The sequence below is a fragment of the Micromonospora haikouensis genome, from assembly GCF_900091595.1.
Lineage (GTDB): Bacteria > Actinomycetota > Actinomycetes > Mycobacteriales > Micromonosporaceae > Micromonospora > Micromonospora haikouensis.
In genome coordinates this window covers 56,547-137,326 of record NZ_FMCW01000002.1, presented here as the reverse complement: position 1 = coordinate 137,326, position 80,780 = coordinate 56,547, and the positions used below count along the sequence as shown (strand labels likewise).

The 80,780-nt window shown below is 74.8% G+C and carries 81 protein-coding genes, 1 tRNA gene, 6 pseudogenes and 1 riboswitch (1 of these 89 only partly in view); of the genes and pseudogenes, 34 read left to right on the top strand and 54 right to left on the bottom strand.

Going from position 1 to position 80,780, the window contains the following annotated elements; genetic code table 11:
• A pseudogene (locus tag GA0070558_RS33240) lies at nucleotides 1–292 on the top strand (hypothetical protein); the annotation flags it as partial.
• 16 nt (nucleotides 293–308) lie between these two features.
• Here the strand turns inward: GA0070558_RS33240 and GA0070558_RS02335 are convergent.
• Nucleotides 309–509 carry a hypothetical protein gene (locus GA0070558_RS02335; protein ID WP_091275045.1) on the bottom strand — a complete coding sequence of 67 codons (201 nt, stop codon included), beginning with the start codon at nucleotides 507–509 and terminating at the stop codon, nucleotides 309–311.
• A gap of 194 nt (nucleotides 510–703) precedes the next feature.
• On the opposite strand from GA0070558_RS02335, the gene GA0070558_RS02330 reads away from it, so the two are divergent.
• Complete coding sequence (locus tag GA0070558_RS02330; protein ID WP_077940303.1) at nucleotides 704–1,354, top strand: hypothetical protein; 651 nt, start codon at nucleotides 704–706, stop codon at nucleotides 1,352–1,354.
• 24 nt (nucleotides 1,355–1,378) lie between these two features.
• Here the strand turns inward: GA0070558_RS02330 and GA0070558_RS02325 are convergent, their stop codons facing one another.
• The 12 genes from GA0070558_RS02325 to GA0070558_RS02270 form a co-directional block, all read right to left on the bottom strand.
• Complete coding sequence (locus GA0070558_RS02325) at nucleotides 1,379–1,564, bottom strand: hypothetical protein (RefSeq protein WP_091275582.1); 186 nt, start codon at nucleotides 1,562–1,564, stop codon at nucleotides 1,379–1,381.
• Nucleotides 1,565–1,639: 75 nt separating this feature from the next.
• Nucleotides 1,640–1,837, bottom strand: a complete 198-nt coding sequence (locus tag GA0070558_RS02320; protein ID WP_077940301.1) for a hypothetical protein — start codon at nucleotides 1,835–1,837, stop codon at nucleotides 1,640–1,642.
• A gap of 58 nt (nucleotides 1,838–1,895) precedes the next feature.
• Nucleotides 1,896–2,468 (bottom strand): hypothetical protein, encoded by a 573-nt coding sequence (locus tag GA0070558_RS02315; RefSeq protein ID WP_091275042.1) that lies wholly within the window; start codon nucleotides 2,466–2,468, stop codon nucleotides 1,896–1,898.
• A gap of 189 nt (nucleotides 2,469–2,657) precedes the next feature.
• Complete coding sequence (selB, locus tag GA0070558_RS02310) at nucleotides 2,658–4,421, bottom strand: selenocysteine-specific translation elongation factor (protein ID WP_091275038.1); 1,764 nt, start codon at nucleotides 4,419–4,421, stop codon at nucleotides 2,658–2,660.
• A gap of 57 nt (nucleotides 4,422–4,478) precedes the next feature.
• A complete protein-coding gene (gene selA, locus GA0070558_RS02305; protein ID WP_091275036.1) occupies nucleotides 4,479–5,777 on the bottom strand; it encodes an L-seryl-tRNA(Sec) selenium transferase in 1,299 nt (432 codons plus the stop codon).
• 22 nt (nucleotides 5,778–5,799) lie between these two features.
• Nucleotides 5,800–5,895: transfer RNA gene (locus tag GA0070558_RS33235), tRNA-Sec, on the bottom strand.
• Nucleotides 5,896–5,941: 46 nt separating this feature from the next.
• Nucleotides 5,942–6,955: an NrfD/PsrC family molybdoenzyme membrane anchor subunit gene (nrfD, locus tag GA0070558_RS02300; protein ID WP_256091715.1), complete on the bottom strand. Its 1,014-nt coding sequence runs from the start codon at nucleotides 6,953–6,955 to the stop codon at nucleotides 5,942–5,944.
• Nucleotides 6,952–7,881: a 4Fe-4S dicluster domain-containing protein gene (locus GA0070558_RS02295; RefSeq protein ID WP_091275032.1), complete on the bottom strand. Its 930-nt coding sequence runs from the start codon at nucleotides 7,879–7,881 to the stop codon at nucleotides 6,952–6,954. The genes nrfD and GA0070558_RS02295 overlap by 4 nt, the downstream gene beginning before the upstream one ends.
• Nucleotides 7,874–11,206: a formate dehydrogenase gene (gene fdh / locus GA0070558_RS02290; protein WP_256091714.1), complete on the bottom strand. Its 3,333-nt coding sequence runs from the start codon at nucleotides 11,204–11,206 to the stop codon at nucleotides 7,874–7,876. Before fdh ends, GA0070558_RS02295 begins: the two co-directional genes overlap by 8 nt.
• A gap of 117 nt (nucleotides 11,207–11,323) precedes the next feature.
• Nucleotides 11,324–11,632 carry a MazG-like family protein gene (locus GA0070558_RS02280; RefSeq protein ID WP_091275027.1) on the bottom strand — a complete coding sequence of 103 codons (309 nt, stop codon included), beginning with the start codon at nucleotides 11,630–11,632 and terminating at the stop codon, nucleotides 11,324–11,326.
• A gap of 95 nt (nucleotides 11,633–11,727) precedes the next feature.
• Complete coding sequence (locus GA0070558_RS02275; RefSeq protein ID WP_091275025.1) at nucleotides 11,728–12,432, bottom strand: hypothetical protein; 705 nt, start codon at nucleotides 12,430–12,432, stop codon at nucleotides 11,728–11,730.
• A 196-nt stretch (nucleotides 12,433–12,628) separates the two neighbouring features.
• Nucleotides 12,629–13,768: a DUF3626 domain-containing protein gene (locus GA0070558_RS02270; protein ID WP_369523364.1), complete on the bottom strand. Its 1,140-nt coding sequence runs from the start codon at nucleotides 13,766–13,768 to the stop codon at nucleotides 12,629–12,631.
• A 141-nt stretch (nucleotides 13,769–13,909) separates the two neighbouring features.
• On the opposite strand from GA0070558_RS02270, the pseudogene GA0070558_RS02265 reads away from it, so the two are divergent.
• Both GA0070558_RS02265 and GA0070558_RS02260 read left to right on the top strand, forming a co-directional pair.
• Nucleotides 13,910–15,326: pseudogene (locus GA0070558_RS02265) on the top strand (FGGY-family carbohydrate kinase).
• 85 nt (nucleotides 15,327–15,411) lie between these two features.
• Nucleotides 15,412–15,753 (top strand): STAS domain-containing protein, encoded by a 342-nt coding sequence (locus GA0070558_RS02260; protein ID WP_091275023.1) that lies wholly within the window; start codon nucleotides 15,412–15,414, stop codon nucleotides 15,751–15,753.
• A 43-nt stretch (nucleotides 15,754–15,796) separates the two neighbouring features.
• Here the strand turns inward: GA0070558_RS02260 and GA0070558_RS02255 are convergent, their stop codons facing one another.
• From GA0070558_RS02255 to GA0070558_RS02245, 3 genes are all read right to left on the bottom strand, one after another.
• Complete coding sequence (locus GA0070558_RS02255; protein ID WP_077940288.1) at nucleotides 15,797–16,426, bottom strand: MBL fold metallo-hydrolase; 630 nt, start codon at nucleotides 16,424–16,426, stop codon at nucleotides 15,797–15,799.
• Nucleotides 16,423–17,511, bottom strand: coding sequence for an S-(hydroxymethyl)mycothiol dehydrogenase (locus GA0070558_RS02250; RefSeq protein ID WP_091275019.1), 1,089 nt, complete (start codon nucleotides 17,509–17,511; stop codon nucleotides 16,423–16,425). Before GA0070558_RS02250 ends, GA0070558_RS02255 begins: the two co-directional genes overlap by 4 nt.
• A gap of 107 nt (nucleotides 17,512–17,618) precedes the next feature.
• Nucleotides 17,619–19,088, bottom strand: a complete 1,470-nt coding sequence (locus GA0070558_RS02245; protein ID WP_256091713.1) for an MFS transporter — start codon at nucleotides 19,086–19,088, stop codon at nucleotides 17,619–17,621.
• 145 nt (nucleotides 19,089–19,233) lie between these two features.
• Between GA0070558_RS02245 and GA0070558_RS02240 the strand changes: the two genes are divergently transcribed.
• The gene (locus tag GA0070558_RS02240) at nucleotides 19,234–20,685 is read left to right on the top strand and encodes a cryptochrome/photolyase family protein (RefSeq protein ID WP_091275016.1); all 1,452 of its coding nucleotides are present in this window, start codon (nucleotides 19,234–19,236) and stop codon (nucleotides 20,683–20,685) included.
• Nucleotides 20,686–20,732: 47 nt separating this feature from the next.
• Here GA0070558_RS02240 and GA0070558_RS02235 read toward each other — a convergent pair whose 3' ends face one another.
• Genes GA0070558_RS02235 through GA0070558_RS02225 form a run of 3 tightly spaced genes read right to left on the bottom strand, consistent with a single transcriptional unit; the run spans nucleotide 20,733 to nucleotide 24,056 of the window.
• Nucleotides 20,733–21,584: an alpha/beta fold hydrolase gene (locus tag GA0070558_RS02235; RefSeq protein WP_091275012.1), complete on the bottom strand. Its 852-nt coding sequence runs from the start codon at nucleotides 21,582–21,584 to the stop codon at nucleotides 20,733–20,735.
• Nucleotides 21,581–22,516, bottom strand: a complete 936-nt coding sequence (locus GA0070558_RS02230; protein ID WP_091275008.1) for an SDR family NAD(P)-dependent oxidoreductase — start codon at nucleotides 22,514–22,516, stop codon at nucleotides 21,581–21,583. Before GA0070558_RS02230 ends, GA0070558_RS02235 begins: the two co-directional genes overlap by 4 nt.
• 25 nt (nucleotides 22,517–22,541) lie before the next feature.
• The gene (locus GA0070558_RS02225; RefSeq protein ID WP_091275006.1) at nucleotides 22,542–24,056 is read right to left on the bottom strand and encodes a flavin-containing monooxygenase; all 1,515 of its coding nucleotides are present in this window, start codon (nucleotides 24,054–24,056) and stop codon (nucleotides 22,542–22,544) included.
• Between the two features lie 123 nt (nucleotides 24,057–24,179).
• Here GA0070558_RS02225 and GA0070558_RS02220 point away from each other — a divergent pair, with 123 nt between their 5' ends.
• On the top strand, nucleotides 24,180–24,425 hold the full coding sequence (locus GA0070558_RS02220; protein WP_091275003.1) for an archease: 246 nt from the start codon (nucleotides 24,180–24,182) through the stop codon (nucleotides 24,423–24,425).
• A gap of 8 nt (nucleotides 24,426–24,433) precedes the next feature.
• On the opposite strand, the pseudogene GA0070558_RS02215 reads toward GA0070558_RS02220, so the two are convergent.
• Nucleotides 24,434–25,853: pseudogene (locus GA0070558_RS02215) on the bottom strand (RtcB family protein).
• Nucleotides 25,854–25,941: 88 nt separating this feature from the next.
• Between GA0070558_RS02215 and GA0070558_RS02210 the strand changes: the two are divergent.
• From GA0070558_RS02210 to GA0070558_RS02200, 3 genes are all read left to right on the top strand, one after another.
• Nucleotides 25,942–26,751, top strand: coding sequence for an SDR family oxidoreductase (locus GA0070558_RS02210; RefSeq protein WP_077940280.1), 810 nt, complete (start codon nucleotides 25,942–25,944; stop codon nucleotides 26,749–26,751).
• 123 nt (nucleotides 26,752–26,874) lie between these two features.
• On the top strand, nucleotides 26,875–27,753 hold the full coding sequence (locus tag GA0070558_RS02205) for a pentapeptide repeat-containing protein (RefSeq protein ID WP_091275000.1): 879 nt from the start codon (nucleotides 26,875–26,877) through the stop codon (nucleotides 27,751–27,753).
• Nucleotides 27,754–27,834: 81 nt separating this feature from the next.
• Nucleotides 27,835–28,065, top strand: a complete 231-nt coding sequence (locus GA0070558_RS02200; protein ID WP_077940278.1) for a hypothetical protein — start codon at nucleotides 27,835–27,837, stop codon at nucleotides 28,063–28,065.
• Between the two features lie 110 nt (nucleotides 28,066–28,175).
• Here GA0070558_RS02200 and GA0070558_RS02195 read toward each other — a convergent pair whose 3' ends face one another.
• From GA0070558_RS02195 to rnhA, 3 genes are all read right to left on the bottom strand, one after another.
• Nucleotides 28,176–28,400, bottom strand: coding sequence for a ferredoxin (locus GA0070558_RS02195; RefSeq protein WP_256091712.1), 225 nt, complete (start codon nucleotides 28,398–28,400; stop codon nucleotides 28,176–28,178).
• The gene (locus tag GA0070558_RS02190) at nucleotides 28,397–29,617 is read right to left on the bottom strand and encodes a cytochrome P450 (protein ID WP_256091711.1); all 1,221 of its coding nucleotides are present in this window, start codon (nucleotides 29,615–29,617) and stop codon (nucleotides 28,397–28,399) included. The genes GA0070558_RS02195 and GA0070558_RS02190 overlap by 4 nt, the downstream gene beginning before the upstream one ends.
• 94 nt (nucleotides 29,618–29,711) lie before the next feature.
• On the bottom strand, nucleotides 29,712–30,200 hold the full coding sequence (gene rnhA, locus GA0070558_RS02185; protein WP_091274993.1) for a ribonuclease HI: 489 nt from the start codon (nucleotides 30,198–30,200) through the stop codon (nucleotides 29,712–29,714).
• 97 nt (nucleotides 30,201–30,297) lie between these two features.
• On the opposite strand from rnhA, the gene GA0070558_RS02180 reads away from it, so the two are divergent.
• Entirely contained in the window at nucleotides 30,298–31,392 is a 1,095-nt protein-coding gene (locus tag GA0070558_RS02180; RefSeq protein ID WP_256091710.1) for a serine hydrolase domain-containing protein, read from the top strand.
• A gap of 15 nt (nucleotides 31,393–31,407) precedes the next feature.
• Here GA0070558_RS02180 and GA0070558_RS02175 read toward each other — a convergent pair whose 3' ends face one another.
• Together GA0070558_RS02175 and GA0070558_RS02170 are read right to left on the bottom strand one after the other, a co-directional pair.
• On the bottom strand, nucleotides 31,408–32,598 hold the full coding sequence (locus tag GA0070558_RS02175) for a lycopene cyclase family protein (protein ID WP_091274990.1): 1,191 nt from the start codon (nucleotides 32,596–32,598) through the stop codon (nucleotides 31,408–31,410).
• Between the two features lie 62 nt (nucleotides 32,599–32,660).
• The gene (locus tag GA0070558_RS02170; RefSeq protein ID WP_256091709.1) at nucleotides 32,661–33,566 is read right to left on the bottom strand and encodes an aldo/keto reductase; all 906 of its coding nucleotides are present in this window, start codon (nucleotides 33,564–33,566) and stop codon (nucleotides 32,661–32,663) included.
• Nucleotides 33,567–33,750: 184 nt separating this feature from the next.
• On the opposite strand from GA0070558_RS02170, the gene GA0070558_RS02165 reads away from it, so the two are divergent.
• From GA0070558_RS02165 to GA0070558_RS02150, 4 genes are all read left to right on the top strand, one after another.
• Nucleotides 33,751–34,236: a hypothetical protein gene (locus GA0070558_RS02165; RefSeq protein WP_091274987.1), complete on the top strand. Its 486-nt coding sequence runs from the start codon at nucleotides 33,751–33,753 to the stop codon at nucleotides 34,234–34,236.
• 82 nt (nucleotides 34,237–34,318) lie between these two features.
• Nucleotides 34,319–34,942 (top strand): class F sortase, encoded by a 624-nt coding sequence (locus tag GA0070558_RS02160; RefSeq protein ID WP_091274984.1) that lies wholly within the window; start codon nucleotides 34,319–34,321, stop codon nucleotides 34,940–34,942.
• Between the two features lie 63 nt (nucleotides 34,943–35,005).
• Nucleotides 35,006–36,115: a magnesium and cobalt transport protein CorA gene (locus GA0070558_RS02155; protein ID WP_091274980.1), complete on the top strand. Its 1,110-nt coding sequence runs from the start codon at nucleotides 35,006–35,008 to the stop codon at nucleotides 36,113–36,115.
• 341 nt (nucleotides 36,116–36,456) lie between these two features.
• Nucleotides 36,457–37,110, top strand: a complete 654-nt coding sequence (locus GA0070558_RS02150; RefSeq protein WP_091274977.1) for a C39 family peptidase — start codon at nucleotides 36,457–36,459, stop codon at nucleotides 37,108–37,110.
• A gap of 105 nt (nucleotides 37,111–37,215) precedes the next feature.
• On the opposite strand, the gene dusB is transcribed toward GA0070558_RS02150, so the two are convergent.
• Nucleotides 37,216–38,397 (bottom strand): tRNA dihydrouridine synthase DusB, encoded by a 1,182-nt coding sequence (gene dusB / locus GA0070558_RS02145; RefSeq protein ID WP_431973932.1) that lies wholly within the window; start codon nucleotides 38,395–38,397, stop codon nucleotides 37,216–37,218.
• A 178-nt stretch (nucleotides 38,398–38,575) separates the two neighbouring features.
• On the opposite strand from dusB, the gene GA0070558_RS02140 reads away from it, so the two are divergent.
• Nucleotides 38,576–39,598 carry a type IV toxin-antitoxin system AbiEi family antitoxin domain-containing protein gene (locus GA0070558_RS02140; RefSeq protein ID WP_256091708.1) on the top strand — a complete coding sequence of 341 codons (1,023 nt, stop codon included), beginning with the start codon at nucleotides 38,576–38,578 and terminating at the stop codon, nucleotides 39,596–39,598.
• Nucleotides 39,599–39,651: 53 nt separating this feature from the next.
• On the opposite strand, the gene GA0070558_RS02135 is transcribed toward GA0070558_RS02140, so the two are convergent.
• The 3 genes from GA0070558_RS02135 to GA0070558_RS02125 all read right to left on the bottom strand — a co-directional run bounded on the left by GA0070558_RS02135 (nucleotide 39,652) and on the right by GA0070558_RS02125 (nucleotide 42,093).
• Nucleotides 39,652–41,031 carry a glycine--tRNA ligase gene (locus GA0070558_RS02135; protein ID WP_091274972.1) on the bottom strand — a complete coding sequence of 460 codons (1,380 nt, stop codon included), beginning with the start codon at nucleotides 41,029–41,031 and terminating at the stop codon, nucleotides 39,652–39,654.
• A gap of 120 nt (nucleotides 41,032–41,151) precedes the next feature.
• The gene (locus tag GA0070558_RS02130; RefSeq protein WP_218106945.1) at nucleotides 41,152–41,727 is read right to left on the bottom strand and encodes a hypothetical protein; all 576 of its coding nucleotides are present in this window, start codon (nucleotides 41,725–41,727) and stop codon (nucleotides 41,152–41,154) included.
• A 24-nt stretch (nucleotides 41,728–41,751) separates the two neighbouring features.
• Complete coding sequence (locus GA0070558_RS02125; RefSeq protein WP_043966812.1) at nucleotides 41,752–42,093, bottom strand: antibiotic biosynthesis monooxygenase family protein; 342 nt, start codon at nucleotides 42,091–42,093, stop codon at nucleotides 41,752–41,754.
• A 28-nt stretch (nucleotides 42,094–42,121) separates the two neighbouring features.
• Between GA0070558_RS02125 and GA0070558_RS02120 the strand changes: the two genes are divergently transcribed.
• From GA0070558_RS02120 to GA0070558_RS02085, 8 genes are all read left to right on the top strand, one after another.
• Nucleotides 42,122–42,379: a DUF6703 family protein gene (locus GA0070558_RS02120; RefSeq protein ID WP_091274970.1), complete on the top strand. Its 258-nt coding sequence runs from the start codon at nucleotides 42,122–42,124 to the stop codon at nucleotides 42,377–42,379.
• A 103-nt stretch (nucleotides 42,380–42,482) separates the two neighbouring features.
• Nucleotides 42,483–43,451: a metal ABC transporter substrate-binding protein gene (locus tag GA0070558_RS02115; RefSeq protein ID WP_091274966.1), complete on the top strand. Its 969-nt coding sequence runs from the start codon at nucleotides 42,483–42,485 to the stop codon at nucleotides 43,449–43,451.
• Complete coding sequence (locus tag GA0070558_RS02110) at nucleotides 43,448–44,209, top strand: metal ABC transporter ATP-binding protein (protein ID WP_091274962.1); 762 nt, start codon at nucleotides 43,448–43,450, stop codon at nucleotides 44,207–44,209. Before GA0070558_RS02115 ends, GA0070558_RS02110 begins: the two co-directional genes overlap by 4 nt.
• A gap of 2 nt (nucleotides 44,210–44,211) precedes the next feature.
• Nucleotides 44,212–45,078 (top strand): metal ABC transporter permease, encoded by an 867-nt coding sequence (locus GA0070558_RS02105; protein ID WP_043966808.1) that lies wholly within the window; start codon nucleotides 44,212–44,214, stop codon nucleotides 45,076–45,078.
• Between the two features lie 43 nt (nucleotides 45,079–45,121).
• A complete protein-coding gene (locus tag GA0070558_RS02100) occupies nucleotides 45,122–45,421 on the top strand; it encodes an ArsR/SmtB family transcription factor (RefSeq protein ID WP_043966807.1) in 300 nt (99 codons plus the stop codon).
• Nucleotides 45,418–45,813: a Fur family transcriptional regulator gene (locus GA0070558_RS02095; protein WP_091274959.1), complete on the top strand. Its 396-nt coding sequence runs from the start codon at nucleotides 45,418–45,420 to the stop codon at nucleotides 45,811–45,813. The genes GA0070558_RS02100 and GA0070558_RS02095 overlap by 4 nt, the downstream gene beginning before the upstream one ends.
• A 48-nt stretch (nucleotides 45,814–45,861) precedes the next feature.
• A complete protein-coding gene (locus GA0070558_RS02090; RefSeq protein WP_091275558.1) occupies nucleotides 45,862–46,467 on the top strand; it encodes a hypothetical protein in 606 nt (201 codons plus the stop codon).
• Between the two features lie 582 nt (nucleotides 46,468–47,049).
• Nucleotides 47,050–48,477, top strand: a complete 1,428-nt coding sequence (locus GA0070558_RS02085; protein ID WP_091274956.1) for a cellulose binding domain-containing protein — start codon at nucleotides 47,050–47,052, stop codon at nucleotides 48,475–48,477.
• A gap of 9 nt (nucleotides 48,478–48,486) precedes the next feature.
• Here GA0070558_RS02085 and GA0070558_RS02080 read toward each other — a convergent pair whose 3' ends face one another.
• Complete coding sequence (locus GA0070558_RS02080; protein WP_091274953.1) at nucleotides 48,487–49,743, bottom strand: cellulose binding domain-containing protein; 1,257 nt, start codon at nucleotides 49,741–49,743, stop codon at nucleotides 48,487–48,489.
• 91 nt (nucleotides 49,744–49,834) lie between these two features.
• Here GA0070558_RS02080 and GA0070558_RS33230 point away from each other — a divergent pair, with 91 nt between their 5' ends.
• On the top strand, nucleotides 49,835–50,005 hold the full coding sequence (locus tag GA0070558_RS33230) for a hypothetical protein (RefSeq protein ID WP_176734065.1): 171 nt from the start codon (nucleotides 49,835–49,837) through the stop codon (nucleotides 50,003–50,005).
• 33 nt (nucleotides 50,006–50,038) lie between these two features.
• On the opposite strand, the gene GA0070558_RS02075 is transcribed toward GA0070558_RS33230, so the two are convergent.
• From GA0070558_RS02075 to GA0070558_RS02050, 6 genes are all read right to left on the bottom strand, one after another.
• Nucleotides 50,039–50,542, bottom strand: a complete 504-nt coding sequence (locus tag GA0070558_RS02075) for a DUF6328 family protein (protein ID WP_091274950.1) — start codon at nucleotides 50,540–50,542, stop codon at nucleotides 50,039–50,041.
• A gap of 144 nt (nucleotides 50,543–50,686) precedes the next feature.
• Nucleotides 50,687–51,436 (bottom strand): sugar isomerase domain-containing protein, encoded by a 750-nt coding sequence (locus GA0070558_RS02070; protein WP_091274947.1) that lies wholly within the window; start codon nucleotides 51,434–51,436, stop codon nucleotides 50,687–50,689.
• Nucleotides 51,433–52,308 carry an AAC(3) family N-acetyltransferase gene (locus tag GA0070558_RS02065; protein ID WP_091274945.1) on the bottom strand — a complete coding sequence of 292 codons (876 nt, stop codon included), beginning with the start codon at nucleotides 52,306–52,308 and terminating at the stop codon, nucleotides 51,433–51,435. The genes GA0070558_RS02070 and GA0070558_RS02065 overlap by 4 nt, the downstream gene beginning before the upstream one ends.
• Nucleotides 52,305–53,135: an alpha/beta fold hydrolase gene (locus tag GA0070558_RS02060; RefSeq protein WP_091275554.1), complete on the bottom strand. Its 831-nt coding sequence runs from the start codon at nucleotides 53,133–53,135 to the stop codon at nucleotides 52,305–52,307. Before GA0070558_RS02060 ends, GA0070558_RS02065 begins: the two co-directional genes overlap by 4 nt.
• A 29-nt stretch (nucleotides 53,136–53,164) precedes the next feature.
• Nucleotides 53,165–53,938, bottom strand: coding sequence for a TIGR03943 family putative permease subunit (locus tag GA0070558_RS02055; protein WP_091274942.1), 774 nt, complete (start codon nucleotides 53,936–53,938; stop codon nucleotides 53,165–53,167).
• Nucleotides 53,935–55,020, bottom strand: coding sequence for a permease (locus GA0070558_RS02050; RefSeq protein ID WP_091274939.1), 1,086 nt, complete (start codon nucleotides 55,018–55,020; stop codon nucleotides 53,935–53,937). The genes GA0070558_RS02055 and GA0070558_RS02050 overlap by 4 nt, the downstream gene beginning before the upstream one ends.
• A 186-nt stretch (nucleotides 55,021–55,206) precedes the next feature.
• Nucleotides 55,207–55,312: riboswitch (TPP riboswitch) on the top strand.
• Nucleotides 55,313–55,382: 70 nt separating this feature from the next.
• Between GA0070558_RS02050 and GA0070558_RS02045 the strand changes: the two genes are divergently transcribed.
• The 4 genes from GA0070558_RS02045 (at nucleotide 55,383) to gnd (ending at nucleotide 59,937) form a co-directional block, all read left to right on the top strand.
• Nucleotides 55,383–55,973: an ECF transporter S component gene (locus tag GA0070558_RS02045; protein WP_091274936.1), complete on the top strand. Its 591-nt coding sequence runs from the start codon at nucleotides 55,383–55,385 to the stop codon at nucleotides 55,971–55,973.
• A 110-nt stretch (nucleotides 55,974–56,083) separates the two neighbouring features.
• Nucleotides 56,084–57,526, top strand: coding sequence for an ABC transporter ATP-binding protein (locus tag GA0070558_RS02040; protein ID WP_256091707.1), 1,443 nt, complete (start codon nucleotides 56,084–56,086; stop codon nucleotides 57,524–57,526).
• Nucleotides 57,527–57,557: 31 nt separating this feature from the next.
• Nucleotides 57,558–58,358 (top strand): energy-coupling factor transporter transmembrane component T family protein, encoded by an 801-nt coding sequence (locus GA0070558_RS02035; protein WP_091274933.1) that lies wholly within the window; start codon nucleotides 57,558–57,560, stop codon nucleotides 58,356–58,358.
• 133 nt (nucleotides 58,359–58,491) lie between these two features.
• Nucleotides 58,492–59,937: an NADP-dependent phosphogluconate dehydrogenase gene (gnd, locus tag GA0070558_RS02030; RefSeq protein ID WP_077938760.1), complete on the top strand. Its 1,446-nt coding sequence runs from the start codon at nucleotides 58,492–58,494 to the stop codon at nucleotides 59,935–59,937.
• A gap of 75 nt (nucleotides 59,938–60,012) precedes the next feature.
• Here the strand turns inward: gnd and GA0070558_RS02025 are convergent, their stop codons facing one another.
• The 3 genes from GA0070558_RS02025 to recO all read right to left on the bottom strand — a co-directional run bounded on the left by GA0070558_RS02025 (nucleotide 60,013) and on the right by recO (nucleotide 61,936).
• Nucleotides 60,013–60,198 (bottom strand): hypothetical protein, encoded by a 186-nt coding sequence (locus GA0070558_RS02025; protein ID WP_091274929.1) that lies wholly within the window; start codon nucleotides 60,196–60,198, stop codon nucleotides 60,013–60,015.
• 113 nt (nucleotides 60,199–60,311) lie between these two features.
• Nucleotides 60,312–61,091, bottom strand: a complete 780-nt coding sequence (locus GA0070558_RS02020) for an isoprenyl transferase (RefSeq protein WP_176734077.1) — start codon at nucleotides 61,089–61,091, stop codon at nucleotides 60,312–60,314.
• A 32-nt stretch (nucleotides 61,092–61,123) separates the two neighbouring features.
• A complete protein-coding gene (recO, locus tag GA0070558_RS02015) occupies nucleotides 61,124–61,936 on the bottom strand; it encodes a DNA repair protein RecO (RefSeq protein ID WP_091274925.1) in 813 nt (270 codons plus the stop codon).
• 101 nt (nucleotides 61,937–62,037) lie between these two features.
• Here recO and GA0070558_RS02010 point away from each other — a divergent pair, with 101 nt between their 5' ends.
• On the top strand, nucleotides 62,038–62,862 hold the full coding sequence (locus tag GA0070558_RS02010) for a DUF4097 family beta strand repeat-containing protein (RefSeq protein ID WP_091275548.1): 825 nt from the start codon (nucleotides 62,038–62,040) through the stop codon (nucleotides 62,860–62,862).
• On the opposite strand, the gene GA0070558_RS02005 is transcribed toward GA0070558_RS02010, so the two are convergent.
• The 10 genes and pseudogenes from GA0070558_RS02005 to GA0070558_RS01970 form a co-directional block, all read right to left on the bottom strand.
• Entirely contained in the window at nucleotides 62,849–64,036 is a 1,188-nt protein-coding gene (locus GA0070558_RS02005) for an acyltransferase family protein (protein ID WP_091274923.1), read from the bottom strand. The two genes, GA0070558_RS02010 and GA0070558_RS02005, sit on opposite strands and share 14 nt — an antisense overlap.
• Nucleotides 64,037–64,195: 159 nt before the next feature.
• Nucleotides 64,196–65,116 carry a GTPase Era gene (gene era, locus GA0070558_RS02000; RefSeq protein ID WP_043969228.1) on the bottom strand — a complete coding sequence of 307 codons (921 nt, stop codon included), beginning with the start codon at nucleotides 65,114–65,116 and terminating at the stop codon, nucleotides 64,196–64,198.
• 5 nt (nucleotides 65,117–65,121) lie between these two features.
• The gene (locus GA0070558_RS01995; protein ID WP_043966794.1) at nucleotides 65,122–65,508 is read right to left on the bottom strand and encodes a cytidine deaminase-like protein; all 387 of its coding nucleotides are present in this window, start codon (nucleotides 65,506–65,508) and stop codon (nucleotides 65,122–65,124) included.
• The gene (locus GA0070558_RS01990) at nucleotides 65,501–66,919 is read right to left on the bottom strand and encodes a hemolysin family protein (RefSeq protein WP_091275544.1); all 1,419 of its coding nucleotides are present in this window, start codon (nucleotides 66,917–66,919) and stop codon (nucleotides 65,501–65,503) included. Before GA0070558_RS01990 ends, GA0070558_RS01995 begins: the two co-directional genes overlap by 8 nt.
• Entirely contained in the window at nucleotides 66,895–67,368 is a 474-nt protein-coding gene (gene ybeY / locus GA0070558_RS01985) for an rRNA maturation RNase YbeY (protein WP_043966793.1), read from the bottom strand. The genes GA0070558_RS01990 and ybeY overlap by 25 nt, the downstream gene beginning before the upstream one ends.
• Before the next feature lie 9 nt (nucleotides 67,369–67,377).
• Nucleotides 67,378–67,746, bottom strand: a pseudogene (locus tag GA0070558_RS34070) (PhoH family protein); the annotation flags it as partial.
• Between the two features lie 264 nt (nucleotides 67,747–68,010).
• A pseudogene (locus GA0070558_RS34065) lies at nucleotides 68,011–68,559 on the bottom strand (LAGLIDADG family homing endonuclease); the annotation flags it as partial.
• A 258-nt stretch (nucleotides 68,560–68,817) separates the two neighbouring features.
• A pseudogene (locus GA0070558_RS34060) lies at nucleotides 68,818–69,513 on the bottom strand (PhoH family protein); the annotation flags it as partial.
• Nucleotides 69,514–69,666: 153 nt separating this feature from the next.
• Nucleotides 69,667–71,007: a serine hydrolase domain-containing protein gene (locus tag GA0070558_RS01975; RefSeq protein ID WP_439709560.1), complete on the bottom strand. Its 1,341-nt coding sequence runs from the start codon at nucleotides 71,005–71,007 to the stop codon at nucleotides 69,667–69,669.
• A 138-nt stretch (nucleotides 71,008–71,145) separates the two neighbouring features.
• Nucleotides 71,146–71,496, bottom strand: coding sequence for a histidine triad nucleotide-binding protein (locus tag GA0070558_RS01970; RefSeq protein ID WP_077938743.1), 351 nt, complete (start codon nucleotides 71,494–71,496; stop codon nucleotides 71,146–71,148).
• Between the two features lie 45 nt (nucleotides 71,497–71,541).
• Here GA0070558_RS01970 and GA0070558_RS01965 point away from each other — a divergent pair, with 45 nt between their 5' ends.
• Nucleotides 71,542–72,303, top strand: a complete 762-nt coding sequence (locus tag GA0070558_RS01965) for an SDR family NAD(P)-dependent oxidoreductase (RefSeq protein WP_091274915.1) — start codon at nucleotides 71,542–71,544, stop codon at nucleotides 72,301–72,303.
• 53 nt (nucleotides 72,304–72,356) lie between these two features.
• Here GA0070558_RS01965 and GA0070558_RS01960 read toward each other — a convergent pair whose 3' ends face one another.
• From GA0070558_RS01960 to hrcA, 3 genes are all read right to left on the bottom strand, one after another.
• A complete protein-coding gene (locus GA0070558_RS01960; protein ID WP_091274911.1) occupies nucleotides 72,357–73,091 on the bottom strand; it encodes a 16S rRNA (uracil(1498)-N(3))-methyltransferase in 735 nt (244 codons plus the stop codon).
• Nucleotide 73,092: 1 nt separating this feature from the next.
• Nucleotides 73,093–74,238, bottom strand: coding sequence for a molecular chaperone DnaJ (dnaJ, locus tag GA0070558_RS01955; protein WP_176734063.1), 1,146 nt, complete (start codon nucleotides 74,236–74,238; stop codon nucleotides 73,093–73,095).
• A 73-nt stretch (nucleotides 74,239–74,311) separates the two neighbouring features.
• Nucleotides 74,312–75,334, bottom strand: coding sequence for a heat-inducible transcriptional repressor HrcA (gene hrcA / locus GA0070558_RS01950; protein WP_043966779.1), 1,023 nt, complete (start codon nucleotides 75,332–75,334; stop codon nucleotides 74,312–74,314).
• A 309-nt stretch (nucleotides 75,335–75,643) separates the two neighbouring features.
• On the opposite strand from hrcA, the gene GA0070558_RS01945 reads away from it, so the two are divergent.
• On the top strand, nucleotides 75,644–76,267 hold the full coding sequence (locus tag GA0070558_RS01945) for a DUF4870 domain-containing protein (RefSeq protein ID WP_077938738.1): 624 nt from the start codon (nucleotides 75,644–75,646) through the stop codon (nucleotides 76,265–76,267).
• Between the two features lie 42 nt (nucleotides 76,268–76,309).
• Here the strand turns inward: GA0070558_RS01945 and hemW are convergent, their stop codons facing one another.
• Entirely contained in the window at nucleotides 76,310–77,533 is a 1,224-nt protein-coding gene (gene hemW, locus GA0070558_RS01940; protein ID WP_176734062.1) for a radical SAM family heme chaperone HemW, read from the bottom strand.
• Between the two features lie 19 nt (nucleotides 77,534–77,552).
• On the opposite strand from hemW, the gene GA0070558_RS01935 reads away from it, so the two are divergent.
• From GA0070558_RS01935 to GA0070558_RS01925, 3 genes are all read left to right on the top strand, one after another.
• A complete protein-coding gene (locus tag GA0070558_RS01935) occupies nucleotides 77,553–78,335 on the top strand; it encodes an enoyl-CoA hydratase-related protein (protein WP_091274908.1) in 783 nt (260 codons plus the stop codon).
• A 193-nt stretch (nucleotides 78,336–78,528) separates the two neighbouring features.
• Nucleotides 78,529–79,398 (top strand): hypothetical protein, encoded by an 870-nt coding sequence (locus GA0070558_RS01930; RefSeq protein WP_043969225.1) that lies wholly within the window; start codon nucleotides 78,529–78,531, stop codon nucleotides 79,396–79,398.
• Between the two features lie 221 nt (nucleotides 79,399–79,619).
• Nucleotides 79,620–80,522, top strand: coding sequence for a phytanoyl-CoA dioxygenase family protein (locus tag GA0070558_RS01925; RefSeq protein ID WP_228986774.1), 903 nt, complete (start codon nucleotides 79,620–79,622; stop codon nucleotides 80,520–80,522).
• A gap of 132 nt (nucleotides 80,523–80,654) precedes the next feature.
• On the opposite strand, the gene GA0070558_RS01920 is transcribed toward GA0070558_RS01925, so the two are convergent.
• Nucleotides 80,655–80,780, bottom strand: the 3' portion of a protein-coding gene (locus GA0070558_RS01920) for an MOSC domain-containing protein (RefSeq protein ID WP_091274906.1). The gene runs 519 nt beyond the window's last position; only the last 126 of its 645 coding nucleotides appear in the window; its start codon lies off the right edge, out of view; the stop codon is at nucleotides 80,655–80,657.

The window sequence follows — 80,780 nt, the reverse complement described above, 5'->3', positions numbered from 1 at the left end:
AGACCCGGACCGGGCCAGCTTCACCATCGCGCTCCACGCGGCCCGTGACCAGGTCATCCACGCCGCCGGTGTCATCGCCGGCACCGTCACCGACCTGATCGGCAGAATCGGCCGCCTCGTCCTGGACCAACTACTGCCCGAACGTCGGCTACGCGTCAACGCCCGCACCGTCAAACGCGCCATCTCCAAATACAACGCCCGCGGCCCGAACATCGACCGACGCACCTACCAGGCCACCATCAGTCTCAACATCCTCGCCGGGCCGGTCTTGACAACCAGCCCGGAACCTTAACTACCCGGCATTGGGGCTAGTCGTCGCTGTCGTCGTCGGCGACCTGCGCCGCCGCCGGCCCGTACGGCGACACCTGACCCCGTGGGACGGTGCGGCCCCGGTCGCCGGGCGACGCGCCGCCGTGGCGGGGATGGCCGGACGCGCCGGGGCCCTTGGCGTCCTGCACCGCGTCGTTGCGCGCGTTGCGGCGCAGTTCCGGCTGCTGCGGGTTCGTCACGGGATTCTCCCTTCCGGGTGGACGGCGCGGCGTGGGCCGCGCCACGTCGCGTCTACCCGCCACGGCACCCCGCATGCGGCGCAAGGAAGGGCCCCTTGTTAACGCATTCTGTTGTACAAGGGGCCCTTCCTAACCACGTGCACACGCCACGCGCCCGCACGGGTGGGCTGCTGCGGCGTGGGTATCCCGAAGGCGTGGCAGACGATCGCAGGACCGCCCGGGCGCTGCTGGAGCAGCAGGGCCGCACGTACGCGCAGGAGGCCGGCATCCGGCTCGCCGACCGGCCCGGCCCGCTCTACCAGCTGCTGGTGCTGGCCACGCTGTTGAGCACCCGGATCCGGGCGGGCGTGGCGGTGGCGGCGGCCCGGGAGCTGTTCGCCTGCGGCTACCGCACGCCGCAGGCGATGGAGGCGGCGAGCTGGCAGGCCCGCGTCGACGCGCTGGGCCGCGGGCACTACCGCCGCTACGACGAGCGGACCGCCACCATGCTCGGCACCGGCGCGCGGCTGTGCCTGGACCGCTGGCACGGCGACCTGCGCCGCCTGCACCGGGAGGCCGGCGGGTCACCGGCGGCGCTGCGGCGGCTGCTCACCGAGTTCCCCGGGATCGGGCCGACCGGTGCGGACATCTTCCTGCGCGAGGCGCAGTCGGTCTGGCCGGACGTGCGCCCGTACGCCGACCGGCGGGCCCTGGCCGGCGCCGGGCTGCTGGGGTTGCCGGCCGACCCGCGTGGGCTCGGCGGGCTGGTCGACGGGGCGGACTTCGGGCGGCTCGCCTCGGCGCTGGTCCGGGTGGCCCTCGACGAGGACTCCGCGCGGGAGGTCAGGCGGGCCGCCGCCCGCTGAGACCGCAGCCGGGGCGCGGTGGGGTCACTTGGCCGCGGTGTCGCTCGGCTTGGTCAGGTGCCAGGCCAGGGCGGCGGCCAGCACGGCGAGGATCACCACCCCGCCGGACACGCCGCCGCCGTCGTCGTCGCTGCGGCCCCTGCTGCCGAAGTAGATGACCGCGAGGCCGGCGAGCACCGCCACGACCGTCCGCAGTCCCCGGTCCTTCACCCCCCGCACGGTACGGAGCCCCATTCGCGCATAAGCGGGCGAAAGCCGCTTTTCACCCGACCGGGGTGGTGCCGGTCAGTCGGTCTCCAGGTCGTCGAGGGAGATCGCGTGGGTCATCAGCCAGCGGGCCAGGGCGGCCATCCCGAACAGCCACAGCGGGGCCGACTCGGTGGGGCCGTTCGTGGCGACGATGGCGAAGCGCAGGTCCGGTGCCCGGTACGCCTCGATCCGCCACCGGTGGCTCTTGTCCCGCCAGACCGCCGAAGGGTCCATGACCGCCACGCTAGGCCACCCGTTGCCCGCCGGGGCCGCGCCTGCGAAACCCGCCCGGTCAGCCGGGGACGAGCGCGCCGCCGAGCAGCCCGCGCAGGGCCACCACCGCGAGGGTGAGCCCCACCGTGGCCAGCAGGCTCCACCCCAGGCCGGCCCACCCGGACCGGCGGGCCGCAGCCGGCGGAGCAGACCCGTGCCGTTGCGACGGGCGCCACCGTTCCCGGTGCAGCCAGGCGAGCACGCCCAGCCCGAACGGCAGCGAGCCCAGCCAGAACCAGAACCAGCGGGTGCCGACGACCGGGTCGGGACCGACGACGAGCATCGCCAGCCAGCCCAGCGTCACAGCGGCGGCGAGCACCTCCGCGGCGGCGGCGATCCGGTGCGCGGGCGCGGAGGTGCTCGGCCAGGCCTCCGCGACGCGGGCCAGGCGGCCGTCCGTCCCGTCCGGCGTGGGTTCCGGGTCGCCCAGCGGCACCCCCACGTCGGCGTAGCGGATTCGGCCGTCGGGCAGGCTCCAGGCGAGCGTCGGGCCCCGCGGGCCGGCCCGCAGGTTCGGCGTCGTGCCCCAGAAGGCACCCGGGCGCTGCCAGCCGTCGCCGCGCTCGACGGTGACGACCCGGCCGGCGGCCACGTCCCGCCCCAGTTGCCCGACGTCGGACTCGCGGGGCGCGGCCCCACCAGGCGCACCGCCCAGACCGACCAGCCCAGCGCCATCGTCAGGAGGAACACCCGGCCCCACCGGCCCCCGCTGGCGGAGGCGGGAGCCGAATCGGTCACCACGCCACGATCGCAGCACCGCGCAACAAAGCACCCCGGCCGGTCAGGGCGGCGGGGACACGACGCTGCGGGCGTCGTCGGGCAGGCGACGGGTGACGCCCCGGCGGTCCAGCAGCTCCAGCAGCGGCACCGCCACCCGGCGGGTGGTGTCCAGGGCCTGCCGGGCGGCGCTGAGCGTGAACGGCTGCGGCAGCCCGGCGAGGACCCGGGCGGCGGCGTCCACGGCGCCGGGCAGCAGCACCACCGTGTCGGCCAGCCGCAGCAGCGCCCCGGCCCGCACCGCCGCCCCGAGTTCCCGGGGCCCGAGCCCCCACTCGGTGAGGCGGTGCGCCTCCGGGGCCTGGAACGGCCGGTCGGCGTACTCGGCGCGGACACGGGCCACCGCGCGGGCCACCGGCTCGGGCAACGCGTCGCCGGCCGACGCGGTGACCCGCCCGCCGGCCACCCGCAGCGGCGGGCGGACGAGGGCCTCGACCAGGGCCCGGTCGGGCAGGCCGAGGCGGTGGCGCAGCACGTCGACGGGGACGCCCGCCTCCAGGGGGTGCGCGGCGGCGTACCGGGTGGTCTCGGCGGTCAGCCGGGCGGCCAGGGACCGCCAGTGCTCGGGGTCGGCCAGCCAGTCCCCGGCGACGGGGGCGGCGGTGACGGGCACCCCCATCCGGGTCAGCTCCCCGACCTGGGCCAGGGCGCGGCGGCGCAGCTCCCCGGCCAGGTCGGGGCGGCCGTCGAGGTCGGCGAGGACCCGGGCGCGGGCGGCGGCGGCCCCGCGCCGGGTCAGGGGCGGTGGGGCCACGTCCAGCACGGTGACCCCGCCGGCGATCAGGCGCCGGCCGGGGTCGCGCAGCAGCGCCCGGTCGCCGACGAGCAGCGGCAGCGGCCGGGACAGCCGCAGCCGGACGGTGTCGACGCCGAGGGGGCGCACCCGGGCGGGCACGGCGGCGGAGCCGACGTGCAGGGTGAGGGTGGCCGGCAGGTCGGCCGCCGGTTCCCCGGTGACGCGCACGTCGAGCAGGTCGGTGCGGCCGAACCGGCCGGGGGTGAGCAGCGCCTCGCCGCGGCCCAGCCGGTCGCGGGGCACGTTGCGCAGGTTCACCGCGACCCGGGCCACCGCGTCGACCCGGTCGCGGGCGACGCCGAGGCGGTGCAGGCCCCGCACCCGCACCTGCTCGCCGGTGCCCGCCAGCTCCAGGTGGTCGCCGACGGCCAGCCGGCCGCCGCCGAGGGTGCCGGTGACCACCGTGCCGGAGCCGGTGATCGTGAACGACCGGTCCACCCACAGCCGCACCGGCGCGTCGGCCGGCGGGTCGGGCAGCCGGGCCGCCAGGCGGTCCAGGGCCGCCCGCAGATCGGGCAGGCCGGCCCCGGTGACGGCGCTGACCGCGACGGCCTCCACGTGGCCCAGCGAGGTGGCGGCGAGCTCCGCGCGGGCCCGGGCCCGCGCCGGCCCCGGGTCGGCCAGGTCCGCGCGGGTCACCACCAGCAGCCCGTACGCCACGCCGAGCGCGTGCAGCGCGGCCAGGTGCTCGGCGGACTGGGGCATCCAGCCCTCGTCGGCGGCGACGACGAACAGCGCGGCGGGCGCGGGGCCGATCCCGGCGAGCATGTTCGGCACGAACCGCTCGTGGCCGGGCACGTCGACGAACGCGACCGTGCCGCCGGAGGGCAGCGTGGTCCAGGCGAAGCCGAGGTCGATGGTCATGCCCCGGCGGCGTTCCTCGGCCCACCGGTCCGGTTCCATCCCGGTCAGCGCCCGCACCAGGGTGGACTTGCCGTGGTCGACGTGCCCGGCGGTGGCCACCACCCGCACGTCAGCCCACCACCCGCACGTCAGTCCACCGCCCGCAGGTCGGCTTCCGCCGGCACGTCAGTCCTCCGCCGGCACGGCCAGCACGGCGGCGCGCAGCGCGTCGTCGGCGGCGGCGGGGACGCAGCGCAGGTCCAGCAGCAGTCGGCCCCGGGCGACCCGGCCGAGCACCGGCGGGTCGCCGAGGCGCAGCGGCCCGGCGTACCGCTCGGGCAGGGCGAGGGCCCACGAGTCCAGCTCGACGCCGGGCGCGCCGCCGCCGCCGACCACGGCGGCCGTGGGCACCACCTCGGCCTTGCAGCCGTCGGCGGCCAGCCGATCGCGCAGGCGCTCGGTGCGCCGCCGCAGGGCGGCCGGGTCGGCGTGCAGGGCCGCCCGGGTGGGGGTGTCGGGGCCGTGCAGGGTGGCCGCCAGCGCGGCGAGGGTCAGCTTGTCGACCCGCAGGGCGCGGGCCAGGGGGTGGCGGCGCAGCCGGTCGACCAGGTCGGCGTCGCCGAGCAGCAGCCCGGCCTGTGGGCCGCCGAGGAGCTTGTCGCCGCTGGCGGTGACCAGGTGCGCGCCGGCGCGCAGGGTGCGCGCCGCGTCGGGCTCGGCGGGCAGCAGCGGGTCGGCGGCGAGCAGCCCGGAGCCGATGTCGGCGACGACCGGCACGCCGAGGGTGGCCAGCCGGTCGACGCCGACGGCGCTGGTGAAGCCGGTGACCACGAAGTTCGACGGGTGCACCTTCAACACGAACCCGGTGTCGGGGCCGAGCGCGTCGGCGTAGTCGGCGAGGCTGGTGCGGTTGGTGGTGCCGACCTCCCGCAGCCGCGCGCCGGTGCTGGCCAGCAGGTCGGGCAGGCGGAACCCGTCGCCGATCTCCACCAGCTCGCCGCGGCTGACCACGATCTCCCGCCCGGCCGCGAGGGCGGTGGCGGCCAGGACGAGGGCCGCCGCGCCGTTGTTGACCACGTGCACGCCGCCCGCGTCGGGCACGGCGGCGGCGAGCGCGGCGAGGGCGTCGCGGCCCCGCCGGGCCCGCCGGCCGGTGGCCAGGTCCAGCTCCACGTCGGTGTGCCCGGCGGCGGCGGCCACGGCGGCCACGGCGGCGGCCGACAGCGGGGCCCGGCCCAGGTTGGTGTGCAGGACGACGCCGGTGGCGTTGAGCACCGCCGTCGGCGTCGCGGCGGGCAGCGCGGCGAGGGCGGCGTCGCGTACCCGATCGGGGGTGATCTCGCCGGCGCGGGCGCGGGCCTGCGCGGCGACGATCGCGGCCTTGACCCGGTCGCGGCCCAGCCGGCCGACGGCGGCGGCCAGCCGGGGGTCGGCGAGCAGGACGTCGGTGCGCGGGACCCGCCGTCGGGGATCGGCGTCGCGCATCGCGTCCTTCCCACGGGTTGCCTGGCGGAGACGGACGGGAATCGAACCCGCCTGGCCCGGGTCCCGGACCACACCGGTTTTGAAGACCGGGAGGGGCACCAGCCGCCTGAACGCCTCCACCGGCCATTTGACCACAGCACCCCGCCCGGCGTGCGGGGAGGGCGTCAGCTCCCGGCGGCGCGACGGTCGACGCGTGCGCGCTGCGGCACCACCGTGTACTTCGGGTCGCGGGCGGAGGCGACACCGCCGTGGAAGATGCCGAACCGGGTGGCGACCGACGCGGCGAGCAGCGCCGCGCCGGAGAGGCCGGACAGCAGCCGGCTGCGGCGACCGACCAACGCGCCGAGGACCCCGGCGGCGGTCAGCGTCCGGCCGGCGCGCAGCAGCCGGCCGGGCACGCCGGTGCGGTATGGCTCGCTGAGCAGGCCCAGGCGGGTCTCCACCCGGTGCGCGCCCCACAGCTCCAGGGCCGCGCCGGCCACGGCCATCCGCCGGGCCGGGCCGGCCTGGGCGCAGGGCGCGGCGAGCAGGCCCACGCCGGCGCCGCTGGCCAGGGCGCTGCCTGCGAAGATGGTCGGCAGTTCCGGGTACGCCTCGTGCCACGACGGCACGGCCGTGCCGGCGAGCAGCACCCCCGTGTACGTGGCCAGGGCCGGCGCGGTGGCGGCGGCGACCAGCCCGGCGGCCCGCCCGGCGGCGGGCAGCAGCCGTCGCCCCACGCCGAGCACGCCCCGCTCGGGCAGCCACGGCGCGGCCTCGGCGACGGCGGCGACCCCGGCGGCCGGGCCGAAGACGGTGAGGATCCAGGTGCCCACCGACATCGGGGAGGTCGGCTTCGCCACCCGCAGCATGTGGTGGAAGCGGGCCGGCCGGCCCAGGTCGTTGACGAGGAAGTACGCGCTGGCGGTGACCGCCGCCAGCGAGGTGACCCGGCCGGCGCGGCGCAACGCCGGCCGGCCGGTGAGCTGCCCACCGGCGGCCAGCAGCGACGACCCGGCGGCCAACCCGCCGGTGAACAGGTATGCCGCGATGTCCCACTTCCACACCGGCGGCTTCAGGATCGGGCGGCCGTAGTAGGAGGTGAACTCGGCCGGCGGGACGGTCAGCTGTTCCCCGCCGCCGCGTCCGCTGCGGTAGCGGCGGAACCGGTCACCGACCGGCCGGTGCGGTGCGCTCACGAGGACCCTCCGACGAACGCGGCGACGGCCGCCGCCGCCATGGCCAGGGCGGCCAGCCCGGCCCGTTTCCACATCCGGGGCAGGTCCCGGGTGGTGACCACCGGGTCGGGCGGCAGCCCGTACACCTCGGGGTCGTCGAGCAGCAGGAAGAACGCGCCGTCGCCACCGACGCCGTCGGTGGGGTCGTGGCCGTAGAGCCGGGCCTGCGGCACGCCGCGCTCGTGCAGGGTGGCGACCCGGTGCGCGGCCCGTTCCCGCAGCTCGTCGAGGGGGCCGTACTGGATGGACTCGGTGGGGCACGCCTGCGCGCAGGCCGGCGTGCCGCCCGCGCCGAGCCGGTCGTAGCACAGGGTGCACTTCCAGGCCCGGCCGTCGCCCTTGCGTTGGTCGATCACCCCGTACGGGCAGGCGGGGATGCAGTAGCCGCAGCCGTTGCAGATGTCCTCCTGCACCACGACCGTGCCGAACTCGGTGCGGAACAGCGACCCGGTGGGGCACACGTCGAGGCAGGCGGCGTGGGTGCAGTGCTTGCACACGTCCGACATCATCAGCCAGCGGAAGTCGGAGCGGGTCTCCGCGCCGGTGCCGCGGCCGGGCGGCCGCGCGCCGGGCATGCCGAGGAACTGGGGGCCGGCGACGCTGCTGCCCGGCGCGTCGGCGGCCGGGGCGGCGGGGCGGGGCTGCTCCACGAACGCCACGTGCCGCCACGAGTTCGCCGTCAGCGCGCCGGTGTTGTCGTAGGACATGCCGAGCAGGTCCAGCCCGGAGCCGGGCACGTCGTTCCACTCCTTGCAGGCGACCTCGCACGCCTTGCAGCCGATGCAGACGCTGGTGTCGGTGAAGAAACCCATCCGGGGCTGGGCGTCGGTCCAGCCGGCGTCCGGGGCCGGGTCCAGCGGCCCGTAGAGGCTGTTCGCGTCAGGCATCCCCGCCCCCGTCATGCTCGTCGGCCGACGCCTGCGGCGAGCGTTCGTCGGTGCTGCCGGCCGCGTCGCCGCCGCCGGCCGCGTCGGTGGTCACGATCGGGACGCGGCGCTGCGGGGTGATCCCGGCCCGCCGCCGGTAGTCGGCGACCAGGTCGAGCAGGGCCGGCCCGGTGGGCCGGCGGCCGGGCCGCACGTCGCAGGTGCCGACCTTGCTCTCCTGGATCAGCACGTTCGGGTCCAGGGTGATGCCGAACAGGTCGTTGGCCGAGTCGCCGGTGACCAGCCCCTCCGTGCCGAAATGGTACGGCAGCCACAGCTGGTGGATGATCCGGCCGTCGACCCGCAGCGGGGTGAGCCGGTCGGTGACCAGCACCTTCGCCTCGATCGCCGCCCGGCCGCTGACCAGGTGCGCCCAGCCCAGGTGCGTCAGTCCCGCCTCGGCGGCCAGCTCCGGGGACACCTCCACGAACATCTCCGGCTGCAACTCGGCCAGCGGACGCACCGTGCGGCTCATCCCGCCGGCCGTGTGGTGCTCGGTGAGCCGGCTGACCGTGAACACGTACGGGAAGACGGCGCTGTGCGCCTCCGGCGGGCTCGGGTTGACCGAGTTGACCGGATGCTCGTAGACCTTGCGGGTCGGGTTGGCCTGCTGCCCGTACAGGGGGTTGCGCATCGGGGACTCGGCCGGCTCGTAGTGCGCCGGCAGCGGGCCGTCGAGCACGCCGCTGGGCGCGTACAGCCAGGCCTTGCCGTCGCCCTGCATGACGAACGCGTCGTCGCCGGCGATGGCCGCCACCCCGGAGGCCCCCTCCGGCGGCCGGTACGTCGGCGGCTTCGTCTTCTCGAAGTCCGGCACGTCGTAGCCGGTCCACTCCCCCGCGTCCGGGTCCCACCACACGTACTTCTTGCGTTCGCTCCACGGGCGGCCCTGCGGGTCCGCGGAGGCCCGGTTGTAGAGGGTGCGTCGGTTCGCCGGCCACGCCCAGCCCCACTGCGCGGCCACCCAGTCCTGCTCGTGGCGGGAGCGGCGGCGGGCCGCCTGGTTGACGCCGTCGGCGTAGACGCCGGTGTAGATCCAGCAGCCGATCGCGGTGGACCCGTCGTCGCGGGCCTGCGTGAACGCCGACAGCGGGCGGCCGGTGGCCACCTCGTACCCGTTGATCTCCCGCAGCACCGCCTCGGCGCTCGGCTCCGCGTGCGGGCCGTGCGTCGGGTAGTCCCAGGTCAGGTCGAGCAGCGCCCGGTCGCGCGGATGCGGCGACCCGGCCAGCCTCTCCCGCAGCCGCCGGCCGAGGTGGTAGAAGAACCACAGCTCCGAGCGGGCGTCGCCCGGCGGGTCGACGGCCTTCTCCCGCCACTGCAACAGCCGCTGGGTCTGGGTGAACGTGCCCTCCTTCTCCACGTGGGAGGCCGCCGGCAGGAAGAACACCTCGGTGCGGCACTGCTCCGGCACGATCTCCCCGGTGGCCACCTCGGGGCTGTTCTTCCAGAACGTGGCGCTCTCGATGAGGAACAGGTCGCGCACGACCAGCCAGTCGAGGTTGGCCATGCCGAGGCGCTGGGCGCGGCCGTGCGCGGAGCCGACCGCCGGGTTCTGGCCGAGCAGGAAGTAGCCCCGGATCTTCCCGTCGATCATGTTGAGGACCTGCTGGTAGGTGCCGTGGTCGCCGGTCATCCGGGGCAGGTGGTCATAGCAGAAGTCGTTCTCCGGCGTCGCCGCGTCCCCCCAGTACGCCTTGAGCAGGCTCGCCGCGTACGCCCGGGAGTCGCCCCAGAAGCCCTTCTGGCCGGGGTGGCGGATGCTGTCGACCCAGTCGTCGAACGTCTCGTGGTCGGCGTGGTGCGGCATCGGCAGGTAACCGGGCAGCAGGTTGTAGAGCGTGGGGATGTCGGTGGAGCCCTGGATGCTGGCGTGCCCGCGCAGCGCCAGGATGCCCCCGCCGGGGCGGCCCATGTTGCCCAGCAGGGTCTGGATGATCGCGCCGGTGCGGATGTACTGCACACCGACGCTGTGCTGCGTCCAGCCCACCGAGTAGACCAGGGCGCCGGTGCGTTCCCGGCCCGAGTTGGCCGCCCACGCGTCGGCCAGCTCCAGGAACTTGTCCTGCGGGATGCCGCAGACCCGTTCCACCATCTCCGGGGTGTAGCGGGCGAAGTGCCGCCGCAGGATCTGGTAGACGCAGCGCGGGTGCTGCAGCGTCTCGTCCCGCTGGGCCGGCGCGGGCACCGGCATGCCGTGCGACTCGTGGCGCAGCCCGGCCGCGCTGTCGCGTTCCTTGCCGGTGCCGGTGATCTCGGCGTGACCCTCGTGGCCGGCGTACTGCCAGCTCGACGTGTCGTACGAGCCGGTGTCGGGGCGGTAGCCGGAGAACAGGCCGTCGAGGTCCTCGGTGTCGGCGAACTGGTCGCTGACGATCGTCGCCGCGTTCGTGTACGCCAGCACGTACTCCCGGAAGTCCAGCTCGTTCTCCAGGATGTGGCGCACCACGCCGCCGAGCAGCGCGATGTCGGTGCCCGCCCGGATCGGCAGGTAGGAGTCGGCGACCGCGCTGGTGCGGGTGAAGCGGGGGTCGACGTGGAAGACCTTCGCGCCGCGCCGCTTGGCCTCCATCACCCACTGGAAACCCACCGGGTGGGCCTCGGCCATGTTGGAGCCCTGGATGACGATGACGTCAGCGTTGACCAGGTCCTGTTGGAAGTCCGTCGCGCCGCCGCGACCGAAGCTGGTCCCCAGACCGGGGACGGTGGCGGAGTGTCAAATGCGGGCCTGGTTCTCGATCTGGAGCGCCCCCATCGCCGTGAACAGCTTCTTGATGAGGTAGTTCTCCTCGTTGTCCAGCGTCGCCCCGCCGAGGCTGGAGATGCCCAGCGTGCGGTGCAACGGCCGGCCCGCGTCGTCGACGTCCTCCCAGGTGTCCTCGCGGGCGGCGAGGATCCGGTCGGCGATCATGTCGAGCGCGGTGTCGAGGTCCAGGTCCTCCCACTCGGTCGCGTACGGCCGGCGGTAGCGCACCGTCGTCTGCCGCAGCGGGCTGGTGACCAGGCTCTTGCTGGCCGAGCCCTTCGGGCACAGCCGGCCCCGGGAGATCGGGCTGTCCGGGTCGCCCTCAATCTGGGTGACCCGGCCGTCGGTGACGAAGACCCGCTGACCGCAGCCGACGGCGCAGTAGGGGCAGACCGAGCGGGCCACGCTGTCGGCGGTCTCGGTGCGGGCCGTCAACGCCGCCGAGCGGGCCGACTGGGCCGCCGCGCCCCGGCCGAGCGGGTCGGTGCCGGTGAGCTGCCGGTAGACGGGCCAGCCCGCGAGGAACGTCCGCAGGCCCATCGGCGCGCACCCCCTCCCCGGCGACAGAAGCTGACGTTCTGAACATAGGCCAGCGCCCGCCGCGCCGCGACCCTCAGCGGATCTTTTTCCGCCGCCGGGGGCGGTGCTCACCGCTGCTCACCGCTGCCGGGAGCGGACCTTCTCGGCGCACGCCAGCAGCGCGGCCCGCGCGTCGCCGCCGAGGCTCTCGATGGCCACCAGCGCCGTGAACGCCGCGTCGGCCAGCTCGGCGGCCACGTCGTCGCGGCTGTGGGTGACCCCCTTGCGGGGGTTCTGCCCGAGCACGCCGATCCACGCCCCGGCGGCCTCACCCGCCTCCTCGGTCAGCTTGAGGATCCGGCAGGTCAACTCCGCGTCCCCGGCGCCGTTGGCGGCGTCGAGCCACCCGCGCGCCGCCCGCACCGCATCCCAGATCGGCTCGTCCATGCAGGAAGTGAACCCCGACGGCCGCGCCGGGCCGCACCCGGGGAGGCGAACGCCCCCGTGCCGATACGGCACGGGGGCGTTCGGGTGTCGTCACGTCACCACAGCTGCGCGACGATGTCGGCGGCCTGCTCCTCCCACTGGGCGTACGCGTACGGGTACGCCGACACCTGCACCGTCTGCGCCGCGGCGGTCAGCGGCAGCTCCCGCCAGCCGCCGACGTTCTTCAGCGCCCCGAAGAACGCCTTCGACGCGTACTCGGGGTCGGTGATCTCGTCGGGCGAGCCCCAACCGGACGACGGGCGCTGCTGGAACAGGCCCTGCGAGTCGTGGTCGTTGTACGCGCCGAGGTGGCCGAGGTTGTACAGCTTCGACTCCTGCAGCGAGGTGGCCACGCCGATCACCGCGCCGCGTTCGCCGACGCCGCTCTCCTTGGCGGCCTCGACGATGGCCCTGGCGTTGGCCACCTGCGCGTCGTCGAGCGGGATGCGCGACTGCGCGCCCTCGACGCCGTGCGGGATCAGCTCGTCGCGGCTCGGCTTGCCCGTCGACGGGGTGGACGTGCCGGCGCCCGCGCCGGTGGTCAGCGCGGACTCGGCGGTGGCACCCTCCCGGGTCTTGCCGGTGGCCAGGTCGATGGCGGCGACGGCGCCCGCGTGCGGGCCGGTGGTGACGGGGGCGGCGACGGCCGTGGGGCCGAACGCCAGGCCGCCGAGGACGGCGACGCCGCTGATGGTCAGGACGGTCCTGCGGTTCGTGGTCTTCGCGATGGCCGGGAGCCATCGAGTGAAGTCAGCCTTCACGATGGTTGCCCTTTCGGTCGACACGACGCGCTCCGGGGTGAGCGCCCCTCGGAACCCGCCCCGGCCGGTGGGGTTTACCGGCGGGCGGTACGGGGGACACAACCAGCTTCACGTGTCCGTCATTCCGGATACGGGTGGCAGCGGCCGGGGTGCGGTCCCGGTCACGCCCGGAACCGGACACGACGGCCGGCACCGGTCAGCGGGCGCGCGGCGCCCCGAACCGGACGAGGACGTGCCAGAGCATCTTGAGGTCCTGCAGCGTGGCCGCCAGCGGGCCGCGGTCGGCCCACCGGTCGGGCTCGGTGACCGCCGAGGCGGCGGCCCGGCCGATCAGCGCGGCGTCGACCGGCTCGCCGGGGCGGGCGAACTCGGCGTGGATCCGGGCGGCCAGCGGCGGGATGCCGGGGCCCCGGAACTCAGCGTCGACCCCGTCGACCGGCAGCTCGAAGCCCGCGTGCCAGTGCAGCGCCGCCCCGTGGCGCGCCGCCAGGTCGGCCAGCACCCGGCCCACCCGGGTGCCCGCGAACGACGGGTCGAGCACGAACGCCTCGACGTCGCGGCCGAGGTCCACCGCACCGTGGATCTGCGCCTCGACGTAGTCGTCCAGCGCGCGGACGGCCGGGCCGGCGCGCCAGGCGTCCCGCTCGCGGCGGCGCAGCAGGGCCCCGAGCAGGGTGGCCGGGTCCGTCCCGGCGACGCCGAGGCTGACGCCCGTGCCGGCCGTGGCGTCGAGCAGCTCCGCCAGCACCGGCTCGGGCACGTCGACGGTGCCGAGGTGGGGCGGCTCCAGGTGGCTGTCGCCGAAGCAGAACGTGGCGCGGGCCAGCACCTGCGGCCGCAGCCGCAGGTGGCAGGAGCCGAACCGGGGACACGCGCCGTCGGGGTGGTCGAGCAGGTTGAGCCCGCCGTACGTCGGGCGGTCGGCCGGAAGCACGCCCGCCTCCTGGTAGGCGCCGCCGAACATCGCCTCCTCCCAGCGGTCCCGGTCGCCGCCGGGGAACGCGGTCAGGCCGCCGTTGGAGATGCCCGTGGCGAACTGGCTGCGGTAGACGCCCTGCGCGGCCAGCGCGTCGGCCACCGTCCGTCCGTCGGCGAGCAGCCGGTCGGGGTGGAAGTTCACGGTCAGCCGGCCGTGCGCGCCGACCGCCGCGACCAGCTCCTGTGGCCGGCGGCCGACGCCGGAGGCGGCCAGGTGCCGCGCGATCACGGCGCGGGCCGCGGGGCGCCGGCGTAGCGCCGACCGGCGTACGTGCGCCAGGGCGGCGGCCTGCGCCGGGGTCAGCGGTGGGTGGCCGGTGGCAGGGGCGGGGCGCGCCGTTCGGGGTGGGTGGGACACAAGCGCCGATTGTGCCGGGCCGGCACCCGAGGCTCGTAGCGCATTTCGCGCCGGCGGCCGGTTGACACGGGCCGGACCCGATTCGAATAATTCATCTGCTGAACAAATTCCTGCCCGTGTCCCCGAGCCGCAGGAGGGCCCGTGCCGCTCGTGGCCGGAGTCGACTCGTCGACCCAGTCGTGCAAGGTCGTCGTCCGCGACGCCGACACCGGCAGGCTGGTGCGCGAGGGGCGCGCGCCGCACCCGGCCGGCACGGCGGTGCCGCCGGCCGCGTGGGAGGCCGCGCTGGCCGACGCCGTCGCGCGGGCCGGCGGCCTGGACGACGTGGCGGCCGCCTCGATCGCCGGGCAGCAGCAGGGCATGGTGTGCCTCGACGCCGACGGCGCGGTGGTCCGGGACGCCGTGCTGTGGAACGACACCCGCTCGGCCGGTGCCGCCGCCGACCTGATCTCCGACCTCGGCGGCGGCGAGGCGGGCCGGCGGGCCTGGGCCGAGGCGGTCGGCCTGGTGCCGGTCGCCAGCTTCACCGTCACCAAGCTGCGCTGGCTGGCCTCGGCGGAACCGCGCAACGCCGCCCGTACCGCTGCGGTGTGCCTGCCGCACGACTGGCTGACCTGGCGGCTGTCCGGCGCGCCGGGGCTCGACGCGCTGCGCACCGACCGCAGCGAGGCCAGCGGGACCGGATACTGGTCGGCCGCCACCGGCGACTACCGCCGGGACCTGTTCGGGTTGGCGTTCGGCCGCGACGACGTGCTGCTGCCGCAGGTGCTCGCGCCGACCGGCCGGGCCGGTCGGCTGCGCACCGGCGCGCCGCTGGGCGCCGGCGCCGGCGACTGCGCCGGGGCGGCGTTGGGTGTCGGCGCCGGGCAGGGCGACGTGATCGTGTCGATCGGCACCTCCGGCATCGTGTCCACCGTCTCCGACGTGCCGGCCGCCGACCCGAGCGGGATCGTCGCCGGGTTCGCCGACGCGACCGGCCGGTTCCTGCCGCTGGTGTGCACGCTCAACGCCGCCCGGGTGCTGGACGCGGCCGCGGCCATGCTGCGGGTGGACCACGCGGGGCTGTCGGCGCTGGCGCTGTCGGCCCCGGCGGGCGCCGACGGGCTGGTCCTGGTGCCCTACCTGGAGGGCGAACGCACCCCGAACCGCCCGCACGCCACCGGCGCCGTGCACGGGCTGACCCTGCGGACCTCCACGCCCGCGCACCTGGCCCGCGCGGCGGTGGAGGGCATGCTGTGCGCGCTCGCCGACGGGCTGGACGCGATGCTCGCGCAGGGCGCGACGGTCGACCGGGTCATCCTGGTCGGCGGCGGCGCTCGCTCGGAGGCGGTACGCCGGATCGCGCCCGCCGTCTTCGGCCGCCGCGTGCTCGTCCCCCCCACCCGGGGAGTACGTCGCCGACGGCGCCGCCCGCCAGGCGGCCTGGATGCTGTCGGGCGGGCCACAGCCGCCACCGTGGACGATCGGGCAGGCGGAGACGCACGAGGCGGACGTCGTGCCGGCGATCCGCGAACGGTACGCGGCCGCCAGGGCGAACATCGTCGACCGCGCCGACTGACGGCGGCGCGCTCTTCCTCGACGGCCGGGCGGCCGGCCTGTGCCTCTACGACCGGCGGATCTTCTCCACCGAGTGGTGCCAGGCGATGATGTCCGCGCACCCGGCCGCCGCCGCCCCGGCGTGCGGGCCGCGGTGGACGCCGCTGCTGCGCGCCCACCGCACGGCCGACCCGGCGGGGCTGCGGCTGGTGGGGCAGGTCGACCGCAGCAACCGGGACGCCTTCGCGGCGCTGCTCGCCGCGGTCACCGAGGAGACGCCGGCGCGGCAGCCCGTCGTGCTGGACCTGTCCGGGCTGAGCTTCGTCGACGTGCGCTCGGCCGCGACGCTCGTGCGGGCCGGCCCGCGCGGCGTGCGGCTGGTCGGCTGCCGGCCGGGGCTGGCGCGGCTGCTGGAGCTGGTGCGCGGCGGCCTGGCCGACGAGGACTGACGCCGGCCGGCCGGGCATCCCCGGCCGGCCGGCGTGCTGACCGTCAGTGGCCCCGGGCCAGCCACTGCGCGAGGTGCGGCTCCTCCGCGCCGATGGTGGTGCTGTCGCCGTGGCCGGTGTGCACGACCGTCTCCGGGGGCAGGGTGAACAGCCGGGTCCGGATCGACTCGATGATGGTGCCGAAGTCGCTGTACGAGCGGCCCGTCGCCCCCGGCCCGCCGGCGAAGAGGGTGTCGCCGGTGAAGACGACGCCGAGTGCCGGGGCGTGCAGGCTGCACGCCCCGGGGCTGTGCCCGGGGGTGTGCAGCACCCGCAGTTCGGTGCCCGCCACCTCGACCGTCGCGCCGTCGCGCAGCTCGCCGTCGGGGGCCACGTCGGGGTGCACCATGTCCCACAGCACCCGGTCGTCGGGGTGCAGCAGCACCGGCGCGCCGGTGGCCCGGGCGAGCTGCGGGGCGACCCGCACGTGGTCGTCGTGGGCGTGGGTGGCCAGGATCGCCACCACCCGCCGGCCGCCGACCGTACGCAGGATCGCGTCGACGTCGTGCGGGGCGTCGACGACGACGCACTCGCTGTCGTCGCCGATCACCCACACGTTGTTGTCGACGTCGAAGGTCTGCCCGTCGAGGGAGAACGTGCCGGAGGTGACGGTGTGGTCGACGCGGGCGGTCACGGGAAGACCACCACCGACCGCAGCACGTCACCGTGGTGCATCCGGGTGAACGCCTCCTCGACCTGGTCCAGGGCGATCTCCTCGGTGACGAACGCGTCCAGGTCGAGCCGGCCCTGCAGGTACAGCTCGGTGAGCAGGGGGAAGTCGCGGCTGGGCAGGCAGTCGCCGTACCAGCTGGACTTGAGGGCGCCGCCGCGGCCGAACACGTCCAGCAGCGGCAGCTCCACGCTCATCTGCGGGGTGGGCACGCCGACCAGCACGACTGTGCCGGCGAGGTCGCGGGCGTAGAACGCCTGCTTCCACGTCTCGGGCCGGCCGACGGCGTCGATGACGACGTCCGCGCCGAATCCGCCGGTGGCGGCCCGGATCGCCTCCACCGGGTCGTCCTCGGAGGCGTTGACGGTGTGGGTGGCGCCGAACCTGCGGGCCCAGTCGAGCTTGCGGGAGTCGGTGTCCACCGCGACGATCGTCGTCGCGCCGGCCAGGGCCGCGCCGGCCACGGCGGCGTCACCGACCCCACCGCAGCCGATGACGGCCACGGAGTCGCCGCGGGTGACACCGCCGGTGTTCATGGCCGCGCCGAGACCCGCCATCACCCCGCAGCCGAGCAGGCCCACGGCGGCGGGCCGGGCCGCCGGGTTGACCTTCGTGCACTGCCCGGCGTGCACGAGGGTCTTCTCGGCGAACGCGCCGATGCCCAGCGCCGGCGACAGGACGGTGCCGTCGGTGAGCGTCATCTTCTGGGCGGCGTTGTGGGTGGCGAAGCAGTACCACGGCCGGCCCCGGCGGCAGGCGCGGCATACCCCGCACACGGCCCGCCAGTTGAGCACCACGAAGTCGCCGGGGGCGACGTCGGTGACGCCGTCGCCGACCTGCTCGACGATCCCGGCGGCCTCGTGGCCGAGCAGGAACGGGAACTCGTCGTTGATGCCGCCCTCGCGGTAGTGCAGGTCGGTGTGGCAGACCCCGCACGCCTGGACGCGGACCACCGCCTCGCCGGGCCCCGGGTCGGGCACCACGATGGTGGTGACCTCGACCGGCGCGCCCTTGCGCCGTGAAATGACTCCCCGGACTTCCTGGCTCACGATTCCTCCTGGTCCACGCACTTGTCGGTGTCGCCGCCACCGGGCCCCGGCCGACGACGCGGTACGCGTCGGCGGGCTGCCCGCGCCGATCACGTTCCCCGGCGAAACTACCGCCGATCACCTCGCCGGACCCACCGACGTGCGGGGGTTACCACCGGCGGGGCGGCCTGGACCGGTTCGGCCGGTCGGCCGATGCTCTGCGCGGCGGCGAGGACCCGGCGGGCGGCGGTGCGGTAGCGCAGCACCTGGACCGCGCCGAGTGCCCAGAGGGCGTACTGCACGGCGAAGGCCCACCGGAACGCGGCCAGGTCGGGGGCGGCCCGGCCGGCGGGGGTCGCCAGGTCCAGCACGATCCCGACGGCCAGCACGAGCGCGATCGAGGCGACGAAGCCGCCCACGTTGACGATGCCGATGGCGCTGCCGATCCGGCTGGCCGGGTTGAACGTGCGGGCGTAGTCGAAGCCGATGACGGAGCCGGGGCCGTTCGCGGCGAGCACCAGCACCAGCACGACCAGCAGCCAGCCCGGGGCGCGGCCCGGCCAGGCGAGCACCACCGCCCACACCGCGGCGGTGGCCGCGGTGACGGCGAGCACGAGCACCGAGCGGCGCAGCGGGTAGCGGGCACACAGGTGGGCGACGACCGGGCCCGCCGCCAGGCTGGCCAGGGTCATCAGGGTGAGCAGGGACGCGGCGGCGGTGGGTGCCATCTGCTGCCCCTGCACCAGGAACGGGTACCCCCACAGCAGGGCGAACACCGAGCCGGAGAACTGGGCGACGAAGTGCGTCCACAGGCCCAGCCGGGTGCCGGGCTGCGCCCAGGCCGCGGCGAGCTGTCGGCGTACCGTCGTCAGGTCGGGGGCCGGCACGGCGGCCGGCCCGCGGTGCGGGGTGTCCCGGACGACCGCGACGACCATGGTGAGCACGGTCGCGCCGAGCGCGGCGGCGCCGAGGAACGCCGGGGTCCAGCCCGCGTGGTGCAGCAGCGCGACCAGCGGCACAGCGCCCAGCACCGCGCCGAGCTGACCGAGGGTGCCGGTGAGCTGCACCATCATCGGGTTGCGCCGGCCGGGGAACCAGAACGCGACGATGCGCAGCACGCTGATGAACGTCATCGCGTCGCCCAGGCCGACCAGCACCCGGGCGGCGACGGCGAGGCCGACGTCCGTGGCGACCGCGAAGCAGAGCTGACCGGCGACCATCAACGCGCCGCCGGCGAGGATCAGCCGCCGCGAGCCGTACCGGTCGAGCAGCACGCCCACCGGCACCTGCATCGCCGCGTACACGGCGAGCTGGGCGACGGTGAAGGTGGCCAGCGTGGCCGCGCTGATGTCGAAGCGGTGCGCCGCGTCGACCCCGGTGACGCCCAGCGAGCCGCGGTGGAACACCGCCGCCACGTACGCGCTGAGGGCGACGGCCCAGACCCCGACGGCCCGCCGGCCGGGCGCGGCGGTCGCCTCGACCGCGGCGGCGGCCTCCACGGCGGTGGCGTGCAACGCCCGGTCGGCGGCCATCAGCGCGGCGACGTCGCCGGCCGCCGCGCGGCGGCGCCCGCCACCGGGCTGGGATGCGTCATCCATCCATGATGGCGTCGCTCGCGCCGGTGTCCGCCACGGGCGGGCGGAACGTGGCGCGGCCCACCCGGGCGGCGCTGTGGCGTGCGCCACCTGATGGACACGCCGGTGCCGGGCGGCGGCGTCGGAACGGACTGGGCAGAATCGACACATGTCTTCCCGCCGGTGGCTGCTCGCCGATCAACTCGGGCCCCACTTCCTCGACGACGCGGCGCAGCCGGTGCTGCTCGTGGAGGCCCGGGAGCTGTTCCGGCGCCGCCCGATGCACCGACAGAAGGCCCACCTGCTGCTCTCCGCGCTGCGGCACCGCGCCGCCGAGCTGGGTGACCGGGCCCTGCTGGTGCGCGCCGGCACGTTCCGGCAGGCGCTGGAGCGCGTCGACGGGCCGGTCGAGGTCTGCCACCCGCCGTCGCGGGCCGGGCTGGCCTTCGCCCGCTCGGTGCCGGGGCTGACCGTCCTGCCGCCGCGTGGTTTCCTCGTCCGCCGGGAGGACTTCGCGGCGTGGGCCGACGCCGACCGCCGGGGGCCGCTGCGGGTGTCCGACTTCTACCGCTGGGCGCGGCGCGAGCACGGCGTGTTCGAGGGCCCGCCGGGGCGGGTTCCCCGCCGTCCCCGCCGCGCCGACACCGCCGGGCTGGTGGCGCCGGCTCCCCCACCGATCGTGGAGGACGACATCGACGCGGAGGTCCGCGCCGAGCTGGACGGCTGGGAGCGCGACGGCGTGCGGTTCGTCGGCCGCGACGGCCCGCGCCGCTACCCGGCCACCCACGCCGAGGCCGACGCGAGGCTGCGGCACTTCGTGGCGCACCGGCTGCCCGACTACGGCCGCTACCAGGAGGTGATGAGCGCGGGCGACCCGCTGCTGACCCACAGTGTGCTGTCGTCGTCGTTCAACCTGGGGCTGCTCGACCCGGCGGAGGCGGTCCGGGCCGCCGAGGGCGCCTGGCGGGAGGGGGCCGCGTCGCTGTCGGCGGTGGAGCCGTTCATCCGGGGGCTGCTGGGCTGGCGGGAGTTCCTCTGGCAGCTCTACTGGTATTACGAGCCGGGCTACCGGGGCGGCAACTGGCTGGCCGCGACCGAGCCGCTGCCCGACTGGTTCGCCGGGCTCGACGCCGACGCCGTGGAGGCGCGCTGCCTGGCCGACGTGCTCGCCGGGGTCCGCGACCGCGCCTGGGCGCACCACGCGCAGCGCCTGCTGGTGCTCGGCAACTACGCGTTGCAGCGCGGCTGGCGGCCGGCGGAGCTGGCGGACTGGTTCCGGGACTGCTTCGTCGATGGCGCCGACTGGGTGATAAACGCGACCGTCATCGGCATGAGCCGGTACGCCGACCTGGGCCGCATCGACACCCGCCCGTACGCCGTCGACGGCCGCTACATCGACGAGCTCAGCGACTACTGCACCGGGTGCCGCTACCAGCCGGAGACGACGCTGGGCGACCTGGCCTGCCCGTACACCGGGGGGTTCGACGCGTTCCTGCACCGCAACCACGACCGGCTCGTCGGCGACGCGCGGCTGGCCGCGGAGCTGGCCGAACGCGACGACCCGCAGCTACGCGACGCGGTGCTGGCGCAGGAGGACAAGCGCGGCAGCAGCCCGCCCTGACGCAGGCGGCGGCGCGTCGGTTCACCTGCGCCGCCGGTCGGCGTGCGTCAGTGGTCGGCGGGGCGGCCCGCCCAGAAGCCGGTGACGAGGCGGTGGAACTCCTCGGCCCGCTCGATCTGCGGCAGGTGCCCCGTGTCGGCGAACAGGTGGGTGCGGGCCCGGGGCAGCCGGGCCCGGGCGGCGTCGAGGTGGGCGGCGGGCAGGATCAGGTCCCGGTCGCCCCAGACGACCAGGACGGGCCGGTCCAGCCGGGCCACCGCGTCGAGCAGTTCCTGACGCCACGGCGCGGCGACGCCCCGCACCGTGCCGAGGCTGGCGACGAGTTCGCCCATCACCCGGGCGGCGTGCGGGCGGCGGGCCACCGCCAGCGCCTCGGCGAGGCGGGCGGCGGTGACGTGCCGCCGGTCGTGGAACAGGGCCCGCTCGGTGCGGCGGGCCACGGCCCGGCTCGGCCGCAGCAGCAGCCGGGCCAGCGGTCGCACCGCCAGCAGCCGCAACCCGATGGTCACCTCGCGGCCGAAGCCGGCACTGGCGACCAGCACCAGGCTGGCCACGCGGGCCGGGTCGTCGACGGCCAACCGCATGGCCACCGCCCCGCCGAGGGAGTTGCCGACCAGGTGGGCGGGGCCGGTCACGCCGAGCGCGTCGAGGCAGTCGGCGGCGGCCCGGGCCAACGCCGGCAGGGTGTGCGGCTCGTCCAGCGGCGCGGACCCGCCGTGCCCGGCCAGGTCGAGGCTGATCACCCGGTGGTCGCGGGCGAGCCGCCCGTGCAGCTCGGCGAAGTCGGCGAGGGTGCGGCCGATGCCGTGCAGCAGCACCACGGGCGGGCCGTCGCCGGTGACCCGGCACCGGGCGACGCGCCCCCGCACCGTGACGATGGTGTCGGCCGGTCCGCTCACCCCGGCTCCCCCGCCGGCCCGTCGGCCGCCCCGCTGCCCCGGCTGCCGGCCGGCGCGGCGGGGCCGGGCACCGCAGGCCGGTTCACGGCGGGCGCCGGCGCGGCGGCGGGCCGGTTCACGGCGAGGGCGAGCACCCGGCCATACCCTGCGGGGGCGAGCCGGGCCAACAGGTCGGGCAACCGCGCCGACCAGCCGATCAGCACCCGCCCCCGACGCCGCTGCACACCACGCAGGATGGCCTCGGCGGCGGTCGCCGGGTCGATGGACAGCAGCCGCTCGAAGCGGCGGCGGGCGGCCTCGTACTCCTCGACGGGCACCCCGCTGCCGACGCGGGCGTCGGCGGCGATGCGGGTGCGGATGCCGCCGGGGTGCACGCACGTCACCCCGACGCCGTCGCCGGCCAGCTCCTGGCGCAGCGCCTCGGTGAAGCCCCGCACGGCGAACTTGCTGGCCGCGTAGGCGGCCTGCCCGGCGGGGGCGATGAGCCCGAAGAGGCTGGACACGTTGACCAGGTGCGCGCCCGGCTCGGCCTTCAGGGCGGGCAGCAGGGCGTGGGTGAGCTGCACCACGGCCCGGAAGTTGACGTCGACCACCCAGCCGAACTCGTCCAGGGTGACCTGGTCGAAGCGGCCGCCCAGCGCGACACCGGCGTTGTTGACCAGCAGCCGCAGCCGCGGGTGCCGCCGCCGCAGCTCCTCGGCCACCCGGGCCGTGGCGGCGGCGTCGGCCAGGTCGACCACGACGGTGTCGACCTGCCGGCCGGGGTGGGCGGCGCGCAGCGCGGCGGCCACGGCGGCGAGCCGGTCGGCGTCGCGGTCGAGCAGCACCAGGTCGGTGCCGCGCCGGGCCAGGCCGTGGGCGACGGCCTCGCCGATGCCGCCGGCCGCCCCGGTGACCACGGCCGTGCCGGCCGTGAAGTCGAACCTGCGCACGTCGATCTCCCTTCGCCCCGCCCGGTCAGCCGACGCCGCTGCCGGCCGGGTGGGCCGGGTCGCGTCGCTGCGTCGGGGACACCTGCGGGGCGCGCGAGAACCGCACGCCGGCGTCGGTGAGCCGGCCGTGCCGCATGAGCAGCACGTCACGGACGTAGTTCTGGTGCAGCCGCCACGGCGCGGACGCGCCCTGCTTGGGCAGCGCGTCGACGCTGCGCAGCACGTAACCGGCCTTGAGGTCGATGATCGGCTCCAGCGGGCCGCCGGTGGGGGCCAGCGGGGTGACGATCTGCTGGCCGGTGGCGTCCAGGTGCCGCAGCAGCCGGCACACGTACGTGGCGACGAGGTCGGCCTTGAGCGTCCAGGAGGCGTTGGTGTAGCCGATGGTCATCGCGAAGTTCGGCACCTGCGACAGCATCATGCCCTTGTAGGCGACCGTCGCGCCGAGGTCGACGTCCCGCCCGTCGACGGTGAGCGTCATGCCGCCGAGGGCGAGCAGATCGAGTCCGGTGGCGGTGACGACGACGTCGGCGGTCAGCTCGACGCCGGAGGCGAGCCGGATGCCGGTGGGCGTGAACGTGTCGATCCGGTCGGTCACCACGTCGGCGCGGCCGGTGCCGAGGGCGGCGAACAGATCCCCGTCGGGGGCCACGCACAGCCGCTGGTCCCACGGGTCGTAGCGGGGGGAGAAGTGCCGGTCGACGTCGTAGCCGGCCGGGAGGCGACCGGCCGCCGCGCGCCGCAGGAACCGCTTGACCAGCGTCGGGGCGCGGCGGCTGAGCTGGAAGTTGGCGGTGCCGAGCAGCACGTTCTTCCACCGCACCACCGGGTACGCGGCCTTCGCCGGCAGCCAGCGCCGCAGCGCGTCGGCGAGCACGTCGCGCGACGGCAACGCGATGACGTACGTCGGTGAACGCTGCAGCATCGTCACGTGGGCGGCCCGCCGCGCCAGGGCCGGGACGAGGGTGACGGCGGTGGCGCCGCTGCCGACCACGACCACCCGCGCGTCGGTGTGGTCGAGGTCGGCCGGCCAGTGCTGCGGGTGGACCAGCCGCCCGGTGTACGAGTCGACGCCCGGCAGGTCGGGGGTGTAGCCGGCGTCGTAGCGGTAGTAGCCGGAGCAGACGAACAGGAATCCGCAGGTGACGGTGACGTCCTCGCCGGTGTCGTCGCGGTGGGCGCGCACCGTCCAGCGGGCCGTGGCGCTGTCCCACCGCGCGGCGAGGACCCGGTGGTGGAACCGGATGTGCTGGTCCACCCCGTACTCGCGGGCGGTGTCACGCACGTACGCGCGGATCGACTCGCCGTCGGCGATGGCGCGCGGGTTCGTCCACGGCTTGAACGCGTAGCCGAGGGTGAACATGTCCGAGTCCGACCGTATGCCCGGGTAGCGGAACAGGTCCCAGGTGCCGCCGATCGCGTCGCGGGCCTCCAGCACCGCGTACGTCTTGTCGGGGCAGGTGCGGCGCAGGTGGCAGGCCGCGCCGACGCCGGAGAGGCCGGCGCCGACGATCAGCACGTCGACGTGCTCGCAGGCCATGACGTGTCTCCCGTCGCAGGCGGTGAAACGGACACTATCCACCGCCGTCGACGGCGGTCAACGCCCGGCCTCGGGTGGCGCGATCGGGACCGGGGCGGGCCCGGCGGCCGGCATGATCGGGGCATGCGGTCAGGATCGGGGCGGGGCAGGCGCAGTGTCGCGCACACCGCCGACGTGCGGATCGAGGCGTGGGCGCCGGACCGGGAGGGCTGCGTGGCCGAGGCCGTGGCGGCGATGGTGGAGACGTTCGCCGACACCACCGGCGCGGTGGAACTGGTCGGCGCGGTGCCGAAGGCGGTGGCCCTGCAGGAGCTGCGCTTCGGCCCCGGCCCGCGCGGCTGGTCCTGCGCGGTGACCCTCGACGTGTGAGCGCCCGCTCAGCCCTTGACCACGCCGAGCGGCACCAGCCGGGCCACCCGCCGGCACAACCCGGCCGCCTCGGCGACGTCGACCACCGCCGACACGTCCTTGTACGCCTGCGGTGTCTCCTCGGCCAGCCCCCGCCACGACGCCCCCCGCACCGCGATGCCCCGCGCCTGGAGGTCCCGGCGCAGCTCCTGCCCGCGCACCGACCTTCCCGCCTGCGCGCGGCTGCGCACCCGGCCCGCCCCGTGGCAGGTCGAGGCGAACGCGGGCGCACCGGCCACGCCGGTGAGCACGTACGAGGCGGTGCCCATCGAGCCGGGGACGAACACGGGCTGCCCGGCGGCGCGCAGGTCGGCGGGCAGCTGCGGGTGCCCGGGCGGCAGGGCCCGGGTGGCGCCCTTGCGGTGCACGCACAGCCGCCGGTCCGCCCCGTCCACCCCGTGCGTTTCGATCTTGGCGAGGTTGTGTGACACGTCGTACACCAGGTGCAGGCCGCTGCCGGCGGTGCCGGCGAAGACCCGGCGGGCGGCGGCGGTGAGCAACTGCCGGTTGGCGCGGGCGTAGTTCGCGGCGGCGACCATCGCCCCCAGGTACGCCCGGCCCTGCGGCGACCGCACGGGCGCGCAGGCCAGCTGCCGGTCGGGCACCTCGATGCCGTGGCCGGGCATCGCCCGTTCCATCGCCCGGACGTGGTCGGTGCAGATCTGGTGGCCCAGGCCCCGCGACCCGCAGTGGATCATCACGACGACCTGGCCGGCGCGCAGCCCGAACGCCGCCGCGACCGCCTCGTCGTGCACCTCGTCGACCGCCTGCACCTCCAGGAAGTGGTTGCCGGAGCCGAGGCGGCCCACCTGCTGCTGGCCGCGCTGCACGGCGCGGTCGCTGACCTGCCCGGGGTCGGCGTCCTCGCAGCGCGCCGGCGTCCTCGCAGCGCGCCAGGTCGCGGGGCACGCCGTGGCCGCGTTCGACGGCGTAGCGGGAGCCGCCGCGCAGCACCGCGTCCAGTTCGGCCCGGTCGGCCAGCTGCCACACCGCGCCGCGGCCCATGCCGCGCGGGATCGCCGCGTCGAGGCCGTCCATCAGCGCGTCGCGCACCCTCGGCAGGTCGGTCCGGTCGAGGTCGGCGGCGAGCAGCCGCACCCCGCAGGAGATGTCGAAACCGACGCCGCCCGGGGAGACCACGCCACCGGCGGCCACGTCGGTGGCGGCGACGCCGCCGATCGGGAACCCGTACCCCCAGTGCACGTCGGGCATCGCGTACGAGGCGCCGACGATCCCGGGCAGGGTCGCCACGTTCGCCACCTGCTGCGGCCACCGGTCCTCGTCGACGTGCGGGATCAGCTCCCGGGAGGCGAACACGACCCCCGGCACCCGCATCGGATCGCGCCGGTCGATCCGGAACCGGTACGGCGACTCCTCGACCAGCTCCATGGCGCTGCGGCTACCCGCCCGGCGGCCGGCTACACGTCGCGGCCGCACCCCGGCGGTTCGACGCCGCCAACGGGGGTAGTGCCCCCGCATGCCTCAGCGTTACGACGACTATCCCCGCATCGCGATCATCACCGGCGCCGACTCCGGCATCGGCAAGGCGTGCGCGGTGGCGCTCGCCGACGCCGGCTTCGACATCGGCATCACCTGGTACGGCGACGCCGACGGCGCCCGGCGCACGGCCGACGAGGTACGCGCCGCCGGCCGCCGCTGCGCCACCGCCGAGCTGGACCTGACCCGGCTGCCGGACGCGGCGGCCGTCGTCGACGAGCTGGCCGACCGGCTCGGCGGGCTCGGGGTGCTGGTGAACAACGCCGGCACGGGCGCGTCCGCGCCGTTCGTCGAGACGAGCTGGCAGCAGTGGCGCGACGTGCTGGCGGTGGACCTGGACGGGCCGTTCCTGTGCGGTCAGCGGGCCGCCCGGCGGATGCGGGCGGCGGGCACCGGGGGCCGGATCGTCAACATCACCAGCGTCCACGAGCACGCCCCCCGGGTGGGTTCGTCGGCGTACTGCGCCGCGAAGGGCGGGCTGGGCCTGCTGACCCGGGTGATGGCGCAGGAACTGGCCGCCGACGGGATCACCGTCAACGCGGTCGCCCCCGGTGAGATCGCCACCCCGATGACCGGGCAGGAGGACGTCGACCCGCTGACGCAGGCGCGCCCCGGGGTGCCGGTGGGGCGGCCCGGCGACGCCCGGGAGGTCGCGGCGGTGGTGGCGCTGCTGGCCTCCCCCGCCGCCGCGTACGTGACCGGGGCGTCGTGGCCGGTCGACGGCGGGATGCTGCTGATGGGCCCGCAGGCGGGCTCGCACCTGAGCGCCGACGACTGGCGGCAGGGCTGACGGCCACGACACTGGCCGCCGGCGGCCCCACCCGGTGTCCGGGGTGGGTGGCCGCCGACGCGACAATGGGCGGGGCCCGGGGGTGTCCCGGCGCTGTTGCGGCGTCTTCGAGGAGGGCCCGACGTGTCCGAGACCGCCCCGCCCGACTCCGGCGACGAGTTGCGGGCCGACTGCGCCCGCTGCGTCGGGCTGTGCTGTGTCGCGCCCGCGTTCGCCGCCTCGTCGGACTTCGCCGTGGACAAGCCGGCCGGGCGGCCGTGCCCGAACCTCGGCGACGACTTCCGCTGCGACATCCACCGGGACCTGCGGGCCCGGGGCTTCCCCGGGTGCACCGTCTTCGACTGTTTCGGGGCGGGCCAGCGGGTCGCCCAGGTCACCTTCGCCGGCCGGGACTGGCGGTCGGCCCCCGGCGAGGCGACCCGCATGTTCGACGTGTTCGCCGTGCTGCGGCCGCTGCACGAGCTGCTGTGGTATCTGACGCAGGCGGTGACGCTGACCGCGCCGGGGCCGCTGCGCGTCGAGCTGGACGCGGCGCTGGCGCAGACCCGGCGGCTGGCCGGCGGCACCGCCGCGCAGCTGCTGGCCGTGGACGTCGACGCGCACCGGGGGCGGGTGAACCCGCTGCTGGTGCGGGTGAGCGAACGGGTCCTGGGTGAGCGGGCCGGCGCGGACCGGCGGGGGGCGGCGCTGGTCGCCGCCGACCTGCGCCGGGCCGACCTGGTGGGGGCGAACCTGCGCGGCGCGGTGCTGCTCGGGGCGGACCTGCGGGGCGTGGACCTCACGCTGGCCGACCTCACCGGCGCCGACCTGCGGGGCGCGGATCTGCGGGGCGCGGACCTGCGCGGGGCGCTGTTCGTGCACCAGTCGCAGGTCGACGCGGCCCGGGGCGACCACCGCACCGGTCTCCCGGCGACGGTGACCCGCCCCGCGCACTGGTCGCTGCCGGTCGTCCCGGTCCGCCGCCGCGGCGCGAACCCGGCGGGCCGGGTCCGCCGCCGCTGACCGGCCGACGCTCGACCCGGGCGGCGCTCACCGCCGGCCCGGGGGACGTTTGCGGGCCGGCCAGCCGGGCACGAGGGCCCCATGACCAGTGAGCGACGCTACGACCGTGCCAGCACCGACGAGCCGGACGGCGTGCCGGCCATGGAGGCCTCCCTGCGCCCGCCGGGCGATTCGGTGCGCACGAGCACCGACAGCGGGGACGACTTCGCCGATCTGCCGGCCGAACAGGCCCGCCCGGCCCGGGACACCAGCCGGGCCGGCTACGACGTCGACGCCGTCTCCGGCGCCGCCGACCCTTCCCGCGAACCCTGACCTCTCACCCGGCGGGCGGTGTCGGCGACGTCAACCGTCGTCGTGGGTCGTCGAGGAGTGCGGGGCGCGACCTGGGCCGCCGCCCCGCACCGGCGGGCGGGCCCGGCCGGTCAGGGCTGCGTCGTCGACGTGAGGCGGATGGCGCCGGCCGGGCAGACCTCGACGGCGCGGCGGACCCGCTCGGCCGCCTCCGGCGGCGGCTCGGGCCGCCGCAGCAGCACCAGCCCGTCGGTGTCGTCCTGGTCGAAGACCTCCGGCGCGGCGACCACACAGTTGCCGGACCCGCAGCACCTGCCCCGGTCCACCGCCACCCGCACCACGCCCACCTGGCTCACCAGGTCACCTGCAGGTTGTTGAGGCCGAACACGACCGACGTGTCGCGGGTCGACACCTGCTGCGGCACGACCGCGGCCCGCAGGGTCGGGAAACGGTCGGCCAACCCCACCAGGGCGATACGCAGCTCCGCGCGGGCCAGCGGCTGACCGATGCACTGGTGCACCCCGAAGCCGAACGCGAGGTGCTGGTGGGCCTGCCGGTACGGGTCGAACTCCTCCGGGTCGTCGAAGACCTCCGGGTCGCGGTTGGCCAGCGACAACACCGCGATGACGCCCTCCCCCGCCCGGATGACCTGGCCGCCGATCTCGGCGTCGACCAGGGCCAGCCGGGGCAGCCCCGTGCGCACCACGCTGAGGTAGCGCAGCAGCTCCTCGACCAGCTCGGCCGCCCGGTGCGGCGACTCGCGCAGCGCCGCGAAGCGGCCCGGCTCGCGCAGCAGCAGCAGGGTGCTCAGGCCGATCATGTTGGCCGTGGTCTCGTGGCCGGCGACGAGCAGCAGCAGGGCCATGCCGACCAGTTCGTCGACGGTGAGCTGCCCGGTGGCGACGCGGTCGCGCACCAGCCGGCTGATCAGGTCGTCGCCGTCGGCGTCGTGGTGCCGGGCGACGACCAGCTCACGCAGGTAGTCGCGCAGCTCCTGCGCGTGGGCCCGGACCAGCTCCATCGACGTCGTGCGGTCCAGCAGGGTGCGGCTGCGGACCTGGAAGAAGTCGTGGTCGGCGTAGGGGACACCGAGCAGGTGACAGATCACGATGGACGGCACCGGCAGGGCGAACGTCTCGACCAGGTCCGCGGGTGGACCCGCCGCGGCCAGGTCGGCCAACGCCGCGTCGACGGTCTGCTGGATCAACGGCTCGATCCGCCGCACATTCTTGATCATGAATTCGGCGGTGAGCATCCGGCGCAGCCGGGAGTGTTCCTCCCCGTCCATCCGGATGAAGCCGCCCTGCCGGTCCGGCTCCGACTGCGGGGGCAGCGGACGCAGCAGCGGAAACCCGGGACGCTCCAGGTCGGCGCTGAGCCCGGGGTGACGCAGCACCTGACGCACGTCGGCGTGCCGGGTGACCAGCCAGGCGGGCGCGCCGGTCGGCAGCCGGACCCGGGTCACCGGCCCCGCGAGCCGATGCCGCTGCTCCTCGTCGAGCAGCGCGAACGGGCCGTGATCGAGAGTGGACGCCGGCCAGAGCGGCAGGTCGGTAGCGGCGGTCGCGGTCACGCGGACACCTCCCGTGACAACTGAAAGTAACGCCATCGATCCGCAACGTTACCCACCGGTGTGCCCCGGCACAACCCCACCCCGTGACGCAACGTCACCCCCGTCGGGCCGCCCCCGCCCCCACCTCCGCCCGCGCCTGCGCCATGCCCCGGCCGGCCAGGGCGTCGGCCCGCTCGTTCTCCGGATGCCCGTTGTGCCCCTTCACCCACAACCAGGTCACCTCGTGCCGGGCGCAGGCCGCCTCCAACCGCTGCCACAGGTCCGCGTTCTTGACCGGCTGCCGCGCCGCCGTCACCCACCCGTTGCGTTTCCACCCGGCCAACCAACCGGTGATGCCGTTACGCACATACGTGCTGTCGGTGTGCAACCGCACCGACACCGGCCGGGTCAGGCTCTCCAACGCCCGGATCGCCGCCATCAGCTCCATCCGGTTGTTGGTCGTCGGCGTCGCCTCTCCCCCGCACAGGTCCCGCTCGTGGGTGCCGTACCGCAGCACCGCACCCCACCCACCCGGACCCGGATTGCCGCTGCACGCCCCGTCGGTCCAGATCTCCACGACCCCACCGGCCGCCGCATCCACCATGCCCGCAACCTACCGGCCGCCCCGACCGGCACCGACCACCCCCCGCCGGCAGAAAACCGGCGGCGCCACCACCGGCGGCATGGCAGGGTGGCTCACCGTGACCGACCGCCTCGACAACCTCCGGGCCGAGATCCACGCCACCATCGACGGCCTCGTCTGCACCGGCCGCGAGGCAGGCGTACAGGTCGCCGCCTACCTGCACGGCGAACCGATCGTCGACGCCCACGCCGGCGTCGCCGACACCACCACCGGCCGGCCCATGACCGCCGCCACCGGCGTCTACGGCGTCTCCACCGGCAAGGGACTCACCGCCACCGTCGTACACGTGCTGGCCGAACGCGGGCACCTCGACTACGACCTGCGCATCGCCGACGTGTGGCCCGAGTTCGCCCGCCACGGCAAGGACCACATCACCCTGCGCCACGCCCTCACCCACACCGCCGGGATACCGGCGCTACCCGCCGACGTCACCCTCGACGACTTCGCCGACTGGGACCGCATGTGCGGCATCGTCGCCGACGCCCGACCCCTGTGGACACCCGGCCACCAACTCGCCTACCACGCGTGGACGTTCGGCTGGATCGTCGGCGAGGTGATCCGCCGCGTCACCGGCCGCCGCGTCGGCGACATCCTCACCGAGGATGTCGCCGCGCCCCTCGGCGTCGCCGGGGAACTGCTCTGCGGCGTCCACCCCACCGCCCAACCCGGCCTGGCCCGCATGGAAGACGGCAACCTGTCGACCATGCTGGAGGCGTTCGCCGGTCAACTACCCCACCTCGACCGGGTCGTCCCGCCCGGGGTCCGCCCCGACGCCACCCTCGCCACCCGACCCGACGTGCCCGCCGTCGGCACCCTCACCGCCCGCGCCGCCGCCCGCATGTACGCCGCGCTCCTCGGCCCCGTCGACGGCGTACGGCTGATCTCACCGCACCGGCTGCGTGCCGTGTCCTCCCCCGCCGTCCGCGGCACCGAATGGGTCTTCGGCCGGGAAACGACCTGGGGTCTCGGCTACTCCATCGACGACGACGGGTCCTTCGGCGCCGCCGGCAGCGGCGGCAGCCTCGCCTTCGCCTACCCCCGGTGGGGCCTCACCGTCGCCGCGACCCGCAACCGCCTCGCCGTCGGCGACGGCGACCCCCTGCAGCACCTGCGGGCCCGCATCCGCGACACCGTCGCCGCGAGCCCCGGCTGACCGGCGACCCCGCGCTCACCCGGGCCGACGCAGCCGACCACGCAACCGCCCCACCGCGTCACCGAGCACCGCGGACGTCATCGGCGCCAACGGGCTCGACCGCATCACCGCCAGATCCTCCACCACCCCGGTGTCACCGTCGAGGAACCGCAGCACCCGCGACGCCGGATTACGGTCGAACAACCGGTCGAAGAACTCCGGACCACCGACCCGACCCGTGTCCAGGGCCCGCAACGCCACCGCGTCCATCCACAGGTGCCGACGCGGATACGCCGGTGCCGGCACCGGCGCCCGCCCACCCGCCAACGCCGCCGCCACCTGCTCGGCCTGCCGCAGCATCGCCGAGAACGTGAACCCCGTCGACGGGCGGGTCGCGCCACCCGCCGTGCCCAACCGCACCACCCGAGGCGAGGGACGACGCGGAAACGGCGCATCGGTCATCGGAATCACCCCATCCTCCACCTCCCGCACCACCAACGCCGCCGGATCCCACCCGAGCCGACCCAGATAGCCGCGCAACGCCCGGTCGTACCCGTCGCCCGTCAACCGGGCCGGGGAGAACTCGGTGTACTCCACCAGCGCGAACCGGTCGCTGACCGGCAACACGTAACCGAACGACACCCCCCGGCCCGGCTGCGGGGTGCGGAAATCCATCAACACCGCCCGCCGCGGATCGAACAACGCCACCTCCGAGGCGACCCACCAACCCCGGAAATGCTGCAACCAGCACGTCCGGCCCGGCCGCGCCGGCGGCCGGGGACGCGAGTCGAGCACCCACGACGCCCGCACCAGCGGCGCACCGTCCCCGCCGCGCACCACCACCCGCGTGCCGTCGTCGTCGAGCCCCGCCACCGCCACGTCGAACCGTACCGCCCCCAGCCGCCGCTCCGCCTCCGCCGCCCGCGCATACACCGGAGCGGACCGCACCATCGCATACCGCAGCGGCGCCAGGTCCAGCACCCGCCGGCGAGCCGGCGTGACCACCTCCACCTGCCCCCAACTGGCGCTGAGCACCCCGTCGAGCTCACCACCGGGACGACCCCAGAACGCCCACGTGCGATCCTGGCCGCGCCTGCGCACCGGATCCACCACGGCGACCCGCAACCCCGCCAACCCGTGCCGGTCCAGCGCCGCCAGGACCAGCGACGCGGCACCCCCACCGCCGACCAGGGCGACGTCGACGTCGACCGGCACGCCATCGTTCACCCCGACACGCTGTCACACCACCCGCCGCCACCCGACACCGGCCGGCGGCGACAACGCCACCGTCACTCGCCGCGCCGGTGCACGGCCTCCAACCGGGTCAGGTCCCCGTCGGTCAACCGCAACGCCCCCGCCGCCACGTTCGCCACCAGATGATCCGGATCGCCCGTGCCGGGAATCGCCAGCACGTTCGGGCCCCGCCCCAACGTCCACGCCAGCCGGACCTGCACCGGCGACACCCCGTGCGCCGCGGCGACCGCCCGCACCTCCGCGTCCTCCACGCCGCTCGCGCCCGCCTCCCGGCCCGTGGTCGCCAGGGAAAAGAACGGCACATACGCCACACCCTGCGCCGCGCAGTCCCGCAGGAACTGGTCGTGGCGCGTCCGATACCCCAGCCCGTACGCGTTCTGCACACTCACCACCGGCGCGACGGCCTGCGCCTGCGGCAGATGATGCGGACGGACGTTGGAGATGCCAAGCTGCCGGATCAGACCCGCCTCACGCAGCTCGGCCAACGCGCCGAAATGCTCCGCCACCGACTCCAGACCATCCTGCCGCAGATACACCAGGTCCAGGTGGTCACGGCCCAACTGCCGCAGGTTCTCCTCCACCTGCCCCCGCAACTGCTCGGGCCGCGCCAACGGCAACCACTCCCCCGACGCGTCCTTGCCCGGCCCGACCTTCGTCGCGATCACCAGATCCTCCGGGTACGGCGCGAGAGCCGTATTGATCAGCTCGTTCGCCGAACGCAACGCCGAGAAATAGAACGAGGCCGTGTCGATGTGGTTGACACCCAACTCCACGGCCCGGCGCAACACCCCGACCGCCCGCCCCCGGTCGCTGGGTCGACCATCCGCCGTCTTCGTCAACCGCATCGCGCCCAGACCCATCCGGTTGACCGTGAGATCGCCCAGCGTCCACGTGCCCGCGGCGTCCGCGGTGACAGTCCCCGTATTCATGATCACGATCATGGCACGGACGGACCACCCACACCGCCCCACCAGCCCCCGCCACAGGACGGCAACGAAGAATTCTCAATCCCACCGGATCGAGGACCCAACCCTCCTAGTGTGGGACACACCGGTGCTACACACGGAGCTGGCCACCCGAACGACGTCCCACGCGACAGCGGACGAAAAGTGAGGGAAGACGCGTATGAAGGCACAGACAATCCTCGGATCGGCAGCGCTCGGCGCGGGCCTCGGCACACTCCTGCTCCCCGCCGCCGCCATCGCCGACACCACCGTCTCACCAGCCACCACCCCGGTCGGCGGCACCGTCGTGCTCACCTCCACCTGCAACCCGAAATCCGGCGACGCGCTCTTCCACGTCACCGGCCCCGACCGGGACCAGAACGTCCGATCCACCACCGCCGCAGCCGGCGGCGGACTCAGCGCGGAACTGTTCACCGCCGGATTCACCCTCGGCACCTACACGGTCACCGCCACCTGCGGCGACGGCACCACCTCAGGCAGCGCCACCTTCACCGTCACCCCGATCGGCGCCGCACCCGCCGGCACCGGCACCGACAGCGACACCACCGGCCTCCTCGCCACCGGCAGCACCCTCGTCGCCGCCGCCACCACCAGCGCACTCATCCTCACCCGCCGACGACGCCGCCGCACCACCGCACCAGCCTGAACCACACCACCCATCCCTGCCACGGGTGCCCGCGCCGGCCACCACCGACGCGGGCACCCCCACCTGCCCGAAAGGAGACACCGTGGCAGCCCCCCACCACACCCACCGGGCCGCCATCACACTGACCACCCTCACCGCCGCCGCCGGACTCGGCCTCCTCGCCACCGCCGCAACCCACACCCCACCCCCACCACCCCAACCCGACACCAAGCCCACCACCACCAGCACCACCAGCCCCGCACCACCCCTGCCCCACGCCACCCCCCTGCACATCACCATCCCCACCATCGACGTACACGCCGACATCGTCCCCGTCGCCGCCACCACCGACGGCCAACTGGAAGTCCCCCCAGCCGGCCCACCCCCCACCGCCGGCTGGTACCGCCCCGGCGTCAGCCCCGGCGAAGCCGGCAACGCCGTCATCGTCGGACACGTCGACAACCGCGACACCGGCCCCGCCGTCTTCTTCAACCTCGGCCGACTCAACCCCGGCGACCGCATCCACATCACCCGCGCCGACAACCGCACCGCCACCTTCACCGTCGACGACATCCGCACCTACCCCAAGACCCGCTTCCCCACCGCCCTCGTCTACGGCACCAACCCCACACCCCAACTCCGCCTCATCACCTGCGGCGGCCGCTTCGACCAACGCCACCACACCTACCCCGACAACCTCATCGTCTTCGCCACCGCCGTGCCCTGACCCACCACCCCACCCGAAGATCCCCTACGGTTGCCGTCAGTCCCCGCAAGGCGGAGGTGACCGGTGGACCAACGACCCGCACCGACCCGACAGCGCACCACCCTGCCCGACCTGCTCCGACGCGCACTGCGCCGCCCCACCCGCACCACACCACCCGCCACCGGACCGACCAACCCCGACGCCGTCGTCGACTGCGCCGTCTACGTCAACGGCCAACGCCAACCCGGCCGACCCCACTACACCGACGCCCACACCCACAGCCGCCGCAACCGACACTCCTTCGTCTGGCTCGGCCTGCACGACCCCACCCCCGCCGTCATGACCGCAGTCGGACACACCTTCGGCCTCGACGAATTCCACATCACCCAGGCCCTCACCGACGGACACCGACCCACCCTGCAACGCCACGACGACGTCACCCTGCTCGTCCTCCGCACCGCCGCATACGTCGAACACACCGAACTCACCGAGACCTCCGAAGTCGTCGACACCGGCGACGTCATGATCTTCATCGGCGACCGCTTCGTCGTCACCGTCCGCCACGGCGCACCCGGCGCACTCACCACCGTCCGCCAGGACCTCCAACAACGCCGCGCCATCCTCGCCGAAGGCCCCTGGGCCGTCGCATACGCCATCTGCGCCCGCATGGTCACCCAGTACCTGGACGTCGCCACCCACGTCGAAACCGACCTCGAACAACTCGAAGAAACCGTCTTCGCCCGCGAACGCACCGCCGACATCCCGCACATCTACCAACTCAAACGAGAAATCGTCGAACTCAAACGCGCCGTCCTACCCGCACAGGCACCACTGCGCACCCTGGCCACACCACCCACCGACGGCCCACCCCCCGCGCTACGCCGCTGGTTCACCGACGTCGACGGCGACCTCGCCCGAGCAGTCGACCGCGTCAACGCCTACGACGACCTGCTCAACTCGATCCTGCAGACCCGCCTGGCACAACTGGCCGTCGAACAGAACAACGACATGCGCAAGATCGCCGCCTGGGCCGCCATCGCCGCGACCCAAACCGCCGTCGCCGGCATCTACGGGATGAACTTCACCCACATGCCCGAACTGCACTGGCGCTACGGCTACGGCGCCGCACTCCTGCTCATGGCCACCGCCGCACTGACCCTGCACCGACTGTTCCGCCGCTCCGGCTGGCTCTGACCACCCACCACGACAAACCCGGCACGCCACCCACCACCCACCTGTCCGGTCCACCCCACGGCGTCCCGTGGCCCGGGTCACCGCGGTGGCGGAATCGGGTCGGGGGCGGGGGCGTTGCATCTGGCATGCGACCGGGGCTCTGCCGCCTGGTCAGCCCCGCCCCGTGAGCCCGGTCCCCGGGTCGGGGAATGGCGGACGGGCCGGGGTCGTTACATCCTCCCGACGCCCCGAGCAGGCCGCCCCCTGGCCGCCGGGTGTGTGTCCCCCAGTCTTCTCGCGGTGCCGCCGCGCGTATCCCCCTTTCGCGGTGCCGTCTCCCCCGAGCAGAGGAGCACGCTGACATGCGTACCGATCTGATTCGTCGTACCGCTCTGACCGTTGCCGGTATCGCTGCGACCGCTGGTGGGATCGCGGGTCCGGCGCTGGCCGCGCAGGCCACCCCCGCGGAGCGGGCCGCCGCGTCGGTGCAGGCGGAGCGTCGGCCGGCGGGTGAGCGCCAGCTGGACGTGCGCTACGAGGCGCAGCCCAACTTCTACTACTGTGGCCCGGCGGCGGCGCGCAACGCGCTGAGCGTGCAGGGCAAGAACATCGACGTGGACACCATGGCCAAGGAGATGGGCACCACCGAGGCCGGCACCAACTCCATCAACGACATCACCCCCGTGCTGAACAAGGAGACCGGCCGCAAGGCGTACCACAGCACGGAGATGCCGGCCGACAAGGTCGACGGTAAGCGCGTCGACAAGCTGCGCGCCGACGTCGTCCGCGCGGTCGACGACGGCCGGGCCGTGGTGGCCAACATCGCCGGCACCGCCACCGACACCGACGGCGTCAGCCACTCCTTCGAGGGCGGCCACTACATCAGCGTCGTCGGCTACTCCGAGGGCGGGAAGACCGTGACGATCGCCGACTCGGCCAACCCGGACCAGGCCAGCTACCGCATCGACGTCGACGCCCTGGCGCACTGGATCGCCAGCCGCGGCTACGCCTCCTGACGCCACACGAAGGGCCCGACCCCGGCAGGGGTCGGGCCCTTCGGCGTGAGTAAGGAAGGGCCCCTTGTTAACGCTTTCTGTTGTACAAGGGGCCCCTGCAAACCGTCAGCCGCCGGAGTCGGCCAGCTCGGCGCCCTCCGGCACGGTGTCGTCGTCCCGGCTGGCCAGCCAGCCGTCGGGCAGGAAGACCTTGCCGGGCGAGTTCGTCCGGCCGCGCGGCTGACCCAGCGTCGCCACCGGGAACGGCTCGGCCGGGTCGAGCTTGCCGAGCAGGTCGTCGAGCTGGGCCAGGCTCTCGATCATCGCCAGCTCGCGGCGCAGCTCGCTGCCGACCGGGAAGCCCTTGAGATACCAGGCCACGTGCTTGCGGAAGTCCGTGCAGCCGTCCCGCTCGCCCCGGGCCGGGTTGCGCGCGCCCGCCGTGAACTGGTCGACCAGCAGCTCGGCGTGCCGGCGCATGGTCGTCGCCACCTCGCCGAGGGTGGGCAGCCGCCGCTCGGGCCGGCCCTCGAACGCGGCCTCCAGGTCGGCGAAGAGCCACGGCCGACCCAGGCAGCCGCGCCCGATCACCACGCCGTCGACGCCGGTGTGGGCGACCATCCGCAACGCGTCGTCGGCCTCCCAGATGTCGCCGTTGCCGAGGACCGGCACGTCGAGCGCCTGCTTGAGGGTGGCGATGGCGTCCCAGTCGGCGGTGCCCGAGTAGCGCTGCGCGGCCGTACGCCCGTGCAGGGCCACCGCCGCGACGCCCGCGTCCTGGGCGGCGAGCCCCGCCTCGACGTACGTCAGGTGGTCGTCGTCGATGCCCTTGCGCATCTTCACAGTGACCGGCACCCCGGCGGGCGACGCGGCGTCCACGGCGGCCCGGACGAGGCGGGCGAACAGTCGCCGCCGCCAGGGCAGGGCCGATCCGCCGCCGCGCCGGGTGACCTTCGGGACGGGGCAGCCGAAGTTGAGGTCGATGTGGTCGGCGAGATCCTTCTCCACCACGATCCGCACGGCGGCGGCGGTGATCTCCGGGTCGGTGCCGTAGAGCTGGAGGCTGCGCGGCCGCTCGTCGTCGCCGAAGGCGATCATCCGCAGCGTCTTCGGGTTCCGCTCGACCAGCGCGACCGTGGTGATCATCTCGCAGACGTAGATGCCGCCGCCCTGCTCCCGGCACAGCCGGCGGAACCCGACGTTGGTGATCCCGGCCATCGGGGCGAGCACCACCGGCGGCCACACCTCGTGCCGCCCGATGCGCAGCCCGCCGCCCGGCCCGCTCCCCTGCCTTCCGCTCCCACTCACCCGCCAAGTGTAAGGAGGGGCCCCTGTTAACGCTTTTTGCATAGCAAGGGACCCCTGTTAACAACCACCCGTAGCACACCCGCCGGGCCGACGGGGGCTTGTCCACAGGGCCGGTCGTTGTCCACAGGCGGGGCCGTCGGGCGGGACAGTGCGGGGCGGCGCGGCCATGCTGCCGGGCATGGCCGACTTCTCACCCGAGCTGGACCGGACCGCGCAGGGCCAGCAGCAGATCGTCACGCGGGCGCAGCTGCTCACCGCCGGCTTCGACGACATGTACCTCTACCGGCAGGCCCGCCGGGGCCGCTGGCAGCGCGTCCTTCCGGCCACGTACGCCCTGTTCACCGGCGCGCTGACCGACGAGCAGCGGCGCATCTCCGCCGCCCTCTACGCGGGCGGGCAGGCGCAGCTCACCGGGCTGGCAGCCCTGACCTGGTACGGCTTCCGCTACAGCCCGCGCAGCGACGACGTACACCTGGTCATGCCGCACCACGCGCGACGCCGGTCGGCCGGGCACGCGGTGATCTCCCGGGCGCTGGCGCTCGATGAGCGGGCCCGGCACACGGCGCTCTACCCGGTGTGCTCGCCCGCCCGGGCCGTCGTCGACGCGGCCCGGGACCTGCGCGAGCTGCGCCCGGTCCGTGCGATCGTCGCCGAGGCGGTGCAACGGGGGTACGCCGACCTGCCCGCGCTGGACGAGGAGATCCGCCGGGCGCGGCGCAGCCGGACGGCGCTGGTCCGCAAGGCGTTCGCGGAGGTCGTCGACGGCACCCGGTCGGCGCCGGAGGCCGAGCTGCGGGAGTGCCTCGCCGGTAGCCGGGTGGTGCCGCAGATCTGGTGGAATCCGCGCCTGGTCAGCGGCGACGGCGCTGTGCTGCCGACCCCGGACGATTACCTGGCTGACGCTGCGGTGGCCCTGGAGGTGGACTCGCAGGAGTTCCACTTCAGCCCGGCCGACTGGGCGCGGACGCTGGACCGACACAACGAGCTGAGCCGGCACGGGGTGCTGATCCTGCACTTCACGCCGGCGCAGATCCGCCGGGACCCGGAGCGCGTGCGCCGCATGGTGGAGGACGCGTACGAGTCGCGGCGCGGCCTCGGTGCGACGACCCGCGTACGCGTGGAGCCCCGCACCGCCGACGCCCCGCCCACCGGGGAGGCCCCGTCCCCTGGGGAGGCCCCGTCCCCCGCGGAGGGGTGGTGAGAAGGGGCCCCTTCTATACCGGAAACGTTAAGAAGGGGCCCTTCCTTACACCGTCAGCAGCCGGGGAGGCGCTCGATCAGGTAGCGCTCCACCTGGTCCAGGCCGATGCGCTCCTGGGCCATGGTGTCCCGGTTGCGCACCGTCACCGCGTTGTCGTCGAGGGTGTCGAAGTCGACCGTCACGCAGAACGGGGTGCCGATCTCGTCCTGGCGGCGGTAGCGGCGGCCGATGGCCTGCGAGTCGTCGAACTCCACCACCCAGCGCTTGCGCAGGTCGGCGGCGAGCTGCTTGGCCTTCGGCGAGAGGGCCTCGTTGCGCGACAGCGGCAGCACGGCCACCTTCACCGGGGCCAGGCGCGGGTCGAAGCGCATGACGGTGCGCTTGTCCACCCCGCCCTTGGTGTTGGGGGCCTCGTCCTCGTCGTACGCCTCCAGCAGGAACGCGAGCACCGCGCGGGTGAGGCCGGCGGCCGGCTCGATCACGTACGGCATCCAGCGCTCGCCCTTGGCCTGGTCGAAGTACGACAGGTCGACGCCGGAGTGCTTGCTGTGCGTGGACAGGTCGAAGTCGGTGCGGTTGGCGATGCCCTCCAGCTCGGCGAACTCGCTGCCGCCGAACTGGAACTTGTACTCGATGTCGACGGTGCGCTTCGAGTAGTGGGAGAGCTTCTCCTTGGGGTGCTCGTAGAAGCGCAGGTTCTCCTCCGACAGGCCGAGGTCGAGGTACCAGTTCCAGCGCTCCTGCAGCCAGTACTCGTGCCACTGCTCGTCGGTGCCCGGCTCGACGAAGAACTCCATCTCCATCTGCTCGAACTCGCGGGTGCGGAAGATGAAGTTGCCCGGGGTGATCTCGTTGCGGAACGACTTGCCGGTCTGCGCGATGCCGAACGGCGGCTTCTTGCGGGCGACCGTCTCGACGTTCTTGTAGTTGACGAAGATGCCCTGGGCGGTCTCGGGGCGCAGGTAGTGCAGGCCCTCGTCGCTCTCCACCGGGCCGAGGTAGGTCTTCATCAGGCCGTTGAACATCTTCGGCTCGGTGAAGGTGCCCTTGTTGCCGCAGTTGGGGCAGTTCAGCTCCGTCAGCGAGGTCAGCGGCTTGCCGTGCTTGGCCTCGTACGCCTCCTCCAGGTGGTCGGCGCGGAACCGCTTGTGGCAGGACTGGCACTCGGTGAGCGGGTCGACGAACTCGGCGATGTGGCCGCTGGCCTCCCAGACCTTGCGGGCCAGGATGACCGCCGAGTCCAGGCCGACGACGTCGTCGCGCTGCTGGACCATGGTCCGCCACCACTGCCGGCGGACGTTCTCCTTCAGCTCCACCCCGAGCGGGCCGTAGTCCCACGCCGACCGGGTGCCCCCGTAGATCTCACTGGAGGGGAAGACGAAGCCTCGGCGCTTGGCGAGGCTGACGACGGCGTCGATACGGTCGGCTGGCATGTTGTTTCCTCCTACGCCGGCTGGCGGTCGGCGGGGGCGCGCGGTGGATGGAACGGTCGGTTCGGGACCCACGGTACGACCGCGGGGACCCCGAGCCCAGCAGAATACCGGGGGCGGTGGTCAGCTCACCCCGCAGACCTCCATGGCGCCGGTCTGCTCGTCGGGGGCGAGGGTGACCTCCTGGTCGCCCCGGTCACCGCCACTGAAGGTGACCGAGACGGGCACGGTGAGGTTGACCGTGTCGACGTCGCCCACCCGGTACGAGTCGATCTGCGGCTCGGCGGCGACCCGCCGCTCGAACTCCCGCCGGGACTCGCGCCGTTGCGCGTCGTCGCAGAGCGCGTCGTACGACTGGTCGTACTTGCGCTCGGCCAGCCCCCGGTAGTAGTCGTCGGTGACCGACCGGCCCTGCTCGCGCACGGCCTGCACGTTGCTGACCGCGAGGCCCACCACGGCCGTGCCGCCCCCGCCGCAGCAGATCAGCACCGCGAGCGCCCCCGCGCCGAGGCCGAGCCACAGGCGGGCGCCGCGCCCCTCGGTGGGGGGCGCCGCGAACGGCGGGACCACCCCGGGGCCGGCCGGGGGCGCGGGGACCTGCGGCTCCGGGGGCGTCGGCGGCACGCCGGGGGCCGGCGGGCCGTCGGGCCCGGGCGCCACGGGGTACGGGGGTGGACCGGACGGTCCGGGTGCGGTCATAGGTGCAGGGTAGTGCCCGGCGGCTCAGCGCAGCGGATCAGCGGCCCGATCACTGGGGTTGACCTCCACGGCGCCGCCGGGGGCCGCGCCGGCCAGCGTCTCGTACGCGGACGGCTCGTCCAGCGACTCGGCCAGCAGCGGCGTGGCGTGCACCTTCACGTCGAACCCGCCGAGCGCCCGCCGGTACGTCCCGACGGACTCCCACTCGGTGACCAGGCACCAGTGGCGGGGGTCGTCCAGGGCCCGCAGCAGCTCCCCGCGCAGGTAGCCGGGGCGGGCGGCGAGCGCGGCGAGGGCGGCGTGCGCGCGTTCGGTGAAGGCGGGGGCGACGTCCTCGTCGATCACGAACCGGTTGGTGACCAGCACCCGGGATCCTCCTCGTAGAGTCTGTGGGATGCAGCGTACGCAGCGCTCCCTGCCGCTCCGGCTGGCCCGGGCGAACCCGACGACGGTCTTCCTGGCGGCCCTGGTGCTGGTGCTGGTGGGGCTGTTCGCCCCGGGGGTGCTCGGCGGGGCGCTGCTGCTGGTGCTCGCCGCCGCGCTGGCGGCGCTGCTGGTCACCACCTGGCCGGTGCAGTCCCCGGCGACCCGGGTGATCCGGCTGGTGATGCTGACCCTGCTGGTGGCCGTGGCGTTGGCGAAGCTGCTCTGAGCCGCCCTGCCGCCGACAGCGGAGTCGGCACTAGCAGAAGAGCCACTCGCATGCAAGCATGCGTTTTTGACAATCAATTTCGTTATCGCGGAGAGTTGGGGGCATGATGCTCCGCCGCCCCACCGTACGTGTCCTGGCCGCCGCGACCGCCCTGGTCGCGCTCGGTGCCGCCACCGCCTGCTCCGACGACGGCACGACGGGCACCGACCCGCAGCGGGTCGACGTGGCCGCCGCCTTCTACCCGCTGCAGTTCGTCGCCGAGCGGGTCGGCGGCGACGCGGTCCGGGTCACCAACCTGACCAAGCCCGGTGCCGAGCCGCACGACCTGGAGCTCACCCCGAGCCAGGTCGGCGAGGTCAACCAGGCCGAGCTGGTCGTCTACCTCAAGGGCTTCCAGCCGGCCGTGGACGAGGCGATCGCGCAGAGCGGCGGCGACCGGGCCTTCGACGTGGCCGGGGTGCAGCCACTGCTGGCCGCGAGCGCGGGCGGGCACGACCACGAGGGCGAGGGCGCGGGCCAGCAGGAGCACGCCGACGAGGAGGACACCGGCGGCAGGGACCCCCACCTGTGGCTCGACCCGACCCGGCTGGCCGGCGTCGCCGACCAGCTCGCCGAGCGGCTCGGCAAGGCCGACCCGGAGCACGCCGCCGACTACACCGCGCGGGCGAAGACCCTGCGCGCCGAGCTGGAGAAGCTGGACGCCGACTTCGCCGCCGGGCTGAAGACCTGCCAGCGGCGGGAGATCGTGGTGAGCCACACCGCCTTCGGCTACCTGGCCGAGCGCTACCAGCTCGAACAGGTCGGCATCACCGGTCTCACCCCGGAGACCGAGCCGTCCCCGCAGCGCCTCGCCGAGGTGGCGAAGGAGGCCAGGGAGCACGGCGCGACCACGATCTTCTTCGAGACCCTCGTCAGCCCGAAGGTCGCCGAGACCATCGCCCGCGAGGTCGGCGCGAAGACGGCGGTGCTCGACCCGCTGGAGGGGCTGTCGGCCGACGGCGGCGGGCAGGACTACCTTTCGGTGATGCGCACCAACCTGCAGACCCTGAGGACGGCGTTGAGCTGCTCGTGACCGAACCTGTCATCACCGTCGCGCACGGGGTGGTCGGCTACGACGGCCGCCCCGTGCTGCGGGACGTCTCCCTCGCCGTCGACACCGGCGAGGTCGTCGCCATTCTCGGCGCCAACGGCTCCGGCAAGTCCACCCTGATCCGCGCGGTGCTCGGGCTGGTCCCGCTGCACTCCGGGTCCGTCGCGCTGTTCGGCACCCCGCTGCGCCGGTTCCGGCAGTGGAAACGCATCGGGTACGTCCCGCAGCGGCTCGGCGCGGGCGGCGGGGTCCCCGCCACGGCCCGCGAGGTGGTCGCCTCCGGCCGGCTGGCCCGCCGGGGCGTGCTGCGCCCGCCGGGGCGGGCCGACCGGGTGGCGGTCGACGCCGCGCTGGCGTCGGTGGGCCTGGCCGACCGGGCCGGCGACCCGGTGGCCACCCTCTCCGGCGGGCAGCAGCAGCGCACCCTGATCGCCCGGGCGCTGGCCGGCGAGCCGGAGCTGCTGGTCCTCGACGAGCCGACCGCCGGGGTCGACGCGGCCAGCCAGGAGGCGTTCGCGGGGGCGCTGCGCGGCTTCCTCGACGGCGGCGGGACGGTGCTGCTGGTCGCCCACGAGCTGGGGCCGCTGCGCCCGCTGATCAGCCGCGCCGTGGTGGTGCACCAGGGCGGGATCGCGCACGACGGGGCGGTCCCCGAACCGGCCGGGCACCACGCCGACCCCGACCACGACCACGTGCACCCGCACGCACCCGACGAGCCCGCAGGGCTGTGGAGCAGTTGAGCATGGAGCTTTTCCAGTACCCGTACATGCAGCGGGCCCTGATCGGCGCGCTGGTCATCGGCCTGGCCGCTCCGGCGCTCGGCATCTACCTGGTGCAGCGCCGGCTGGCGCTGATCGGCGACGGGGTGGGGCACGTGGCGCTGACCGGGGTCGGCGCGGGGCTGCTGCTCAACCGCTCCCCCGTGCTGGTGGCGGTGGTCGTGGCGACGCTCGGCGCGGTCGCCATCGAGCTGGTCCGGGCCCGGGGCCGCACCTCCGGCGACCTCGCGCTGGCGCTGCTGTTCTACGGCGGCATCGCCGGCGGGGTGATGCTGGTGGGGCTCTCCGACGCCACCAGCGCCAACCTCAACGCGTACCTGTTCGGGTCGCTGACCACCATCTCGCCGCAGGATCTGACCACCATCGTGGTGCTCGGGGCGGCGATCCTGGTCACCATGCTGGCGCTGCGCCCGGCGCTGTTCGCGGTCTGCCACGACGAGGAGTACGCCCGGGTCGCCGGCCTGCCGGTGCGGGCGCTGAACCTGCTGCTGGCGGTCGGCACCGCGGTCACCGTGACGATCGCCATGCGGGCCGTGGGAGTGCTGTTGATCAGCGCGCTGATGGTGGTCCCGGTGGCCACCGCCCAGCAGGTCACCCGGGGGTTCCGCGCCACGATGACGGCGGCCATGGCGCTCGGGCTGTTCGCCGCCGGCTCCGGCGTGTGGGTGGCCGCCAACGCCGACACCGCGCCCGGGGCGTCCGTGGTGCTGCTGGCGATCGCCTCCTTCCTCGCGGTGGCGGTCGTCGCGGCGGCCTGGCGGGCACTGCGCCGCCGACGCGCGGAGGCCGGCACGCCGGCCCCGGAACCCCACGAGGTGGTACTTCGTTGATCCTGCGCCCCGGCGTGTCGGCGGGATTGGTTACCGTTATCCAGTGACCAGCGGATCAGGGTACGAGGCCTACGAGGGCGCCGGTGAGCTGCTGCGCGCGCTCTCGGCCCCCATCCGACTGGCGATCGTGAGCGAGCTGGCGCAGGGTGAACGGTGCGTGCACGAGCTGGTGGAGAAGCTCGGGGCCGCCCAGCCGCTGGTCTCCCAGCACCTGCGGGTGCTGCGCGGGGCCGGCGTGGTCCGGGGCTCCCGGCGTGGCCGCGAGATCGCGTACGCGTTGGTCGACGAGCACGTCGCGCACATCGTGGCCGACGCGGTCAGTCACGCCGGGGAGGCATCATGAGCGAAGGCACCGCCGTCCGGAACACCCGGCAACGCTCCGCGGTGAGCGCGCTGCTGGGCGAGGTGGAGGGCTTCCACAGCGCGCAGGACCTGCACGCCATGCTCCGCGAGCGCGGCGAGCGGGTGGGGCTGACCACCGTCTACCGCACGCTGCAGGGGCTGGCCGACGCGGGTGAGATCGACGTGATGCGCCCGCCGGGCGGCGAGCACCTCTACCGGCGGTGCAGCGAGGGCCACCACCACCACCTGGTCTGCCGGGTCTGCGGCCGCACGGTCGAGGTCGCGGGGCCGACCGTGGAGGCCTGGGCGGAGCGGGTGGCGGCGCAGCACGGGTACGCCGACGTCAGCCACACCCTGGAGATCTTCGGCACCTGCCCGGCCTGCGCCGGCTGACAATTCCGACCCGTGCCCAGCCGGGGCGGCCGTGGCACGCTGTGCGGCGTGAAAATCTACGCCGATCGCTTCCCGACCGCCGCCCGTCAGTTGCTCACCGACCTGCTCGTCCTCGCCTGGGTGTACGCCGCGATCCGCTTCGCCCTCTGGGTGCACGACCTGGTGGAGAAGCTCGCCGTACCGGGGCAGAAGCTGGAGGGGGCTGGCGGCGGCCTGGCCGACAACCTGGCCGAGGCCGGCGGCAAGGTCGGCCGGGTGCCGCTGGTCGGCGACGAGCTGACCGCCCCGTTCACGAAGGCCGCCGACGCGGCGCGGGCCGTCGCCGAGGCGGGCCGCGACCAGCAGGAGCTGGTCGGTCAGCTCGCGCTGGCGCTCAGCATCGCCGTGCTGGTCTTCCCGCTCGGCCTGGTGCTGTTCGGCTGGCTGCCGCTGCGGCTGCGCTGGATGCGCCGGGCCGCCTCGGCGAAGGCGCTGGCCACCGGCCCCGCCGGCCGGGACCTGCTGGCCCTGCGGGCGCTGGCCGGACAGCCGCTGGGGAAGCTGGCCCGGATCGCCCCGGACGTGGCCGAGGCGTGGCGGCGCGGCGACGACGCCACCGTCGACGCGCTCGCGGCGCTGGAGCTGCGCCGACTCGGCCTGCGCGCGGGCCACTGACCGGCCCGGCCTGCCGGACCTGCCGGAGCGCACCGGCGAACGTGGGGCCTGCCGGGCCCGCCGGAGCGCACCGGCGGGCGTCGGACGGACCGGCGGGCCTGCCGGTCGCACCGGCGCGCGTAGGGTCTGCCCCGCCGCGCCGACGTCCGGCGGGACGTGACGCCGCGTGACTCGCCGCCCCGACGCCGCCGCCCCCTCCACCCCCTTTGCTCTGCACCCACATGCGCAGCACTCACGCAGCGCGACCACACGCCGCTCCCTCGACACGGTCCGCGATCTTGCCGAGTGGCTGCTCAACTCAGGTGTTGCGTGGATGGGTGCAGAGCAAAGGGGGCGACGAGACGTGTCGGGGGCGGCAAGGTCGTGACGCAGGGTCAGGCCGACCGTCGGCCTCGGAGAAGCCACGACCGTGACGCAGGGCGACCGCCACGCGGGCCAGCCCGCGAGCGCCGCCACGACCGTCGCGTCTGCCGCGCCCGCCGTGGTTGTGCGCACCAGAGGAAGAGGATTAGATGGGCGTCGATACGTGTGCCTGGGGTGCCTGCCCTATGCCGGTGCCGGGGCGCCGGGAGGGAGCGACCCATGTCCGTGTCTCGCAGGCGGTCGATCGTCGCAGCCGGCGCCGTCGGCGTGGTGGCGATGCTCGCCGCCACGCTCCTCGGGCTGCCGCCGGCACGGGCGGCGAACGGTGACGGCTCGCCCACGGACCCGAACATCGCGTTCGTCGGCCGCTGGGACAAGAGCAACAGCACCGCGTACGTGCCGAACTGGGCCGGGGCCTACCTGAAGACCGGGTTCACCGGCACCACGGTCAAGCTGCGGCAACGCCGCACCATCGACCTCTACTACAGCATCGACGGGGCCGACTTCACGTACCTGACCAACGTCAGCGGGACCGTCAACCTGACCCCCGCCCCGCTGCGCGCCGGCAACCACACGCTACTGGTGTCGTACCGGGTGGTCGGCGGCTCGTACACCGGGGACGCGGTGTTCCAGGGGCTGACCCTCGACGCGGGCGCGACCACCCTGCCGACCCCGGTGCGGCCCCGGCTGATCGAGTTCGTCGGCGACTCCATCACGCTGGGCACCACGTCGTCGCGGGTGGCGCTGACCGCGTACGGCTGGCTGACCGGCGAGCAGCTCGGCACCGAGCACACCCAGCTCGGCTACGGCGGGGGCTGCCTGGTGGCCACCGCCGACGGCTGCGTCAGCGTGGCCGCGCAGTTCCTCAAGACCGGGTACGCGGCCACCAGCCCGAACTGGGACTTCAGCCGCTACCAGGCCGACGCCGTCGTGATCAACCTGGGCACCAACGATCGCGGCCACGGGGTGAGCGGCGCGGACTTCCAGAGCCAGTACGCCACGTTCATCCGTACCGTGCGGGGGAAGTACCCGCGCGCGGCGATCTTCGCGCTGCGTACCTTCAGCGGCCGGTACGCCGCGGAGACCGCCGCCGCCGCCGCGACGGTGACCGGCGGCGGCGACCGCAACGTGTTCTACGTGGACACCACCGGGTGGCTGCCGGCCGACGGGCTGAGCGACTCGGTGCACCCGAACGACGCCGGCCACCGGGCGATCGCGGCCCGGCTCGCCCCGATCGTCGCCGCGAAGCTGGCCACCACCCCGACGCCCGGCACCACCACCCCACCGGCCACCACCCCGCCCGCCACGACCCCGCCGGCCGGCACGACCGGCTGCTCCGTCGGGTACGCGGTCACCGGCCAGTGGCAGGGCGGCTTCCAGGGCGAGGTCACCGTCCGCAACACCGGGACCGTGCCGGTCGACGGCTGGACGGTGCAGTGGACGTTCGCCGACGGCCAGCGGATCAGCCAGGCGTGGAACGCGAGCTACGCGCAGAGCGGCGGCACCGTGCGGGCGACCAACGCCAGCTGGAACGGCACGATCGCGGCCGGCGCGACGGTGAGCTTCGGCTTCCTGGCCGACACCCCCGGCGCGAACACCCGGCCGACCGCGTTCACCCTCAACGGCGCCGCCTGCGCGCTCTCCTGACCGCTCGCGTCAGCGCAGGTAGGCCGCCAGGCCGATCTGCTGGTCGCGCAGCGCGGTGGCGACCACGCCGGCGATCTGCCGGGCACCCGCCGCCTCGAAGTGCGTGTGGTCGTTGCAGAAGAACGCGCCCACCGCACCCGAGCCGTAGTCGCCGTTGTTCGGGCACAGCCCGAGCCGGTTGTACAGCGTGTAGCTCAGCCGGTGCAGGTCGATGACCGGCACGTTGTTGGCCGCGCCCGCGTCGAACGTCTCGGTGAGGAAGCCCCGGTTGCCGACGGCGGTGCTGCCCGAGCAGGTGATCGCGGCGGCCGGGGTGAGGAAGACCGGGCGCGCGCCGCGCTGCTTGGCCGCGTTGGCCATCACGCCGAGCAGCTGCTTGTACCGCGCGGAGCCGACGTGCCGGTTGCAGTTGGGGTCGCCGTCGTTGATGCCGACCTGGATGAACAGGTAGTCGCCGGCCTTCATCCCGGTGCCGGAGTTCAGCATGGCCTGCCAGCGGGTCGAGTACGTCTCCGGGCTGACCACGCACTCGCCGGCCGAGTTCTTCGTGGTGGTGACGTTCGGGTCGTACAGCCAGGTCTGGATGCTGCGCCCGCCGACCGCGCTGTTCACCACGGTCGCGTTGGCGTTGAGGTACTGGCCGAACTGGTTGCCCCAGCCGACCGGGCAGGCACCGCTGGAGGACGGGTTGGCGACCGTGGAGTCGCCGGCCAGCCAGACGGTGACGGGGGCCTGTGTGGAGGGCGTCGGGGTCGGCGTACGGGACGGGGTGGCCGACGGCGACGACGGGGTGGACGGCGGCGCGCACGGCGTGGCGGTCGGCGCGCCGGTGCACGGCAGCCCGTTGAGCGAGAAGGCCGTCGGCACCGGGTTGGCGGTGGTCCACGCGCCGTTGAAGCCGAAGCTGACGCTGGCGTTGGTGCCGATGGCGCCGTTGTAGCCGGCGTCCCTCGCGCTGACCGCCGACCCGCTCTGGGTGACGGTGGCGTTCCACGCCTGGGTGACCCGCTGCCCGGTGGCGAAGGACCAGGTGAGCGTCCAGCCGGAGACCGGGTCGCCGAGGTTGGTGATGGCGACGTCCGCGCCGAAGCCGCCCTGCCACTCGCTGGTGACCTTGTAGTCGACCCGGCAGCCGGTGGCCGCCGCGGTGGCGGCCCCGGCCGCGACGGCCACCCCGCCCGCCAGGACCGCCAGCGCGATCGCGACCACCCCGGCGGCACGCCGATACGCCGCGCCCCACTTATTGATTGATGACCTTCGATTCATACGCGCATGCTACCCGGCCGGGCCCGCCGCCCGGCCCAGCTCGGCGGCCGACCGCCGGCCGGCCGCCGAGCCGCTCGTCTAGGGTGGGGCGGTGCTCTACTTCCTGATCGTCGTCGCCGTGCTGCTGCTGGCGTACGCCGCCGTGCTGGTGAGCTTCGTCAAGCGGGGCCGCAAGATCCCGCCGCAGGCGTACCTGGTGCTGGCGCTGCTCAACGGGCTCATCCTGGCGGCCGTGCTGGCCTGGGCGATCGCTTCCCGCTGACCGGCCCCCTTGCACTCCGCTGGTCGCGGCAGGTCAGTCGCCCGTCAGCGGCTGCGGGTCGTCATCGTCGTCGTCGATGTCGTCCTCGCCCCAGTTGCGGCGGGCGAACGGCAGGAAGACCCAGAAGGTCAGGAACCACACGGCGGTGACCGCGGTGAGCACGAACGCGATGCCCCGGTCCAGCACGAAGTCGGTGATCAGCAGGACCGCGCTGACCATCGAGACCAGCATGAAGCCGAGCCCGCCGCTGGCCATCCGGTGGGCGAAGCGGACCAGCTCCGGCTTGCGCCCCTGCCGGAACAGCGCCCGGTGGAAGGCCACCGGGGAGATGATCATCGCGGTGGCGGCGGCGGCCGACAGCAGCGCGACGATGTAGACGTCCTTCTGGAAGTCGCTGGTCCTGGTGAAACCGTTGCTGAACGGCAGCGTCAGCAGGAACGCGAAGAGGATCTGCACACCGGTCTGCGCGACCCGCAGCTCCTGGAGCAGGTCGGCGAAGTTGCGCTGCCAGCGCTGCCGCTCGGTTTCCTTGGACACGCGTTACCTCCGGGGGCGACGGTACTGCCGGCGGGTGCGGCCCGCCGGCAGCATCGCCATTGCCCGATCGGATCGACGACGAAACCCATTCACGCCCGCGCCCGCCCGGGACGGCGGGGCGCGGCCGGGCCCGGTCGGAAGCGGTCACGCCCCCCGGCGGATCCGGCCCGCGTACCGGGCCTCCAGGGCGTCGTTGTGCGCGTCGCCGCCGGCGATGTTGGCCGACAGGTAGACCGGGGGCGGCTCCCCTGCCGCGAGCAGCCGGGCCACCACCTCGACGGTGACCTGCTGCGCGAGCAGGGCCGCCGTGATCGAGGAGACCCCGCCGACCGCGCCGCCGCCGGGCAGCGGCAGGGTCGCGTCGCCGTACGGTGCGCCGTTGTCCAGCACCACGTCGGCGAAGTCGGCCAGCTTGCGCCCCGACGGGTGCCGGGACGCCATCCGCGCCGAGTGCTGCGCCGACGTGATGGCGACCAGTCGGTGCCCCCGCCCGGTCACCAGCGCCGCGAACTCCACGACCGCCCCGTTGACCCCGGAGTTGGAGGCCACCACGAACACGTCGGACGGGTGGACCGGGGCCAGCTCGTAGAGGCGGTGGGCCACCGCCGGATCCCGCTCCAGCAGCGGGCCCAGGACGTCGACCGGGGCCCCGCCGCGCAGCACCACGTCGCGCAGCGCGATCCGGTTGGTCGGCACCAGGCCGCCGGCCCGGCCGGCGATCTCCATGGCGAGGGCCTCGGAGTGGCCCGTGCCGAACGCGTGGACCACCCCGTCGGCGCGCAGCGCGTCGGCGATCAGGTCGGCCGCCCGGCCCACCGCCTCCCGCTGGCTGGCCGACACCCGGCCGATCGTCTCCGTCACCACCGCCAGGTAGTCCTCGGCGCTGACCGTCATGCGTCGTCCTCCGTCCCCCGGCTGCCGTCCGGCGTCTCGCCGGTCCCGTCGGTCCTTGTCCGGCCGCCGGCCACCGTTGCCCGGTGGCGGGCCAGCCAGTCCACCGCGAAGTCGACCGCGGCCCGCTGGCGCATCAGCCGCCCCGTCCCGTCGCCGACCGGGCCGACCCGCACCGCGCCGGTCGCCTCCAGCGCCGCCCCGAGCCGGGGGAAGTCGCTCTCGTCGAGCACGATGTCGTCCCACCCCGCCCAGCGCCGGCCGCCGTCCGGGGTGCGCACCGCCGCGCCCTCCCGTCGCGTCGGCGGGGCGGGCTGCCGGTATTCGGCCAGGTGCAGCGACGTGTTCGAGTCGTGGCCGACGCCGAGCAGCAGCACGTCGGCGTCGGCGTCGTAGAGCCGGCCCAGCGGCGAGTCCTCGCCGAGCATGCCGGCCAGCCGGTGCCCGGCCACGATCCGCTCGGCGGCGGGCCCGAGAGCGGCGAAGGAGACCTGCGGGTGGTCGCTGCGCCGGGCACCCGGCCAGCCCCGGACGGTCTCGGCCAGCGCCCCCATGAACCGGCTCGGGGTGACCGCCGGGTCGAAGCCGGGCGTCTCGGCCCGGATCACCGGCCACCACTGCGCCGGCACCGGCGGGTTGGTCCATTCGGCCGGGTCGCTGTTCTCCGGCGTGTGGGTGGGCACCACGACCGTGCCCCGCTCGCCGAGCACGTCGCGCAGCGCGAGCGCCACCGCCTGCGCGCCACCGCAGACGAACCCGAGCGCCTTCAGCCCGGCGTGCACGAGCACCACCGTGCCGGGGCGTACCCCCAGGTCGGTGAGCTGTGCGGCGAGCGAGGCGCGGGTGTGCGGCCGGGCGGCCGGTGCCGGCCTCATCGGGCCGTGGCCGTGCGGGCCAGGATCGCCTCGGCCAGCGGGCCGGGTGCGGCGTCGGGGATCCAGTGCGACACCCCGGCCAGCGTGACCATGCGGTAGTCGCCGGTGACGTGGGCGGCGCAGGCCCCGGCGGCGACCCGGCCGACCGCCGTGTCCCGGTCGCTCCACACGTACGTGGTCGGCACCGACACCGGCCCGACCGCCGCGAGGTCCTTCCCGGACATCGCGCGGTACCAGTTCAGGGCGGCGGTCAGCGCGCCCGGGGCGCGCATCGGGTCGGCGTACCGGGCGACCCGGGCGGCGTCGCCGATGCCGCCGAGCAGCCGGCGCAGGGCGACGGCCCGGAACGCCAGCAGCACCTTCTCGGCCTTGCCGGGCTTGCGGAACAGCGCCATGTACGACGAGCGGGCCTTCTGCTCGGTGTCGGTGGCCAGCGCGTGGGCCATCGCGGCGGGGTGCGGGACCGACACGGCGGTGAGGGTGCGCACCCGGTCGGGGTGGGCGGCGGCCAGCCCCCAGGCGACGATCGCGCCCCAGTCGTGCCCCACCACGTGGGCCGCGTCGACACCCAGCGCGTCGAGCACCGCCGCCGCGTCGGCGACCACCTCGGGAATGCGGTACGCCTCGACCTCCGCCGGCCGGGCGCCGGGCGAGTAGCCGCGCTGGTCGAGCGCGTACGTGCGCAGCCCAGCGGCGTGCAGCGCCGGCGTGACCTCGTCCCACTCGCCGCTGTGCTGGGGGAAACCGTGCAGCAGCAGCACCGGCTCGCCGTCGGCCGGCCCGCCGGCGTGCACCTCGAACGTCAGCCCTCGCGCGTCGATCCGCATGATCGGCAGCCTACCCAGGCCGGGGCCGGTCACTCGTACTGGTTTCTCGGGGCGGGCACCTCCCGCCAGGACTCCACGGCGAGGTAGGGGATCTCGGCGTCGTTGACCGGGTCCCGCCCGACCCGGTCGCTGTAGCGGCCGGTGAGCTCGACCCAGGTGTCGGGCGGCAGGCCCAGGGGCACGTCGCCGGTCATGCCCAGCTTGACGGGGCGGCCGTCGGCGGCGCAGCAGGAGAGCACCATGCGGGCGAGGATCGGCTGCCCGTCGGGGCCGGGCGCGATGAACCCGGTGAGCCGGACCCGCCGATCGCCGATCGACGCGCCCCGCTCGAACAGGGCCCGGGAGGCGTAGTCGAGGACGGTGACCGGGGCCGGGTCGCCCGGCGGCAGCGGCGGGTAGTCCGACTGCTGCTGGCCGGCGAGCGCGGTGCCGGCCTGGCCCACCGCGTACGAGCCGAGGGCCGGCGGGGCGACCAGCAGCAGCCCGAGCACGGGCAGCAGGAGCAGCCAGCCGACGCGCGGCCCGTGGTGGCCGTGCCCGTGCCCGTCGTCGTCGGCCGGGTGCCCGCCCGTCCCGGGCCCGTCGTCGGCCCCGTCGTCGGCCCCGTGGGCGTCGCCGCGCGGCGCGGGGCGCAGGTCGTACCACAGGGTCATGACCGCGGCGGCGACCAGCACGAGCCCGGCGGCGATCAGGAACGGCCGCAGCCCCTCCTTGACGTAGCGCAGGTAGAGGTCGGTGACGCTGGCCCGGACCACCGCGCCGCCGAGCAGCAGCAGGACGACGGCCTGCGCCTGCCGGTTCACAGCAGCACCGCCCCGGCGAGGCCGGCCACCCCGACGGCGACCACGAACGTCGCCGGGGCGAACCGGACCGCGAACCGGCGGCCGAAGACGCCGGCCTGCATCGAGATCAGCTTGAGATCGACCATCGGACCGACCACCAGGAAGACGAGACGGGAGGTGAGGGAGAACTGCGACAGCGACGCCGCGACGAAGGCGTCGGCCTCCGAGCAGATGGACAGCAGCACGGCGAGCACGGCCAGGGCGAGCACCGACAGCACCGGGGAGTCGGCGAGGGTCTGCAGCCAGCGCTCCGGCACCAGCACGTTGATGCTGGCGGCGGCCATCGCGCCGACGACCAGGAAGCCCCCGGCGTGCACGACGTCGTGCCGCACGGCCGCCCAGAAGGCCGCGCCGCGCGACGCCCCGTCCAGCTCGGGCCGGCGCGGCAGCCGGATCCAGTCGGCGCGGCCGAGCCGCAGCCAGAGCCACCCCATGACCATGGCGACGACCAGGCTGGCCACCGCCCGGCCGAGCACCATCTCCGGTGCGCCGGGGAAGGCGACGGCGGTGGCGGCGAGCACGACCGGGTTGACCGCCGGGGCGGCGAGCAGGAACGCCAGGGCCGCCGCCGGGGTGACGCCGCGCCGGATCAGCGACCCGGCGATCGGCACCGAACCGCACTCGCAGCCGGGCAGCACCACGCCGGCGGCGCTGGCCACCGGCACCGCGAGGGCCGGGTGCCGGGGCAGCGCCCGGGCCCAGAACGAGCGCGGCACGAAGACCGCGATCACCGCCGAGAGCAGCACCCCGAAGACGAGGAACGGCACGGCCTGCACCAGCACCGAGACGAAGACCGTCGTCCAGGTCTGCAGCCGGGGCGCGGACAGCGCGTCGGCCAGCGGCGCGCGGAACACGATCAGGAGGACCAGCAGCGCGGCCAGCACCTCGACCGAGCCGATCCGGCCGCCGAGCGACCGTCGCGGCCCGACCGACGCCGCCTCCCCCTCCGGTACGTCCGGCGGGCCTGCTCCGGCCGGCCCCGTCGCCGAGGCCCGCCCGTCGGGGCCGACGGGCGGGGCGGAACTGTCAGTCGTCGACGGCACGGGCGGTCCTCGGGGCGTGAACGGTTCGGCGGCGCGACACTATCGCGCCCAGCGGGCCAGGTCGATGGGCTGCGCCGAAATGGCGGTATCCGGATACCGGAACGATCCGGCGAGGATCACGGTGAGCTGCGGAAAGATCACTTTGCCCGGTGATCTTCCCGGGTGTTAGCGTCGGGGAGACAACTTCACATCCGACAGGGGAGCGCACAGCGCTGAGAGTGCGGGCACCGCCCGCAGACCCTCGAACCTGATCTGGGTAATGCCAGCGCAGGGAGTTCGGTCGACCTCCAGCCGCGTCGACGTCCGGTGCCACCGGGCGCGGCGTGCGTCTTCTCCTGGTTCGTCAAGGACTGGGAGCCACCATGAACCACACCGACAGCAACCGCTGGCGCACGATCGACATCGTGGTCGCCTCGGTGATCGCCGTCGCCTTCGGCGTCATCTTCTGGGCCTGGGGCCTGGTCTGGAGCGCCACCGAGGGGGCGTTCGCGTTCTTCCCGCCCGCGCAGACCCTGCTCTACGGCGTCTGGCTGATGCCGGCCGTGCTCGGCGGCCTGGTGATCCGCAAGCCGGGCGCGGCCCTGTACTGCGAGACCGTCGCCGCCGTCCTGTCCGCCCTGCTGGGCAGCCAGTGGGCCGGCACGGTGATCCCGCAGGGCATGGTCCAGGGCCTCGGCGCGGAGCTGGCGTTCGCCGCGTTCCGCTACCGCTCCTTCCGGCTGCCGACCGCGCTGCTCGCCGGGGCGCTCACCGGCGTCGGCGCCGCCCTGTTCGACTTCTTCGTGTGGAACGCCGAGTACGACCTGACCGGCTACCGCCTCCCGTACGCCCTGCTCACCGTGGTGAGCGCCACGATCATCGCGGGTGCGGGCGCGTGGGCCCTCCTGCGCGCCCTGCTCACCACGGGCGCCCTGGACCGCTTCCCCGCCGCCCGCGCCCGCACCCCGATCTAGCGCGCGGTTCCACATGTCGATATGTCGATCAAGAGGTTTGCGTCAGCCGAGCGCGCTCTCCTGACGCAGACCTCTTGATCACCGACGGCGGGCGGAGGGGGCGGGGAGGCGTGGCGGTACGGGCGCGGGTGGTGGTGCGGGGGTTCGGGTGGCGGCACGCCGGGCGGCGGGCCTGGGCGGTGCGCGGGGTGGACCTGAGCGTCGAGGCCGGCGAGCGGGTGCTGCTGCTGGGGCCCTCCGGGGCCGGCAAGAGCACGCTGCTGGCCGCGCTGGCCGGGCTGCTGTCCGACGACTCGGGCGAGCAGGAGGGCACCGTCGAGGTCGACGGCGTCGACCCCCGCGCCGACCGGGACCGGGTCGGCATCGTCTTCCAGGACCCGGAGAGCCAGCTCGTGATGGCCCGCTGCGGCGACGACGTCGCGTTCGGGCTGGAGAACCGGGGCGTGCCCGCCGGTGAGATCTGGCCCCGGGTGGACGAGGCGCTGCGCCGGGTCGGCTTCCCGTACGACCGGGACCGCCCGACCGCCGCCCTCTCCGGCGGCGAGCAGCAGCGGCTCGCGCTGGCCGGGGCGCTCGCCCCGCGGCCGGGGCTGCTGCTGCTCGACGAGCCGACCGCCAACCTCGACCCGGCCGGGGCGGCGCTGGTCCGCCGGGCCGTGGCCGACGCCGTCACCGCCGACACCGCGCTGGTCCTGGTCGAGCACCGGGTCGCCGAGGCGCTGCCGCTGGTCGACCGGGTGGTGGTGCTGGAGCCGGGCGGCGGCGTCCGCGCCGACGGGCCGCCGGAGGCCGTCTTCGCCGCGCACGGCGACGCGCTCGCCGCCGAGGGGGTCTGGGTGCCCGGCCGGACGGTGCCGCCCCGGCGGGCCACCGCCGCCCCCGGCGCGGCGCTGCTCACCGCCGACGGGGCCGCCCTGCCGCCCCGCCTCGCCCCGACCGACCTGGCGGTACGCGCCGGCGAGGCGCTCGCCGTCCTCGGCCCGAACGGTGCGGGCAAGTCGACCCTGGCGCTGCTGCTCGGCGGCCTGCTGCGGCCCGGGGCGGGGCGGATCGAGGCGACCCGGGAGCTGGCCGGGCGGGACGCCGCCACCGCGCCGCACCGCTGGCGGGCGCCCGCCCTGGCCCGCCGGATCGGGTCGGTCTTCCAGGACCCGGAGCACCAGTTCGTCACCGGCACGGTCTACGACGAGCTGGCCCTCGGGCCGCGCCGCACCGGCCACGGCGAGGCAGCCGTCCGGGCCACCGTGGACGGGCTGCTGGACCGGCTGCGCCTGGCGCGGCTGGCGCGCGCGAACCCGTACACCCTCTCGGGTGGGGAGGCGCGGCGGCTGAGCGTGGCGACGGCCCTGGCCACCGCGCCCCGCCTGCTGGTCTGCGACGAGCCCACCTTCGGCCAGGACCGGCGCACCTGGCTGGAGCTGGTGGACCTGTTCGCCGAGCTGCGTGACGGCGGGCACGGCGTCGTCGCCGTCACCCACGACGCGGACTTCGTGGCGGCCCTGGCCGACCGGCGGCTCACCCTGACCCGCGACCCGGCCGCGGTGGCGGCGTGACCGGCACCGGGCACCGACGGGCGGTGGCGACGTGATCAGCATCTCTCCGGTGGCCGTGCCCGGCGCCCCGCTGGCCCGGCGCAACCCCGTGGCGAAGGTCGCCGCCGCGCTGGTCTTCTCGTTCACCCTGCTCGCCACCCTCGACCCGGTGGCGCCGGCCGTCGCCATCGGCGTCGAGCTGGCCGTGCTGCCCCTGTTCGGCATCCGCTACGGGGTGCTCGCCCGCCGGGCCGCCCCGCTGCTGCTCAGCGCCGCCGGCATCGTGGTGACCCTGGTCCTGTTCGCCGCCGAGCGCACCGGCCGGACCCTGGTCGAGGCGGGGCCGGTGGCGGTCACCAGCGGGGTGCTGCTGACCGCGCTCGGGCTGGCCCTGCGCATGCTCGCGGTGGCGCTGCCCGGCGTGATCGTCTTCGCCACCACCGATCCGACCGACCTGGCCGACGCGCTGGTGCAGAACGCGAAGGCCCCGGCCCGCTTCGCGATCGGCGCGTTGGCGGCGTTCCGGCTGGTGCCGCTGCTCGGCCAGGAGTGGCAGATGATCAGCATGGCCCGGCGGGCGCGCGGGGTGGACGCCGGCCGCAACCCGGTGGCCCGGCTGCGGCTGTTCGTCTCGACGGCGTTCGCGCTGCTGGTCGGCGCGATCCGGCGGGGCACCCGGCTGGCGGTGGCGATGGACGCCCGGGGATTCGACGCGGCCACGCCGCGCACGGTCGCCCGGCGGCAGCGGTTCGGCCCCGCCGACGGGCTGCTGGTCGCCGGTGCGGCGGCGCTGGCCGGGGCGGCGCTGGCGGTCAGCGTCGTCCTGGGCACGTTCCGCCCGCTGATCGGCTGACCAGCAGGTCAGGGCGGCGGCTGCGGGGCGCACGCCACCACACTGTGACACCGCGTCGACCACCGGTCCCGGCGCGGCGGGCGGCGCGATACCGTCGCAGCACTACAGGCGACGCGAGAGGTGGCGGGTACGGATGACGCAACAGGCGACGGCGCAGATCGGCGTGACGGGGCTGGCGGTGATGGGTCGGAACCTGGCCCGCAACCTGGCCCGGAACGGGTTCACGGTGGCGGTGCACAACCGGTCGCCGGAGCGGACCCGCAGCCTGGTCGCCGAGCACGGTGACGAGGGGACGTTCGTGCCGTCCGAGTCCCTGGCGGACTTCGTCGGCTCGCTGGAACGCCCCCGCGCCGTGATCATCATGGTCAAGGCGGGCGCACCGACCGACGCGGTGATCGACGAGCTGGTGCCGCTGCTCGACGAGGGCGACATCATCGTCGACTGCGGCAACGCCCACTTCGCCGACACGCGGCGGCGGGAGGAGGCGCTGCGCGCCAAGGGGCTGCACTTCTCCGGCACCGGCGTGTCCGGCGGCGAGGAGGGCGCGCTGCTCGGGCCGAGCATCATGCCGGGCGGCTCCGCCGAGTCGTACGCGAAGCTCGGCCCGATGTTCGAGAAGATCGCCGCGCAGGTGGACGGCACCTCGTGCTGCCGGCACATCGGCCCCGACGGCGCCGGCCACTTCGTCAAGATGGTCCACAACGGCATCGAGTACGCCGACATGCAGCTCATCGCCGAGGCGTACGACCTGCTGCGGGCGGGGCTGTCGGCGAGCCCGGCGGAGATCGCGGAGATCTTCCGGGAGTGGAACACCGGCGAGCTGGAGTCGTTCCTCATCGAGATCACCGCCGAGGTCCTCGGGCACACCGACGCGGCGACCGGCCGGGCCTTCGTGGACGTGGTGCTCGACCAGGCCGAGCAGAAGGGCACCGGCCGCTGGACGGTGCAGAGCGCGCTCGACCTGGGCATCCCGATCACCGGCATCGCCGAGGCGACGTTCGCCCGGTCGCTGTCCGGGCACGCCGGCCAGCGTGAGGCCGCCCGCCGCGCCTTCGGCGACGCCGGGGAGAAGTGGCAGGTCGAGGACCGCGACACCTTCGTCGAGGACGTGCGGCGCGCGCTGCTGGCCAGCAAGATCGTCGCGTACGCGCAGGGCTTCGACCACATCCGCGCCGGCAGCAGCGAGTACGACTGGGACATCGACCTGGGCGGCACCGCCACGATCTGGCGGGGCGGCTGCATCATCCGGGCCCGCTTCCTGGACCGGATCAAGGAGGCGTACGACGCCGAGCCGGAGCTGCCGTCGCTGCTGGTCGCGCCGTACTTCGCCGAGGCGGTCAGCGCGGGCGTGCCGAGCTGGCGGCGGGTCGTCGTCGACGCGGCGCGGGCCGGGGTGCCGACGCCGGCGTTCTCGTCGTCGCTGGCGTACTTCGACGGCCTGCGCGCCGAGCGGCTGCCCGCCGCGCTGCTGCAGGGGCTGCGGGACAACTTCGGCGCGCACACCTACCGCCGGGTGGACCGGGACGGCTCGTTCCACACCCTGTGGGCCACCGAGGGCCGCTCCGAAGTGGAGGCCTGAGCCGCAACGCGCCGGTGCCGCCCCGAGGCTTCGGGGGCGGCACCGGCGCGGTCGGGTCGGGGAGAACCGGTCGGGTCAGAAGAACCGGCGGCGCTTCGCCTTCTGCGGGCGCATCAGGTCGGCGCCCCTGGTCAGCATCCGGGTCACGCCGGTCGGGCCACGCCGGGCCTCCAGCGTGTGGCTGAGCCGGCGCGCGCCGGCCGCCGCCAGCGGCACGGCGACCGCCATGACCGCCCACTGGGCAATCCGCTTCTGAATCATGTGGGTTCACCTCCGCCGTCGTGGCTGTTGCCGGAGGTGATACCCCACCGGCCGCGCCGGTAAGCGTCCCTGCGGGCCGGTCAGGGCTGCAGGCGGGTCAGGGCTGCGGCCGGTCAGGGCTGCGGCGGGGCGACCGGGTTGGGCAGCGCCCCGCCGAACCGGCGGTCCCGCTGGGCGTACAGCTCGCACGCATACCACAGGTGGCGGCGGTCGAAGTCGGGCCAGAGGGTGTCGAGGAACACCAGCTCCGCGTACGCGGTCTGCCAGAGCAGGAAGTTGGAGATCCGCTCCTCGCCGGACGGGCGGAGGAAGAGGTCCACGTCGGGGACCTCCGGGTGGTAGAGGTATTTCGCCACGGTCTTCTCGGTGACCTTGCCCGGGTCGAGCCGGCCCGCCGCCACGTCGCGGGCGATCGCGGCGGCGGCGTCGGCGATCTCGGCCTGCCCGCCGTAGTTGACGCAGAACTGCAGCGTCAGCGTCGAGTTGCCCCGCGACATCTCCTCGGCCGTCTGCAACTCGGAGATGACGCTCTTCCACAGCCGGCCGGCGCGGCCCGACCAGACGACCCGCACGCCCAGGTCGACGAGCTGGTCGCGGCGGCGACGGATGACGTCCCGGTTGAAGCCCATCAGGAACCGGACCTCGTCCGGGGAGCGCCGCCAGTTCTCCGTGGAGAACGCGTACGCCGACAGGTAGGGGATGCCCAGCTCGATCGCGCCCTCGATGGTGTCGAAGAGGCTGTGCTCGCCCTGCTCGTGGCCCTTGGTGCGGGGCAGCCCCCGCTCCTTGGCCCACCGGCCGTTGCCGTCCATGACGATCGCGACGTGCTTCGGCAGCGCGTCGGCCGGCAGCGCCGGGGGCCGGGCGCCCGACGGGTGCGGAGTCGGCGGCACCGGCTCACGCCGGCCGGCCCTCAACGATCGGATCACTCGGTCTTCCCCCTGTCCACGGCGGCGGCACCGCCGGCCGTCGGGCCACCCCGGTCGACCAGCGGCAGCGAGCGTAGCGCGCGCTCCAGGTGCCACTGCAGGTGCGCCGCGACCAGGCCGCTGCACTCCCGGCGTACGCCGGTCTCGGTGGCGTCGGCGAGCACCCAGTCGCCGGTGGTGAGCGCGGACATCAGGTCGACGGTCGCCGGGGTGGGGTGGGCCGCGCCGGGGGGCCGGCAGTCCGGGCAGACCGCGCCGCCGGCCGGCACGGAGAACGCCCGGTGCCGCCCCGGGGTGCCGCAGACGGCGCAGGCCGTCAGCGCGGGCGCCCAGCCCGCCAGGGCCATCCCCCGCAGCAGGTACGCGTCGAGCACCAGCGTGGTGGCGTGCTCGCCCCGGGCGAGCGACTTGAGCGCGCCGAGGGTGAGCTGGAACAGCCGCAGCGACGGCTCCCGCTCGACCGGGGTGAGCCGCTCGGCGGTCTCGGCGATCGCGCTGGCCGCCGTGTAGCGCGGATAGTCGCCGAGGAACCGCTTGCCGTACAGGTCGATCCCCTCGACCTGGCTGACGCTGTGCAGCGAGCTGCCGGTGTTGCCCTTCGGGTCGCCGGCGAGCTGCACGTCGACGTGGCCGAACGGCTCCAGCCGGGCGCCGAACTTGCTGGTGGTGCGGCGGACCCCCCGGGCCACCGCGCGCAGCCGCCCGTGCCGGCGGGTCAGCAGGGTGATGATCCGGTCGGACTCGCCGAGCTTCTGCACGCGCAGGACCACCGCGTCGTCGCGGTAGAGCTGTCGGCGGTACCCGGCCATCCGATCATTCTCCCCCGGCCCACGGAATCAGGGTCGAATCGGGGTGCCCGGCGGGTGATCCCCGATGCGCGGCGGGCCGGACCGGCCGTAGCGTGCCGGCCATGGCCTCGCACCCGACCGCCCACGCCACCCGCCCCGCCCGCGCCACCTGCGGCGTCCCCGCCCGCGCCGTCGCGGTCGGGGCCGTCGCCGCCCTGATCCTCCTCGCCGGGTGCGACAACCTGTCGCTGCGCCGGCTGGACTTCGACGACGTCGAGTCGACGCGGATCGCCCGGGTCACCGTGCTACCCGGCTCGGGCGACGTGACGGTCGTCGGCGGCGGCCCCGCCGGCCAGGTACGGATCAAGCGGGTGCTGCGCTACCACGGCGACCAGCCCGAGGCCCGGTACGAGATCCGGGGCGACGAGCTGGTGCTCGACACCGACTGCGGCTCCCGCTGCACGATCTCCTACGAGGTGAACGCCCCGGAGGGCGTCGCCGTGAGCGGCGCGACCGGGTCGGGCAACGTGACGCTGAGCCGGGTCGGCGAGGTGGACTTCCGGCTCGACTCGGGAAACCTGGAGATCACCCGGGCGACCGGGGCGGTCCGCGCCGAGGCCAGCTCCGGCAACGTCGAGGTCGACGACGTACGCGGCCCGGCGACCCTGCGCACCTCGTCGGGCGACGTCACGGGCAGCCGCCTGGGCGGCCAGGTGGACGCCGAGGCCGAATCCGGCGACGTCACCGTCGAGCTGGCCGTCCCGGCCTCGGTGCGGGCGCACGCCGCCAGCGGCGACGTGCAGCTCGTCGTGCCCGCCGGCCGGTACCGGGTGCGCTCGGACGTCGACTCCGACGACGCCGAGCTGGGCATCGTCGACGACCCGGGAGCATCCCTGCTGCTCGACGTGGCCGCCGACAGCGGCAACCTGACGGTCACCGCGCGCTGAGCTTGAGGGTGTACTCCTCGGGGGCGCGGGGCGCGGGCAGCACCGCCCGGTCGTAGCCGGCCGGGGCGGGACTGACGGGCACAGGGCGGGCGCCGGCCGGCACGGGGCGGCCGGCGTCGGCCCCGACCGCCGGCACGGGGCGGCCGGGGGCGGCCCCTCGGGCCGGCACGGGGCGAACGCCACCGGGGAACAGCTCCGGGGGCCGGCGGGCGGCGACGTCCTCGACCCAGCCGACCGCCGCGGTGACCGCGCCGACCAGCGCGAAGACCAGCACCACCCGGATCGCGAGGCCCACCGGGTCCTGACGGGACCAGCCGACCACGTCGACCAGCGGGGTGAGCGCCACCACGAACGGCATGTGCCACAGGTAGACGGTGAGCGCCCGCCGGTTCAGCACCGTCACCGCCCGGCCCGCCACGGCGGACCGGTCCACCCAGGCCGCCGACGCCGGGGCCCGGCCGATCGCCACGAGGATGAACGCGGCCGACCACAACGCGTTGCCCAGCGGGATGTCGTTGAGGTCGTACCCGCGCGGCCCGGGGTGGGTGGCGATCCAGGCCGCCCCGGCGACGCCGAGGGCCAGCGCCGCCGGGACCAGCACCCGATTGGCCGTACGCCGCAGCAGGCCGTCGTGGTGGGCGAAGCCGAGCAGCCACGCGCCGAAGTAGAGGCCGAACTCCCGCAGCACGGTGGGCGCGGCGGGGAGCAGTCCGAACTCGATGGCGGCCAGCAACGCGTACGGGGCGAGCAGGGTGGGCCACGGGGCCCGCCGGAACAGCCACAGCGCGACGGGCGAGGCGAACACGAACCACAGGTAGTCGCGCAGATACCAGATCACGCTGAGCGCCAGCGCCCCCCAGTAGTTGGCCGGCGGGTCGGCGACCGGGAACGCCCACAGCAGCACCTTCGGTGTCAACGGCAGCCCGGTGAGCAGCATCGCGGGGACGAAGATCGCGGCCAGCACCCACAGCGAGGGCAACAGGCGGCGCAGCCGCCGGCGTACCGCCGACGGTCCGGACCGGTCCAGCGACGCCGCCATCAGCGAACCGGCGAGCGCGAACATCACCGACATGGCCGGGAAGACCAGGGTCAGCGTGGCCCATCCGGTCACGTGATAGACGACGACACGGACGATCGCCAGGGCACGGAGCAGGTCCAGGTACCGGTTTCGCATCAGCCGGCTTCCGGTCGGGGGCAGGGGGAGCTGTCGATCCCTACCCTCCGACCCCCCACCGCAAAACGCCCAGCAAGCCGCCTAGAAAGTGAGAAACGCCATCCTTCTGCCCAGAACCGGAACACCCGCCTCGGGCCGGGGTGGGTGGGTGGGTGGGGGTTAGAAGCCCAGTTTGCGGAGTTGTTTGGGGTCGCGTTGCCAGTCCTTGGCCACGCGGACGTGCAGGTCCAGGTAGACGCGGGTGCCGAGCAGCTCCTCGATCTGCCGGCGCGCGGTGGTGCCGACCTCCTTGAGCCGGCTGGCCCGGTGGCCGATCACGATCGCCTTCTGGCTGGGTCGCTCGACGTACACGTCGGCGTAGATCTTCATGAGGTTGCCCTCGGGGATCATCTCCTCCACCACCACGGCGATGGAGTGCGGCAGCTCGTCGCGGACCCCCTCCAGGGCCGCCTCCCGGATCAGCTCGGCGACCAGCACCTGCTCCGGGTCGTCGGTGAGCATGTCGTCCGGGTAGAGCTGCGGCGACTCGGGCAGGTAACCGGTCATCACGTCGACCAGCGTGTCGAGCTGGTGCCCGGAGACCGCGCTGACCGGCACCACGGCGGCGAACTCGCCCAGCTCGCTGACCGCGAGCAACTGCTCGGCAAGCCGCTTCTTGTCCACCAGGTCGGTCTTGGTCACCACCGCCAGCACGGTGGCCTTCAGCTCGGCCAGCTCCCCGGTGATGAACCGGTCGCCCCGGCCGACCGGCTCGTCGGCCGGGATGCACAGGCCGATCACGTCGACCTCGCTCCAGGTGGAGCGGACCAGGTCGTTGAGCCGCTCGCCGAGCAGCGTGCGGGGGCGGTGCAGCCCGGGGGTGTCGACCAGGACGAGCTGCGACTCCGGCCGGTGCAGCACGGCCCGGATGACGTGCCGGGTGGTCTGCGGCTTGTTCGAGGTGATCGCGATCTTCGTGCCGACGATGGCGTTGGTCAGCGTCGACTTGCCGGCGTTCGGCCGGCCCACGAAGCAGGCGAACCCCGCCCGGTACGGGCGCGCTCCCCCGCCGCCGACGTCGCCCGCCCGGCCACCCCGCACGTCGCTCACTCGACCACCGTGCCGAGGACGGTGCCGTCCGGCGCGGCCACGTGGATCGGCGCGTCGGCGGCGAGGTCACGGACGGCGGCGTGCCCCGCCCCGTCCAGGGTCGACGCCTCCGTCACCACGACGGCGGCCTCCAGCCGGGTCGCCCCGGCCGCCACGGCGGAGGCCACCGCGAGCTGGAGGGCGGTGAGGGTCAGCGAGGGCAGCGACACGCTCGCCGCCGCGTACGTCCGGCCGTCCTGGTCGCGTACCGCGGCTCCCTCCACGGCGCCCACCCGGCCCCGGGCCCCCCGGGCGAGGATGACCAGCTTGCCGTCCTCGGCGCTCAGCTCGACCGGCGCGGACGGGGTGGGCAGGGCGGCGGGCGCGGCGGGTGACTCAGGCATCGGCGGGTTGCCTCTCCTCGGCTCGGTTCTGGGTGCCCCGGGCCTCGGCGGGCTCGCCGCGCCCGGGGGTGGTGTCGGGGTGGTCGGTCGGCTCGACCCGGCTCACCAGCACGGTGTCGATCCGGTTGCGCCGGCCCGTGGTGCCCTCGGCGACCAGGCGCAGCCCGGCCACCTCGGCCTCCGCGCCGGGGATCGGGACCCGGCCCAGGGCCTGGGCGAGCAGACCGCCGACCGTCTCGACCTCGTCGGCGGGCAGCTCGACGTCGAACAGCTCGCCGAGGGTCTCGACGGGCAGCCGGGCGGTGACCCGCACCGCGCCGTCCGCCAGCCGTTCGACCGGCGGGCGTTCGACATCGTACTCGTCGGTGATCTCGCCGACGATCTCCTCCAGGATGTCCTCGATCGTGACGAGGCCGCCGGTGCCGCCGTACTCGTCGACGACGATGACCAGGTGGTTGCGCGCGGCCTGCATCTCCGACAGCAGGTCGTCGACCGGCTTCGACTCCGGGACGAACGTCGCCGGGCGCATCAGCTCCGACACCGGCAGCAGGGAAGCCGCCGGGTCGCCGCCCTGGGTGCGGCGGATCAGGTCCTTCAGGTAGAGCACGCCGAGCACGTCGTCGACGCTCTCCCCGATCACCGGGATGCGGGAGAAGCCGGAGCGCAGGAACAGGGCGAGGGCCTGGGAGAGGGTCTTGCTCTCCTCGATCCACACCATCTCGGTGCGCGGCACCATCACCTCGCGGGCGATGGTGTCACCGAGCGCGAACACCGAGTGGATCATCTGCCGCTCGCCGTGCTCGACGACGCCCCGCTGCTCGGCCAGGTCGACCAGCTCGCGCAGCTCCACCTGGGTGGCGAACGGCCCCTCCCGGAAGCCGCGCCCCGGGGTGACCGCGTTGCCGATCAGGATCAGCAGCGACGCCAGCGGGTTGAGCGCCCGGCCCAGCCAGCGCACCAGCGGCGCGACGGCCCGGCCGACCGCGTACGCGTGCTGCCGGCCGAGGGTACGCGGGCCGACCCCGACCACCACGAAGCTGATCACGGTCATCGCGCCGGCGGTGACCAGCGCCGCCCGCCAGCCCGCGCCGAACGTGTCGACCGCCACCAGCGCGACCAGCGTGGTGGCGGTCAGCTCGGCCAGCAGCCGCAGAAGCAGCAGCAGGTTGAGGTGGCGGACGACGTCGCCGGCGACGGCCTGGAGCGTGCGCGCGCCCCGGGCCCCGTCGCGGGCCAGCTCGGCCGCCCGGGCCGGTGACACGGCGGCCAGCGCCGCCTCGGTCATCGCGATCAGGCCGGCGAGCACCACCAGCCCGGCCGCGAAGACGAGCAGCTGCAGGTCGGGCAGGCCCGCCGCCGCGCCGGCAGCCGACACCTGTGCGGGCATCACGCGGACCGGGTCGACCGCCAGCTGGCCAGCAGCCGGGCCTGGAGCTCGAACATCTCCCGCTCCTCCTCCGGCTCGGCGTGGTCGTAGCCGAGCAGGTGCAGCACCCCGTGCACGGTGAGCAGGTGCAGCTCGTCGGCCGAGGAGTGGCCGGCCGTCGCGGCCTGCTTGGCCGCCACCTCCGGGCAGAGCACGATGTCGCCCAGCAGCGCCGGCTCCCCGCCGGCCGAGCTGGACTCGCCCGGCCCGTGGTCGACGCTGCCCTCGTCCATGGGGAAGGCGAGCACGTCGGTCGGGCCGTCGCCGCCCATCCAGCGGTGGTTCAGCTCGGTCATGTAGTCGATGTCGACCAGCAGCACGGACAGCTCGGCGAGGGGGTTGACCCCCATCTCGTCGAGGGCGTGCCGGGCGACGGCGAGCACGGCGTCGGTGTCGACGTCGACACCGGACTCGTTGGCGATCTCGATGGACAACTGGGTTCCCTAGGTCTGTCGGCGCCGACCGGCCCGGCCGCCCTGGGCGGTGCGCCCCGGCACGGCGTGCACGCCCTGCGCCTGCTGGTTCTCCCGCTCGGCGTCCCAGCGGGCGTACGCGTCGACGATCTCCCCGACCAGCCGGTGGCGCACCACGTCGGAGCTGGACAACTGCGCGAAGTGCACGTCTTCCACGTTCTCCAGGATCTCCCGGACCACCCGCAGGCCGCTGGTCGTCCCGCCGGGAAGGTCCACCTGGGTGACGTCGCCGGTGACCACGATCTTGGAACCGAAGCCGAGCCGGGTGAGGAACATCTTCATCTGCTCGGGCGTGGTGTTCTGCGCCTCGTCGAGGATGATGAACGCGTCGTTGAGGGTGTTGTGCGTGACCAGGAAGTCGTCGGTCACGTACAGCGAGTCCTCCGCCGCGACCTGGATGCACATCGTCTCCTGCACCCCGGCAGGGATGATCGAGTCGATGAACCGCATCGGCCGGCCACCGCCGTGCTCGTCGTACAGCGCACGCTTGCGCGACAGGCGGAACGGCGCGACACCGGCAGGAAGCCTGATCTCCACGACGTAGGCGTCGGCGCGGTAGTGGACCGGGCGGCCCTTGGCCAGGCCGGGCTTACGCCCCTCGGCCTCCCGGACCCGCCAGGTGGCCACCCCACCGAGCGACTGGGCCAGGTAGACCACGTCGTCCCGCAGCCGCGGCGACGTCGTCGAGTATTGCACCCGGCAGGTGCGCCCCGCCTGGACGACCGGCCCGCCGTCGGTGTCCAGCAGCCCCTGGAGCACGGCCAGCCGGACGTCGAGGCTGTTGTTCCTGTAGACCTCGGGCACGAACTTGGTGCCCGAGGTCGCCCCGGCCAGGCCCAGTTCGCGCAGCACGGCCGTCACCGGGTTGGCGACGATGACCCCACCCCGGTGACCGTCGACGTGCCGGAGCACGTAGTCGTACTCGCTCTTGCGAACGAGGGCGATGCCGGGCAGCGCCTCGTCGAGCGCGGCGGCCAGCTCCGGGTCCGCCGTGGAGAAGGCCGGCGTCGCCCGGGAGGAGAAGGCACCGTCGCCGAGGAGCAGCCCGAGCGCGTACGGGTCGAGCGGAACGTCCTGCGGCGCCAACTGCACGGGCGCGACGACCGGCAGCTCGTACCGGCGGGTGTGGCCCCGCCACTCCTTGCCGATCATCTCTTGGGTTTCGAGGGTGCGCCGACGCCCGCGCCGCTTGTCGTCGGGCGTGGCGACGGTCCAGAGGTGCTCGCCGCAGGCGACGGTGGACGCGCCGTCCTGGGTGGTGACCCGGTAGACCTGCTTCGGCCCCTGCGGGTAGACGCCGATCACCGGCGTGGGCGTGCCGTTCGAGCCGATGACCAGGTCACCGACCCGCAGCGACCCGAACGGCCGGAACCCCTCGGGGGTCAGGACCCGCGCGTCGTACGGCTGCGCCCGCCCCCTCATGTATGCCAGGGGCGCGACCTCGATCGTCCCGGCCGCCATCAGCTTCGGGATCGTCTCCGGGTCGAGCATGTCGTGCAGCGCGTCGTAGAGCGGGCGCAGGTAGGGGTCGATCTTCTCGTTGAGCGTGCCGGGCAGGAAGCCCAGCCGCTCCCCCGCCTCGACCGCCGGCCGGGTCAGGATGATCCGGTTGACCTGCTTGGCCTGGAGGGCCTGGACGGCCTTCGCCATCGCCAGGTAGGTCTTGCCGGTGCCGGCGGGGCCGATGCCGAAGACGATGGTGTGCGCGTCGATCGCGTCGACGTACTTCTTCTGCCCGAGCGTCTTGGGGCGGATGGTGCGCCCGCGCCGGGAGAGGATGTTGAGCGTCAGGACCTCGGCGGGCCGCTCGGTGCCGCCCTGCTCCAGCATCCCGACGGTGCGCCGCACGGCGTCAGTGGTCAGGGTCTCGCCTTTCTCGATCAGTTCGAGCAGCTCGCTGAAGAGGCGCTCGGCGATGGCGTTGTCCGCCGGAGCACCGGTGATGGTGATCTCGTTGCCGCGGACGTGCACGTCGCTGTCGACCGAACGCTCGACGAGTCGCAGGATCTCGTCGCCCGCGCCCAGCAGGTTGACCATGATCTTCGAGTCGGGGACGGTGATCCTGGTCTGCACCCGGGGCGGGCCGGGAGGTGGGGTGCCGGTCATGGGTCGGGCCGAGGGGCCCTGCGCACCTGCTCTCGATCTCGGCGCCGGGCCCTGCTGGCGCGGCGATCGGACGTTACCTCCATCGTAACGTTTCCCGCGCGGCGGCACCTCGCCCATTTCCCCGGGCCGCCGGGCTGCCGGCCCGGCCGGGCGTCAGCGCCGGAAGTCGTACCCGTCGAAGGTCTCCTGGCCCCGGGTGAAGCGGTACGTCGCCCAGTGCAGCCGGACCACCGCCCCGGTCGCGTCCCGGGTCAACCGCAGCAGCTCGCCGGCCTCCCGCCCGGAGACGGTGCGGAACACGTCCGGCCGGTCCGGCAGCGGGGCGAAGACCGCCGGGGGCTTGCCCGCCGGGTCGCCCGCGCTGCGGGCCTGCAGGGTGCCGTCGTGCCAGCTGAAGACGGACGCGAAGCCCTCGCCCCACCACGGGCCCAGCATCCCGCGCAGGTGCTCCGGGGCCGGCGGGCCCGGCCGCCACGGCTCGACCTCGGCCGGGTCGTGCTCGACGGCGGCGGCGAGCAGCCGGTGCGGCAGCTCCATGACCTGCACGCCGGTCCCGGACGAGCCGAGCACCGCCGCGCCCATCGCCCCGGGGGTGCCGTCGCCGCCCCGGCGGCCGTAGACGGCGGCGAGGAAGCCGGGCATCGCCCCGTCGTGGCCGACGTGCACGACCCGGTCGCCCTGCGGCAGCAGGATCAGCCCCAGCCCGAAGCCGGCCCCCCAGGTCGTCTCGTCGGTGACGGTCAGCGGCCAGCGCATCTCGTCGAGCGTCGCCGGGGCGAGCACCGCGCCGGTGGGGTCGAGCGCCGCCGGGTCGGCCAGGAACGCCGCCCAGCGGGCCATGTCGGTGGCGGTGCTCCACAGCTGCCCGGCCGGGCCGACCGCGGCGAAGTCGGTGGGCGGCTCGGGGTGCGCCTCGTCGGAGTACGCGTCGACGAGGAACCCGGTGGCCGCCGCCGGGCCCGGCCGGTCGGTGGTGGCGGTCAGGCCGAGCGGGGTGAGCACCCGGTCGGTGAGCACCTCGGCCCAGGTGCCGCCGCGCAGCCGGGCGACGAGCTGGCCGAGCACGGCCATGCCGAGGTTGGAGTAGTGGAAGCGGCGGGCCGGCGGCAGCACCCGCTCGGCGCGGGCCAGGTCGGCCAGCAGCTCGTCCGCCCCGGGGGCGAGCAGGGTGTCCCAGACGTCGCCGTGCGGCTCCCGTTGCAGGCCGGAGGTGTGCGACAGCAACCGGCGCACGGTCAGCTCGCCGTGTGCGGGCACGTCGAGGTGCGCGCCGACGGGGTCGTCGAGGTCGAGCAGGCCGGCGTCGCGGCACTGCATGACCAGCACGGCGGTGAACGTCTTGGTGACCGAGCCGATCCGGAACAGCGTCTGCGGGCCGAGCGCCGTGTCGTTGCCGGTGCCGCCGGCCTCGCAGGTCCAGAGCGGGCGGTCCGCCCGGTGCAGGGCCGCCGCGACCGCCGGCACCCGCCCCTCGGCCTGGACCCGCCGCACCATCCGCCCGAGCCGCTCGTCGATTCCACTCACGCCCGCAGTGTAAGGAGGGGCCCCTTGTTAACGCATTCCGTATAGGAAGGGCCCCTTCCTAACACCGCGGCGCGGGACGCGCCCGCGACGGACGCGCCCGCCGCCCCCTCAGCGGCAGAGCATCGGGCCCAGCGGCGCGCCGCCGAGCACGTGCGCGTGCACGTGGAAGACCTCCTGGCCGCCGTACGCCCCGGTGTTGAACATCAGCCGGAAACCGTCGCCGAGCAGCCCCTCGTCCTCGGCCACGGCGGCGGCCGTGGCGAGCAGCTCGCCGGCGAGCGCCGGGTCGCCCTGGCCGAGGGTCGCCACGTCGGCGTAGTGCTCCTTGGGGATGACCAGCACGTGCACCGGGGCCTTCGGGTCGATGTCGCGGAAGGCGAGGGTGGTGTCGGTCTCCCGGACGACGGTGGCCGGGATCTCCCCGGCGACGATGCGGCAGAACAGGCAGTCGGATCCCATCGGGGCATGGTAAGTGGTGCCGGACGGCTGGGGCATGATGGCCGCGTGACTTCACGGGCGGTGCTGGTGACGGGGGCCTCGCGGGGCATCGGGCGCGCGGTGGCGGCGCGGTTCGCGGCGGGCGGGGACCGGGTGGCGATCCACCACCGGGGCTCCGGGGAGCTGGCCGAGCGGCTGCGCGCGGAGCTGCCGGGCGACGGCCACGTCGTGGTCCGCGCGGACCTGGCCGACCCCGAGGCGGTACGGGTGATGGTCGACGACGCGGCGGCCCGCCTCGGCGGGCTGGACGTGCTGGTCAACAACGCCGGGGTGTACGGCGAGCGGAACGCCCCGCACCCGGTCTTCGGCGCGTCCTACGCCGACTGGCAGCGGCGCTGGCGGCAGCTGCTGGAGACCAACCTGACCGGGGCGGCCAACGTGGCCTGGTGCGCGGCCCAGCACATGCGCGGGCGGGGCGGGCGGATCGTGAACGTCTCGTCGCGGGGCGCGTTCCGGGGCGAGCCGGAGCAGCCGGCGTACGGGGCGAGCAAGGCGGGGCTCAACGCGCTCGGCCAGTCCCTCGCGGTGGCCCTGGCCCCGTACGGCATCGCGGTCGCGACGGTGGCCCCCGGCTTCGTGGAGACCGACATGACCACGGAGCACCTGGCCGGCGCGGGCGGCGCGGCGATCCGGGCGCAGAGCCCGTTCGGCCGGGTGGCCCGCCCGGAGGAGATCGCGGCGGCGGTCCACTGGCTGGCGTCGGCGGAGGCGGAGTGGGCCTCCGGCACGATCGTCGACCTCAACGGCGCGTCCTACCTGCGCACCTGACCGGGGCGGGGGTCCGCCAGCGGGACAGGCAGGTCATCGACAGGACGGGCGGGTCACCAGCGGGACAGGCGGGTGGCCAGGACGCAGAGGGCGGCGACGCCCGCCGTGGAGGTGCGCAGCACGTGCGGGCCGAGGCGCACCGGGCGGGCGCCGGCCTGGGTGAACGCGGTCCCCTCCGCGTCGGTGATGCCGCCCTCCGGGCCGACGACCAGCACGATCTCGCCCGTGGCGGGCAGCGCGGCGGCGGTCAGCGGCTCCTGCGCCTCCTCGTGCAGGACGAACGCGGCGGCGGCCCCGGCGATCCGGCGGGCCACCGTGGCCGTGGACTCGTCGGGGGCGCCGGCCACCACCGGCAGCCACGCCCGGCGGGCCTGCTTCGCCGCCTCCCGGGCCGTCGCCGCCCACTTCTCCCGGGCCCGTACGCCCCGGTCGCCGCGCCACTGCGCCACCGAGCGGGCCGCCGCCCAGGGCACGATCTCGTCGACGCCGACCTCGGTCATCGCCTGCACGGCCAGCTCGCCCCGGTCGCCCTTGGCGATGCCCTGCACCACGACGAGCCGGGGGACGGGCGCGTCGACGTGCCCCCGGGAGGTGACCCGCAGGTCGAGGGCGCCCCTGCCGACGGCGGTGACCACGGCGGCGGCGGTGCCGCCCCGGCCGTCGGCCAGCAGCAGCTCCTCGCCGGCGCGCAGCCGCTGGACGGTGGCCGCGTGGTGCCCCTCCGGGCCGCCGAGGGTCAGCGCGTCGCCGGTGGGCAGCGCGTCGACCAGGAACAGCGGCGCCGACACCTCAGGCGTGCCCGTTGAAGGCGTCGCGCATCCGGGAGAAGAAGCCGCCCTGCTTGCTCAGCTCGGCGACCTCCTCGCCCCGGGTCTTGGCGAAGTCGCGCAGCATCTTTTCCTGGTCGGGGTCGAGCTTGGTCGGGGTGCGCACGTCGAGGTGGACGTAGAGGTCGCCCCGGCCGGTGCCGCGCAGGTGCGGCACGCCCCGGGCACGCAGCCGCAGGGTGCTGCCCGGCTGGGTGCCGGCCTTGACGTCGACCGTCTCCTCGCTGTCGAGGGTCTTGATGGTCAGCCGGGTGCCGAGCGCGGCGGCCGTCATCGGGACGGTGACCCGGCAGTGCAGGTCGTCGCCCTTGCGGGAGTAGACGTCGTGCGGGCGCTCGTGGATCTCGACGTAGAGGTCGCCGGCGGTGCCGCCTCCCGGGCCGACCTCGCCCTGCTGGGCGAGCCGGATGCGCATGCCGTCCTCGACCCCGGCGGGGATCTTGACGGTGAGCGAGCGGCGGGTGCGCACCCGCCCGTCGCCGGTGCAGGTCGGGCAGGGGTGCGGGATGGTGGTGCCGTAGCCCTGGCAGACCGTGCACGGCCGGGCGGAGACCACCTGGCCGAGGAAGGTGCGCTGCACCGACTGGACCTCGCCCCGGCCGCCGCACGCCTCGCAGGTGGCCAGGTGGGTGCCGGCCGCCGTGCCCGCCCCGGAGCAGGTGGTGCAGAGCACCGCCGTGTCGACGGTGATGGGGGCCTCGACGCCGAACGCCGTCTCGTGCAGGTCCAGCTCCAGGCGCAGGATCGCGTCCGCGCCGGGCCGGGTGCGCGGGCGCGGGCCCCGGGAGCCGCCGGCCGCGCCGCCGAAGAAGGCGTCCATGATGTCCTGGAAGCCGACGAACGGGCCGGCCCCGCCGGGTCCGCCCGGGCCGCCCATGCCCCCGCCGCCGGGGGCGAGGGGGTCGCCGCCGAGGTCGACGATCTGCCGTTTCCGGTCGTCCGAGAGGACCTCGTACGCGGCGTTGATGTCCTTGAACTTCTCCTGTGCCTCCGGGTCCGGATTGACGTCCGGGTGGAACTGCCGCGCCAGCTTGCGGTAGGCGCGCTTGATCTCGTCGTCGGAGGCCTCCCGGCTCACGCCGAGGATGCCGTAGTAGTCCCTGGCCACTGCGTCCCGTGTCCTCATGTTCTTGTCGCGTTGCGCCGGTCGTCGGCCGGAGCCGGCCGTCGGCCCTGACTGGTCAGTTCTGGGCCAGCAGCTCGCCCACGTAGCGTGCCACGGCCCGCACCGTGGCGATGGTGCCGGGGTAGTCCATCCGGGTGGGGCCGACCACGCCCAGTCCGCCGAGCGCGGTCGCCCCCGGGCCGTAGCCGGTGCTCACCACCGAGGCGGCCCGCAGGTTGTCGATCTCGTTCTCGTCGCCGATCAGCACGCGGGTGGTGGTCGACTCGGCCTCGCCGATGAGCTTGAGCATCACCACCTCCTCCTCCAGCGCCTCCAGGATGGGCCGCAGGGACCCCTGGAAGTCGAGCAGGCCGCCCCGGGTCAGGTTGGCGGTGCCGGCCAGCGCGATGCGCTCCTCGTGCCGCTCGACCAGCGTCTCCAGCAGCACGGTGGAGAGCGTGGTCATGGTGCCGCGCAGGTGCGGGCTCGACTCCTCGACCAGCGCCTGCACCAGCGGCGGGGTCTCCGACAGCCGGCTGCCGACGAGCTTCTCGTTGACCAGCCGGCGCAGGTCGGTGACGTCGTCGGCGCTCACCGGCGCGGGCAGCTCGACCAGCCGCTGCTCGACCCGGCCGGTGTCGGCGATCATCACCAGCATCAGCCGGGTGGTGGAGATCGGCACCAGCTCCAGGTGCCGCACCGAGGAGCGGGCCAGCGAGGGATATTGCACCACGGCGACCTGCCGGGTGAGCTGCGCCAGCAGCCGCACCGTGCGGTGCACCACGTCGTCGAGGTCGACCGCGCCGACCAGGAAGCGCTCGATCGCCCGGCGCTCGGCCGGGCTGAGCGGCTTGACGCGGGACAGCCGGTCGACGAAGAGGCGGTAGCCCCGGTCGGTGGGGACCCGGCCGGCGCTGGTGTGCGGCTGCCGGATGTAGCCCTCCTCCTCCAGCACCGCCATGTCGTTGCGCACCGTCGCGGGGGAGACGCCGAGCTGGTGCCGCTCGACCAGCGCCTTGCTGCCGACCGGCTCCTGGGTGGCGACGTAGTCCTCGACGATCGCGCGGAGCACGGCGAGCTTGCGGTCGTCCAGACCCACCCTGCCACCTCCTGTCGCATGTCGGGCCCGGCGGCGCGGCGGCACCGCAGGTCGGCGCTCCGCCGGTGCGTCGACGCCTGGCACTCGACTGTAACGAGTGCCAGTCTACGTCGGCTGCCCCGTGCTGGGTAAGATCAACGACGGACCGCGGGTGCGGCGACCGCCGCGCGGGAGGCCGGCCGGGCGCGCGCCGACCGGTCGACGGCCGCCCGGTGCGGGCCGCCACCTGCGTGGGCGGGCCGAACATCCGCCGCTCCGCGGCGGTGTCGCTCTGGTGCCCGCTTGCCCGCAACCCCTACCGTGACGTGCATGACTGAACCACCTCGCCCTCCCGGATCGGGCGACCCCGGCGGCTACCCGCCGGAGCCGAACCCGTCGGCACCGTACGGCTCGCCGGGGCACGAGCCCCCCACCGCACCACTGTCCGGGGCCCCCGGGGCGGGCGGCTATCCCCCGCCCGGTGGCTATCCGCCGCCCACCGGTGACCAGCCGCCGTCGGCCGGCTACCCGCCACCCGGTGGCGGCTTCCCCCCGCCCGGTGGCGGATATCCGACCGGCGGCGCGTACGGCGCGCCCTCCGGCGGCTACGCCAACAACGAGGACAAGACCTGGGTCCTGGTCGCCCACTTCGGCGGCGCGGCGGGGATGTTCCTCGGCGGTGGCGTGCTCGGCTGGCTCGCGCCGCTGATCGCCCTGCTCGCCCGGGGCAACCAGTCGCCGACGGTCCGCGCCCACGCGGTGGCGGCGCTGAACTTCCAGCTCCTCTGGTCGGTCATCGCCCTGATCGGCTGGATCCTCACCTGCATCCTGGTGGGGCTCCTGATCGGCTTCGGCGCCATGATCGTCGGCATCATCTTCGGCATCGTCGCCGGCATCAAGGCGAACGAGGGCAGCCCCTACCGCTACCCGATGACCGTCAACCTGATCAAGTGACCCCCGACCGGCCGCTCCCCCGGCCGGTCGGGGTCACCCCCGTCAGGGCAGCAGGTCGCGCACGACCGCGTCGGCCAGCAGCCGGCCGCGCAGCGTGAGCACCGCCCGGCCGGCCGCGTAGCCGGCCGGGTCGAGCAGGCCGTCGGCGAGGGCCCGCCGGGCCCCGGCGCGGCCCGCGTCGTCCAGCACCGCCAGCGGCAGCCCCGAGGCGAGCCGCAGCCGCAGCATGACGTCCTCCGTGTGGGCCTCGTCGGGCGTCAGCACCTCCCGGGCCAGGCCGGGCGACTCCCCCGCCGCCAGGCGCTTCGCGTACGCGGCCGGGTGCTTGACGTTCCACCAGCGCACCCCGCCGACGTGGCTGTGCGCCCCGGGCCCGAGACCCCACCAGTCGCCGCCGTTCCAGTAGAGCAGGTTGTGCCGGCACCGGCCGGCCGGCGTGCGGGCCCAGTTGGACACCTCGTACCAGGAGAAACCGGCCGCGTCGAGGGCGGCCTCCGCGGCCAGGTAACGGTCCGCCGCCACGTCGTCGGAGGGGTACGGCAGCTCGCCGCGCCGCATCCGCGCGGCCAGCCGGGTGCCGTCCTCCACGATCAGGGCGTACGCGCTGACGTGGTCCACCCCGGCGGCCACCACCTGCGCCAGGGACGCGGCGAAGTCGTCGGCGCTCTCCCCCGGCGTACCGTAGATCAGGTCGAGGTTGACGTGGTCGAACCCGGCGTCGCGGGCCTCCCGGGCGGCCTCGGTGGCCCGGCCGGCGCGGTGCCGGCGGTCGAGGATCGCCAGCACCCCCGGCGCGGCCGACTGCATGCCCAGCGAGATCCGGGTGTACCCGGCGGCCCGCAGGGTCTTCAGCGACTCCAGGGTCACCGACTCGGGGTTGGCCTCGGTGGTCACCTCCGCGTCGGCGGCCAGCCCCCAGGTGCGGTCGATGCCGTCGAGGATGCGGGCCAGGTCGTCGGCGGGCAGCAGGGTGGGCGTGCCGCCGCCGACGAACACGGTGTCGACCCGGCGCGGCGGGGCGTCGCCGAGCACCCGGGCGGCCAGCGCCAACTCGGCGAGCACCGTGTCGGCGTACGCCTCGCGGCTCGCGCCGCCGCCCAGCTCGTCGGCGGTGTAGGTGTTGAAGTCGCAGTAGCCGCAGCGACTGGCGCAGAACGGCACGTGCACGTACACGCCGAAGCCGCGCGCGCCGACGGCGCGGGTCGCGGTGGCGGGCAGCGAGCCGTCGGCCGGGACGGGCTCGCCTTCTGGAAGGACGCCGGGCATGGCCACTAGTGTGCCCGGCATGACCTCCACCGCCGCGCTCGTGCGGGTCGCCACGGCCCGTGGGGTGACCACCCTCACCCTGGACAGCCCGCACAACCGCAACGCGCTCTCCACGCCGCTGATGACCGAGCTGCTGGCCGGGCTGGCCGCCGCCGTGGCCGACGACGCGGTCCGGGTGGTGGTGCTCGACCACACCGGCCCGGTCTTCTGCTCCGGCGCCGACCTGAAGGAGACCGCCTCCGCGTACGCCAGCGGCACGGTCCCGGCCGGGATGCTCGGCGACGTGCTCGCGGCGGTCTGGGAGTGCCCGAAGCCGGTGGTGGCCCGGGTGGCCGGGCCGGCGCGGGCCGGCGGGCTGGGCCTGATCGCGGCGGCCGACCTGGCGATCTGCGCGCAGGAGGCGACGTTCGCGTTCACCGAGGTGCGGATCGGGGTGATCCCGGCGGTGATCTCGGCGACCGTGCTGCCCCGGCTGGCGCCCCGGGCCGCCGCCGAGCTGTACCTCACCGGCGACACCTTCGACGGGCGGCGGGCCGCCGAGATCGGGCTGGTCACCTCGGCGGTGCCGGCGGACGCGCTGGACGCGGCGGTGGCGCGGGCCTGCGCCTCGCTGGTGCGGGGGGCGCCGAACGCGCTGGCCGGGGCGAAGGCGCTGCTGCGCCGCCCGCCGGCGGCCGACCTGCGGGCCGGGGTCGCCGAGCTGGCCGCCCTGTCGACCGGGTTCTTCCTGTCCGACGAGGGGCGCGAGGGCGTGCTGGCGTTCCGGGAGAAGCGCGACGCGCGCTGGGTGCCGACGGACTGACCGGTTTCCCGGGCCGGCCGGTCGACTCCCGGGGCACCGAGCGGTTCCCGGGTCGGCCTCCGGTTTCCGGGCCGGGGCGCGGGGAAGGCGGACACGCATCGCGGCCGACCCGCCACGGAACGGAGCGAATCGGTCGGACGGGCCGGACGGCGGCGGCGGGGACGTACTCTTGGCGGACGCCGTCGAACAGGGGGTGCGGGTGCGAAGTCGGGCAGTCGTCGCGACCGGTGTCGTCGTCGCCGTGATCGCCGTGGTGGGGATCTGGCTCGTCGTCCGGCAGGCCGGCGGGCAGCTGCGCCTGCCGTTGTCCCTGACCAGCCGCACCTGCACGGTGCAGGCCGACGGCCAGGTGCGCCTGGACGCCGACCAGATGGCCAACGCCGCCACGATCGCCGCCATCGGCGTCCAGCGGAAGATGCCCGAGCGGGCCGTGGTGGTCGCCCTCGCGACGGCCTACCAGGAGTCCGGGCTGCGCAACCTCCCCGACGGCGACCGGGACTCGCTGGGCCTGTTCCAGCAGCGGCCGAGCCAGGGCTGGGGCACCGAGGCGCAGATCGCCGACCCCCGGTACGCGACCCGGAAGTTCTACGCCGCGCTCAAGCGGGTGCGCGGCTGGGAGAAGATGCGGGTCACCGACGCGGCGCAGAAGGTGCAGCGCTCGGCGTTCCCCGAGGCGTACCAGAAGTGGGCGGACGAGTCGGAGGTGCTGACCCGGGCGCTGCTCGGCGAGGCGACCGGCGCGGTGGCCTGCACGGTCGGCGCGACGCCGGTGATGCGGGGCGCGGCGGCCGCCGCCGCGCTGACCCGGGGCCTGAGCCTGGACTGGGGGCTGCCGGAGGCGGCGTCCCCGGCCGAGCTGACCGGCCTCGCGGTGCCGGCCGACGACCGGCGCGACGGCTGGCGGTACGCGCACTGGCTGGTCTCGCACGCCTCCGACCACGGCGTGAAGCGGGTGCGCTTCGCCGGCCTGGAGTGGACCGCGAAGGCCGGCACCTGGAGCCGGGTGGGCGACGCCCCGGCGAACGACGGCGAGGTGCTCGCCGAGGTCTTCGCCGACGCCTGAGCGGCTCGATTCTCCACACCGACGGTTACCGCACAATCCTCCATATCCGGCGAAAGCCGCCGAACAAGCACCTGATCTCACCCTCCGTGCCCAGACGGGTGCCAACGGTCCAGCCGCTCCCCCGCACCGTCGGGCGCGCTCCGCACCCGCCCGCGCGGGCGCAGTAGCATCGGCGTCCTGTGCCAGAAATGGTTTCACCTCATGGGGAGGGGTACGACGCGGTGTTCGATTACGACGGCCGGACCGGCTACGAACCGATCAGCGACACCGACCGCAAGGAGTTCCACGAGCAGGGCTTCCTCCTGCTGCGGAACGTGCTGACGGAGGACCACCGGGCCGCCCTGGAGGAGGCCGTCGACCGCGTGTACGCGGAGGAGAAGGCCAAGGGCAACACCACCAAGGACGGCACCCTGCACCTGCTGGGCTTCCTGGAGCGCGACGAGCTCTTCGGCCAGCTGCTGACCCACCCGATCGCCTTCCCGTACATGTGGGGGCTGGCCGGCTGGAACATCTACACCCACCACAACCACCTCGACGTCACCCCGCCGGCGCTGGAGCCGGAGAAGCCGTACTGGGGGTGGCACCAGGACGGGTACCGGCAGAACTCCGACCCGGAGACGATGGACCCGAACCTGCCCCGGCCGATGTTCTCGCTCAAGGTGGCGTACGTGCTCTCCGACCTGTCGGAGACCGGCCGCGGCGCGACCAAGGTGATCCCGGGCAGCCACCTGTGGAACTCGCTGCCCCGCCCGGCGGACCTCACGGTGCACAACCCGGACCCGGAGGGCACGGTGGAGATCACCGCGAACCCGGGCGACGCGTTCATCTTCGACCGCCGCCAGTGGCACTCCCGGTCGACGAACCTGTCGAACATCACCCGCAAGATGCTCTTCGTCGGCTACACGTACCGGTGGATCCGCCCGCTGGACGAGCTGCACATCGACACCGACGGCGAGTGGTGGGCCAACCGCACGCCGGTGCAGCGCCAGCTCTGCGGCGAGGGCACCCACACCGCCAACTACTGGGGCATCAACTGGAACGGGTACATCGACGACGAGATCCCGCTGCGCAAGGAGCTCAAGGAGCGCGGCCTGCTCGACCGCAGCATCCCCTGGCTCCGCTGACGGTGTAAGGAAGGGCCCCCTGTTAACGCATTCCGCATAGCAGGGGGCCCTTGTTAACGCCTGGGCACGGCGCGCGGCGCTCTGGCGCGGCGCTCGGCGCCTGGGGCGCGGGCCCTGGGGCCGCCGGGGCGGTCAGGCGTCGGGCGTGGCGAGCCGGCGTTCGACCTTCCGCCGCAGCGGCTCGGGCAGCTCGGGGACGTCGAGCAGCCGGGGCAGCAGCTCCGGTTCGAGGGTGCTCGCCCGGAACACCTCGCCGAC

Bases quoted from the DNA above. Each gene is read 5' to 3' on its own strand.
- GA0070558_RS02045 (WP_091274936.1), top strand. From the start codon at position 55,383: ATGAACCACACCGACAGCAACCGCTGGCGCACGATCGACATCGTGGTC.
- GA0070558_RS02225 (WP_091275006.1), bottom strand. From the start codon at position 24,056: ATGGCCTGCGAGCACGTCGACGTGCTGATCGTCGGCGCCGGCCTCTCC.
- selA (WP_091275036.1), bottom strand. From the start codon at position 5,777: ATGCGCGACGCCGATCCCCGACGGCGGGTCCCGCGCACCGACGTCCTG.
- GA0070558_RS02135 (WP_091274972.1), bottom strand. From the start codon at position 41,031: ATGCCAGCCGACCGTATCGACGCCGTCGTCAGCCTCGCCAAGCGCCGA.
- GA0070558_RS02280 (WP_091275027.1), bottom strand. From the start codon at position 11,632: ATGGACGAGCCGATCTGGGATGCGGTGCGGGCGGCGCGCGGGTGGCTC.
- GA0070558_RS02140 (WP_256091708.1), top strand. From the start codon at position 38,576: ATGGCCGACTTCTCACCCGAGCTGGACCGGACCGCGCAGGGCCAGCAG.
- GA0070558_RS02025 (WP_091274929.1), bottom strand. From the start codon at position 60,198: ATGATTCAGAAGCGGATTGCCCAGTGGGCGGTCATGGCGGTCGCCGTG.
- GA0070558_RS02165 (WP_091274987.1), top strand. From the start codon at position 33,751: ATGAAGGCACAGACAATCCTCGGATCGGCAGCGCTCGGCGCGGGCCTC.
- GA0070558_RS02065 (WP_091274945.1), bottom strand. From the start codon at position 52,308: ATGAGGCCGGCACCGGCCGCCCGGCCGCACACCCGCGCCTCGCTCGCC.
- GA0070558_RS02115 (WP_091274966.1), top strand. From the start codon at position 42,483: ATGATGCTCCGCCGCCCCACCGTACGTGTCCTGGCCGCCGCGACCGCC.
- GA0070558_RS02060 (WP_091275554.1), bottom strand. From the start codon at position 53,135: ATGCGGATCGACGCGCGAGGGCTGACGTTCGAGGTGCACGCCGGCGGG.
- GA0070558_RS02210 (WP_077940280.1), top strand. From the start codon at position 25,942: ATGCCTCAGCGTTACGACGACTATCCCCGCATCGCGATCATCACCGGC.
- GA0070558_RS02295 (WP_091275032.1), bottom strand. From the start codon at position 7,881: ATGCCTGACGCGAACAGCCTCTACGGGCCGCTGGACCCGGCCCCGGAC.
- recO (WP_091274925.1), bottom strand. From the start codon at position 61,936: ATGGCCGGGTACCGCCGACAGCTCTACCGCGACGACGCGGTGGTCCTG.
- GA0070558_RS02320 (WP_077940301.1), bottom strand. From the start codon at position 1,837: ATGGACCCTTCGGCGGTCTGGCGGGACAAGAGCCACCGGTGGCGGATC.
- gnd (WP_077938760.1), top strand. From the start codon at position 58,492: ATGACGCAACAGGCGACGGCGCAGATCGGCGTGACGGGGCTGGCGGTG.
- GA0070558_RS01970 (WP_077938743.1), bottom strand. From the start codon at position 71,496: ATGGGATCCGACTGCCTGTTCTGCCGCATCGTCGCCGGGGAGATCCCG.
- GA0070558_RS02005 (WP_091274923.1), bottom strand. From the start codon at position 64,036: ATGCGAAACCGGTACCTGGACCTGCTCCGTGCCCTGGCGATCGTCCGT.
- GA0070558_RS02105 (WP_043966808.1), top strand. From the start codon at position 44,212: ATGGAGCTTTTCCAGTACCCGTACATGCAGCGGGCCCTGATCGGCGCG.
- GA0070558_RS02240 (WP_091275016.1), top strand. From the start codon at position 19,234: ATGTCTTCCCGCCGGTGGCTGCTCGCCGATCAACTCGGGCCCCACTTC.
- GA0070558_RS02150 (WP_091274977.1), top strand. From the start codon at position 36,457: ATGCGTACCGATCTGATTCGTCGTACCGCTCTGACCGTTGCCGGTATC.
- GA0070558_RS02080 (WP_091274953.1), bottom strand. From the start codon at position 49,743: ATGAATCGAAGGTCATCAATCAATAAGTGGGGCGCGGCGTATCGGCGT.
- GA0070558_RS02170 (WP_256091709.1), bottom strand. From the start codon at position 33,566: ATGATCGTGATCATGAATACGGGGACTGTCACCGCGGACGCCGCGGGC.
- GA0070558_RS02200 (WP_077940278.1), top strand. From the start codon at position 27,835: ATGACCAGTGAGCGACGCTACGACCGTGCCAGCACCGACGAGCCGGAC.
- GA0070558_RS01975 (WP_439709560.1), bottom strand. From the start codon at position 71,007: ATGGTGCGGCGGGTCCAGGCCGAGGGGCGGGTGCCGGCGGTCGCGGCG.
- rnhA (WP_091274993.1), bottom strand. From the start codon at position 30,200: ATGGTGGATGCGGCGGCCGGTGGGGTCGTGGAGATCTGGACCGACGGG.
- GA0070558_RS02245 (WP_256091713.1), bottom strand. From the start codon at position 19,088: ATGGATGACGCATCCCAGCCCGGTGGCGGGCGCCGCCGCGCGGCGGCC.
- GA0070558_RS02010 (WP_091275548.1), top strand. From the start codon at position 62,038: ATGGCCTCGCACCCGACCGCCCACGCCACCCGCCCCGCCCGCGCCACC.
- GA0070558_RS02220 (WP_091275003.1), top strand. From the start codon at position 24,180: ATGCGGTCAGGATCGGGGCGGGGCAGGCGCAGTGTCGCGCACACCGCC.
- GA0070558_RS02130 (WP_218106945.1), bottom strand. From the start codon at position 41,727: ATGACCGCACCCGGACCGTCCGGTCCACCCCCGTACCCCGTGGCGCCC.
- GA0070558_RS02120 (WP_091274970.1), top strand. From the start codon at position 42,122: ATGCAGCGTACGCAGCGCTCCCTGCCGCTCCGGCTGGCCCGGGCGAAC.
- hemW (WP_176734062.1), bottom strand. From the start codon at position 77,533: ATGCCCGGCGTCCTTCCAGAAGGCGAGCCCGTCCCGGCCGACGGCTCG.
- GA0070558_RS02070 (WP_091274947.1), bottom strand. From the start codon at position 51,436: ATGACGGTCAGCGCCGAGGACTACCTGGCGGTGGTGACGGAGACGATC.
- GA0070558_RS02095 (WP_091274959.1), top strand. From the start codon at position 45,418: ATGAGCGAAGGCACCGCCGTCCGGAACACCCGGCAACGCTCCGCGGTG.
- GA0070558_RS02085 (WP_091274956.1), top strand. From the start codon at position 47,050: ATGTCCGTGTCTCGCAGGCGGTCGATCGTCGCAGCCGGCGCCGTCGGC.
- GA0070558_RS01935 (WP_091274908.1), top strand. From the start codon at position 77,553: ATGACCTCCACCGCCGCGCTCGTGCGGGTCGCCACGGCCCGTGGGGTG.
- GA0070558_RS01945 (WP_077938738.1), top strand. From the start codon at position 75,644: ATGACTGAACCACCTCGCCCTCCCGGATCGGGCGACCCCGGCGGCTAC.
- GA0070558_RS02260 (WP_091275023.1), top strand. From the start codon at position 15,412: ATGATGTCCGCGCACCCGGCCGCCGCCGCCCCGGCGTGCGGGCCGCGG.
- GA0070558_RS01995 (WP_043966794.1), bottom strand. From the start codon at position 65,508: ATGCCTGAGTCACCCGCCGCGCCCGCCGCCCTGCCCACCCCGTCCGCG.